Here is a 91,626-nt window from a genome sequence, read left to right as displayed (position 1 = left end):
ACGGGAAGTGATCATCCAAACCATGCGCAATTTTCAGTGTTCGAACGCCATCGAACTCTACGACACGGCGGGATCGCAGGATGCTTAGCGCCCGACTGACCGTTTCGACGGAGAGACCCAGATAATCGGCCATATCATATCGCGACATGGGCAGCGGAGTGAATCCATCGGATCTCGCCGGCAGGCGCGCTCTCATCTGATCCAAAAAAACACGCACCTTTTCGACCGAGCGCTGGTGCCATAGGTTGAAAATATGCCCTTCTGCTCTGGCGGTTTGCCGGTTCTGCGCATCGCGCAATATTTGCGCAATCGCGACAGACTCCACCGCAAGGCGCTCAAGGTCAAAGCGCCCATAACGCCCGAGTACGGTGCCGTCGCAGACAGCTTCAATGACCATGTCTTCGCTTATGCCGTCGCACACAAACCACTCAGGCGGCAGAAAAAATTCGTGGATGCATCGCAACCCGCTGCTTTGCAGGCGGACCTGCCTGACCACGCCGGATTCGACATGCCACCAATACTCCGCCAATCGGTTAGGTTGGCAAATCGGCTGGCCCTTCGAAACTGCCACGGCCTTTCGACATTTCGCAAGCTCAGAATGGAACTCGCCACCATCGAAGGCTCGATCATGAATTGCCGCACGCCTACCCACGACTGCAGCTCCTTTGAGCGCGACTGCCGCCACTTGTACAAGGCTATCGACTTATGCCGTCCTCATCTCATTGATCTCGATCCAGAACACCATGGTGCTTGCGAAAGTGGGCAAAAAAATGATGGCACGATCGCTCATTCGCAATGTGAAGACCGCCGCCGAACACATTGACTTTCCGATAATTGGATTGAGTTTTATGCCAATATTGCTCGGGCATCGAGAGCGTCAATGCGGAGCGTGCCTCCATGACTGAACTGCCAATTGAACCGGCCATCGTGGTCAAAGATACGCCGAAGCCGCGGCGACTCGCCACGCTTTCTCAGGCCAAGGCCTTCGTCGAAGAGGAACTTCGGCGCGGCCGGCCGCCACCATGGCGCGACGTGCATCGTCGCCTGTCATCGGTTGCCAACGCCGAAGACGCGGTCGAGGCGATCGGCGCCTTGCGCGAGTTGCTGCAACTCGAGGACTTGCTGGTACCTCACTATCCGACGGAGCACTCGTGAATTGGCAGCGAGAGCGGCGACCTCACCGGGGCAATCGTATGCTTTTGCTTCAATTTCAAACAGCTCCGTCGCGCGGATAGCCTGTGGCCGCGCGATGTGTCGCGCTACACCGTCGTTCCCGCAGGGATGAACTGCGGATGCAATCTCCGCAACAGGAACTTCTCAAGCTCAAGGATAAACAGAAAGGTCACACCAGTCGCTATAACGAGCAACCCGTCGGCAAAGGAGACTGCGCGGGTTGCAAAGATCGCCTGCATGAACGGCGCGTAAGTAAACAGCAGTTGGGCCAATAACGTAAACCCGATTCCAGCGAGGACCGCCGGCGTACCGAAGACTCCGGGCCAAGTGAAAGCGCTCGCGCGTCGATACCGCATTCCGAACAGATAGAATATCTCCAGAACGACAATGGTGTTGACGACCACGGTGTGCGCCTGTTCGATCGACAGGCCACGCTTCTCAGCCCAGAAGAACATGCCAAAGGCTCCCGCCACAAATAGCAACGACACAAAAATCACTCTCCAAAGCAAGATGCCGGATAAGATCGGCGCATCTGGCGCCCGAGGCGGTCGTTGCATTACGTCTGATTCCGGTGGTTCGAATGCGAGCGTCAATCCGAGTCCGACCGCGGTGACCATGTTGACCCACAAAATTTGCACGGGAGTGAGCGGCAGCGTCAGACCAATCAGGATCGCCATGACAATGGTCATTGCTTCGCCGGCGTTCGTCGGCAACGTCCAGCCGATCACTTTGATCAAGTTGTCATGAACGGTGCGGCCCTCGCGGATCGCGGACACGATGGTGGCGAAATTATCATCGGCAAGAACTACTTCAGCCGCCTCCTTCGCTGCTTCGGTGCCCTTGCGGCCCATTGCAATGCCGACGTCCGCCCGCTTGAGCGCGGGGGCATCGTTGACGCCATCACCGGTCATGGCAACAATCGCCCCATCCGCCTGAAGCGCCTCCACCAAACGCAATTTGTGCTCGGGTGTAGTGCGCGCGAAAACGGTCGTCTCTTTGGCTGCACGACGGAATGCCTCATCGTCCAGGGAATTCAGCCGATCCCCAGTGATGACCGCGTCCGGTCGTTCCAGACCGAGTTGGCGCGCAACAGCGGTGGCGGTCGCCGCATGGTCTCCTGTGATCATCTTGACTCGAATTCCGGCCGTTGCGCACTCGGCAACAGCGGTAATGGCCTCCTCGCGCGGCGGGTCAATCAGTCCGACCAAGCCGATGAGGACCAGATCTCGTTCGACCTCCTGAAAAGTGAGCTCATGGGCACCGCGCGGCATCGGCTTTTTCGCCAGCGCCAGCACCCGCTGTCCATTCGCGCCTAGTGCATCAATCATCCGGTTCCAGTGCGCCAAGTCGATTGGCTCTGCTCCATGCGACGCGTGCTGACTGGAGCACATTGCAATCACCTGTTCAGGTGCGCCCTTTACATAGGCCACAAATCCGTCGTCGTGCCCATGGTGCAACGTCGCCATATAGCGATGTCGAGAATCGAAGGGGATTTCGTCCGTCCTGGGAAATTGCCGCCATGTCGTATCGACGTCGTATCCTGCCTTGATCGCAAGCGACACAAGCGCGCCTTCCATCGGGTCGCCGTCAACGGCCCAGTCGGTATCCGTACGTCGTAAGACCGCGTTGTTGCAAAGCAACGCCGCCAACGCCAGTTCTCTAAGAGACAGATCCGCCACGCTATCGATTTCGCGAGCACCTTGCCGGAATGCTCCGCGTGGATCATAGCCAATTCCAGTGACCTCGGTAACGCCACCCTTTGTGACGACGGTCCGAACAGTCATTTCATTTTGGGTAAGGGTCCCGGTCTTATCTGAGCAGATGACGGAAACCGACCCGAGCGTTTCCACGGCAGGGAGTTGACGGACAATGGCATGACGCGCGGCCATTTTTTGCACGCCGATCGCAAGGGTAACGGTCATCACCGCCGGGAGGCCCTCCGGAATCGCAGCGACCGCAAGGCCAACCACGATCATGAACGCATCGGTCCATGGGTACGATCGAAGCCAGACGGCCAGGACAAACACGAGGGATGAGAAGCCAAGGATCGCAAAGGTAAGATAGCGAGCGAAGTGATTGATCTGGCGAATCAACGGGGTGGTCAGCGTCTCCACTGACCGCAACATCGAGCTGATGTGCCCGATTTCCGTATCAAGACCCGTTGCAACCGCAATGCCCTGCCCTTGGCCAGCAACGACAAAAGTGCCGGCATAAGCCATGGATTGGCGGTCTCCTAACGCCGCACGCGCATCGACAGGATTTTCGTCCTTTTCGGCCGCAATCGATTCCCCCGTAAGAGCGGATTCGTCAATCTTCAGATTCCGCGCCCGCAAGAGCCGCAGATCCGCAGGCACACGATCTCCAGCTTCGATCAAGACGATGTCGCCCGGGACTAGCTTTTCCGCGTCGATCATGAGTCTATGACCGTCGCGCAAAACCGTGGCGCGAGTGCTGATCATCGCTTTGATAGCGCCTAGCGCGCGTTCTGCCCGTCCCTCTTGAACGAAGCCAACGAGGGCATTGACGACGACGACACCCAGGATAACGCCTGCATCAATCCCGTGGCCAAGCAAAGCGGTTATAGCCGCGGAGATCAGGAGAACATAGATCAAACGATTATTGAATTGCGCTACGAGCCGGGAGATGGCGCTGCGTGTCTGCGCCGTTGGCAGCCGGTTAAATCCGTGCCTTTCCAGGCGCTGCCTTGCTTCTAGATCGGTGAGGCCGCTTGATCGACTCTGCAATCGATCGATTGCATCGGCGCCGGATATTGCATGCCACTCAGTCCGAGCTTGCATTTGCGCGGACGACGGCGCTTCCAATATTGCACCATTCATGACGGCTACTTCACGGCATGAATTATGAATCACACGTCTTTGGTAGGATTATGTGTCATCGGTATGAGATTTCGTTGCCGTCCATTCATCGTTCGTGTCGAACTGCGACGGAGTAGCATCGAGGTGACCGCCGCTTACTTGGACGGGCGGGAGGTACCCCTCTCTGCCCAAGAACGAATCGCACCCAGCAAAACAAATTCGTTGTGATCTGGCTCGCTCGATTGGCTATTGGCGTCGAAAGACGCCGCGTCGAAAAGCGCTTGACCAACTTTATGCTTGATCTCGCTGGACGGAACGTAGGAACAAACGTCCAACTTATTGACCACGCCGCAGGCGCCTCGTACCGCCTCGGCAAGCTCCTCGGCAGCCTCGCTCTGATAGGCCCACTCCACTTGACCTTCCAGGCATATCAGCCCGTCCTCAACCACGATGCGTATCCGGTCCCCCGAATACGGCAAGCGCCGGTTGATCGATTCCAGTGCGTCCCGAGCAATTTCCGGATCGGGCCGACGCTGCACCAATGGCAGGCGTACCTGAACGTCATTGGCGAGGCCAATTACGCCCGCGATGCCTTTGGCCAACTGTTCCGCTTTCCGCCTTTGGCGAAAGCTGCGGGCAAAGCCCGTCAGCGTGACGATGCCGTCCTTGACGGCTATGGCAATGTCGGCGCCATTCGTATCGGGATCTGACTCAAGGCGGCGCTTCAACTCTTGTTCGATGTCGGGATCTGACCGCATTGCAGCACCTCCTTGGCCTTTGCCGATCTTGGGCCCAGCACCGGGTCTATTGAACGGTCAAACACCAGGGTTCAGCCCTGACGATCGTCAATTTTTTGTCGGGCTGGGAATGATTTACTCGTCATCGCTCCGTGATGCGTAGGCAATGTTCGCGTTGTCGAAAACGCGGCGATGCGCATTGCGCAAAATGAGCGCTTACGGTAGCCAACACTGATTGACGGCGAACGCGATTCGACATGAGCATGCTTCCGCGGGTCACCGAACAAACTCGTGAGTTGATCGCCCGAGAGTTCGACACTCGCGGGCCTGATATCTGTACGGCAGAAGTCGTCGCGCACCTCAAACGGCACAATCCTGAACTATTGGATATGGCGACCCGGTGCGCGGCCGACGTCGGAGATTCACGGAAGGTCATGTCGGGATTTGCGATGTTTTTCCGTCTGCTGGTTCCAGGATTGCCGATGTCGGGCGATCTGTCGCCGCTTCCTGCCGTCAGCGAGGAAACCCGCGCCCGGCTGGTGCGTGACATCGATGCACAAGGTACTGAAGCGTTTACGATGGAAGCGATTTCAGAATTCGAACGCAGCAATCCAGAGCTGCTTCAGATGGCCCATAATTTCGCGACACGGTCACACCAGTATCTGCTCGCGATGCAAGGCTTTGCCTTGATATACAAGGCACTCGTCCTGCAATCCACGGATCAGCGCTCACGATTGCATTGAGCGTTACCGGATTTCAGCTCAAATTCACACTCGCCTGGTGTTGCAGCTATCCCACGCTTTTGGCTGTAGTGGTTCAATATTGACCATCGTCATGGCGGACGTAGGCCGATGCGAGAATTCTTGCGGGGCCAATATTAGGTAGGGGCACGCCTACAACCAAAGCGGGAGATCATGACGGATAATCATTCTGCAAACGAAGTCCTCGATACCATCCGCGTTCGAGAAGTGGTGGGAACGGTTAGGAACCGCGAAGCCCTCGATCGGCTCGTGGACGATCTGACTCGATCCGGATTCGACCGCGGCGATATCGACCTTATGGCAAGCCGAATGACGGTCATGCACGCTCTGGGAGCGTACTATTCCGAGCCGGTAGTGGCGGCGGAGCATCCCGATGCGCCCCGACGTGAGTTGATCAAGCCGGATGATGAAATCTCCGCAACCGCCTTGGTGTTCGGAACCCTGATAACGATTGGCACCTTGGGAACCGCGCTTCCGATCGTGGCATCAGGCGGAGCTTTGGCTGCCGCGGCGGCCGCGGCGCTTGCCGGCGGTGCTGCCGCGGCTGGGCTGGCCAAGGTCATTAAAAATCGCCTTGTCAGTACCGGGGAAAGTATTGACTTGGAGGACGAGTTGCGGATGAGCGGTCTGGTCGTATTGGTGCGCGTTCGCGACCCAGAAGCAGAACATAAGGCGCAGGAAATTATGCGCCGGTGCGGCGCGGAGCACGTTCACGTTCACGAGGTGGAACTGAAGAAGAGCTTGGCCGATGTTCCACTGTCTTCCATCAATCCTGACCCGTGGCTCGGCGATGATCGAGGCGGCACTTGATTGACTGGTCAATGCGCGACCTCACAACAGATTCTTTGACGAGAAAACATTGACTGTCGTCAATTCAATGCTTGCTCCGAGCCGTATGGTTCTATTTGAGCAGGAGTAGACGGGCTTTAACGGAATTGACCCGGTGGGGACGTAAGCCGGGGCAATTGACTTGAAACTACGACGAGGATCGCTTTCATGGCTCGCACAGTTGCAATCATTGTTGGAAGTGTCCGCAAGGATTCAATCAATCTGAAGCTCGCAAAGGCTTTGGTGAAGCTCGCACCGAGCGACTTCGATTGCGACTTCGTCCGAATAGATGACCTACCGGTATACAATCAGGATCTCGATCGATCGCCGCCCGAATCGGTATCGCGCACCAAATCGCAAATCGCTGCAGCAAAAGCCCTTCTGTTCGTGACTCCTGAGCACAATCGCTCGCTTCCGACCGCGCTCAAGAACGTTCTGGATTGGGTATCGCGGCCATACGGAAAGAATCTATGGGCTGGCAAGCCTGCCGGCATTGCGGGTGCATCGATCGGAGCGATCGGCACCGCAGTAGCTCAGGCACATCTACGCAGCGTGCTTGGTTATCTTGACGTCCCGACACTGGGACAGCCGGAGGTGTACATTCATTTTTCTCAAGGGCTGATCGATGAGCACGGCAATATCAGCAACGAGACCACGAAAAACTTCCTTCAGACGTTCATGAATCGTTATGCGGCATGGATATCCGAATACAACTGAGACTGCGATCGGAACGAGGCTGTTGGCATCTGTCAATGTTTTCCTCACTTCGGATCGGTTCGACGGGTGACGTGCCGTAGTATCTACCCTTGACGACCAGGACCTTGTGATGGTTGGGACGCTCTCGATGGACGACATGAGTAAAAACCCCTCGCTTGAGGGTGGCGCCCCAGTGACAAAAGAGCGTGTCAAGACGGATGTGCAAACACGGCATGCGGATGCAGGCCAAGGCATGGATCGAGCATCCGATGTTGCCTGGCGCAGCATCGACCGCGTCTTTCGAGCTCGTATTGGGCGGCTTACCGCCGGCATAAGCCCGGTTGGGCTTTCAGAGGCATACTTTGATTGGCTTGGGCATCTTTGGATGTCGCCGGGGAAACAGGCGCAGCTTGTCGAGAAGGCATGGCGGAAGGCGGGCCGAATCGGATTGTATTGGATGCAATGTATCAGTGCATCCAACCCTTCGCCCTGTATCGATCCTCTTCCGCAGGACGACCGTTTCGTTGCCGCTGAATGGCAACAGTGGCCGCACAAATTGATTTATCAGAACTTCTTGCTGCATCAGCAATGGTGGCACAATGCCACCACCGGCGTCGACGGAATCGACAAACATCACGAGCGGGTGGTCGAATTCGTTACTCGCCAGCTCCTCGACGTGGTATCGCCTTCAAATATTCCATGGCTCAATCCGGAGGTCAGCACTGCTACAATTAAGCAGGGCGGATTGAATCTGGTCAGGGGGATGCGGCATTTTCACGAGGATTGGTTGCGTTTGGTCGGTGGTAGGCCTCCGGTCGGAGCCGAGCAATTCAAAGTGGGCGTGAACGTCGCTGTTACGCCGGGCAAAGTGGTCTATCGGAATCGCCTTATCGAGCTCATTCAATATTCGCCGACTACCGATGATGTCTATGCCGAACCCGTACTCATCGTTCCGGCATGGATCATGAAATACTATGTCCTCGATCTTTCCCCGCATAATTCGCTTGTTCGATATTTAGTCGAACGCGGGCATACGGTATTTATGATCTCATGGAAGAATCCAACCGGATCGGATCGCGATCTTGGCATGGACGATTATCGCGAACTTGGCATTATCGCTGCACTCGGGGCAATCGACGCAATCTGCGATCATCGCAAAACGCACGCGGTCGGTTATTGCCTTGGTGGAACATTATTGGCGATCGCTGCGGCCGCGATGGCGCGAAATGGAGTAGATCGGTTTGCAAGCATCACGTTGCTGGCAACGCTGGTCGATTTCACCGATCCGGGCGAACTCGGCTTGTTCATCAGCGAAAGCGAAGTTTCGTTCCTGGAGAGCATGACATGGGAACAGGGCTATCTTGACACGCATCAGATGGCCGGCGCGTTCCAGCTGCTTCGGTCGAACGATTTGATCTGGTCGCGCGCGCTGCGCAGTTATCTGCTGGGCGTAAGGCCGCCAATGAACGACTTGATGGCATGGAACGCTGACGCGACCCGACTACCTTATCGCATGCATTCTGAATATCTCCGGCGCCTTTATCTGGACAATGATCTTGCCAGCGGCCGCTATAAAGTTGGCGGTCGGACGATCTTCCTGACGGACATTCGGATTCCAATTTACGCGGTTGGAACAGAAAAAGATCATGTCGCGCCTTGGCGGTCCGTGTTCAAACTCCACCATTTGACCGATACCGACGTCACTTTTGTGCTTACGACAGGCGGTCACAATGCCGGTATCGTGAGTGAACCTGGCCACAAGAACCGCAGTTTCCAGATGGCGACAAAGAATACAGCCGATCGCGATACTGATCCGGAAACATGGATGACGACCGCACCCCGCTTTGAAGGGAGCTGGTGGCCTACGTGGCAGTCTTGGCTGGCTCGTCACTCGACCGGGCGGGTCGCGCCACCGCCACTTGGGAACATGGCAATCGGCCTTGCCCCAATTGCCGATGCGCCCGGCACCTATGTTCTTGAACGTTAGATCGACTGTTCCCCAACGTGAATGGGTAACCTTCGACCGCCTCTTAACCTCCTAAATACAATTTGTATTAGGTTTAATTAATGCGCCATGAGAAGCGGCACCGGCGAATTGTGCATCAAATGATAAGTCACGCCGCCGAGAAGCATCTCGCGAAGGCGAGTATGGCCGTATCCGCCTAGAACGATCAAGTCACTTCTCTTTTTCTTGGCTTCCGCGAGCAATGTTTCGCCTACATTACCGTTCCGGCATTTGACTCGATGGAGTTCCGCCGCGACGCCATGGTGCTTCAAATGCTTTTTGATCGCGTCCCCCTCGGTTCCTTCCATCTTTTTGCGGTGCTCGTCGGCAACCATCACGACCGACACGTCCTTCGCTATCCGCAAATATGGCATTGCTTCAGCCACAGCCCGCGTCGATTCGCGGCTCGCGTTCCACGCGACCAGAACCCGGTCGAAAACAATGGATTTTGGGCGCTCGACTTCGGGGACCAACAAAATATGCCGGCCTGATCCGAACAGGATGCCCTCGACGAGGCGGTCAGGATCTTGCGAGCCGTTGGGTCTGATTAAGACGAAAGTGTCGGCACATCTGGCTTCGCGAACGGCAACATCTGCAATGTCTGATCCCAGAATATCAAACCTGCGAAGCTCGATGGCTACGTCGTACCGCCTTAATCGGTCGACGATGGTCTTTTCCATCTTGTCACCGGAGGCGCGCGCCTGGTCCATCAGCGCTGCGATGCCGACCGCACCTGTGAGGTCGCCATCGATCGGTGCTGGAGGTGGCGGCAATATGTTGAAAAACAAACCTGTTGCGTAACCTTTAAACTGCCGGACGATATCGAGGACCGCGGCCAGGCGAACCTCATCCGAAACGCTTCCGTCAAGCCAAGTGATAACATCTTTGATCATCAGGGTTCTCGCGAATCGATGCGTTAACGCACCCCACTGAGGACAACTGCATGATGGCATGAGGCCCGAGTGCAAGTCTTGACAACTGTCAAGATGGGGCCCCGCCGGTTCCGCTCGTCTTGGGGGCTAGCCAACCCCCACCACAACCTACATATTTTGCAGGTTAAGGTCCGCGCTGTCGGCGCGAACGACCTTCCGCAATTTCCTCAAGAGTGCGTCCGGTCATCACTGAGCGATCAAGAGACGCCTGTTCGATATTCCACGAAGTGGCGGCGAATTCGTCTTTTTGCTTAATCAGCAGCCAAGCATCTCCTTGATCACGTCTGCCGGACCGGGCGGCAATCTGTATCAGTGCAAATCCGCCCCGGAGTTTGACGCCATCGAGCACAAATTCAATTTTTCCGTTGGCCAACTGAACCTCAATCGACTCGTCATGTTGTGGGCGATAGTCACCTTTATCCCATACCATCACTACGCCGGCACCATATTCACCCTCCGGGATCACGCCTTCAAATGTCGCGTATTCCAGAGGATGATTTTCAGTTCTGAGGGCGAGACGTTTCTGTCTGGGGTTCATCGAGGGGCCTTTGGGGATCGCCCACGATGCCAACACACCTCCGACCTCAAGCCTGAACTCGTAATGCAGATGGCTCGCGCTGTGCTTCTGTACGACAAATGTGCGCCCCCGGTGCAAGGCGCGCAAACGTCCCGCCGGTTCTGGCGTTTTAGCGAAGTTTCGCTTTTTGCGGTACTCTGACAGAGACACCGAGCAACTCCAACTTACGCCATGCACTCCCGAGCGCGCTTGCGCGGCGCCGAAAATCAGCCCATGGATCAATCATTCCATCGAGCCTTTTGCGTATGTCTCGAAGAGTTACGCCATCCGGCCGCAAAGTTTTGGAGCGCACCTCTTCCCAGAAGAGCGGAATCGACAATGGAGCGTTGGGCCGCGCTCTCACCGCATAAGGCGGCGCCACGGTCTGAGCGTAAGCATTGCGATTGATATCGAGGAACACGCGCCCATGTCGCGAGCCAGTGCGCTGCTGTAGAGTTCGCTGACTTGGCTCTTGCATCACAACAATCGTCGCGACCGCGCGAGCGAAGGTGCGCACTGACTCGAATGACTCGGTTCGCTTAAGCGGCACGATGACATGCAATCCCCGCGAACCGGTGGATTTGACATAGGCCGACAGCGTCAATTCTTGAAGGAGTTCTTTGAGAGCTAATGCCGCTGCCCTAACCCAGTCGAACGTATCGGCCGAAGGATCGAGGTCAAACACCATTTGGTCTGGATATTCGAGCTTGTCAACTCGGCTGAGCCATGCATGTGGTGTGATGCATGCCTGATTTGCCAAATACACCAGCAGGGCCACGTCATTGCAAATCACATGACGGGCTATGCCTCCTTGTTTCTTTTGAACCGCAATCGTTTTGACCCAGTCAGGAAAATAGGACGGCACAGATTTCTGAAAAAACCCAGTCTGTTCTATACCATTCGGATAGCGCTCCATGGCAATTGGCCGTTCACGCAGAAACGGAAGAATCCGTGGCCCCACCCACCGGTAATAGTCAATGAGATCCCGCTTGCTGATATGACCGTCCGCAAACAGCAACTTAGCCGGATTTGTAACCGCTATCTCGTGTCCTTCAACACGCAATCGCAATTCGCTCGCGCCCACTCAACTCTCCCGCACCACTTCTGAGGGCCGCTTGTCATCACGTAAACCGAGAAACCGCGGGTGCCGTAGCCGGCCATCCTTGGTCCATTCTGTGAAAGCAATCTGCGCGACAAGCTTCGGTTTGACCCAGTAGACGCCTCGTTGCGGGATATTGTAGTCGGCAAACGGCGAGACATTCGTTTCGATACTTCGAAGTCGCTGTGTAAGACTTCTCAACGTTGCATTATCGAATCCGGTTCCAACCTTTCCCGCATAATGAAGTCGTCCATCTCGGTACACTCCTAGAAGCAAAGCGCCGAAACCTATCCGATGTCCTTGGGGCTCTGTATATCCGCCGACAACAAACTCCTGGCCTTGCTCACACTTGAACTTCAGCCAGTCCCGCGTTCGCTTCGAGACATATTGGCTGCTGCTATTCTTCGCGATAATCCCTTCCCAGCCGTTGCGGCACGCATCGCGGTAATAGGCTTCGCCATCCTTCTCACGATGCGCGGTGAACCTCAATCGGTGCCCGAATGGGAATGCGTCGTGGAGCAGTGCTTTACGATGACGAAGGGATACGCGCCGCAAATCATAACCGTTCAAATAAAGAAGGTCGAACAAGTAGAAATAGACGGGGACTTGCCGTATCAAAGATGTCGACGAATTCTCGACCTGCATTCGTTTCTGAAGCTCTGTAAAGCTCGTAATGCCGTTGCTAAATGCGACGATTTCGCCATCGGCGATGAAAGAGTTGATTTCGCACCGCTCAAATGCCGGCGCTAGCTCTGGATATCTGTCATTTAGCCGCTTCCTATTGCGAGAGAAGAACGCCAAATCGCCGTCGTGGCCAAACACGAGGCAGCGTTCTCCATCCCACTTCGGTTCGAAAAGCCAGCCCTCTCTCGAAAAGCGTTCCTGCGTGAGGGTCGCCAGCATTGGCGAAATCCATTTTGGTTGCGGGCTCTTGCGTGCCTTGGTTCGTACTGCTTCCGGCAGCGCCGCTAGGAGTGCCCCTGCCATGATATTAATCTCGATCTGCCGCACTCACCGAGCTTGAATTCGGTCCCGACATAATGCGATTGCAAACGCGCCCCCTGATCGCAACGCTCTCGTTGCGGTCGTACGACACGAGCCCCAAAAAAGTTCTACTCTTCAGACAAATAGCATTCTACGAGGTAGATGCTTTTAATAAGCACAGGGCTATGGCTTCATTGACAACCGTCAATGCAGCCGCATGCGGGACCGTGCAAAAAACACATTGGGACGCTTGTGTCCGGCTCAGCATGGAGGCACGATGATGGTTTCCATTTTTCACACGGATTCGACGATCAAGCGCGATGTCGAAGACGAGATCAAGTACGATCCCTCGATAGATGACAGCAGCCATATTGCGGTCGCCGTCAAGGATGGCGTCGTGACCCTGACGGGGTTCACGAAGACATACATGGACTCTTACTACGCCGAGAAAGCGGCGAAGCGGGTGGCCGGCGTCAAGGGAGTGGCCAACGACATTCAGGTGCGGTTGGCCAGCGAACGAACCGATCCGGAGATTGCCGAGGAGGCTGTCAAGGCGCTCAAACGGGATCTGCCGACGACTTCTGATGAGATTAAGGTCGTCGTAAAGAACGGCTACCTTACGCTCGAAGGCGACGTGGAATGGTTCTATCAAAAGGAATGGGCAGAGCGTGCTGTACGCTCGATCAAGGGCGTTAAGTCGATTTCCAACCTCATTCATGTCAAACCGCGCGTCAGCCCAAGCGACGTCAAACGCAAGATCGAGGACGCGCTGGTCCGCAGCGCCAAAGTCGACGCTGACAAGATTGTTGTTGACGTCGACGGCAGCAAGGTCACCTTGAGAGGAACGGTGCGATCCTGGGCGGAACGGCAGGAAGCGGAGCGCTCCGCGTGGGCCGCTCCTGGGGTCAGCAGCGTGACCAACAACATCGCGATCTCACCGTAGTGTGCGCTTCTTTATCGCTCCCGTCCCAAGACAGCGGGACGGGAGCGATTTTGATCAAACTCTCGCCCCCGCGGGGCAAGCGCCCGTCGCTGATTTGTCAAACGGTGCCCCATCGCGAAATTGATTGGCGTCAATGTCTGACAGGAGGCGTTTGGGATAAGAGCTTTAGCGAACCTGTATTCAGAGGGCTGTCCATGCGCGACGATCGCGAGATTAAACGGGACGTCGAGGAAGAACTGCGGTGGGACCCGGCCATCAACGCAACTGACATCGCCGTTGCGGTTAAGGATGGTGTTGTGACGCTCACGGGCTTTGTGCGAAGCTACAATGAAAAGTTGGAAGCCGAAGTCGCAGCGAAGCGCGTAACTGGCGTCCACGCCTTAGCCAATGATATCGAGGTGCGATTGCCGAGCATCACGGAAAGACCTGATCCGGAAATCGCCCGCGATGCCGTCGCGGCAATTAAAACTCAACTGCCTGGCTCCTGGGAGAACATCAAGGTCGTCGTAAAGGCTGGATGGGTCACACTTGAAGGTGAAGTCAGGTGGGATTATCAACGAAATATTGCGGCGAACTCAGTCCGTGGTTTGCGCGGCGTCAAGGGCCTAAGCAACCTGATCACGGTGAAGGGCAACATCGCCCCCAAAGAGGTAAAGAGACGCATTGTTGCCGCGCTACACAGGAGCGCCCAGGTCGATGCAGAACGCATTACGATCGATACAAGCGGAAGCAAGGTCGTTCTCAGAGGTACTGTTCGTTCCTGGGCGGAGCGAGAGGAAGCAGAACGAGCCGCGTGGGCCGCTCCTGGGGTCACCGATGTCGAAAACAGCATCACGGTTAGCAATTGACGGCGGGCGAATTTACCTATTGCAACACGAATGTGGGTGCAGAGTCCATTCGTTTGAGCCTGCACGATAGGGTTATGAATCATCGTAGGAGGACACAGTCATGGCTGAAACGGCAACAAAACTACCAGCTCAAAGCGAAGAGAAAAAAAGTGACAAAGGAGCATTGGCGCAGACGTGGCGGCCCTTCGAAAGCCTGCGTCGTGAAGTTGATCGCCTTTTCGAGGAGTTCGATCGGGGCTCCTGGCGCCTTCCCTTTCGTCGTTCGGCTTTCGATGCAGACCCATTTTGGCGGCGAGAGCTGACTTTGGCCGCAACCCCGGCCGTTGATATTGTCGAAAAGGACAATACCTACGAAATCAGTGCCGAGCTTCCTGGGCTGGACGAGGAAAATATCGAGGTCAAAGTTTCTAACGGCACTTTGACCATTCGCGGCGAAAAGCAAGAAGATAAAGAAGAAAAGAAAAAGGGATACTATCTGCGCGAGCGGCATTTCGGATCGTTTGAACGCCACTTCCGGATTCCCGAGGGCGTTGACGCCGACAAAATCGATGCCCGCTTCAAAAAGGGCGTACTCACCGTGACGCTTCCGAAGACCCCCGAGGCGCAGAAGCCGGAAAAGAAGATCGAAGTGAAGACTGTTTAGTGGCATCCCAGTTTTCTGGGCAGATCGGAGTAAGGTGCGGCGGCTCATTGGCGTGCAGACCTCCGCTGGCGGTTCACTAGTCTAACATCGCGGCTTCGCTTCAAACGGCCTCGTAAGCCGCGGAATAGCCGCAAGCGCTCTCACGCGCCTTTATGCGGTTACTTCCGGTTAGCTAGGTGTGAGCTTTCAGTAGGTTGTTCATCCGGTCCTGACCGAGGACGCTGAGGTTGCTGAGACTTCAGTGATTCGGAGGACCGGATGAACGTGCACAGGAATGCCCGGCTGACGCCGCGCGGTCGAGAGCGGATTGTACGACAGGTTGCGAGCGGGCAGACGCCGGAGGCCGTCGCGGAAGCCGCAGGCGTCTGCCCGCGGACCATTCGCAAATGGGTTGATCCGTACCGCCGCGAAGGCTTGGCGGGATTGCAGGACCGGTCATCCCGGCCGCATCGATTGCGCAAACCGACGCCCCTGGCAGTAATCGAGGAGATCGAGCGGCTGCGCCGGCAGCGCTGGACCGGCAAGCAGATCGCCGCACAGACCGGCGTTTCACCTGCTACTGTCAGCCGCGTTCTGCGTCGGCTGGGGCTGAACAAGCTCAGTGCGCTTGAGCCGGCCGAAGCGATCCGGCGCTATGAACGCGAGAAACCGGGCGAACTAATCCATCTCGATATTTAAAAGCTCGGCCGGATCGGTTCCGTAGGCCATGACGTTGCCCCCAAGTTTCATCCGGCGGCGAGTGGAGTCCGGCGGTTGGCCTGGCCGTGTTGCGTGACGAGAGCGAGGGTCTGCGGCGCGGAGCTGGCCAGGTTGCGCAGCGCCGGAGACCATCGCGGATCCAGGGTGGCGGCATAGACAGCTGGGGCAAGCCAGCCGAGCCGCGAGTGAGGTCGGGCTAGGTTGTAGTCGCCGCGCCAGCCCTCGAGGGCGGCGCGGGCGTGGACGAGCGAGCGGAACAGGGTCTCGTTCAGAAGCTCATCGCGAAGACGGCCATTGAAGCTTTCTACAAAAGCGTTCTGGATCGGCTTGCCGGGCGCGATGTAGTGCCAGGCGACGCGGCTGTCATCGGCCCAGCGCAGGATGGCGTTCGAAGTCAGCTCGGTGCCGTTGTCGCTCACGATCATCCGGGGCTTGCCTCGCGTCGCAATCAGCCGGTCGAGCTCGCGTGCGACCCTGACGCCTGAGATCGAGGTATCGGCGACAAGCGCCAGGCATTCTCGAGTGCAGTCATCGACGACGGCGAGGATGCGGAAGCGCCGGCCGTCTCCAAGTTGGTCGTGCACGAAGTCGAGCGACCAGCGCACATTCGGTCCGTCCGGCCGCATCATCGGCGCCCGGGTTCCGACCGCACGCTTGCGGCCGCCTCGCCGGCGCACCATCAGCCGCTCCTCCTGGTAGAGCCGGAACAGGCGCTTGTGGTTGACCGCATGACCTTCCCGGCGCAGCAGCACGTGCAGGCGCCGGTAGCCGAACCGTCGGCGTTCATGGGCCAAGGCCTTCAGCCGCTCGCGTAAGGCCACGTCATCCGACCGGGTGGAGCGATACCGCACCATCATGCGATCAACCTCAATCACCGTGCACGCCCGCCGCTCGCTCACTGCGAACCTGGTCCGCAGATGCGCGACCGCCTCTCGCTTGGCGGCGGGCGTCACCATTAATGAGATGGTCCGCCCCGTCCTCCCGCCCCACTGTGGGGCACCGGAAACAGGAGGACTCGAGATGATTCGCAACAAACCCCAGGCTGCTGTCTATGGCGTCGATCTCGGCAAGAATCTCTTTCACGTGGTCGGCACTGATGCGACCGGCAATATCGTCCAGCGCGTAAAGTTCCGACGCGAGACTCTTATGGCCTTCTTCGAACGCGCCGAGCCGTCCCTCGTCGGGATGGAGGCATGCCCCGGCTCGCAGTGGCTGGCGAGGAAGCTTCAGGCGCTCGGCCACACCGTGCGCATCATTCCAGCCCAGTTCGTTAAGCCCTATGTGAAGTCGCACAAGAACGATACGATTGACGCAGAGGCTATCGCTGAGGCGGTCACCCGCCCCACAATGCGTTTTGTCGAGGTCAAGCGGGTCGACCAGGTTGACCTGCAGGCACTCCACCGCATTCGCGACCAGATGGTCGGACACCGAACGAAGCTGATTTGCCAGATGCGCGCGTTCTGTCTTGAGTTTGGCATCCCGATCCGCCAGGGGGTAGGCGCGTTCAAGATCACGTTGCCGACAATCCTGGCCGACAGCTCGAACGATTTGAGCGCGACCATGCGGCGCCTGCTCACGGAGCTCTTCAATGATCTTAAGGGGTTAGAGGCGCGAATTGCTGAAATCGGCCGAGACATCGAAGCAGCGGCTGCCGACAGCGAACTGGCGAAGCGATTAATGACGATCCCCGGCATTGGGCCGCTCGGTGCTACCGCCCTACTCGCCGCCGCCGGCAATGGCCAGCAGTTCAAAAGGGCGAGAGACTTGGCTGCGTGGCTCGGATTGGTTCCACAGCAGCACTCGACTGGGGGAAAATCGTTGCTTCTCGGCATAAGCAAGCGAGGCAATCGTTACGTTCGTCGGCTCTTGGTCCACGGTGCGCGATCATGCGCCATGCACCTCGACCGATCGAAGGACCGCCTCGGCCTTTGGATCAACCAACTTCAGTCGAGGATGCACATCAACAAAGTCGTCGTGGCGCTTGCAGCAAAGATTGCTCGCATCGCCTGGGTAGTCATGAATCGACCAGGAGCTCTCTACCAGCAGCGCGGACACGCGGTCTCGTAGGAGCTCCGGTCGTAGATTGCGAGGTTCGAGGAGGATGACGAGACAGCCGATCGGCGCACCGTAAGCTCTGGCAAAAAAACGTGCCTGTGCACGAACCATTATTTGAGAACGATGCGCGCGGATCTCATCATGGCCTGGCTGCAACAGCAGCTCGCTCGCGAGAGGCCGGATACATTTACGCAACTGTCTTCGTCGTCACGCGCCAAGAACCTTGCACGGACGGGGCGGACCATACATTTTTTGACAGCATGTCCTTCAGCGCCGCGTTGTCCAGCATGGCATCGGCCAACAGCTTCTTCAGGCGAGCGTTCTCGTCCTCCAGCCCCTTGAGGCGCCTCGCCTCGCTCACCTCGAGTCCCCCGAACTTGGCCTTCCAGTTGTAGAAGGTCGCCTGGCTGATGCCGTGCTTGCGGCACAGATCGGCCGTCGGCGTTCCAGCCTCGTGCTCCTTCAGCACCCCAACAATCTGCTCTTCCGTGAACCTGCTGCGCTTCATCGTCCGGTCCTTCTCAAAAGGCCGGACTCCAGTTCACCGCGGATTACGTCAGAGGGGCAACGTCAGCCATCGCATCACCGGTCGATATCCTGGCGCGGTCAATCGCCATCACGGCATCGGTTGGGAGTGTTTCCACGTCTGCATCGACGATGCCTCGCGGGTCGCCTTCGTCCAGGTCATGGCCGACCAGCGCAAGCAGAGTGCGGTCGCCTTCCTGGAAGCCGCCGTCGCCTACTACGCGAAGCTTGGCGTCCGTATCGAGCGCGTGATGACCGACAACCGCTCCTGTTATCGATCAAAGCTGTTCCGGGCCGTCTGCAAACGGCTCAGCCTTCGTCAAATCTTCACCAGGCCCTATACCCCGAAGACCAACGGAAAAGCCGAGCGCTTCATTCAAACTGCGCTGCGTGAATGGGCCTACGCTCGCGCTTACAACAACTTGGATCAGCGATCCGCAGAGCTGCTCCATTGGCTCCATCGCTACAACTGGCATCGGCCACATGGTAGCCTGAAGGCCAACACACCTATCAGCCGCCTCGGTCTGTCCGAGGACAACCTGTTGAGGCTCCACGGCTAGGCCGGTCGCTCGGAGACCCTGTCAGCGGCCTTCGAGTTGGAGGATCGATCACCCGATAATCCCACCCATTCTTTTCCGCAAAACCGACGGCACTTTGGCAATCCGGGAACTCAAGACGAATCGAGGTAAAGGGATCACTGCTTCCAGTCCATCCCATCAACGGCTCGATAAACGGCGCAGCGCTTCGCTCGAACTCCAGTACCCACCGGCGCCGACCAGGACCAGACTGCGTCACCGAGCGTTCGGCTCTGTATATGAGCACTGGCGGAACGCCTTCCGGCACGGCCATATCGGTACCGGGCAGCTTCGGCCATCCCTTGGAGCGATTGTGATCGCGATCCGCCGACATGCCGTATCAATCCTACAATATGGACCCTTGGTCCATGGGTGGCTGCTTTTTTGATACGACCACTCGTGCTGGCCTCAGCAGCCGGTCATGGATCATATAACCGTCCTCCAGCACTTGTGTTACCATTCCCGGCGGATGCGATGCATCGTCGGCTTCCATCAGCGCCTCATGCAGGGATGGGTCGAATCGTTGCCCGGATGCAACGATCTTCTTTACGCCAAATCGCTCCAGCGTCTGGAGAAATAGTCGCAAGGTCGTCTCGACACCTTCTAATAGCGCATCGTTCTCCGAAGATTGTGCTGTCTTTCTCGCTTCGAGCACACGCTGAAGGTTATCGATGACCGGCAATAGCTCGCGTGCGAGTTCTGCGACAGCAAACTTGCGCGTATCCTCAGCCTTTCGATCAGCTTGGCGCCTTGCATTTTCAGCATCAGCCAACGCTCTTAGAAGACGGTCTTTCAGAGACGCGTTCTCGGACAATAGCGTCGCGACGTCGGTGGCTTCGGTCGCGACCGCCTCATCCTCTATGCTGTGTGGAGATGACATTGTCACACACTCTATGCTGCCTGCGCCAATTTCGACCCATTAATCGCAATCTGGCCGTCCACCACAGTCACCTTGACCGTGTCGCCGTCCTTGACCTTTCCGGACAGCAGCATGCTCGCTAGCGGATTCTGAAGTTGCCGCTGAATAACGCGCTTCAGCGGCCGCGCTCCATACACGGGATCGTAACCGGTGTTGCCGAGCCATGTCTTCGCCGTCTCGTCCACTTCAAGCGTGATCTTGCGATCCGCCAGCAGCGACTGCAGGTGCCGAAGCTGAATGTCGACAATCCGCTTCATTTCGCTGCGGCCGAGCCGGTTGAACAAGATGATCTCATCGAGCCGGTTGAGGAATTCCGGGCGGAAGGAGCGACGCACGACTTCCATGACCTGCTCGCGCGCGGCCTCGGCCGGTTTCCCTTCGGGGAGCGCGGCCAGATATTCGGCCCCCAGATTTGAGGTGAGCACGATGATCGTATTGCGGAAATCGACGGTGCGGCCTTGTCCGTCGGTGAGCCGCCCGTCGTCGAGCACCTGCAGCAGGATGTTGAAAACATCGCTGTGCGCCTTCTCGATCTCGTCGAACAGGATCACCTGGTAGGGGCGCCTACGGACGGCTTCGGTCAGGGAACCGCCTTCCTCATAGCCAACATAGCCTGGAGGCGCGCCGATGAGTCGGGCTACCGAATGCTTTTCCATGTATTCGGACATATCGATGCGAACCATCGCCTGTTCGTCATCGAACAGGAATTGCGCAAGCGCCTTGCAAAGCTCCGTCTTGCCGACGCCGGTGGGGCCCAAGAACAGGAATGAGCCAATCGGCCGGTGCGGATCCTGAAGACCCGCCCGGGCGCGCCGCACGGCATCCGCGACCACGACAATTGCCTGATCCTGACCGACGACGCGCTCGCGCAGCTTGTCTTCCATATGGAGCAGCTTCTCTCTCTCTCCCTCCATCATTTTATCGACCGGGATACCGGTCCACCGCGACACCACCTCGGCGATCTCCTCGGCTGTCACCTCCTGCTTGAACATGCGTCCTTGCGCAGGAGTTTCGGCGAGCTTCTTCTCGAGCTGCGGGATAATGGAATACATAAGCTCGCCAGCGCGCGTCAGATCGCCGCGCCGCTGCACGCTCTCCAGCTCGCTGCGCGCCTGGTCGAGTTGCTCTTTGATCTTTTGGACCGAAGCGAGTTTTTCCTTCTCCGCCTTCCAAATCGAGGTGAGATCGGCCGATTTCTTTTCCAGCTCGGCGATTTCCTGATCGACTTTCTTGAGACGTTCCTTCGATGCCTCGTCCGTCTCTTTCTTCAAAGCCTCGCGTTCGATCTTAAGCTGAATGATGCGGCGGTCGATTTCGTCGACTTCCTCCGGTTTGGAATCGGCCTCCATGCGGACACGACTGGCCGCCTCATCCACAAGGTCGATGGCCTTGTCAGGCAAAAATCGGTCTGTGATGTAGCGATTGGATAAGGTCGCGGCGGCTACAATCGCCCCATCGGTAATACGAACGCCGTGATGAACCTCGTATTTTTCCTTGAGGCCGCGCAAGATCGAAATCGTTTCCTCGACCGACGGCTCGCCGACAAACACCGGCTGAAAGCGCCGAGCCAGTGCTGCGTCCTTTTCGATGTGCTTGCGATATTCGTCGAGCGTTGTTGCGCCGATGCAATGCAGTTCGCCGCGAGCAAGCGCCGGCTTGAGCATGTTGGAGGCGTCCATCGCCCCTTCCGCCTTGCCGGCGCCGACCAGGGTGTGGAGCTCGTCGATGAACAGAATGACGTCGCCCGCGCTGCTAAGTTCCTGCAGCACGGCCTTTAGGCGCTCTTCGAATTCACCGCGATATTTGGCCCCCGCGAGCAACGCTCCGAGATCGAGCGCCAGCAGCCGACGGCTTTTCAAGGCTTCCGGCACGTCGCCCTTGACGATGCGCTGCGCCAAGCCCTCCACGATCGCCGTTTTTCCGACTCCTGGCTCGCCGATGAGGACCGGGTTGTTCTTGGTTCGTCGCGATAGCACCTGAATCGTGCGCCGGATCTCTTCATCACGTCCGATCACGGGATCGAGCTTGTTCTGGCGTGCCTCCTCGGTGAAATCGCGCGTGTATTTCTTGAGCGCGTCATAGCCCTGTTCGGCCGATGCCGTGTCTGCGGTCCGTCCTTTCCGGATGTCGCTGATCGCCTTGTTGAGCGCCTGAGGCGTGACACCCGCGCGCTTGAGAAGATCGCCAACGGCGCCGCTCGCCATTGTCAGAGCCAGCAGCATATATTCTACGGTAATGTAGGCATCTCCGGCCTTCTGCGACAATTGCTCGGCCTGGTCGAACAACCGTGCCGTCTCCGGAGCGAGATAAATTTGGCCGGCGCCGCTGCCTTCGACTTTTGGCAGCTTTTGCAGCTCCTGTTCGGTCGCTTGTTTAACCTGGGCACCGGCCCCGGCACCCGCAGCGGCACCAATCAGATTGAGGGCGAGCAGGTCTTCATCGTCCAGCAACGCTTTCAGCATATGAACCGGCGTGAGTTGCTGGTGCCCGCTTCGCAGCGCGAGCGATTGCGCGGATTGCACCAGCGCTTTGAGCCGGTCGGTGTATTTCTCAATCTGCATGGCAGCACTCTTCGTTTCTGTCGGCGCGTTGTTAAGAAATAAGCGTTGCGGTTAACCGGATTTTCGCTTGTCCACTTCTTCGAATTCGGCATCCACAACGTCCGAATCCGGCGAACCGGACGTCCCAGATGATGTACCGGCCCCGCCGCCTGCTGGCTGTAGCCGCGTTGCCGCTTGCGCGAGCGTTTCCGTCGCCTGTCGGATGCGATTGACGTCCTCACCAGCCATGGCGTCCTTGGCGGCTGAAATGGCCTGTTCGACCGCGGTCTTCACGTCGGCCGGGACTTGATTTCCGATCTCGTGGAGACGTTTTTCGGCGCCGTAAATTGTAGCGTCCGCCTGGTTGCGGGCCTCCACCAGCTCCTTGCGGCGCTTGTCTTCCTCCGCATGTGCCTCCGCTTCCTTGACCATCCGCTGGATGTCGGCTTCGGTTAGCCCGCCGGAAGCTTGGATGCGAATCGTTTGCTCCTTGCCGCTGGCCTTGTCCTTGGCGGAGACGTTGACGATGCCGTTGGCATCGATATCGAAAGTGACTTCGATCTGGGGTAGTCCTCGCGGGGCGGGCGGAATTCCGACTAGATCGAATTGTCCAAGCAGCTTGTTGTCAGCCGCCATTTCGCGCTCGCCCTGAAACACGCGGATCGTCACCGCAGTCTGGTTGTCCTCGGCGGTCGAGAATACCTGGCTGCGCTTGGTCGGAATTGTCGTGTTGCGCTCGATGAGCTTTGTCATGACGCCCCCGAGCGTCTCAATGCCGAGCGAAAGCGGCGTCACATCGAGAAGAAGGACATCCTTGACGTCGCCTTGCAGAACGCCCGCCTGAATCGCCGCACCGACCGCCACGACTTCATCGGGATTGACGCCCTTGTGCGGTTCCCGCCCAAACAGCTTCTGCACCGTCTCCTGAACCTTCGGCATGCGTGTTTGGCCACCAACCAGAACGACTTCGTCGATTTGAGAGGCCGCGATGCCGGCGTCCTTCAGCGCCGCTTGACATGGCGGCACCGTTTTCTGAACGAGGTCGTCGACTAGCGCCTCCAGTTTGGCGCGGGACAGCTTGATCGTGAGATGCTTCGGACCGTGCTGGTCGGCGGTGATGAACGGCAGATTGACTTCGGTCTGCGTCGCGCTTGACAGCTCGATCTTGGCTTTCTCAGCGGCGTCCTTCAGGCGCTGGAGGGCGAGCCGGTCGCCGCGAAGATCGATGCCGTTCTCCTTTTTGAACTCATCCGCCAAGTAATCGATGATCCGCTTGTCGAAGTCTTCGCCTCCCAGAAAAGTGTCACCATTCGTCGATTTGACCTCGAATACTCCGTCGCCAACCTCAAGGACTGAAATATCGAAGGTTCCGCCGCCAAGATCGTACACCGCGATCTTGCCGGTGCCCTTCTTTTCGAGACCATAGGCCAATGCTGCTGCCGTCGGCTCGTTGATAATACGCAGCACTTCGAGCCCGGCAATCCGGCCTGCATCCTTGGTGGCTTGACGCTGGGCATCGTTGAAATACGCAGGAACCGTGATGACCGCCTCGGTCACCTTGGTGCCAAGATAGGCCTCCGCGGTCTCCTTCATTTTTGTGAGGATGAATGCGCTGATCTGGCTTGGGCTGTATTTCTTGCCACGGACCTCGACCCAGGCATCGCCATTAGGGCCAGGAACGATCTTGTAGGGCACCATGCCCTTGTCCTTCTGCGTCATTGGGTCGTCGTAGCGGCGACCGATCAGACGCTTAATTGCAAAGATCGTGTTTTCGGGATTGGTAATGCTTTGACGCTTGGCAGGTTGCCCGACAAGAACCTCTCCCGTATCGGTGAAGGCCACCATGGAGGGGGTAGTGCGCGCGCCTTCGGCGTTCTCGATCACTTTTGCCTGATTGCCCTCCATGACGGCAACGCATGAATTGGTCGTTCCCAGATCGATCCCGATCGCCTTCGCCATCACGTTCTCCTCTCGTTCCGGGGACGAATCCGACCGATTGTCAGATGTCTAGCCCGATTTCAGCGTCGCTTGCTCTTCAAACACTTTGCGTGTCCGATCACGTTGACGGGTATCAAGATTCCGTTCATTCGGTCAGCATTCTGCGTCCGATTTTCTGAAGCGGCAACTGGATATCCGGGCCCGGAAGCAGCGAAGCGCAGAATCTTAGTATGTCACCCCGAGGACCTTCCGATGGCGGCGCAAACGACCCCTGCCGACAACAGAAACCAGCTCCAGTCCCAGACCTACCAGCTCGCCGCACTGGACCAGGACTTCATTCTTGGCGAGTCGACACGCGGCATCCGGCTTCAGCTTGAGTACGCCAAGGTAGAGGAGGCTCTGCGTGCATGGGGCGTGCGCTCGACGGTAGTCGTGTTTGGTAGTGCGCGCGTACACGAAGGTGGCCCGCCCAGACACGCGGCCTGGTACCGGCAGGCTCGAGAATTTGCTCGTATCGTCTCGGAACGCGCCGGCGCGAAGACCGCCAATGGTCCAGTCAGGGACAACGTGATTGCAACCGGCGGAGGGCCGGGCTTGATGGAGGCCGCCAACCGAGGCGCGTTTGAGGCCGGTGCACCTTCGATCGGGTTCAACATTACGCTTGTTCACGAACAGCAGCCCAATGCCTACTCGACACCAGAGCTAACATTCCGCTTTCAGTATTTTGCGATACGAAAAATGCATCTCGCCATGCGAGCCAACGCGCTTGTGGTATTTCCAGGAGGATTTGGCACGCTGGATGAAATGTTTGAGATCCTGACGCTGAAGCAGACTGCCATACTTTCGCAGATTCCGATCCTTCTTTTCGATCAATCCTATTGGCGATCGCTACTAAATCTTGATGTTCTGGTGTCGGAAAGCTTGATCGCGCCCCAGGATACAAGCCTTTTTATGTTCGCGAACGATGTGGAACAGGCGTGGACGTTGCTGAAGCAGCATCTGTTATGCGCTTTTTCGCCACGTCAAGACTCTCCATGACATCTGTCTACGGCCTCGAAGCTGCGTCGTAAACTAACATCACGTCCTATTCAGTTGCACGATCAGACCCGCCCGATGTTCAATCGCCTGAGAGTTCCCGGCTCAATTGCGAGAAAAGCGCCTCAAGGCGATCGCGGGCCAACCCAACTTCCAGCAAACATTGCCTCGCAAGGGCCAGCCCAGCGGCAACATGCTCATGAAACACGCTGACATTTTCGACGGTCGCAAGTTCCTCCGCAGCCGCTTCAGTTCGTGCACTGGCCAGCAAAGCCAAGTGCGGGCTGCGCTGTCGCAATGCGGACAGTATCCGCAGAGCTGACCGGTGCTGGTGGAAGGTGACGACAACCGCCCGGGCGCGCTCCACACCGGCAGCTTCCAGAGTTGCGATCCGGCTCGCATCTCCGAGGATCACCGGCAATCCCATCTCTTTGGCTTGCACAAAAGGTTCGTAGCGCGTGTCGAACAGAAGATGAGGTATACCGGCTTTCCAGAGCGCTTTTGACACAATTCGACCCAGGGATCCGGCGCCGCAAATTAACACGTGGTTTTGCATCCCCCTCGATTGATCGAATCCTTCCATCTCTTCAAGCTGCGGTGGATGCCGCTGCCTGTGGGCACCAAATACGAGCCGCGTTATGCGATCATGTTCGCGAATCAAAAGCGGCGCGGCCGCCATCGATAAGGCGATCGCAAGCAGCATGGGCTGGCCGATAGTTGTCGGCACAACGCCTGCGCTCATACCCAAGCTCGTCAGCAACAAGCCGAATTCTCCGCTGTGACCGAGTATGACTGCGCCTCTCCCGGCGTCGAGCCAGCTTAGCTTCGCGAGGCGCAGCGCGAACCCGTTGACCAGCATTTTGCCTGGCACAAGCACAGCAAGCCAAAACAGAACGCTTAGCGGTGATTGGGTGATTAGGCCGAGGTTCAGTTGCATCCCGGTCGTAATAAAAAATAGCCCCACCATCAAATCGCGGAACGGGCGAATATCGTCCTCGATGCGATGCCGGAAGTCACTCTCGCCTAAAACGAGGCCGGCGATAAAAGCGCCCAAAGCCGGAGAGATACCCAGGTGATGGCTTATCCATGCGGTCGTTAGAACGAGAAAGATCGAGGCGAGCAGAAATGCTTCAGCATGGCCGCGGCGCGCAACCCATGCAAGCGATCGATAAAGTATCGGTTTTCCCACTACGATGACGGTGCCGAGGATTGCTAGGATTCGAACCACCTCAATCAAAATCGCGGTACCGGCCCCGGTCCGACTAGCCAGCAATGGAAGGGCAGCGAGAAGGGGAGCGGCCATAATGTCCTGGAATAGCAGAACCGCCATGCTGGTTCGGCCATGGCGCGTGGTAAGCTCACCCTGATCAGCCAATTGTTTGGCGCAAATCGCCGTTGATGACACCACTGCGGCGGCCCCGATAATGACGGCTGCGTTTGGAGAGGCGCCGAGCAAATACGCCACTCCTCCGAATGCGGCGCTGCCCAAAATAACCTGTAGCCCACCGGCCGACAGAACACGCCAGCGTGTGGCCCAAAGTTCGGCGACGGATAGTTCGAGGCCGACCGTGAACATCAGCAAAATGACGCCGATCTCGGCCAGAAACGTCAATGCTTCACCCGGCTGCACGAGCCTCCCGACTGACGGACCAATCATGATGCCGGCGAGAAGATAACCAAGGAGCGTTGGAATTCGAATTCGAGCGCACAGACCGGCTGCAACAGCGGCTGCGGCGACCAACGTGACCGATATAGCGAGAAGGCTTTGCATACGCTTTATCGTACCAGCTGTGCTTCGGAGACGAATTGCGAGACCGCGATCGATCTAGAGACCGACCGCTGGCCAATAGGTCCTCAGAGATCTTCACGCCCCAAACGGCTTCAGAATCGCAATATAAGCAGCAAGCCCGTCGAGCATATATTGAATGGCGAGCCCAGCAAGCACGATGCCGAAAACGCGTCCTATAACATTGACGCCTGTCAATCCGAGCACGGTCATCAGTCGCGATGCAAAGATGAAGACCAACAGGCAAAGCAGCAACACAGAGATGAGGACAGACATTGCAATAAGCTGAATCAGGAAATCGCTGCCTGCCTTTCCCATAATAAGAAGAACGGATGTCATTGCGCCGGGACCAGCAATCAGTGGAACCGCAAGCGGGAAAACCGCTATGTCCGCGCTTTCTTCTGCCTCGTCTTCTTCGGCCTTGGTTGCGGTCCGTAGTCCGCTTGGGCGCACAAGAATCATGTCGATCGAAAGCAGCAGAAGCAACAGGCCTCCGGCAATTCGAAACGCCGGGAGCGATATGCCCAGAAAACGAAAAACAGTGTCGCCGGCAAACGCAAACGCGATCAAAATTACGGAAGCGAGAATGATGGCACGAACTGCAATTTGCTTCCGGATGCCGACGCTCTTCTTTCCGGTCAAAGCCATAAAGATCGGGAGAATCCCGAGCGGATCTATCACCACAAAGAATGTGACAAATGCGGTGATGACGAATTCCAGCATTGCCGACGCTAGCGTTACTTGCCCTTAGGCGGTTCAAGTGCCGCGGCGACAGCATCGTCAACGGTCTTCATCCAAACGAATTTGATCCGTTGCCGCGCATCAGAAGGGACATCTTCGAGATCCTTCTTGTTTCGTTCGGGAAGCATGACCGTTTCGATGCCTGCCCGCACCGCAGCGAGGACCTTTTCCTTGACACCGCCGATCGGAAGAACCAGTCCACGAAGCGAAATCTCGCCTGTCATCGCGGTGTCGCTTCGTGCCGTACGGCCGGTAAGCAGCGAGGTCAAGGCGATGAACATGGCAACGCCCGCACTCGGGCCGTCCTTCGGGATGGCACCGGCAGGCACATGAACGTGGACGTCGGACTTTTCGAATTGGGCGACGTCGATACCGAGGCTCTCGGCACGGGATTTGACAAGACTGAGTGCCGCCTGCGCACTCTCCTTCATCACGTCGCCAAGTTGCCCCGTCAGAATGAGCTTGCCGCTTCCGGGCACGCGCGCCGCCTCGATGAACAGGATGTCGCCGCCGGTCGGCGTCCAGGCAAGTCCGGTGGCAACACCAGGCACGCTGGTGCGCATCGCGACTTCATCCTCGAAGCGATGGGGCCCGAGAACCGTCGTCAAGTCCTCCTCGCCAATCTTGACCGCAATATCTTTGCCCTCGGCAATCCGCATCGCAGCGTGGCGGCAGAGTGCTCCGATTTCTCTCTCCAGGTTACGGCAGCCGGCTTCCCGCGTGTAATGCCGGATGATTCCAAGGAGCGCCTCGTCGGCGATCTCGCATTGCTCGGGCTTCAGCCCGGCCGCATCGAACTGCCGCTTGACGAGGTAGCGCTTGGCGATCTGCAGTTTTTCGTCTTCGGTGTAACCGGGGACCGAGATCATCTCCATGCGGTCACGCAGAGGACCGGGAATGCTGTCCGGAATATTGGCGGTTCCGATGAACAGCACTTTCGACAGGTCGAAGGGCAGGCCTAGATAGTTGTCGCGGAACGTGCGGTTCTGCTCGGGATCGAGCACTTCGAGAAGGGCCGATGACGGGTCGCCGTGAAAACCGGCGCCGAGCTTGTCCATCTCATCGAGCATCAGGACCGGATTGCGGGCGCCTGCCTTGCGAATGGCCTGAATAATGTTGCCGGGCAGCGCACCGATATAGGTTCGGCGGTGACCGCGAATTTCCGCCTCGTCGTGAACGCCGCCGAGGCTCAGGCGCGCGAAGGGACGTCCGGTCGCCCGGGCGATGCTCTGGCCGAGCGAGGTCTTGCCCACGCCCGGCGGGCCGACAAAACATAGAATAGGCGCCTTGCCATCCGGATTGAGCTTGCGCACCGCGAGGTATTCGAGGATGCGTTTCTTGACCTTGTCCAGATCGTAGTGGTCCTCGTCGAGGATGCGGCGCGCCTCTGGAATGTCGATTCTCTCCTCGGCAAGCTTTGACCACGGCAATTCAATCAGCCAGTCGAGATAGGTGCGGATCATCGAGTACTCGCCGGCGGCATCCGGCATCCGCTCGAGACGCCGCAGCTCCTTCTCGGCCTGATCCTCGACCTCCTTCGGCATTCCGGCCGCTTCGATGGCGCGCTTCAATTCTTCCAGTTCCGCGGACCGATCGTCGGATTCGCCGAGTTGACGCTGGATCTGTCGCATCTGCTCGCGCAGGATATGCTCGCGTTGCTGCGTACTGAGTGTTTCCTGCGTCTGCTCGCCAATCTCCTTGCTGATGCGGAGCACCTGAATCCGCTCGGTCAGGAACCGAATGGTCTTGTCGAGCCGCGTTTTGACGTCGAATGTTTCGAGGATGTCCTGCTTATCCGCAGGCTTGATGTCCATCAGGTTGGCGACGAAGTCGGCCAGCGCCGCGGCGGACTGAACTCCGTCGAGTCCCGCGACAAGCTCCGCCGGCACGTTCGGCAAGAGCTGCATGGCCTCGTGAGCCCGCTGTCGCAGCAATTGCATCCGGCCTTCAATTTCCGGCGTGAGAACTTCGGATTCCCCGATTTCCTCCACCTGCGCGGCCAGAAAGGGATATCCTGGCAAGACGCTTTGGATGCGAAACCGGCGCGTGCCGCGGACGATCAGATGATGGGTGCCGTCCGGCGCCGTCACGTAGCGCAGGATTTCCGCGACCGTGCCGATACGATGAAGCTGCTCGTCGCCCGGCTCGTCCACTGTCGGATCGGTTTGCAACACGATGCCGATCGGCCGCTCACCGCGCAATGCTTCCTGGGCGGCGGCCTGAGAGCGTGGCCGCCCCACCGTCAGCGGCATCACAACGCCGGGAAACAGCACCATGTTGCGCACGGGCAGCAAGATCAATGCGCCCGGCGGGAGCTCGGTGTTGCTCTGGTTTTTTGATGGCGAGACTTGTTCGTTCATCATTTTGCGCCTTGTGCCGATTTGGCGAGACGGAGAAGGAGGCAGCCATCCTCAAACCCCCGCGCCGCAAGCGCTGCGGCCGCCTCGGGAAGCGTGAATCGAAGCAAAAAACGTCCCTGAGGAATCTCAAGCCGATGAATGGCCGCGCCTCTAACCAATGCCGGTAGCCGACGATGGCCACGCACTTCAAGCGTCCGCCCCAGGAGCCTGATCTCGACATCGCCCGGGGCCACGCCAGGCAACGCGATTAGCGCTATGAATTCGCTTTCCGTCTCATACAGGTCAACAGGTGGCGACCAACCGATTGCACCTTCGACGGCAAGAGGCGTGAAAAATTGACGATGTAGGCGCTCCGCGCGAGCCAGGAGATCGCAAGCGTCTGCCCACATCCATCGCTCGATATCGCCAAGTGCCATGGCATCGACTCCCTAGCACCCCTTCGGTGCTATGTTGCTATTTCTCAACCGGCTCGGACCGCAGGCTCCCGCGGATTTGATTCTCGATGGCCTGAATAGCGTCCTTAACCTGACTCTCCGGCTTTCGGGCGATCATTGCGATCTCGTAGGTCTCGAAGCCTTCGACGTAATGCAAATCGAAAACTTCTTGCTCGAAGGGGGATAATGTAGCTAGCACCTGATCCATCGCCGACAACAAACCGGATTTTGGAGAGGTTCCTTCGGTCGGCGATGAGGGCGCACTCGGAGTATGCTCTTTTCGTGAGCCGCCGCCGCGCTGTGCGATCGCCTCGCGGACGAGGCGATAGAGCTGCGCGCGATCATTTGTCGGCTTTTGACGTTTCGACAAAGCCGCCAGCTTGTCTTCTGCCTCCCCGACTAATTCCGCAAGCTCGCGGTCGGTGATCTGGTCGCCTTGGCTGCGAGCGCGATTGGCAACTCTGCGCGCAAACCGCGTCAAACGGCTACGATGACTTTCAACGAAGGCTTCGCGCATTGCAGTAGCACTTTGCGGCTCCGCGCCGCTCTCTCTCGGCACGGAAGAGAAAGACAGTTTATTGCGCCTCGTCTTGCGCTTCCATTGTGGCTCTTCCCGCAGCCTCTCTTTGAGATCCCTTAATTCTTCCAGAAGCGCCTTCACCGCGCTCGACAAGGCGGCAATGACCGATTTTGCCGACTTGTCAGCATGCAGAATGTGCGACGGGAGCCGAAGCGTCAAAACGGCGCGGTGTTCTTCCTTGCGGGGATGTCGTTCAAGCTCAATGAGAAGATGTACTGCATCCGCCGGGAAACGCTGCAGATGCCTTTCAAGGGTTCGAATCTTACTGTGAATCTTCTGGCGCAGAAACGGATGTCCATGCAGGCCGTGCGTGACGATGTTCCAGCCGAAATGATTGGCGTTTTGGCCCGAGTTTGCGGTCATCTGCAATTGCGTCTCTGCTTTCTAAGGAAATGAAGAGTTGTCGCCTTTAGGCGTTTCGGGTGAGCAACAGATGTGCGGCTTCTTCTTGGGCGATTCCATCGTTTCAAAGGCTCATGACTTCGCCTGTCCGTGGGCTTCAACAAACCAAAGTGTCTTGTCGATACTTCGCGATATCTCGGTAAACAGGTCGGCGGTTCCCTGGTCACCAGCCTCTGCCGCCTCCTCGATGTTGCTTCGGACCTTTGCGCCGAATGAGGCAAGCGCATCCGCAAGGGTGGCGACGTGGGCACGCCCTTCAATGATATCGATAGGGTATTCTTTCAGTGTCGATTGCTTGGCAGCCGCTCGTACCGTGCCCTCGGCCGTACCGCCAAGCGTTGTGATGCGTTCGGCGATCATGTCCGTATGCTCACGCACGGTCGTTGCGACTTGATCGAACAGTTCGTGCAGCGCTATAAAGCTTGGTCCCTTGACGTTCCAATGGGCTTGTTTGGCTTGGCTCGCAAGATCAGCGGCGTCCGCTAGGCGTGCCTGAAGCAACCCGATGACAGTTCCACGGACGTTGGACGGCAAATCGATTCGGGTGTCATGCATGGTTTTCTCCTCATTTCGAGCACTTGAAAGCTCCTCAGGCCGAATTGGCACGGCAGGACCGATGCGCGCGGGAATCCAGGCCGGCGGATCGCTCGCAGGGAAAGACTCGATATCCGCTTCGATCACCGGATCGTCTTCAGCTTTTGAAATGTCGGCTTCAGGTTTTCGTCGACGCGTCATTGGCGGACTCTCGGTTGTCGATACACGAACGCGTCAATGCGCGTGTGACATAATCCATTGATGAAGGCGGCGTTCGTCCATGGCCCCGCTCATACGATCGATAACCTGGCCGTTACGGAACATGATCAGGGTTGGAATCGAACTTATGCTGTAACGCTGGGCAGCGTCTGGTTCATTCTCGGTGTTCAACTTCAGCAACCGCGCGTTCGGCTCCAGTTGTCCGGCAGCACGCTCATAAGCGGGAGCCATCATGCGGCAGGGTCCGCACCATGGCGCCCAAAAATCGACGACGACCGGGATTTCGTTTGACTTGATGTGCTTCTCAAGCTGTTCGTTTGTGACTTCCGCCGGGTGGCCGTCAAAAAGCGTACGATGACAGCGGCCGCATTTGGCCTCTTTGGACGGCTTATCTGCCGGAATCCGGTTGACGGCATCGCAATGCGGGCAAACGATATGTGTGACGTGTTGACTCATGTTGTCTGCCTCTCTCGCTCTGCGATCTCGGCCTTTCGGTCCTGATCGCGGACGAGCCAATAGACGGCGCCGAGCGCGATAACCCCAGCCGCCAATGCGAACATCTGATTTGCGGTCGCTGCGGAAATATCAATGATAATGAATTTCCGGATCACAGCCAGCATTGCAATCAGGACGACCGTGCGCACCTGCACGACGCTTTGTTCGCGTTTCACCATAATCAGGATGGAATGCTTGAATTCGAGCGCGATAATCACGGTAAAAATCATCCCAAAGATTGTCTGGAAAACGGCGGGTTCTGTCGGATCAAAGCTGGCCAGCACGAGACCGAACAGGACCTTAATTGCCAGATGCCAGACCGCGGTGGCGATAACGACGATGATCAGGCCGGTCAGAATGAGAACGACCACTTGCTCGAACTTCTCGTAGGCGCTGGCCACCTCCCATTGCGTTGTCTTGATGTCCAAGTGTTCGAGCAATTTCATAATTGGCTCCATCTGCTGCGCCGCCGACTTATCTCTGGCTGCACTGGTTCAAGTCACTTTCGCAACGCTTCCTTCTGGCGCGGCACCGGGAGATATTCGACCCCGCCCCCCTGCGACCGCACCGGCTGGGGATAAAGGGTCATCAGCTCAAGCACGGCGTCCGGCATGTTCGTGCTGACCGGAAGGCCCAGGTCTTTGGCCTCCGTGGGCGAAATCGGATAGTCGTGCGTCCATTGTCCGGTCGATAGCTTTTCAGCGAGCGCTTCAGCCTTGTCCTCGGCCATCTTGTCGGCAAGAAGCTCCTTCGCCGCCGCCTTGACCTGGGCGATAGCCTTGCGGCCGACATCCGCAAGGAGCAGGGTCTGATCGTCGATCTCTGCAATCGGCTTCTGCTCGACCACCTTGAGCAGAGAGGCAGCGGGCGATTGTCCGAGCTGCGGGTCGATGGGGCCGAGCACGGAATGTCGGCACATGACGATCTCATCGGCCGCGAGTGCAATGAGCGTACCGCCCGACATCGCATAATGAGGCACGAAGACGGTGACTTTCGCCTTGTGCGCGCGGATTGCGCGCGCAATCTGCAAAGCGGCAAGCACGAGACCGCCGGGGGTGTGAAGCACGATGTCGAGCGGCACTTCGTCATCAGTCATGTGAATGGCGCGCAGGACATCCTCGGAGTCGTTCACGTCGATGTAACGCATCAGCGGAAAGCCAAGCAGTCGCATTGTTTCCTGCCGATGCACCAGCAGGATCACGCGGGAGTTCCGATCGCGTTCGATCTGCGCTATTTTTCGTGTTCGCATCGCCTCCAGCATGCGCTGCCGCAGCAGGGGCTGCAGGGCCGTGAACATGAAGAACAGCCAAAAGATATCATTAAAGCTCATGAAAGCAGATCTCCGGGGTGCTTAGCGTCGGCCATTCGGCGTGAAACCATAGATTCCTTCGTCGAGGTAGTATTTGCGATAGGTTCGTCGCGGTCGCGTCAGAAGCGATGTCAGCAGCACGCCGGCTATGAATCCGCCGATATGCGCCCACCACGCGATGCCGCCCCCCGTCGAGGGGCTGACAAGCTCGATCGTTCCTTGCACGAATTGCATGAGAAACCACAATCCAGCGAACAAAAGTGCCGGAACTTCAAAAAAGAACGGAAAGAAGAAGATCGGAATGACGACGATCAAATTCGCCAGCGGAAAAAGACGGACGAAGGCGCCGATGACGCCGGCGATCGCACCGGAGGCGCCCAAAGCCGGAACAAACGATGTTGCATTAAAATACGCATGCGCTGTCGAGGCAGCGATCCCGCAAATCAAATAGAAAAGCAGGTAGCGGCTTCTTCCCATTCGATCTTCGACCGTCGGCCCGAACAGAAACAACGTCCACATGTTCAAGATCAGATGCAGCCAACCGCCGTGCAGGAACATGTTGGTGAGAAACGGTAGATAATCCTGAAGCGTGGGCTCGGGCAGAAAGGGCAGCGGAACGAAATAGCGTCCGGGAATGAGTGCGTATTCCACCAGGAATCGATCCAGCGCCGGTGCCGGAAGACTGACCTGGTAAAGAAACACAGCTACGTTGATCGCGATCAGGCTCCAGGTTACGAATGGCGCGCTGCGGTGCGGTACGCCGTTTTGGATCGGAAACATCGGTCACGTCCTCGCGACTTGCGCTGCCGTCACAGCCAGCGAAGGTACGGCCTGAGCGTCCGACAAGCGCAGGTCGCGGGTGAGTTCGCGCAGTTCGTCTTCGTTCAAGGTCTCTTTTTCGAGCAGGGATTTGACGCATCGCTCCAGAACGTCACGGTTGGCCGTAAGGATTGCGGTCGTCCGGTCGAATACCGCATGCACGATCGACTTCACGGCTGCGTCGATCGTTTCGGCCGTTGCTTCGCTGAAATGACGCTCGTTTGGCGCCGGGCCCGGAACGTTGCCCAAAAACGAGGGCCGTTCGGGTTCGTACACGACATAGCCGAGAGTTTCGTCCATGCCGTAGCGCACGACCATATTGCGCGCGATGTCGGTCACCTTGGCGAGATCGTCGGCGGCGCCGGTCGAGAGCTTGCCAAACACCAATTTTTCGGCCGCGCGTCCGCCCAACAGAACAGCGATTTTGGCTTCGAGTTCGTCGCGGGTCATCAAATAGCGGTCCTCGGTCGGCCGCTGAATCGTATAGCCAAGCGCGCCCACCCCGCGCGGAATGATCGAGACCTTGTGCACGGCATCGGTCTTGGACATCGCCAGCGCCACCAGCGCATGGCCCATCTCGTGATAAGCAACAACCTTTCGTTCGTCCGGATTGAGCAGTCGATTCTTCTTTTCCAGACCCGCAACGATGCGTTCGACGCCCGCGGTAAAATCCTGCATGGCCACCGCCGACGCGCCCCGGCGGGTGGCCAGGAGGGCGGCTTCGTTGACCAGATTGGCGAGGTCGGCGCCGGTAAATCCCGTGGTCAGAGCCGCGATCTTTTCCGCGTCGACATCCTCGGCCAGCGTCACTTTGCGCATGTGCACCTTGAGAATCTGCACACGTCCCGTCTTGTCAGGACGGTCGATGAGAACCTGGCGATCGAAGCGGCCCGCGCGCAAAAGGGCCGGATCGAGAATTTCCGGCCGGTTGGTGGCGGCCAGGAGAACGATGCCCTGGGCCGGATCGAAGCCATCCAACTCAACCAGAAGCTGATTAAGCGTCTGTTCGCGCTCGTCATGACCTCCGACCGCGGGAAACGCGCCACGCGCCTTACCGAGGGCGTCGAGCTCATCGATGAATATAATGCATGGCGCCATGCTTCTCGCCTGCTCGAACAGGTCGCGCACGCGCGCCGCCCCAACACCGACGAACATCTCCACGAACTCGGAGCCGTTGATCGATAAAAACGGCACTCCGGCCTCGCCTGCGATCGCGCGCGCGAGCAACGTCTTGCCGGTGCCGGGCGGTCCCACCAGGAGGACGCCCTTCGGGATGCGTGCTCCGAGCCGGCCATAGTCCTGCGGCGCCCGCAGAAAAGCGACGACCTCCTTCAGTTCTTCCTTGGCTTCATCGACGCCGGCGACGTCGTTGAACGTGACCTTGATATCCTTCTCTACATAGACCTTGGCCTTGCTCTTGCCGATCGGCAGGAAATTGCCCAGCCCCTGCTTCTCGGCAATCCGCCGGAACACGAACATCCACAGGCCGAAGAAAAGCAGGATGGGAAGCACCCAGGAAAGAACGTCGCGCAGAAACGTGCTTTCGACGGCGCCAGTAAAGCGTACGCCTTTTTCCGCAAGCTTCTGGGCCAAAGCCGGATCGACCCGCGTGGTGACAAATTGCGTGCGACCTTCGCGCGGTTCCTTGAAGTAACCGCGGATGAACTGATTGCCGACAACGATGTTGTTGATCTTTCCATCATCGAGGTAACGCTCGAATTCGCTATAGGGGATGGGCTCGACGCGCTGGCTCTCGATCCAGAAATGCTGGATCAGCAACACGCCAAAAATGGCCGCAACGACGTACCAGATGTTGAACGTCGTTTCCTTACTGAACTGCATGGCGCCTCTCCAGCAGTGATGAATCGAGCATCGTCATGGGCTTTCTGGACCTTTCATTGGAATCGGCCGCCGACTGCGCATATCGGCAAGGATTTGCTGCTGCAGATCGGTCGGCTGACCACCAACGGCTTCGCACAATTCGCGAAGCGTCTTTCTCAGACCATGCATCTGGTCGATGAGGTCAAGAATAATGGCGACGCCCTCTTGATTGACCCCCAGGTCCTCGCGCAGATCGCGGATCAATTGCGCGCGAGAAACATCCATTTCCGTAAAGGCCAGCCCTTTATCGGTACGTTGCGGGCGTAGCCATCCTTCCTCGACCCAGGTCTCCACGATGTCGGAAGCGATGCGCACGCGGAGAACGAATTCGTGGATGTCGAGCATCTACGCCTCCATGCCGCGGCGCGGATCGTGGGCTTTGCCGGCCGTCCAGTTCTGGACGAATTTTTCCAGCTCCGGGTCCGGCTTGTCCGGCAGAACGACCCTCAATTTGACGTATTCATCCCCCCGCGTTCCATCCGCGCGAGCGACACCTTTGCCGCGCAGGCGCAGGACTGTGCCTGTATTGGAGCCCTTGGGGACGTTCATCGTGACCGCCCCGGTCGGGGTAGGAACCGAAATCTTACCGCCCAGTACAGCTTCGGTGATGGACACCGGCAGTTCCAGATGAATATCGTCACCTTTGCGCGTGAACAGCGGATGTGGCTTCACAACAATTTCAATGAAGGCGTCACCGGTAGGGCCGCCGCCGATACCCGCGCCCCCCTTTCCGGCAAGCCGCAAAAGTTGGCCGTCGTGCGCGCCAGGCGGCACGGTAATATCGATGGTTGAACCGTCGGAGAGCGTGATGCGGCGCTTCGCACCATTGACCGCCTCTAGGAACTCAACGGGCAGGCGGTAATGCACGTCCTGCCCGCGCATCTTCAGGTTCATCCGGCCACCCCGGCCGAACAGGCTGGAAAACAGATCGCCCTCGTCGCTGAAATCGGAGAATCCCTCCGAAGATGCATAAGGATGGTCACCGGCCGCCCCGCCGGCGAAATCCCGATAGTAGCGCTGCCGCGGCCGCTCCTGGCCCGAGGCATCGATCTCGCCGCGGTCGAAACGGGCACGCTTCTCGGGATCGCTCAGGAGGTCGTAGGCGGCGGAAACCGCCTTGAACCGATCCTCGGCCTGCTTGTTGCCGGGATTGAGGTCGGGGTGCAGCTTCTTGGCAAGCTTGCGGTAGGCTTTCTGGATATCGTCCTGGCTCGCGTCCTTCTTGACGCCGAGCACGCTGTAGGGGTCTTCGTTCAAGCAAGGCTCCCCGAACCATTGGTTTTCCCTGACCGGCCCGCGGTCTACCGGGCCGATGCGCACACGCCAATTCTGCTACGGTTGGGGGCTCGACGCAAAGCCGCCAGACGAGCGGCCCACTCGGCGATCCGGGGGCTCGACCTAATCCATCAGCGCAGTCGGCGCAGCCTCAGCCCTAGGATCGTGAGAATGATGCCAGAAAACAAGGCGTAGGTCGCCAAGAGCCAACCGGCGGCTACAAAGGTTTCAATAGGTCTGGTCAGGAATAGCCAGACAACAATCCCTCCTAGGACCACTGAAATCGCTCCGCTGAGAATCAGCCAGATTTCGCCCCTAATTTCATGACGAAGGCGTATGGCGGCAATAATTTCAAAGGCGCCGGTAAAGATCGACCAGACCGCAATGCTCGCCCATAAAAACGACGCGAGCGCCAACGTAGCCGTAAGCGGCCAGACGATCACCACAATGCCAGTTAGAACGCCCAGGATGCCGCTGAAGGCAAGCCATCCCCAGCGCTCGCCTTTGCGGATATTGTACACTGCCGCGATCAAAACCAACACCCCGTCGGCAAACGAGAAAGCACCAAAAACGAGCGTAAATGCCAGCAACGCCTGCGTTGGCATCCAGAATGCCAGGGCAGAGAGAAGCAATGCCAACACGCCGCGAATTACAAATGTCCACCAATTGGTGCTCAACGAGCACAACAGGCGACGGCCAGAATCATCATAGCTGACGTCTTTTTCTGCAAAACTCTGGTAGCTCATGATAGGCCCCTTCCATCAACTTGCCGAATAGCGTCATTAATAGCTGTTCGACTTGACCGCTGCTACGCATCGTGAGCCGCATCGCCCTCGGACTTGGCGCAGTGACCCAATATGCAGGCCCGCCTGATGCCCTTGCATGCAAGCCTGATACGCTTCACCTGTGACGATTGATTGCATCTGGCTCCGTAGGCCACATTGACGATCGTCAATGCTGAGCCATGGAAATGCAGCATTGATGTCAAGGCGCCGATGCCTGATGGCGCTATTGGTTGATCTGAACGGATAAAGGGAGCTTTGGCATGCTAACTGATCTAGCGCTCGGCGGCCGATGGCCGGAGGTTGCGCGCGACATGCGCCGACTTCAGGAAGAAATGAACCGGGCATTCGGCGGCTTCAGATTGGCCGTCCCGGCAGAGTACCCGCCCGTCAACGTCTGGGCGGGGGCGGACGGCGCCATCATCACTGCTGAAGTTCCGGGTGTTGCACCCGACCAGATCGACATCACGGTGCACCAGGATACGGTGACGCTGCGCGGGAAGCGCGAGCCCGCGGCGCCTGGCAAGGACGCGACGGTACACCGCGAGGAGCGCGCGACCGGCTCTTTTGCCCGGACGCTTGTTCTTCCCTTCCGCGTGGACTCCGAGAAGGCCTCAGCTCGCTTTGAGCGTGGCGTGCTCATTCTCGAACTGCCGCGACCGCCTGCCGACAAGCCCCGCCAGATTAAGATCAACCCGGCGTGAACGAGCGGAGTTTCTCCATGACCGACAACTCATCAGCCGCAACAGCGCAAACCGAAACTGTAAGCCAAGCTCCGACATTCCTCCCGCCGGCCGACATCTACGAGACCAAGGATGCGGTGGTCATGCTGCTGGAAATGCCGGGGGCCGACCCACAGAGTCTCAACGTCACGCTGGACAAGCGAACGTTGACCATCGCCGCCAGCGCCAAGCCGTTCGCTCCTCAAGGATATACGCTGGTCCATGCGGAATATGAGGACGGCAACTACGAGCGTGTATTCACGCTGTCCGAACTTGTCGATGGAGACCGCATCGATGCCGAATTCAAGGACGGCGTATTGCGGCTGACCCTGCCGAAGACCACGCCATCGCCGGCCAAGAAGATCAACGTGCGCGCCGCATAGCCGCTCGGAGGAGGACTAAGATGAAGATTCGCGATCTTATCCCATGGAATTGGGGCAAGCGGCAGGTGCCGGTGCGGCGCGAGCAGCAAGGCGAGCCGCTCCGTTCGCTGCAGAGCGACATCAACCGCGCGTTCGACAATTTCTGGCGCGGCTTCGATCTGCCCTGGCCCTCAACATCTTCCGCATGGTCGGTCTCCATGCCGAGCGTAGATCTTTCGGAAACCGACAAAGAAATCGAGGTCACGGCGGAACTGCCCGGCATGGACGAGAAAGACATCGACGTCAGTCTTGCCGAAGGCGTACTGACCATTCGCGGCGAGAAAAAATCGGAGATCGAGAAAAAGGAGAAGGACTATTATCTCCAGGAACGGACCTTTGGCTCAGTCGAACGCGTCATCCCGCTTCCCGATACCGTCGATCTCGACTCCGCCAACGCCACGTTCAAGAATGGTGTCTTGACCGTCAAGCTTGCAAAAAAGCCGGAAGCAGCGGCCACCACAAAGCGGATTACTGTGCGGCGCGCTTGATCCAGAAGCCCTCAATGAAGGTGGCTACGATGAGAATGCACGTGCGAACTGTCCTTCTGACCCTGTGCTTTGCCGCCGTGATCGGGAGCGCTCCCGCAGTCGCGCAACAGGCAGCACTCATTCCGTCGCAGCCAACCCTCGCTCCGCTGGTCGAAAAAGTGGCGCCCGCGGTAGTTAATATTTCCGTGCTGTCGCGATCGCCGGTGCAGGATAATCCACTGCTCCGGGATCCGTTTTTTCGCCGATTCTTTGAGCTCCCGGACCCCGACAAAATTCCCCCGCAGATGAGCGCGGGTTCGGGTGTTATCATCGACGCCGGCAAAGGTTACGTGATCACCAATCATCATGTCGTCGACAAGGCGACCGAGATCGTCGTCACGCTACGCGACCGCCGACAATTCAAGGCAAAGCTCATCGGCAGCGATTCTGCAACCGACATCGCCCTGGTGCAAATCGAAGCCGATCGCCTGACGCAGCTTCCGCTTGCCGACTCGGATAAGGTGCGCGTCGGTGATTATGCTCTTGCCATCGGCAATCCGTTTGGCCTCGGGCAGACCGTGACGATGGGCATTGTGAGCGCACTTGGGCGCAGCGGCATCAATGCCGAAGGCTACGAGGACTTCATCCAGACCGACGCCTCGATCAATCCGGGCAATTCCGGTGGGGCCCTGGTGTCCCTCAGTGGCGAACTGATCGGGATCAATACGGCCATTGTTGCACCCTCCGGCGGAAATGTCGGGATCGGCTTTGCGGTATCGAGCAACATGGCTCGCTCCGTCATGGATCAGCTCATTCGCTACGGCGAAGTTCAGCGCGGCCGGCTCGGTTTCGTGGTGCAGGACCTCACTCCCGATATTGCGAAAGCGATGGATATATCCAGGACAAGCGAAGGTGCCGTCGTGGTGCAGGTCGAGCCCGGGTCGGCGGCCGACAAGGCCGGCATAAAGGCAGGAGATGTCGTGACCGCCCTCGGCGGGCGGCCGGTGCGCGGGGCATCCGATCTGCGCAACCGCATTGGATTGACCCGGGTCGGTGAGGATGTTGAGTTGACGATCCTGCGAAACGGCGCGGAGCGGCGGCTACGCGCGCGCGTCGAGCGGAGCTCAGCCTCTCCTCAAACGGCCGCATTGCAAACCGACAAGGGTGCAGTCATCCCGCGGTTGCGTGGCGCGACCGTGCGCGAAATCGGTCCGGGCATGCCCATGTACGGCAAGGTCCAAGGCGTTGTTGTGGCAGAAGTCGAAGCCGGCAGCCCGGCAGCGGCACGTGGCTTGCGCGCCGGCGACGTCATTGTCGCCGTCAACCGTAAGCCCGTGCGTAATGTTGCGGAGTTCCAGGCAGCACTGCAGGAGGCAGGCCGCGTCGCCGCGCTCGACGTGCTGCGCGAAGACATGTCACTCTTTATCTTGATCACATAAGTTGAGTTCATCGTCCATGTCCTCTTGGAGTTCATTGGCGAGAGGCTGGGGCGCTACCGTTGCGCTTCGTGCGAGGTTGTCGTTCACAGCTATCGCTTGGACTTGGGCATTGACAATCGGCGTTGCGGCAATGAGCAGCTTGCTGACAGTCGCTCAAGCAGGATCGCTAAATTCCCAGATTTTCGAACTGGCGAACGGGATGAAGGTCATCTATGTGCCTGATCGCCGTCTGCCGATCGTCACTCACATGCTTTGGTACCGCGTGGGCTCAGCCGACGAAGAGCCGGGAAAATCGGGTCTCGCCCACTTTTTCGAGCATTTGATGTTCAAGGGAACGCCGACCAATCCGGGCGACTCTTATGCCCGCTTCATTGGCGACGTTGGAGGCGAGCTCAACGCATTCACATCTTATGACTTTACCGCCTACTACGCGACCGTAGGCTCTGCCCACCTTGAGAGAATCATGGAGCTTGAGGCCGACCGCATGGTCAATCTCGCGCTCACTCCGCAACAAGTCGCTGTCGAGCGAGAGGTGATTGTCGAAGAACGGCGCTTGCGTACAGACAACAATCCGGAAGCATTGCTTCTCGAACAAGCACTTGCGTCGCTTTTTCTCAACCATCGCTATGGAATTCCCGTCATTGGCTGGATGCACGAAATTCGCTCTTGGACTCAAGAAGACGCACTTTCTTTCTATCGTCGATGGTATACCCCCAGTAATGCGCTTTTGGTAATTTCCGGCGACATCGATTTCGAGCAGCTCAGGCATCTTGCGACCAAGCATTACGGGAAGCTGGCTGCTTACGCCGTAACGCGTAAACGCGCCACCGAACCGCCCTCGCTTGCGGAGCGGCGCATCGTTATGAAGGATCCGCGGGTCGGCCGGCCCCTTTGGCTCCGCCTGTATTTGGCGCCTTCCCATGGGACTGCAGATCGACCCAAGACAATTGCAATAGAGATTCTGGCCGAACTGCTTGGCGGTGGACCAACCGGCATTCTTCATCGTCGCCTGGTGATGGAGCGCAGATTGGCGGCCGACGTGTCCGCGAGCTACGACCCCGCCGCGATTGATGAAACAATGTTCGCGATCAATGCCATCCCCAAACCTGGAGTTGCTTTGGAGGACTTGGAGCGCGCGATCGACGAGGAGCTCAATGCCTTGGCGAAAACTATTTCAAACAATCCTGCCGATCTGACGCGCGCAAGACAGAAGCTCATTATGGCCGACCTGCAAGCCCGCGATGGGACCTACAAAGCTGCACTTGCGGTTGGCGCTGCGCTGGCGACCGGGGCTGCTCTGCCCGACATTGAGCGACGGCAAGATTTGATTTCCGCCGTGACCCCTGACGACATCGCGGTGGCGGCCCGCGATCTCTTCCAGCCGACGCGGTCGGTAACATCGTTGCTGTTGGTCGACAGGTAAAAACATGTCTGCTCGGGTAAAAATTGCCTTCAAAATTCTATGGGTGACGGCTTTTATGTTTATGCAAACCCACCACGCATTTCCATTAGATATTCGGACTGTTACCAGCTCTTCTGGAGCCTTGGCTTGGCTAGCAGAATCTCATCACCTCCCCATCATTGTCGTCGACTTTGCCTTGGTTGGAGTTGGCTCTGCTTCTGATCCTGACGATAAGCAAGGACTCGCAAATTTCGCCGCTCAAATGTTTCTGGAGGGTGCCGGTAAATTTGACGCTACGACTTTTCAGGAACAGCTCGCCGATATTGGAGCCACGCTAACCTTTGCCGCGGACAGAGATGCCCTCGTCGGGCGTCTTGAGGTCACGCGCGAGCATCGAAACCGTGCATTCGATCTGCTACGGTTGGCTCTATCGCAACCGCGCTTCGATCTCGACGCCATTGAACGGATTAGGATCAAGCGGGACGCTGAACTCGCGCGCCTCGACAATGATCCAGCCTATGCGGCTTCGCTTGCGTGGTGGAAGGCTGCCTTCCCGGATCATCCCTACAGAAATCCTCCGCTTGGCTCCCGTGAAGCGAATGGGCGCATTATGGCGTCTGATTTGCGACACTTTCAGTCTCGGTTGTCGAATGCAAAACTCGTTGTGGCAGCGGCAGGCGACGTGAGTGCCGCCGAGTTGGCGGACTTGCTTGATCGCGGTTTCCAAAATGCGTCGAAGAAACAAGGAATAAGCGCTCTCGCGAAGGCCGAATATCAAATATTTTCGCCGGTCGCTGTCCGTTTGCCTTTCCCGCAATCCGCATGCGTTTTCGGTCACCCGGGCGCCTCTCCAACGTCGACGGAGTATTTTCCATTGCTTGTGCTTAATCATATCTTGGGAGGTGGCACGCTGACGTCGCGCCTGTTCGTCGAACTGCGAGAGCGGAAGGGGCTCGTGTACTCAATTCGCACGGCCGCGGAGACGCTTTTGCAAGCCGATCTTCTCATCGGTCGGTTTGCGACCGAAAACGCCAAGGCAAAAACCGCCATCGAAACAGTTCAGGCGGTGTGGCGCCGTGCGGCTCAAGGAGATATTTCAGATGAAGAAATCGCAGCGGCAAAGTCCTATCTCAAGGACATGTTGCCCGTATCGATGGATGGCACTTCGGCCATTTCCGCAAAACTTCTTGCTGTACAACGCATGGCGCAAGGTATCGACTACATTCAACAATGGCGGAATAGGATCGAATCGATCGAGCCGGATTTGGTTAGACATACCGCAAAGACGACATTTTCGACCGACGTTCTGACTTTTGCTATTGCGGGCGCGCCTGAAGGTCTCTGAGTCTGGTTTTAGAATTCAACAAGTGCACTCAACGAGGAGCTTGAAACAATGCCTATCCGCCAACTCCAAAAGAGCGAATGGAAATCATACTGCGATCGAATCTCCAAGGGCCTGGAAGGCAAGCGGGCTCAGATTGAGGTCGCTGCCCTGCCTATAGGAGACCAAATCGCTGCCAAGCAAGTTCCCATCTTTGGCGTCACTTATGATCCGAAGGACGATATCATCGAGGTGGCTCTCGAAAACCTCGATCACATCATCCATAAGCCCCGGAGCTTGGCTGCGGACGAGGACGCGGCCGGCTTTTCGAGCTTGGAGATCGTCGATGGAGAGAGCCGAAAGCAAATCGTCAAACTGATGGATCCGCTGATGCTGCCACCGCCGGAACGGTGAGATGCCGGACGACACGATCGAGGTTCGCATCGAGGATATGTCGCAACTCTTTCATACCCTCGATCCCTATCCGTTTCGCGAGCGAGACCTAGACCGGGACGCAGAAGAATTCATTATCAATTGGGCACGTGAGTTGCCGAGAAATCAGCCCATCCATCTCGTGGTCTATCTTTCCGAGTCGCAACTCACGCAGCCATATGCGCAAGAAGTGCCTGCCGGAATAAGGCAACATTTCACTCACCGTGTCGAGCAGGCATCCTTCGATCTTCGAGAGACGTTTCGGATCGGATGGCGTTCCCTTGCAGTCGGCTTGTCTGTGCTAGCGGCTGCCATCGTTGCAAGTCAGGCTATCCACGCCACGGCTCCACCGCCACTTAACCGCGTTTTCGAGGAGAGTCTCATCATTTTTGGCTGGGTCGCCAATTGGAAGCCGATCGAGACGTTTTTATACGACTGGTGGCCAATCATCCGCCGCCGAAATCTGTATCAGCGACTGGCTGACGCAACGGTTGAAGTGAAGGCGAAGTAGAGAAATGCTCTCCCATGGCATTCCATTCTCGGTTAGATTGCTGCGGCAGTGTCCGTTTCCTGCTTGTCTCAACATATGCCAACTGGAGTTGGGAAAACTCCGACCTTTTTTTCAATTGGTCGGTTGTATTCGAGTCTCCCTCCCATGTGGATGATTGGGCATCACAAATTCGGAGATGGGGCAATCGGGTTGTTTGGCGCCCCGGCCCCGATGACGGTTAGCCGGCGATCCTCCAGGCTGAAGCGGGTCGAATCACTTGATCCGCCGTGCAGCAACCCTATGGAGGACACCCGTGAAGCAGCACTATGCCGGACTTGATGTGTCGTTGAGCGAGACGTCGATCTGCATCGTCGACGAGAAACGCAAGGTCGTGAAGGAGGGGCGCGTCGGCTCCGAGCCCGAGACGATCGCCGCCTGGTTGACGCAAACTGGGTTGAGTTTCGAACGGGTCGGTCTCGAGGCCGGATCGCTGGCGCCTGCGACGCATGATGGTTTGCAGGCCGGTTGGTATCGCGTCGTTCACGTCAAGACCCGAGCGACCCGCAAGCTGCGAGCGCTGCTATGCAGCCGCGAGAGGCTGGTCAAGTCCAGGGTCATGCTGGACAACCATCTGCACGGCATTCTCAAGGCGTTCGGCTTGAAGGTTGGCAAAATCGACGCAGCTCGGCTGGAGCGGCGCGTGCGCGAGCTCGTGGATGGCGATGAGCTTCTCAAACGGGTCGTTGGTCCGATTCTCGCGGTTCGCCAGGAGACAGTTCGCCGTCTGGACGACCTTCACGGCCTGGTGCTGGCGGCGGTGAAGGCCGATCCCATCTGCCGATTGTTGGTGACGGTGCCGGGCGTGGGTCCGGTCACTGCGCTGGCGTTCCGCACGGCTGTCGAGGATCCGACGCGCTTTGCCAAATCCTCTCTTGTCGGTGCTCATTTTGGCCTCACTCCCCGAAGATGCGCTTCCGGCGAAACAGATCGCAGTGGCGGAATCAGCCGATGCGGCGATCGGATGATGCGGTCGTTACTCCGTTACTCTGCGAGGCAGCCAATGTCCTGCTGACCCGGGTGCAGCGTTGGAGTTGGCTGAAGCGATGGGGCGTTGAGGTCGCCCGCCGGCGCGGCAAGATGCGCGCTCAAGTCGCCGTGGCTCGCCGGTTGGCGGTGATCATGCATCGGATGTGGATCGAGGGCGTGCCGTTCCGATGGACCAGGACTGCCGCCGATGAGGCAGTTTTGCGCGTAAACGAAGGGGAGCAGCCAACAACGAAATCATGAAATCCGCCTCGGTGGATGCGTCCGGCAGGACATAGGGCTCGACGACATCGACTAGACTAAGAAGCCGCTTGAGGATCTGATCATTCAGGCAGCCCAGCGCGCGTCAGCTTCGCCCGCGATACTTTGTTCTCCAACTGCCCTGCTCAAGAAACGCGCAAGTGCCGCCTTTCGTGAGTCACGATCAAGTGCATACGCCGTGTGCTTGAACTCAATGCCATCGAGCAGGCCTTGGATGTAGCCCGCGATCGTGTCCGCAGCCATCACGAGCGCCGTGTCGAGAGTGTGGATGTATTTGCTCGTAACGGACCCCTTTGAGTGGCCTACCAAGGCTGCGATCGTGACTTCGGTGAATCCCAGGTCGTTCGCGATGCTAGCGAAGCTATGACGCAGCACGTGCGGCGTGACATCCGACAGCGGCGACTTTTTGAAGATCTGCTCCCAGTGGTTCGAGAAGCTGCCGAACGCATTGTCCTCGCCCTGCCCGGGAAAAACATAAGTGCCAACGGCGCCCAAGCGCCGGCAATCGAAATACTCAATGACCGGCAGACCGACTGCGCGAATCGATTTTCCTTCCTTGCTGTCATGCAGGCGCAGATAGCTCGCCTCGCTGTCGACCTCCGACCATTTTAAGTGGATCATCTCGCTGCGTCGGCAACCTGTCAGAGCAATCTGACGAATGATGTCCACAGTCGTAATGTATTTTTCTTGCCTCGCCGCGTCGCGCAGCATCTGGCCGAGGATGCGATACTCCGCTTCAGACAAACGACGCGTTCGCACATTGTCTTTCGGCTTGCGGATGCCGTGTGCCGGATTGCTCTCTATGATGCCGGCTTCGACGGCATAGGTGAGAATACCACCAAGCAAGCCGACCGTTCGGGTTGCGGTTCCAGCTCCACCTCGCACGATGGCCTTGCCGCGAAGTTTTTTGGTTTTGACGGACACCCGGGTCTTTCCAGCCATGATGTCCTTCAGGACCTTGTTAATGTCAGCCTTCGTCAGATCCTTCACGCGCCGCATGCCGATCAGCGGGATGATGTGCCGGTGGATGCGGCCGACGTCGACGGTGATAGTGCTCGGCTTCTTTGACCGTCCGCCTTTCCCGAGGATGAGACCAGCCTCGAGATCCGCCATGTACAATGTGCAAAGTTCCTTGACGGTGAGCGCCTTGTGATCGAGGTGCCGTTCCTCGGCGGGATTGTTGCCCTGCGCGATCCGGCCGAATTGGATCTTCGCCTCCTGACGGACCGTCTCCGGGGTCCAGACTCCGTGAAGGCCTATGGTGTAGCGACGCGAGCGACCACCTGCACGATATTGGATGACGTAGCTTCGCTTGCCCGAGGTGAAAACGCGGAGGCCGAAGCCGGGCAACTCGTCATCCCAAATGACGTAGTCCTTCTCCCGCACTTCGGCGGCGTCGGCGACCCTCTTGGTGATCTTGGCCATCACATTCTCTCAGATCGCCACGCCGACTTCTCGCGTAAGCACCACGTAAGCACCCGGGCGGAAATTGCAGCGCAGTGTCGGATAACAACGTGCTCCTCGGCTTTTTGAAAATCCAGTCAGATCAGATAGATAGAGTACCATAGCGTACCCTGTCGTATATTTCGGATGGGCAGCTTAACGGGCTCCCGAGGCGATCGCCGCCGCCAAGGCCAACCAACCTCTTCCCGATGGTACGGTCATCATGATGGAGGATTATCGCAACGGCGCACTCTACCGTTACATCGTCATGGAAAAACGTCAGGCGTGGGAATCCGTGTCGGGAGCTGGTGCGTGGTTGTTTCGTGAGTTCGCCCCGGATCGAACCCCGAACATGAGCGAGGACGGGTCGCGCTGCGCCTCTTGTCATCAGCCGCAAGCTGCAACCGATTACGTGTTCACAGCGCGTCAGATGCGTGCGCATCAATAGCAGAAGTGCGCCGCCCTTCCTCGCGTTAGAACCGGAAGGGCGACGATTGGCGCAGAATCAATTCCTGCGGCTCTCAAACACCTGTTTGGCGACCGGAAGAGCCGTGAAAACGTTCGGCCAGCCGGTGTAGAAGGCTGCATGCGCCAGCACGCCACCGGCCTCCTCCCGTGTGAGGCCGTTGTCCATTGCCCGATTCAGATGGAACGGCATCTGCGCCACCTGTCCGGACGCAATGAGAGCTGCGACCGTTATCAGGCTTCGGTCGCGTGGCGCCAGATCGGGCCGGAGCCATAGATCGCGGAACAGGAATTCGCGCGTGTTGTCGACGACACCTTGGGATACGTTGCCAAAGTCGGATCGGACACGCGTCTCTCGGACGTTCTCGGCCTCTTGATTTAAAGGCAGAAGTTCTGGCTTGATCGCGGGCAGATCGTTCGCCGCCACGCCCTTTGCCTCGAAGGCTTTAGCGGCGGCATCGACCGCCGACATGGCGTTGCCCCAGCCTGCATAGAAAGCGAGATGCGTGATGGTCTCGGAAATCTCCCGCGCGCTCACACCGGAATTAAGCGCCCGCGTGATGTAATCCGATAATTCGCCAGTCTGATTGCGGGCGATCAGGATCGCGACAGTCACGAGACTGCGGTCTCGTGCCGAAAGCGACGCGTCGCCCCACACCTTACCGAACAGCCCTTCAGTTGTGTAGCGCTCCAGTGCGGGCGCCACGCGCTCGATGTTATTGGACATGATGGGATACCTGTTATCCTGGGCCAATACCGCTCCACCAGAAAGTGCTGCGGTGATGAGAGCTGCGGCCAATGGTTTCATGATGGTTCCTTCGAGAGAATGGGGTCTCATAAAGGTAGGAGCTAACGCGCAAACGGGTTAGATGCCGAAATCGGATAGCTTTCATGAGACCCGTTCATGAAAATCTTGCTTGGCAAAATTCCACAAAACCATGGGGCAACAGCAAGTTATCTGATGTCACGATCGACGGTCCGGGAGAGATGGAGGGCTGGGGATCGCATCGATCAGCTATCCAGTAGTATAGGTGGATCTCGGTAGCTCTTGGCGGCATCCGATGCTGATCCGCTGCATTATCATCCCGTCCCAGCGAAAACGTAGTTATCAGTTTCATCTACGCTGGGGCGCCACCTACGCTAGGCTGCGACCGCTACCCTGCGATGCAATGCCGTGCGCATAGCATCCAGTCGTCTTACCACGAAGCACCGCACCCGACACACTTCGAACTTGTGACCTGACCTCCAGAGCACCGCATCTTTTGGAGATGAGTGCATCGATCACCAGCCAGACAACTTTCTTTTTGTACGCCACAGTAGCCTGCTATCCCACGTCTGAATTTCCGCCCTTCCCTTTCGGAGCCTATCGCGTTCATTTCCTCAAGAGGAGGAATTGAGGAGACGAAGATGGCTCAGCGGAATGACGGCCCGATTAAGCGGACTATCCGTCGACACCAATTGCGCGAAATGGTGCCTCTCGCCGACAGCACCATCTACGAGATGGAACAGCGTGGCGAGTTTCCCAGACGCTTCGCCCTATCGCCACGCTGTGTCGTCTGGGATTTGGCGGAGGTCGAAGCCTGGCTTGCCTCGCGTCGATCAACTCCTGTGCCCCGAGCTCAATCTCCTGATGTCAGGCAGCGGCGGTCGCGCCCTGTTCGAGAGCCGGGTCGGGTTCAAGCAGCGGCATCGAGGGCGGGATGAGTACCGGGACGCGCTTCTTCCCAGCGACCCAGGCGTCGATAATGTCCGACCACTCCTGCATCATGTGGCGACGCTGAACTTCGTACTCCGCCTTGTTATAGACGCCACGTGACGAACGACCATCCTCGTGCGCAAGACACTTCTCGATCCAGTCGCTATTGAAACCGAGCTCGTTGAGCAGCGTGGATCCCGTCCTTCGGAGATCGTGAACCGTGAATGGCTCGAGTGGCAGACCTTCCTTCTTCGCCAGTTCAACAACCGAGTAGGTTACCCGGTTGAACGTCGCGCGCGACATCGGCGCATCCGCGTCGTACCGCGACGGCAACAGGTATCGCGAATTCCCTGCGCAGGTCTTCAGCGCGATCATGATGTCGAGTGTTTGCCGCGACAGATACACGTTGTGCGCCTTCGAACGCTTCATGCGCTCCTTCGGAATCGTCCACACGGCATTCTCGAAATCGACTTCGTCCCACGTGGCGTCCTGCAGCTCGCTCTTGCGCACCATGGTCTGTAGGTAGAGGCGCATGCCGAGCCTGATTGTCGGCAGTGTCGCGACCTTCTCAATCAGCTTGAGCATGATCCTGATCTCAGTAGGCGAGAGCGATCGGTCCTTCGGCACGAATGTCGCGATCGAGGACGGCCCCACATCATCAGCGGGATTGGCGACCTTCTCCCCGTGCAGGATCGCGAAGCCGTAGATTTGCTTGACGATGTCGCGGACGTGGATCGCCGTGGCGGGCGCGCCCCGCTCGACGATCGCCCCGCAAAGAGCCCGGAGGTCATCCGGTGTGATCTCGGTCAGCAGCCTGTTGCGCCACTTCGGCAGCAGCTCGCGCTCGAAGATTGACCGGCGCATCGCCCGCGTACTGTCCGCCATCGGCCCCGCGGTCAGCCATTTCTCGCCGAACTGACCAAAGCTCTTCGCTTCCAAGAGCCGACGCTTCTCCCGCTGCTTTTCGATCGCCGGCGATCGTCCCTCGCTGATCGCCCGCTTGGCGTCGATGCACAGCTCTCGTGCTCGAGCGAGGGACAGCCCCGCAGGACCGTACTTCCCGAAGGTGACGGTCTCGCGCCGCCCATTCATCCGGTAGTCCATCCGAAAGGTGAGTGTCCCGGATGGCTTCACCAGCACGTACATGCCGTCCCGATCCGTCACCTTATAAATTTTGTCTTTTGGTTTCAGGTGCTTAAGCGCTGAGTCCGTCAGCATTTGGGCCGCCTCCTCGAAAAAAGACCGTCAGGCCGTTTTCTGGACCCTGAGCGACTAAATCTCTTTTTATTACAGTATCTTAGGTCACAAAAAAGACCGTCACACGGTGCCCAGACGCTGACGGTATCGGATGAAATCAGATTTCGCAACGGGGAGCCGTACCGTCAGGGAGTACGTCAGCGGCGATCTCTGCCGACCGATAGTTCCCGAACGTCTTTGGCTTATTTTATTTGTTTTATCAGTGCGTTGCGGCGTATTCTGGCGTGCTTTGGGATAGCGCCGGATGGGCCTGAATCATTCCCACTCGATCGTCCCGGGCGGCTTGCTCGTCACGTCGTAGACCACGCGGTTCACGCCCTTCACCTCGTTGATGATGCGGGTGGCGGCGTGGCCTAAAAACTTCATGTCGAAGGGGTAGAAGTCGGCCGTCATGCCGTCCGTCGAGGTGACGGCGCGCAGCGCGACGACGTAGTCGTAGGTGCGGCCGTCGCCCATCACGCCGACGGTCTTGACCGGGAGGAGCACCGCGAAGGCCTGCCAGATGTCGTCGTAGAGGCCGGCGCGACGGATCTCCTCGATGTAGATCTCGTCCGCATACCGGAGGATCTCCAGCTTCTCGGCCGTGATCTCGCCCGGGCAGCGGATCGCGAGGCCGGGGCCCGGGAACGGGTGGCGGCCGACGAACACGTCGGGCAGCCCGAGCTCACGGCCGAGCGCGCGGACCTCGTCCTTGAACAATTCGCGCAGCGGCTCGACGAGCTTCATGTTCATGCGCTCGGGCAAGCCGCCGACATTGTGGTGCGACTTGATCGTCACCGACGGGCCGCCGGTCGCCGAGACGCTCTCGATCACGTCCGGATAGAGCGTGCCCTGTGCCAAAAACTCGGCGCCGCCGAGCTTCTTGGCCTCCTCCTCGAAGATGTCGATGAAAGCCTTGCCGATGATCTTTCGCTTGTCTTCCGGGTCGGTGACGCCGTCGAGCGCGGCAAGAAACTGCTCGCGCGCGTTCACGTGGACGAGCGGGATGTTGTAGTGGCCGCGGAACATCGCGATCACCCGCTTGGCCTCGCCGCGGCGCAGAAGCCCGTGGTCGACGAAGACGCAGGTGAGCTGGTTGCCGATCGCCTCGTGCAGCAGCACGGCGGCGACCGCCGAGTCGACGCCGCCCGAGAGGCCGCAGATCACCTTGCCGTCGCCGACCTGGGCGCGCAGCTTCTCGATCGCCTCCTCCTTGAAGGTGCGCATCGTCCAGTCGCCCTCGCAACCCGCGACCTTGCGCACGAAGTTGCGCAGCAGCAGCGCGCCGTGCGGCGTGTGCATCACCTCGAGGTGGAACTGGGTGCCGTAGAAATGGCGGGTCTCGTCGGCGATGATCGCGATCGGCGCGTTCGGCGAGGTGCCGACCACCTTGAAGCCCTCGGGTGGGCGGGTGACGCGGTCGCCGTGGCTCATCCACACCGGATACTTCTCGCCGACCTGCCAGATGCCGTCGACCAACAGGCACTCGTCGGTGACCTGCACCTCGGCGCGGCCGAACTCGCGGTGGTGGCCGCCCTCGACCAGGCCGCCGAGCTGGTGGGCCATCGCCTGCTCGCCGTAGCAGATGCCGAGGATCGGCACGCCGGCCTCGTAGAGCGAGGTCGGCGGCAGCGGCGCCCCCTCCTCGTGCACCGAGGCGGGGCCGCCCGACAGGATGATGCCCTTCGGGCGCATCGCGGCGTAGGCCTCGGCCGCCTTCTGGTAGGGCACGATCTCGGAATAGACCCCCTCCTCGCGCACCCGGCGGGCGATGAGCTGGGTGACCTGGGAGCCGAAGTCGACGATGAGGATCTTGTCGTGTTTCATGGCGCTGGGGTTAGCGGATCGGGGGCTCCGCCGCAATCCGGGCCGCCCGCAACCCACGGTGAAATCGTGGGCGAAGCGGCGTCTCGCTCCGTCGTGCTCGCTCCTTCGTAATAGTCCCGAAAGGCGGACCGGCGATGATCCGGCCGACGAGCGCCCGTCCCGCGCGCGAAGCGAGCCTGCCATGCCCCTGTCCCCGGCCGTCGCCACCCCCTGCCCCGACGCGGGCGCCGACGCGGACGCCCGCCGCCGCGCCCTGTTCCGGGAAAGCCCCGCCCAGCGGCTTCAGCGCATCGCGCTCGGCACGGCCTGGTCGCTGAAAGGCCCGCGTGCGAAAGGACTGCCGGGCCTGGCGCGGCTGTGGGCGCGCGACCTCCTCGGTCGACCCGCGGGCCTGCCCGATCCGGACCGTACCGTGAACCCGTTCGGGGTGTGCGGCATCGTCGACGACGCCTCGCCCGCGACGCTGACGGCGGCCTATGGGCGCGGCCTGTTCCCGTTCGCCCATGTCGGGCCGCTGAAATGGATTTCGCCCACCGAGCGCTGCATCCTGCTGCTCGACGAGCTGCACATCGCCAAGCGGCTGCGCCGCCAGATGCGGCAGGGCCGGTATAGCGTCACGTTCGACCGCGACTTCGAGGGCGTGATCACGGCCTGCGCGGGGCGCCGGGCGGGGCGCTGGCATCTCACCTGGATCACGCCGCGGATCATGCGGCTCTATGCCGAGGCGTTCGACGCCGGCCATGTCCACTCCTTCGAGGTGTGGAACGAGGCGGGCGAGCTGGTCGGCGGCGGCTACGGGGTGGCGGCCGGCGGCGCCTTCTTCACCGAGTCGCAGTTCTCGCACGAGCCCAACACCTCGAAGATCGGCTTCACGGTGCTGCACTGGCATCTGGCGCAGTGGGGCTTCCTGCTCGACGACGGCAAGTGGCCGACGCCCACCATCCTGGACATGGGATTCCGCACGGTGCCGCGGAGCGAGTTCCGCGCCCTGCTCGCCGACGCCGCCGCCCGCCCGGGAAAGCCGGGCCGCTGGAGCGTGGAGACCGACCTCGCGACGGTCGCGGCCTGGCAGCCGGGCGGCACGGCGAAGGCGGAGAAGGACAAGGACGCGGAATAACGGCGGCGCCCCGGAGGCACGGTGCCGCCTGGGCCGCAGCCCCGTGTCCCGGGCGCGGCGCGGAGCGACGCGAACGGGGACCCAGGGGCGATCAGGCGACTTGCTCTCTGATACTCCTCGCGTGCGGGCCCCTGGGCCCCGGCTCGCCACGCATCCCGGCCTCCGGCCGGCTGCGCGTCGTCCGGGGCACGAGGCCGAGAGGTCGTGGCCGGGCGTCACCCCTCCCGGCGCAGCACGGCGACGAAGAAGCCGTCCGTGCCGGTGCGGCGGGGGGTCATCAGCAGGCCTTCGGGGAAGGTCAGGACCGAGTCGAGGAAGGCCGGCGCCTTGTCGCCCAGCACCGAGACGGTCTTCTCCGGCGGCACCGGGACAAAACCCGGGTGGCGGCCGAGAAAGGCCTGGATCTGATCGGTGTTCTCGTCGGCGAGCAGTGAGCAGGTGACGTAGACGATGCGGCCGCCCGGCCGCACCAGGCCGGCGGCGCGGTCGAGCACGGTCTTCTGCTGGGCGAGACGCTCGGACAGCGAGCCCGGCCGCATCCGCCACTTGGCGTCCGGGTTGCGGCGCCACGTCCCGGTGCCCGTGCAGGGCGCGTCGACCACCACCAGGTCGGCGCGGCCGGAGAGATCGTCGAGCACGTCGATGTCGGGGCGCGGCGTGCGGACCTGGACGTCGCGGACGCCAGCGCGCTCGAGGCGCGCATGGATCGGCGCGAGGCGGCGCTTGTCGAGGTCGGTGGCGTAGAGCTGGCCCTTGTTCTCCATGCTGGCGGCGAGCGCCAGCGTCTTGCCGCCGCCGCCGGCGCACAGGTCGATCACCTGCTCGCCCGGCCGCGCCGCGGCCAGCAACGCCGCGACCTGCGAGCCCTCGTCCTGCACCTCGATCTGGCCCTTGATGAAGGCGGGCTCGGCGTGCACGGGCGGACTCTTGGCATCCGCCCCGATGGCGACGCGCAGGCCGACCGGCGACCACCGGGTCGGCTGCGGCTTCAGATGCGAGAGCTCGGCCAAAACCTTGTCCCGCAGAGCATCCTTGTCCCGCGGAGCGTTGGCGTCGCGTCCCGTCTCCTTCGACGCGGCGAGCGTGTTGATCCGCAGATCGAGCGGCGCCCGGTGCGCCAGCGCCCGCCCCTCGGTGACGCGGTCGTCGCCGAACACCCGGGCGAGCGGCAGGTCGAGCCACTCCGGATAGTCGCCGGCGACATGGGCGGGGGCGTCGCCGATCGCGCCGCCGTCGGTCGCGGCGGACACCGCCGCACGTTCGTCCGCGGTCAGAGGATCCGGGGCGAAACGGCCGCCATCGAACAGCTTTTCCAACGCCGCCAGGTCGAGGCCGCGGTCCAGCCGCAGCATGCCGAGGACGACCGCCCGCGACGTGGTCGCGCCCAGGAGATGGGCCGCCGAAGCCTTGCGGCGCAGCGCGTCGTAGACGAGGCCGGCGATCGCGGCGCGGTCGCCGGACCCGGCGAAGCGGTGCGACAGGCCCCAGTCCTTGAGGGCGTCGGCGGCGGGACGGCGGCGGGCCTCGATGTCGGCGAGGACCGCAATGGCGGCGGCGATGCGGGCTGAAGGCGTCATGCGCCCCTGTCCCACACCACGCCCCGAATAGCCAGCACCGACCCGCGCCGGGCCGGGTCACGCCCCTGCCAGCTTATTGACAGCATACTGTCGTTATGTTTGCATCCTGTCATGTTAGGACGCTTCCACGAGACCCAGACCTCCGAGGGCGATGCCCTCACGGCGCTGATGCTGGAGACCTTCCGGCTCAACGGCCGCCTGCTCGCCGCCGGCGACCGGCTGGTCGCGCCGATCGGCCTGACCAGCGCGCGCTGGCAGGTCCTCGGCGCCATCGCGATGGCCGGGCGCGGCGCCCCGGTCGCCCATATCGCCCGCGACATGGGCCTCACGCGCCAGTCGGTGCAGCGCGTCGTCGACGTGATGGCGGCCGAGGGGCTGGTCGGCTTCGCCGCCAACCCGCACCACCGCCGCGCCAAGCTGGTCGTGCTGTCGGCGCACGGCCGCGCCACCTACGACGCCGCGATCCTGCGCCATGTCGGCTGGTCGAACGGCCTCGCCGACGGGCTCATCGCCGACGGCCTGTCGGCGGACGACATCGTCGGCGCCACCGCCGTCATGCGCACCCTCGTGGCGCGGCTGGAGGCGGCCCTCGCCGCCGGCGACGAGACCGGGCCCGAGACCCGGTCCGGCGCGGCTGGCGAGACCGTCCCGGACACCACCTGACCCGATCCCTTGCGACAGGAGGAGACTGCCATGTCCGCGACCGCCAGCCGCCCGGCTCCCGTCGGCGCCCTGCCCGTCGTCCACGGCCTCGCCGGGACGGCCGCGTTCCTGACCATCCTGACCTTCTGGACCACCACGGTCTGGTCGGAGCTGCTCGCCGATCTCGGAACCGTCGCCGCGGTCAAGCAGGCGATCGCCTGGGCGCTCCTGCTGCTGGTGCCCATCCTCGCCGTCACGGGTCTGTCCGGGTTCCGCCTCGCCGGCGGTGCCGCCTTCCGATCGAACGCCACCGCGTGGAGCACCACGCCCGCGATCCGCGCCAAGCAGCGCCGCATGCCGGTGATCGCGGCGAACGGCGTGCTGATCCTGGTCCCCTGCGCCGTCACGCTCGCGGTGCTGTCGGCGCGGGGCGACTTCGGGCCGACGTTCCAGGCCGTGCAGGCGCTCGAGCTCCTGGCCGGCCCCGTCAACCTCGCCCTGATCGGCCTCAACATCCGCGACGGCCTCCAGCTGGCGGGCCGGCGTGAGCCGTCAGCGAGGTGACCCGGACGACCGCGTCGCGCGCGCGTACCCCGACACGGCGCAACGCGCCGCAAAGCCCGATCCGTTGCCGAGCCCATGCCCGAAGGCGCCTATCGTGCCGAACCTCGACGACCGAGCTGAGCGTCCGAAGGCAGCGCCCGATCCCTCGCGCGTTCGCACCTCCGCGGAAGCCACCGCGGGATCGCCGCGAGGGCGGGTCAGCGGTTACAGCACCGCCACACCGACCTTTGCCGAATCCGTCACGGAACCCACCGCCAGCCGCACACCACGTGATTGATTTGGGTCCGGAAAAAGAACTGGAGCGGGTGAAGGGAATCGAACCCTCGTCATCAGCTTGGAAGGCTGTTGCTCTACCATTGAGCTACACCCGCCGCAGCGTTCACGGTCGCCTTGCGGTGGCCGGACGCGGCCTTTGCGGCACGGTCGGCTTCTCGCACAAGACCGGGGCGACTTCAACCCTGGTGCAGCCGCTCCTCCGGACCGTCGCTGGCGGCCGCTCGCGCGCGCCGCAGCGCTTCGGCGCGGCCCCCGTCGGGCCCGCCGCGAGGCTGTCCTCGAGAGGCGCTTTTTCCGGGTCGCAGGCTCGCGATCCGACGCGGCGTCGACCGGCCCGCGCGCGCCCTCGATGGCGTCCCGCCCGCCGACCGGTACGGCAACTGCGTCGGGCTCCCACCCGCGCGCGCCAAAAGGGCCACGGTCCGCCCCACGCCCCCTACCCCGGTGCTCACCGGTCTCGGGCGGGTGTGAACGGGCCCTCGCGCATCGGCCGCCGGCGGGCCGCCGGGTCCGGGAGGCTCCCGGGCAAAACCCGGCGCGTGGCGGGCCGCGGCGGGCCAGGCCCGGCGAGTCGGTCCAGGGTGCGCCGCAAATAAATCCGAAAACCGACCCGGGTGGTCCAAAACTGTGCCCGGACGTAGTCTAGGTCCGTAAGCTGTGTTTTACGAAGCTGTGCAAGTCTTCGCACAGTGGGAATGCAGCGAGTGCATGCGTGCTTGTCGGCAAAGGCGAATTTGCCGGCATGATCTCTTTGCATTGCGGTGATCCGTCAAGCGGAGACTTGACGGCTCGGACGATCCTGGTAACCCGAAGCCACCTTAGAACCTGTCGACAGCAGGCACTCACAGATAGAGAGACCAAACGAGGCACCCCCATGAGCCCGACCCCGAACCCGAAGTCCGACGATCCGCCCACCGCGCTGCTGGCGATCCTCGACACCTTCCGCCGTCACCCGGCCGCCGTGTCCGAGCGGGCCCGCGAAAGCCTCGAGGCCTTCGGGCTCATCGACAGCACCGAGTCGACATCGGCCCGCAGCAAGCATCGCCGTTGAGGCGCACCGGCCGGCCGCTCCTGGACGCCGCCATCGCGGCGGGCCGAGCGGCGTGGCCAAGAATGGGCGGAGCCGCGTTCCGGCATCCGCCGCCCGGAATGTCACGATCGCCCGGCGGGGCGCCGGTCACGCTGACGACGCCGTCCGGGCCCGGCGCCCCGCCGCCGCATCCGGCCAGGGCGGTCGACCTTCCGCGGCGGCCCGGGTCTGGCCTCAGAAGCGGTAGACGATGCCGCCGCGGGCCACCTGGAAATCGGTCCGGCCGAAGTCGGCGGTGAAGGAGCTCGCCCGGTCGGACGCGTTCAGGAGCGTGAGCGCGACGGCATCGACCGAGGCGCGGCCCAGGCTCACATAGAGATACTCCGCCTTGAGGCTCCATTGCCGGGCGATGAGCAACTCGGCTCCGGCTCCGGCCGTGAACCCAAGCTCGACTCCCGACGCCGATCCCGCGAAGCAGGTCTGGCCCGGCGCCGGGCACCGATACGACACGCCGCCGACGCCGCCGGCGATCGCCCCGGGCGGCCCGTCGAACCGGTAGGCGGCGGACCGCTCGACCTGTCCGTAGGCGAGGCCGCCGGTGGCGTAGAGCAGCAGGTTGTCGGTGGCGAGCCAGCCGACCCGCGCCCGCAGGGTGCCCCACCAGTCGACCTTTTGATCGGCGGTGAGCGTCTGGGTGTAGCTCGGCGGAAACAGAGCGCTGGTGCCAACGCCGCTGCCTTCGAGCGACATCAGACTGACGTCGGCGACGAAGCCGGCCACCACGGCGGCGCTGGCCTGCACGTCGAAGCCGGCCTCCAGGCCGCCCGTGATCAAACCGGCCGAAAAGCCCGGCGCCACGACCGGCTGATTGCCAACGAAGTTGCTGATCGCGGCGAGCCGGTTGGTGGCCGGGAGATCGTTGCCGAAGAGGCGCAGGTCACGGTCGGCCCAAGCGCCGCCGAACGTCGCCCCGACATAGACGCCGGTCCAGCTCGGCGCAGGCGGCGGCGGCGCCCTCACGGCGAGATCGGCCGCCTGCGCCGTCGTTGCGAGCGGCAGTCCCGCGAGCACCGGGACCACCTGTCGGATCATGACGAGCCCCTGCGAATCCACACCGTCAGGCTAGCAGGGGGACGCCCGACGGGCGGTAACGCCGGCGCAACACACGCGACCCGAACGGTGCGCCGGGCTGGACCGCGTCGACGATGGGCGAAGCACCGGCCGGCACGGCCGGTCGCGGCGATGCCGCTCGAGGGCATCAGCCTCGCGCCCGTCGAGACCCGCCTTCGAAGGCGCGCTTCATCCAAACCGGAACCGCTGCCACCTGATCTTGCGCGCCGTGCCATTCGATTTTGCGCGCGACAGTTCCCGCAACCTCGCAATGGTGCGGGAGGCAGCTCAATTATGTCATTGAATTCAGGGTGTTAGAAAGCGGATGGTGGGGGAGGTAGGACTCGAACCTACGAAGGCATAGCCAGCGGATTTACAGTCCGCCCCCTTTGCCGCTCGGGACACTCCCCCACGTCGCGCTCGGCAGCGTCTCGGTCCACGGTCCGGACCACGGTCGAGGTGTCCGGAAGACCGGCGGGTGCGCCGCGCGTCGGGCCGTTCTTATGGGTGGCCCTCCCCCGGGTGTCAACACGAAAAAGCCCGGTCCGCAAAGCCGGTCCGCACAGTCTCGCGGACGGTCCGGGCGGCCCCGTCGCTCGACAGCCGCGGAACCTTCGGCAATGCCGCAGTGGCGCCGTGCGCCCTGCCCCGCTATGCAGTCCCGACCCATCCGTTCCAGAGACCCGAGCCGGACCCGACCATGACCGACCGCGACCGCCCGCATAAGCCGTTCCGATCCGGATCCGGGTCGGCCGGAGCCGGATCCGGCGGTAAGCGGCCGTGGCGGCCCGAAGGCGGGCGGCCGGAGGGCGGGCGCGCCGCCGGCGCGGTGACGCCCTGGGCCAGCAAGAACGATCGCAAGGACGAACCCCGCAGGGACGACACGCGCCGGGACGACACGCGCAAGGCCGGGCCCGGCAAGGACCGCAAGAATCGGTTCCCAAAGGACGGCTCGCGCAAGAAGGCGGCCTTCGCCCGGCGCGGCCGGCCCGAGTCGCGCGGCGACGGCCCGGCGATTCTCTACGGCTGGCACACCGTGAAGGCGGCGCTGGAGAATCCGGCGCGGCGCTTCCGCCGCCTGCTGGCCACCGAGAATGCCGCCCACCGCCTCGCCGAGGAGGGCGTGTCGACCCCGGTCGCTCCGACCCTGGTGCGGCCCGACGAGATCGCCGCGATCGTCGGCCCCGAGGCGGTGCATCAGGGCCTGCTCGCCGAGGCCGACCCGCTCGAGTCGCCCGACATCTCCGAGCTGCCGGCCGAGGGGCTGGTGCTGGTGCTCGACCAGATCACCGATCCGCACAATGTCGGCGCCATCATGCGCTCGGCCGCCGCCTTCGCGGTCGCCGCCGTCGTCACCACGGCGCGCCACAGCCCGGAGGCGACCGGCGTGCTCGCCAAGGCCGCGTCCGGCGCCCTCGACATCGTGCCGATCGTCACGGTGGGCAACCTCGCGCGGGCGCTCACGGCGCTGAAGGACAACGGCTGGATGACGGTCGGGCTCGACAGCGAGGGGACGGCCGATCTCGCCGACACGCCCCTGCGCGGCCCCCTGGCGCTGGTGCTCGGCGCCGAGGGCAAGGGCCTGCGCCAGCTCACCCGGCAGACCTGCGACGCGGTCGCCCGCATCGACCTGCCGGGCCAGATCACCAGCCTCAACGTGTCGAACGCGACGGCGCTCGCCCTCTATGTCGCCCACACGCGGCTGAAGGCCGGCGCCTGACCGGGCCGGCCGGCGCGCCGCCCGGCCGAACGGGCCGCCTCACGACGGCTCGACCGTGAAGAACGCGATCGGCCCGGCACCGAGGAGTGCGAGCTTCGCCCGCGCCGCGAGGGGGACGGCGAGCCGGCGGAACGCCGGCCGTCCGAAGAACAGCGCCCAGCCGCGCGGATTGACGTAGACGATCCGGATGTTTCGCGGCTCGGCCGCGGCCGCCTCCTCGAGCCGGTCGGCGACGCGGTCGAGCACCTCGCGGGCGAACGGGTTGTAGAAGAACAGCACGAGGTCGCCGGCGGGCGGCACGTAATCGGCCGCGTCCGCATGCACGACCGAGAGATCGCGGCAGGCGAGGCGCTCGGCCGGCCAGGCGGAAATGTTGTCACGCGCCTCGGCCACCAGGCTGGCCGAGAACTCCACCCCGACGCAGCGGCGGAACGGCCGCCCGGCCGCGGCGAGCAGCATCCGGCCGCGCCCCGCTCCGTAGTCCACGAAGGTGGTCTCGGCCGGATCGATCGCCAGCGCGTCGAGCGCCCACAGGAGCGGCAGGCGCGGAAAGGCCTCGTAGCGGCGGTCCTGCAACGCCGCGGGCGCCCCGACGATGTCGGCCGCCGCGACCGTGCGGGCACGCCCGCTCGGCCAGCGCTCGAGCGCGTCACGCGTGCGGTCGTAGACGGCGTGATGCAGCAGGATCCGGGCCTGGCGCCAATAGTAGCCCACGCGAGGTGTCGGCTCCGTCGATCCTCAGCGGCCGGGCGCGCGCGGCGCCGCCTTCGGGGCCGGACGTTTCGGCACCGAGCCGGTGGCGACAGGATCGCTCGCCGGGCCGTCGATCACCTCGGCGCGGGCGACCCGGGTGACGTCGATCACCTTGGCGCGCGGCGCCGGCCGCACCTCGTAGGCGCCGTAAGGGGGCGCCCCGGCGACCCGCTCGGCGACGCCGAGATCGCTCGGGCCGACATAGCCGTAGCGACGCGGCCCGTACCATCGCTTGTAGGGCCGGTGGGCCGGCCCCCAGGTATAAGGATAGCGGATCGTGTAGGCGTAGCCGCCCTCCGAGAAGGTCGGCACCGCATAGATGCCGGGGCCGCGATAGAGCGGGCCCTGGTCGACCACGTACATGGGACGGCGCGCATCGGAGGGGTCGAGGATGTAGCCGGTGGGCGGCACCGCCGGCGGCACCGGCGCGGCGCCGTAGACGACCACGGGTCCACCGACGCAACAGCCCTGGGCCAACGCCGCTCCGCTTCCGACCACCGTGACGGCTCCGATGGCCGCCGCGGCGACGACCCCGAACCTCAGACCCTGAACGCTGCGACGCATGACCCGTCCCTCTGGTCGTCACTGCGGTCGGCGGACTCGACTCCGCCACCGACGAAAACCCTACGCCGGACCCGCCGGCACGGAAAGCGGCCGCTTCGCCGCGCCGCCCTGGCCGGTCCGACGGCTCACCGCCGTCCCCCGCCGCCGTTCCGCGGCCGCGGTGGCGGCCACGGACCCGGCCCCGGCGCCGGACCCGGCCCGCCCCAAGGCGGCGTCACCACGAGGCCGCCCGGCATGTTGTACGAATAGTCGGGCGGCATCAGCGTGACCGGATTGTCGTCCGACTTCGCCTGCCACGACTGATGGAACGCCTCCGCCGGCTTCGGCGGCTTGCCCTTGTCGGGATCGTATTCGAGCCGGCCGAGCCGCGGCAGCTCGCCCGAGCTCGGATAATACGGGCGGTGGCGCCCGACATTCGGTCCGGGACTGCAGCACAGCGGCTGGATGACGGTCGGCCCGATCCAGCCGGCCCGGTAGAGCCCCCAGTCGCCTTCGACGACCGCATAGGACGCCTCGCGCCCGTTGACGAAGACCGGGACGTCGCGCCGGCCCGGAATCACGATCACCGGTCCGTTGTCCTGGGCGACCGTGGACGTCGCGACGACGGCCGTCGAGAGAGCGAGCCCGACGAGCCCCGCTTCGATGATCCGCCTGCGATCCATGCCCCCTCCTGCCGCCCATCGGTGCGTCGGTCGTCGCGCCACGAGACGTCGCGCGACATCCCCCGCGCGGATCCCGCCCGCTCGTCCACCACAGCGGACAACTTTTGAGATTCCCCTCGGTTCACCTCGCAGGAGCCGCGATTTCACCCTTTAACCCTAACGATTCCAGACCTTTCCCGGCCTGCACGAGGGCGCGCGCGTCGCGCCGGGCCGGCGCCGGACGAGCGGCCGCGGCCTGCGGCGCGCGGCGGCCGCTTCGACTTTCGACTATCCCGCGAAGATCCGGAGAGACTTTTCGGCCCCGCGCGTCCTACACCTTGGGTCGGACGAGCCGGTTCGGCCGGACGGTCCCAACCCCAAGAAACCACAGATCGGAAACGCCGAGGCACGAGACGATGCACAGGAGCCGGATTTCGGCGCGCGGCGCCGGCATGACGAAGGACGAGAAGTTCGTCATCTTCGCCTCGTCGCTCGGCACCGTCTTCGAGTGGTACGACTTCTATCTCTACGCGACGCTGGCGCCGTTCTTCGCCGCGCTGTTCTTTCCGCCCGGCAACGACACGGCCGCCCTGCTCTCCGCCTTCGCGACCTATGCGGCGGGCTTCCTGGTGCGGCCGTTCGGCGCCCTGGTGTTCGGCCGCATCGGCGACCTGGTCGGGCGCAAGTACACGTTCCTGGTCACCATCTTCGTGATGGGCGGGGCGACCTTCCTGGTCGGCCTTCTGCCGACCTTCGACACCATCGGCTGGGCCGCGCCCTTGCTGCTCGTCGGGCTGCGCCTGATCCAGGGCCTGGCGCTCGGCGGCGAATACGGCGGGGCGGCGACCTACGTGGCCGAGCACGCGCGGCCGCGCAACCGCGGCTTCGCCACGAGCTTCATCCAGACGACGGCGACGCTCGGCTTCTTCCTGGCGCTCTTGGTGATCGGCATCGCCCGCCTCGCCATGGACGCCGACAGCTTCGCCTCGTGGGGCTGGCGCATTCCCTTCGTCGTCTCGCTGGCGCTCCTCGTGCTGTCGATCTGGATCCGGCTGCGGCTCAACGAGACGCCGATCTTCCAGCGCATGAAGGAGGAGGGCAAAGGCTCCAAGGCGCCGCTGACCGAGAGCTTCTTCCGCTGGCCGAACAACAAGTACGTGATGCTGGCGCTGCTCGGCGCGACGGCCGGCCAGGGCGTCGTCTGGTACACGGGCCAGTTCTACGCGCTGTTCTTCCTGCAGATCACGCTGCAGCTCGACTACGTGCTCGCCTACATGCTGGTCGGCCTGTCCCTGCTGGTCGGCACGCCGCTGTTCATCGCGTTCGGATGGCTGTCCGACCGGGTCGGCCGGCTGAAGATCATCCTGCTCGGCTGCCTGCTCGCCGCCGCGACCTACATCCCGCTGTTCCAGGTGCTGACGCAGGCCGTGAACCCCGACCTCGCGGCCTTCCAGGCGCGCTCGACCATCACCATCTCGGCCGACCGGACGGACTGCCGCGTCCACGTCTTCGTCGGGCCGTGGTCGGACTTCTCCGACTGCGACCGCGCCCAGGACTTCGTCACCAAGCGCGGCGTCTCGTTCCAGAAGGCCGACGCGCCGGGCGGGCCGGTGACGCTGATCATCGGCGACACGCGGGTCGAGGGCTGGGACCAGCCGCGCTGGGAGGCGGCCTTCGCGACCGCCGGCTACCCGCCCTACGCCGACCCGGCGAAGGTCGACTGGGTGATGGCGGAGCTCGTGCTGCTCGTGATGGTGCTCTACGTCGTCATGGTCTACGCACCGATGGCGGCGTTCCTGGTCGAGATGTTCCCGACCCGCATCCGCTACACCTCGATGTCGCTGCCCTACCACATCGGCAACGGCTGGTTTGGCGGCATGCTGCCGCTCCTCGCCACCGCGATCGTCGCCTCCACGGGCGATATCTATGCCGGCCTGTGGTACCCGATCGCCGTCGCCGGCATGACCGTGCTGGTCGGCGCCATCTTCCTGCGCGACACCAAGGACGTCGACATCGCCACCGAGTCGGGCGTCGACATTTCCCGCAGGGGGTGAGGCACGGCAGCGGTCCGTATCTCGCCGTCATTCCGGGGCGCGCCACCCGGATCGGCGCTTCGCGCCGTCCGGGCGCAGGCTCCGGCGCGAACCCGGAATCCAGCGGCGAACACCGCATGCTGGGCCGGGATCCGGGTTCGGCCTTGCAGGCCGCCCCGGATCCCGGCCTGTGCACTGCGCCCGTGTCCCGGACGCGGTGCGACGCGCAGCGGTGCACCGTGAGCCGGGACCCAGGAGCGCTACGACGGGCGGCTCGGAGGGCGAGACCGGCAGGCGTCTGTCTTTGACGTCCCTGGGCCCCGGCTCTGCGGCGCATCAGGCCTTTGGCCTGCTGCGCCTTGTCCGGGGTACGCACGCCCCGGGACGACCACGCCCGCGCCCCCCCTTCATTGAATCGCCCGGAGGCGGCTGGTAGACGGGGCGGCCCGACAACGCCGCGACCGGATCCATGCGAAGCGCCCTCCCCCTGAAGACCCCGATCGACGCCGTGCGACCCGCGACGGGCGATCTCGCGGCGCCCCGCAAGCCGCTCGACCATCTCCCGCTGCTGGTCGTCATCCTGCTGGCGCTCACCGCACTGCGGCTCGTCGGGCTGCGCTACTCGATCGTCGACCTCTTCTACGACGAGGCGCAGTACTGGTCGTGGGCCCAGAACCTCGCCTTCGGCTACTACTCGAAGCCGCCGCTGCTCGCCTGGATCATCTTCGGCGCCGAGCGCGTCTGCGGCGAGGCCGAATGGTGCGTGCGGGCGCCGGCGCCGATCTTCTATTGCGGCACCAGCCTCGTCGTGTACGCGATCGGCCGCGCCCTCTACGACGAGCGCACCGGCTTCTGGGCCGCGCTGATGACGGCGCTGACCACCGGCGCGGCGTTCTCGTCGCGCATCGTCTCGACCGACGTGCCGCTGCTGTTCTTCTGGGCCGTGGCGCTCTACGCCTATGTGAAGCTCCTCGAGGCACCACGCTGGCGCCACGCGCTCCTGATGGGCGTCGCCACCGGCCTCGGGCTGCTCGCCAAATACGCGATGATCTACATCGTGCCCGGCATCGTCATCGCGGCGATCGTCAGCCCGCGCGCCCGCGCGCTGCTGCGCGGCCCGCATCTGTGGGTGGCGCTTCTCGTCGCGCTCGTCGTCGTCTCGCCCAACCTGATCTGGAACGCCGCGACCGGCTTCATCACGTTCAAGCACACCGGCGGCCTCGTCATCGGCGAGGAGGTGCGCTGGAGCGCGCTGCGGGCGCTCGAGTTCCTCGGCGCGCAATTCGGCGTGTTCGGACCCGTCATCTTCGCCGTGATGATCGTCGTCACGGTGCGGCTTTTCCGCGGGCGCCTCCCCGAGGCCGACCGGGTGATGATCGCCTTCTCGCTGTTCCCGGTCGCGCTCGTCACCGCCTTCGCCGTCACCGTGCACGCCTATGCGAACTGGGCCGCCGTCGCCTTCGTGTCCGGCGTCGTCGTCGCCGCGGCGACGCTGGTGCGCGAGCGCGCCTTCGGCTGGATCACCGCGAGCCTGGTGATCGGCGCGGTGACGCAAGCGCTGCTGCTGGTCGGCGACGTGGTCGCCGACCGCGTCGCGCTGCCTTTGCTGAAGAACCCCAACCCGTATTCGCGCACGCTCGGCTGGCGCGACTTCGCGGAGAAGGCCGGGGCCGCGGCACGCGCCGCCGGGGCGACCGCGATCGTCAGCGATTCCCGCGGCGACCTCGGCGCCCTCCTCTACTATCTGCGCGACGAAGGGATCCCGGTGCTGTCGTGGCGGACCGAGGAGATTCCCTCGTTCGATCTCGGCACGCCGTATGGTCCGCAGACCGCCGGGCCGGTGCTGCTGGTGACGGTGTGCCGCGACGAGGCGCGCATAAGGCCGCATGTGGCGACCGTCGAGCCGCTCGGCATCACCCGCACCGGCGAAGGCACGGGCGGCCCGCGCGGCTTCCACGCCTTCCGGCTCACCGGCCCGAAGGACCCGCTGCCGCCGCTCGCCGTGTGCCCGTGGCCGTGACCGACTGATCGTCAGGCGGTCCGCTCGCCCGGCCGCAGGATCAGGGCGTGCAGCACCCACACGGTCAGCGCCGTGATGACCGCCGACATCAGCACGTCGGACGTGAAATGCCCGCCCATGGCGATGCGCACGCCGCCGACCGCGAGCGCCCAGGCGAGCACCGCGACGATGCCGAGCGGGCGCCAGCGTGGCGGCAGCAGCACCGCGACGGCGAGCAGCCACATCGCGCTCGACATCTCGCCCGACGCGAACGAGCAGTTCGAATCGCAGCGGCCGAACGGGCTCCACCACGGCACGAAATCGAGCGTGCCGCCGAACTGCGTCACCTCGATCGGCCGCGGCCGCCCGCCGAAGGGCTTGAGGATGCCGTTGATGATCAGCCCGGGCGCCACCACGAGGGTCGCCAGCACGAACAGCGCGGCGCGCAGCGACAGCGCCTGCGGCAGCCGTGCCGCGGCGACCCGCGGGGCGGCGAGCCACAGGATCAGGATCACGCCGGCGGAAATCGCGACGGCCCGCACGATGGTGTCGTTGACGTCGCGGATCGCCTGCAGGGACGGCGTGTAGGTGTAGGCGAACAGGCGCAGCGCCGGATCGAAGGCGAGCGACGTCACGGCGAGATCGAGCCGCGGCCACAGCCCGAACACGAGGCCGACCACGACGCCGGTGCCGAGGATCGCCGCGAGTGCCAGCGCGGCACGGCGGCGCGGCGGCAGCGCCGGAGCGAGCGCGCCCGCAGGCACCTGCAGGGACGGGACGGACAGACGGGACATCGAACCTCCGGCGGGCCTTCAGGGCACGGCCGGAGCGCGGCGTCGGCGCGCCCATTCCCGGCCGCCGCCCTTGAAGCAAATCCGACGCGGCGACGCAAAGGCCCGCCCCGGCGGCGCGACGCCGCGGCGCGGGACGGACCGGCGGCCGGGCTCAGTGCCCGGCCGGCTTCAGCACCGTGAAGCCGCCCGCCTCGAACACGGCACGGGCCTTGGGCTGCGAGAGATAGGCCAGGAACTTCGCCGGGGCGTCGCCCTTGGCGGTCGCGGTCAGGGCGAACGGGTAGACGATCGGGGCGTGCGAGTCGGCCGGGAGCACGGCGACCACTTTTACGCGCGGCTCGACCTTGGCGTCGGTCTCGTAGACGATGCCGAGCGACGCCTCGCCACGCGCCACCAGCACCAGCGCGGCCCGCACGCTCTCCGCCTGGGCGAGATTCGGCTCGACCTCGCCCCACAGGCCGAGCGTCTGCAGCGCCGCCTTGGCGTACTTGCCCACCGGCACCGAGGCGACCGCGCCGGTGGCGAGCCGGCCGTCGCCGAGCGCCGCCTTCAGGCCGTCCTTGGTGAGATCGACCGTGGCAAGCTTGCCGTCGGTCGGCGCCACCACGACGAGGCGGTTGCCGAGAAGGCTGACGCGCGACTTCGGATCGATCAGCTTCTTCTGCTCGGCCCAGTCCATCCATTCGAGGTCGGCGGAGGCGAACAGGTCGGCCGGCGCGCCCTGCTCCATCTGGCGCGCGAGCGTCGAGGAGGCCGCGTAGGAGAACCGCACCGGCTGCTTGGTCTCCGCGGTGAACTGCTTGGCGATGTCGTTCAGCGCGTTCTGCAACGAGGCGGCGGCGAACACCGTGACGGGCGCACTGTCCTGAGCCGCCGCGGTGAAGCCGGTCGACACGGCGAGCAGCGCCCCGACCAGGGCATGGACGAGCGGACGAATCATGACGGGCACTCCTGCTGGGCGGCGCCCGTCCGGGCGACCCGGTCGACCGACCGGGTCGAGGATCGCGCGACGGCGCCGTGCTGTATCATATTGGATATAGCTACCAGGCCCGTGCAGGGTCAAGCGAGCGGCTGTCGACGGAAGCACTGGCCACCAAGCTCGCGACCAACGGCCCGCGCTCGCGGCGCCCCCGCTGCCCACCCGCCATCGCCCTGGCACCCATCCGGCCACGAGCGGCAGGATGCCGGTCGGCCCCCGCATCGCGCGCCTGCCACAGACCCCCTAGACCCGAGGACGGAGACTCGCTAAAAGAACCGCCGCCGACCCCGATCCCGGAACACGTTTCGGGACCGGACGATTTCCGAGTGCAGCGACTGATGCCGCTCGGGAGTCTTGGGGGATAGTTTAATGGTAGAACAGCGGACTCTGACTCCGCTAGTCTTGGTTCGAATCCAGGTCCCCCAGCCACCAATTCACATTTCTCGTCAGGTACTTGCGTTAGAGCGGGTCACGGGCCGGAAGGCCGGGTCACAGGCGGGTCACAGCTTTTCGGCGCACCGCCTGGGGACATGAACCTCGCCCTCCGCCCGACCGAGATCCCGACCGGCACGCCCCTGCCCGACGACTGGACCGTGGTCACAGACGGCCGTGCGATCGGTCGCATCATGCGGGTGCAGCGCGCCGGCGGGTCGTGGGCGTGGTTCTGGTCGTTCTACCTGTTCCCGAACAGCGCGGCCGACCGCGGCGACGCCGACAGCCTGGACGCGGCCAAGGCGGCGTTCCGAGCCCGTGTCGAGGCGGTCGGGCCGTTCGACCCGGCGACGATGCGCCGGGAGTAGTCCTGCGAGGCAATTGACGCTCCGGTTGCGTCCGGACAGGTTGCGCGACGCAGATTTCAACGGTCCCGCCGACCATCGAATCTGCCCTCGCCTCGGCCTTCACGGCCGGGGCGAGGCTCCGAACGAAAAGGGCCGCCCCACCGGAGCGGCCCTCAAACGTTCGCCGGGATCATGACGCGCTACTCGGGCCGCTTCCCGCTGATCGCCTCCACCAGCCGCATGACCTGCTCCCACTGCTCAGGGGACAGCGTCTCTGCCTCGTGGGCGGCACGAAGGCCGGGAAGTAGCTCCAGCGCCATCGCGGCAACCGCCTCTTCCTGGCCCTCGATAGCGTGGCACTCGCAGGATGTGCGGCACCACTGCTTCATCTCGTCGGCGCTGAGCTCCGGGTGCACAGCGGCGTAGTTCGCGAACTGCCTCGCAGCCTTCTCGACTTGGTCGGTCATGGTCCCTCCTCTCGCATGCGGCTTGTACAAGCGCCCGCCGTGCGGACCCGGCGGGCTGGGTCATCATTCGCGGGTCTCGCCACTGGCGTAGGCCTCGAAGCGCTTCCGATACGATTCGAGCGTTGAATCCGGGTCCACCGTGGCGTTGGCGAGCGCGTCAGTTCCGAAGCGGTCTTCACAGTACCGTTCGATGAGATTCGCGACCTCGGCGAGCGCCTCGATGCAGGTCTCACGACTCCATTCACCGTCGTTGTTGTGGGCGCGGAAAGTCGCAGCAATGTCCCATGCGTGGACCAACCCCTTCGCGTTCCGGATGTCGCTATCTTCCATGCAGCGCTCGGCGCAGCGCATCATCCAGTTGTTCACCGATGCCTTGTTCTCAGTGGCCTCGCGCTCGATCCGGCGCTTAAAGGACTCCGGCACCCGGACGTAGATCGTCGCGCCGGGCGAGTCCTCGGCCGCGGCCTCGGGCGGGTCGCCAAACGGGTTCTGGAAGATCTCGACATTATCGATCTCCAGAATCCACTTCTGCGCCTGCTCCACGCTCATCGGCGTAACCGTCGAGTATTCGCGGGCTTGTTCCTTCTGTTCGCGCTGATTCCATACCTTCTTCGCGCCTTCCTCGACTTCGAAGAACGCTCCACCGCGGGTCTGATAGAGGGTGGCCACGCAATCGACATTGTCGTCGTTCTCGAAACAGTACCGACCGATCTTGACAGACGTGTCGGTGTTGTAGGTGACCCCGTTCACAATCCGCTTCATGACTCCCTCATATGCTTGCGCTTGTCGGCCATCGATAAGCATGCACATACAGTACACTCATATGCTTGCATGTCAAGACAGTTGCATGCATGTGATAACGGCCCAACAGCCGGCATGTGAAGACCCGCCCGGCCGGAGCCGAGCGGGCGGTGCTGGTGGTCAGGCCTCGGCCGCCACCGACCGGCGTTCGATCACGGCCGCCCGTCCAAAGCGACCGCCTCGGCCGGAACCTTCGGCCAAGCGAGGCGCTCGGGTGGGATGACGCCGATGAACTTGTGCATCGCCAAGAGGTCGGCGCACCGGATCTCGAACCGCCGAGGCGGGTGCGTCATCTCCACGGCGAGGAACGGTTCGACCTCGGACCCCGGGACGTCCTGGTGGGGGAACGACACCCATGACGGCGGCTCCCTCACCAGTCGCTTCACGCGAGCCTGATGCGGCCCCGCCGGCACCCTGCCGGGCCGGAACCACAGCACGACGATATCGCCCCGACGTGGCCGCTCGGCCGTGGTGAATCCGAGCTTGGCCCCATTCGGCAGTTCGGCACCCATGCAATCCCCGTCGGCCGTGAGGGCGTAGACGTCCGGAAACTTGGCAGGATCGACGAACACCGGCGCGACGGGGGGCCCGACCGGGCGGCGCTGGCGGCGAGCGTCCGAAGGGGTGTGGTCACGCATCGGCCGCCCCTCCCGCCTTCGCGGCCGCCGCCTTCACGATGAGCCCCGTCAGGGTGCCGGTGCAGAGCCAATCGAGATCCACCCCGTAGGCCGCGGCGAAGTCGCGGATCGCTTGGTCGGCGTCCTGATCGTCGCGGCTGTTCTCGTCGTAGCTGCCCGCCAGCCGCGAGCACAGCGCGATCACCCGGTCGCCCGCCTCGCCGTCATAGGCGAAGCCCGGCCCGACGTGGCGCGCCCGGAGCGTCTCGTCGACCAGCACCAGCCGGCCGAGCATCGCCGTGAAGGTGGCGCGCGGGTCCGGCGCGGACTCGACCGCAGCGGGTGCGCCGTCGTGGCCGAGGCGAACGATCTGCATCCGCTGATCCTCGACGGCTTCCAGGCGCTCGCCGATCACCTCGGCCAGTCTGAACATGGCGTGCCGCTCCGGAACCTGCAGCGAGCCCGCCGCGAGCATGACGGCGCGCACGAGGTCGCGGGCGGCGTTCAGGCTCTCCTCCATGTCGAAGGCGATGTCCTGTGCGCTCACGGGCTTGGTGTCTTTCATGGTGCATTCCTCCGGAGGATGGTGACGCCGCAGTGCTGCGGCAGGGCGGCCGAGGCCCGGCCGGCGGCGAAGCCGGCGAGGGCCGAGACGATCGCGGCGAGGACGGCGATCGCGGCGAGGGGCTCAGGCATCGGCTGCGCCTCCCCCCTTCGCGTCGATGACACGCAGCACGGCGCCGACCAGCGCGGGGCCGAGCACGACGCCAGCCGTCGCCGGGTGCGTCGCCTCGCCGAACGCTGCCGCCACACGGGCGATAATCAGAACGCCGGCCGGGGTGGCCGCCTCCGTGTCGCGCACGTTCTGCGCCAGCGCCTCGAGATCGCGCTCTGCCGCGCGAAGCGCTTCCTTGGCGGCCGGGAGGCCGGACATCTCGATCGCGGCGGCCCGCGCCGACTCGTGCTGCTCGGCCAGGGCGAGGAGGTGTCGAACATGCCTGCCCTGCCGCGACCGGGGCGACGCGGCCAGCCACCCCTCCTCGATCGCCTCCTCGATGTAGCCGGCGGCGTAGATCGAGCGGCCGCGCGGCTGCTCCCACCGACCGCTCGCGTCCCGCCAGCCCGGGGGCCGGACCGGCTGGCCCTCGACGTCGACCTCCTCCCGGACGCAGGCATGCAGGTTGAGCACGAAGGGCTGCCGGCCATCCTGGTGCACCAGATCGGCGGGAACGGCCGGGCACAGCGCCTCGGCTCGGGCGCGCGCCTCGGCCTTCGCCGCCTTGGCGGCGCGGAAGGCGTCGAGCGCCGGGCCGACCTTCTCGCCGAGGGCGACCAGGGCCGGGTCCTCCGGCGTCACCGGCGAGCTCGCGGCCGGCACCGCGGCGGCGGTTCCGAGGCCGGCGACAGACGCTCCGGCGAGCGCCCCAGCGGCGCGGCCGAGGAAGGTGCGGCGCGACGCGAGCCGTCCGGATGCGGCGTCGTCCGGGCGTGCGGGGTCGTTCGGGCGCGAGGCCCGTTCGGTGGTGCTCATGGTGTTCTCTCCTGGTGCTCGGCCTGAGGCCGCCAGGGCGTCCCGCGAGGCGCCCGGACTGCATCACGCGGCGACGGCACTCTCCTGCACCGGCGGCGCCGGGATCGGTGTCTGCGCCAGATCGAGGCGCTGCGCAGCCGCGACGCCGGCGTGCCACGCCATCGCGTTGGTGTGGTCGCCCTCGGGGTGCGGGGCCTGTCGGGCACTCTCGGGATAGCCGGCCAGCGCCGCGGCGAACTCGTCGCGGGCGACCAGGGCGGGATCGAAGTCGGCGAGGATGGCGGCGAGGTTTGTCATGGTGTCCACCGTGGTGGGGCGAGGCCCGAAGGCCCCGCCCTGCCCCCTCACTTCCGGTCCTGCAGCTCGCCGATGACCTGGACCTCGGCGATCAGCTCGGCCCGCTTCCGGTCGCTGGTGGTGGCGGCCACCTTCTCGGCCAGGCGGTCGGCTCGGACCTGCAGCTCGGCGGCGCCGGCGTGCTGGTGGCGGGCGATCAGGGTCTTGCGGCTGGTCATCTGCGGTTCCCCTTGCTTCGGTATCTCGTATGAGTTATTTATCTCATATGAGTTTCGACCCGTCAATATCTCATATGAGAAAAAGATGACCTCGACAGAAAATCTCGTATGCGATACCCCCCGGCGCGTGGGACGGAAGAAACGATGGGCCGAGGACATGCAGGCGAGGTTTCCTGAGGGGACCTTCGACCGCATCGCCGCCGTGCTGTCCGATGGTGAGGACCGGACGGATTTCGTCCGCGACGCGGTCGACCGCGAGCTGGCACGCCGGGAGCGAATGAAGGCGCGGCAGGCCGAGCGGGACGGCGGCGAGTAGCGGACGGGCCGGTCGGTCATGGCGACCTCCTGGTGGCTGCTGATCCTCGGGCCGGCCGTGGTCGCCGCGATCATCATCTTCCTCGAAGACCGGTGGCCGGACGACTGGCACAAGGGCGGGTAGCTCCTCGCGCGCGGGCGCGGCCTCAGCGCTCGCCCCCGGCGAGCGAACAGAGCCGAGCCGGGGGCGAGACGGCGGCCGGAGCCCGTGAGCCCCGGCCGCCCTGCCCCGCCGGTTCGTCCGCGGTCGGGGCGACTACTCGGAAAAAAAATCGGTTCAGTCCCGCGCGGGCGAGACGGCTGCGGTCCGGGCACCGGCGGCGATATCCACGTGCCCCCCTCCGGGCCTGATCGGCTCCCCGATGATGTCCGGCCAGCGGTGCACGATCGTGCTGATGATCCGGGGCTGCCCGTCCACCATGGTCAGCGTCGTCGACTCGACGAAGCCGCCGACAACGTGCCCCGGCGCGCTGTCGTCGCTCATCGTGACGGACCGCCCCGGCTCGGCCCGCTGCACCTCGAAGAAATCGATGATCCGGTCCGGCGTGATGGCGACCCGATCGTCGACCAGGAACCCGGCCGCGGTCAGGGCCTCGTCGGACGGCATCGGCAGGACGACGCAGTCGCCGAGCCGCTCCAGCGCCGGCACCGCGTCGCCGTCTTCATCCGTGATCAGGCATTGCCACAGCTCGAACGCCGAGCGCGCGGCCGACCAGCCACCCGCGACGACGAGCGCGCTACAAGGCCGGCCCCGGCGGACCGTCCCGCGAAGGTAAGCGCGCGTCGCGTGGACGTCGTCGGCGAGACGGCCGAGCATGTCGTCGAAGTCGCGCCAGAGCGGCGACCGGCACATCGCCATGGTCTCGGTGAAGCCCTCGCACCCGAACCCGACCAGCAGCGCCGGAACGTGCGTGAGGCGGACCACCTTCGAATGAAGCGCGAGCAGGCGATAGCTGTCGCGCGGGTCGAAGGTTGCGCCGTCCGAATGAACGACGATGCCGCTCGGGTCGGCGCTGATGATGGCTGCACTCATCGTGTCACCTCGATCGTGTAGCGCCTCGGCGGCTGGACCGTGAGGCAGGTTTCACCGAAAGCGGCGAGGCCCGGACTGAGCCGCCGCGGCTCGACCAGCCCGCCCGAGGCGAACGCCGCCAGGCGGCCGCCGCTGTTGATCGCCTCGAGCAGCGGCAGGCTCCGCCGCGTCGCCGCAGCGTTCACGACGTACTCGCCGCGGCTCAGCCGGGCCGGGACCGAATCCGACGTGGACGAGCCCGGCCCATGCACCAGCCCGCCGCCCGCGAATCCCTTGAACAGCGTGGTGATCAGCGACAGGATCCCGCCGCCCGCGCCACCTCCGCCGGCGCCGCCCGCGCTCGTCGGGCCGAGCAGCGACATGAACGTCTGATCGATCATTCGATCCATCATGCGCTCGGCCAGCCGCTCCAGCGCATTGCCGAGTGCTTCAGTGGCGCTGACCCCGGCGCGCATGTCGTAGAGGAACCCTTTCGCGAATTCGGCCGAGGCGCTCGCCATCTCGCGCTGCGCGTCCTCCAGCTTCTCGTGCGCCTTCCTGGCCTCGTCGAGCTTGGCGGCCTGCTCGGCATAGGCGGTGCCGACCGCCTCGATCTTGGCCCTCAGCTCGTCGCTGACCGGGATCTCGTTCTTCTTCGCCTCGGCTAAAAGCTCGTGGATGGTCCGCGCCCGCTCGGCCTCTCGCACCGACTTGCCGACCACCTCCGTTTCGACCTGCAGGGCCGCGGTGCGCCGCTCGACCGACTTTATCTCGTCGTCGATTTTCTTGGTGTCCTTCGGCGGCTTCTTGATCTCGCCCGGCGCGCCGCTCATGTCGTAGAAGGCCGCCACTTCCTCCGGCTTGGTCGCCAGCGGCTTGCCGAGCCCACGCCGCAACATCGCCTTGCCGCGCTCGGCCTCGCTGGTGTTGTCCCGCAACGTCGAGATCGCGATGCTGATCGGCGTCAGCTCGCCGAGCTTGTTGAGCAGATCATAGAGCGGCTTGACCTTCTTCAGCGCGTTCTCGGCTTCCTGCGCGAGGTAGGCGCCCCAGCCCTGCGCCCCGGCCTTCAGTTCCTCCATCTTGGCCCCGGTGCCGGTGAGCGCTTCCGAGATCTGCCGCGTGATCCCGGCGCCCTTGTCGAACTCGCCGACCAGCGCGGTGAATGCCGTCTTTGCGTTGGTGAAGGCGTCGGCCACGGTCGGGACGGTCTTCCCGAATGCGGCGTCGATCTCGGAACTCGCCTTCAGCATCGCCCGGAGAATCACGTCGCCGGTCAGCTTGCCCTCTTCGCCGAGCTGCTTCAGCTTGCCGGTCGTAACGCCGAGTTCCTTGGCGAGCGCTTTCGTCAGGAGTGGCGCGTTCTCGCGGAGCGAGCGCAGCTCGTCACCCTGCAGGACGCCCGAACCGATCGCCTGCGACAACTGCAGGATTGCCGAGGACTGCTCGGCAACCGAGGCGCCGCCCACCTTCATCGCTTTCGACACGGTCTCCGTGATCCGCGTCGCTTGTGCGGCGCTGAGGCCGTACTGCTCCGCCGCCAGCGTCAGCTTGGAAAAGAGGTCGACGACGGGCTCGAGCCCGGTGCGGGTGCGCAGCGCGACGGCCACCAGCTCGTTGAGCTGGTCGTTGACCTTCTCGGCGGGTGCTCCGGCGCCGGCCATTTTGTTTGCATATTGCTGCCAGGCGTCCGCGCTCTGCACGACCTCGCGGACCGTGAGAGCCACGCCGACCGCCGCGGCCAGCCGGCGGAACACCGCGGCAGCCGCCATTCCGCGTTCCGCGCTCTGGTTCAACGACTGTCGCAGCCGCGTGAGCACGGCATCGGCCCGCAGCGCCGAGGCGCCGAGCCCGTCGAACGTCCGGGCGCTCGGGCCGAAGTGTTGTTTGAGCAGCGCGGCGGTGCGCCGGCTGTCCGCCTCGATCTTGCGAATCGAGCTGTCGAACTTCCGCGAGTTCGCCTCGAAACTGGCGACCAATCGCGCGATCTGAACCTCGGCCATGGTTCACCTATGCCCAAGACGGGGTGTAACGGGTCGCGACGGTGTGCGGCCGCAGAAGATGGTCGGCGTTGCCGGCGACCTTCGCCGGGTCGGCCTCGCGGTTCGCGTCACGGTGAGACGCGAGCAGAACGATCGCGTCGGTGACGTCGGGCGGCACGTCGGCGGCGCTGGCATAGCCGACCGTGAACTCGATCTGGACGGCGCGGCGGCTGTCCTGCAGCGCGGGCCGCATGGTCAGCCCCGGAACCAGCGTCCAGACCTGTGCGTCGCGCACCAGCCGCAGCACGTCGGCCGCGGTGGTGACGAGAGCGCCGTCCTGATCACGATGCTTCACGGTTACCGCGGACTCGGGGCCGTCCTCGGGATCGTACCGCAGCGGCGGCGCCGGGAGCTCAACATAGGAGAGCGGCCAGTCGGGCAGGAACAGGCGCAGCGTGCGGCCGAGGATCGACAGCTTCGTCCGCTTCTCGGCCTGTGCCGTGGCCGCGGCGATGAAGGTGTCGAGCAGCGCGTCCTCGGTCGCCGAGGATCGGCGCATGTTGGCCCGTAGCGTCGCGGCGTCGAGCAGGCGCCACGGCAGGGTCGACACCACCTCGAGGTCTGTCGGCATTGTCACTCCCTCGCCCCGGTCGGCAGGTTGCCCGCGATCGCGATCACCGTCAGGGCAGCGTCGTTGAGCGCCGCAGCGTCGGCGGCCAGACGCTTCAGCGTCGCCTCGGCCTCGGCGACCGCGGCGGCCTGATCCTCTGGCGCGAGGAAGGCGATCATCTCGGCCAAGCGCTCGTCCCGCTCCTCGCCGGGCATGGCGACGTTCGCCAGCATGAACTCGGCGAGCCGCGCCGCAATCTCATTGATCGTCGTAATCGACATGATCACCCGCCCTCGGCGTGCCGGCGGGCAACGGCGCGCATCGCCTTGTTCATTCTGCGGGAAAACGCCCGCTTCTGCGCCCGGTAGGCCGGGAAGAAGTAGGGGTGCGGCTCACTGCCGGGGTGGCGCGCACCCTTGAACTTACCGTCGACGGTGTGAGGCTTCGTCCCGTGTTCGACCAACGCGCTGTGACGCGCTCCGGTATTACCGCTCGTCACATGTGTCGCGATCTCGCTCCGGCCACCACCCGCGAATTGCGCATGCGCTGGCGGCGGGCCGCTGCTCGCCACGATGCTGTCACGCAGGCGGCCGGACTTGACCGGCACCAGCGCCCGCGCCAGCGTCACCATCTCGGCGGCCGCCCTGGTCGTCTCGGCCTGCAGCGCGGCCTTGCTCTCCGCGCTCAGCGCCCGAAGCGTGCGGGCGAACTTTTCGAGACCTTCCACCTTGCCCTCCTACAGCGCGACCTCGAGGTCGATCAGCCGCACGGCCAGCTTCAGCTCGTCGACCCACTCCCCATCGTCGCCCGTCACCGTGATCAGCTCCACCCGGCGCCCGTCGACCTCGCCGGAGAACCCGCCGAGCCGCGCTATCACGAGGCGGCCGATCTCGTTGGCGCCGGCCACCGTGTCGGCTCGTGCCGCCACCACCACCCGATGCTCGACCGGGTCGCCGTCGAGGTCGAGCGTCTCGTCTGGATCGGCCGAGACCGGGATCACGAGCAGGTTCGGCACCCGCGCGCCCTGCGGCACGGCGAGATGAAAGACGCGGCCGCCGACCGCCGCCGTGATGGCCGGGTCGGCGAGAAGGTGGGTGCGCACGAGGTCGACCGGGCTCAGCATTGGGCGCCATCCTGGTGAGAGGTGCCGGCGGCGCTCGCGCGTCGCCGGGCCGTTGTCGGAGCCGCTTCACCCCGGGCCGCGGCTCATCACGTCACCGGAGGATGACGGACCCGTCTGACATCCGCACCAGACGCACGCCGCGGCTCTGCGCCGGCATCGGCAGGGCGTGCGCGGTGCCGTCGAGCGTCCGGCGAGCCGCCGCCTCGGCGTCTCGCGCGGCGGCCAGAAGCTCGTGCTTGTCGTGATAGGTCTTCGCCGGCGCGTAGGGTCGGGTCGCGGCGAGCGTCGCTTGAGCCGCGGCGCCGGCCAGCGTTGCCGCGGCGCCGGCCTGGGCGGCGGTGGCACGCGCCAGCGCGCGGCGGCGCTCCGTGTCGGAAAGGTTCACGCTCTTGCCTCCTGACGAAGAGATCACGCCGGCACCGCGGTTGCTCGGCGCGGAAACCCAACTGATCTCGATCAACTCGGCTTCGATGATCCGGAACCCACCGCCCTGCATCGGCTCGGCCTTGATCGGAAGGAAGCCGACCGACACCGATTTCAGGATGCCGGCCTGAACCAGGGCGCAGACCTCGTCGGCGAGGACGGAAGCCCCGGGTGGAGCAAATCGGCATACCGCCTCGAGCCGACCGTTCGTCACGCGCAGATTCTCCGCCGCGCCGACGATGGCCCGGCGGTCGTGGCTGAACAAAAAACACGTCGGCGCGGCGTCGAGCCGCCAGCCGCCCGGCTCGATCCGGTCGCCGTCACGGTCGACGTTACCGTCGCTCGCGACCACTCGGAACGTGCGCTGATCGCCACCCACGTTCTTGTCGACGATCGAGCCGGCGACGCCGATTCCGGCGAACGCCTTGCGGATGATTTTGTCTTCGGTGCTCATTTCGTCTCGTATCCGGTCGATCCTGCCCCAACCGTGTCTGCGATGCCGCTGGCAACCATCGTCTTCGCCTCCGCCTTGCTGACGGGGACGACAGATCCGGCCGCGTAGCCTTGCCAAGCGCGGCGCAGACACACCCGCACCCTGTCGTCGCCGCCCTCGCCGGGCCGCAGCATCTTGTCGCGCGCGTCACGCTGCATGGGTCGCCTCCTCTGCGGTCGGGCGCCGCGCCGCACCGCTCTGGAACAGCAGCGCCGCAACGGCGCCGTCGACCTCGACCGCCTCGCCGCGGGCCCGGCCCTGCCAGTCTTGCGTGAGCACCATCCGGACCGGGCGACCCGGCGGGAACATGGGCGCCGCGCCCCGGCCCTGCCTCTGGGGTGCCGAGGTAGCCGGGATGGCGACGCCGCGCCGGATCAGGGAATCGGCGGTGCTCTGGTCGACGGCGATCACGGCGTCGGCGGCATGGCCCGACCAGTCCTGCCGGAGCCGCACGGTCACGTCACGCATTCGCCTTCTCCCGCTTCTTCGGCGGCTTGGACGACTTGGCCTCGGCCAGCTCGGCCTTGACCAGTTCGGCCTCCAGGCACGCAATGTTGCTGTTGAGGATCGGCGCGGCGAACTCGTCGCTCGCGATCGGCGGCGAGTCGATGCCGTCGAGATGACGCTGGGAGGCGGTCCAGGCATCGCGAATCCGCCGGCCGTGCGCCGTGAACTCGGCGTATGCGGCCGCATAGGCGACGAGCGCGTCGAGGTAGGCGAACCGCGCCTTGCGCCGCGCCGCCAGCGCGTCGGCCGCGACCCGGGCCGCCAGCGCCTGCTCGACCAGCGGCGTAACGACCTCGAGCCGCTCGATCATCAGGCTGTGCGTCTGGATCTCGCGATCGAGGGCGAAGATCTTGTCGTCGTCGGCGTCGAGAAGCAGCGCCTCGCGCATCCGGCCGAGCTCGACGATCTGATCCTCGGCCACCCGCTTCGCGGCCTGCGCGTCCTGCGCCTTCTCGCGGATCTGGTCGGCCGTCGCCGCGGCGACCGCGTCCGGATCGCGAATCCACTTCAGCACGTCCGACATGAGCGCCTCCTAGGTCATCTGTGCGTGGAATCTGCGCGCGGCGCTTGGCCACGAAAAGGGGGGGTTTCGTGGCCAAGCTGATCAGGGACGTCGGCGACCTCGAGGATGCGCCGCACGGTGCGCACCGACAGCGGCTCGCCATCGTTCATCGCGACCGCGATCCACATCTCGGCCCGCCCCGCGGCACCGTCGACAGGCGGCTCCGAAAGCCGCCGATCGGTCCGCCAGCCGGTCGCCGCGTAGTGCGTGAGCCGGCGCGCGACCAGCTCCGCCCGGCGTGAGTCGGGCCCGTCGACCTGCCCGGCGAGTGCGCGCACCGCGTCATCGCGGCGTGCCCGGCGTTCCGTCCGCCACCAGTGCTCGCCACCGCGACCCGGCACCAAGCCGAGCACGTCGTCGAGCGTCACACCTTCCGCGGCGCCGTCCAGATACGCGCCGAACCTGTCCGCGAGCCACGCCGCATCGGCCGCCGTCAACGCCTCACCGGCCGCCAGGGCGGCGGCGAGACGGCGGAGGCGATGGGCGGCGGCGAGAGTCATCGGATCAAAAAAAGTCACTTTGGGCAGACGGAATTTTCGGAGGACAGCGACGGTCCGGGGGAAACGGCCTCGACCTTAACGAGAGGTGGTATGGGGGTCGGGGTCCGGCCGAGCCTCGCCATGGTCAAACCTTCCCCGCCAGCCGCCCGACCTCGGGCGCTGCGGTCGAGCCGCACGCCGAGCACCGCGGCGAGCGCGATAGGGCTGCCTCCCGGACCGGGCCGACATGACCGCACGCAGGGCAGCACGCGAGCACCAGCCGATCGCTCGGCGGCGGGGCGACTCGGTGCTCACGCTTCGGGCGATCGCTGGTCTCGGTGATGGTGGTGGTTTCGTCCGTCACGATCAGCCCTCCGCCTCTTCGACCCACAGGTCGCTCACATCGTCGTCGAGCTCGCCCACCCGCAGCCGTGCCAGCACCTCGGCGGCCGCGGCCTCGCGCGTCGCCCTCGCGCTCCGGCGCCGGCCGCTGGTCGGGGTCTCGACCGTGATCACGTCGCGCACCTGCATGCGCTCGCCGCAGCCCGAGCAGCGGAGCCAAGCGTCGGGCGCCGCCGAGCACGGAACAGCGCCACGGTGACGGCACCGCGGGCACTGAGCGGGGTGGCGGTCTGGCGTCGTCACGGCGGCGCGGCCTCGGCGCTGGCCGCGCTCTGCGCAGCCTCGGCGACGTTAGGTGCCGGCACGTAGCCGCGCTCGTCCGGGAGCAGACGCCGGAGTTCTCGGCGCCGCACGACGACAAACCCGAAGTCGTCGAAGTCCACGGCCGCCTCAGAGGTCGACACCTCGGGGCCGGGCTCGGCTGCCGTGCCGACGCCGTAGTCCATGCCCCCCCACTGCACGTGCTTCACCCGGTCGCCGGGCTGGACCGGCTTCCGGCGCTCGGATTCTCGCGCCTGCTCGGCCTGCTGCGCCGCCCACATGACGCGCCGCTGGTCGAGCACCTGCCGCAGATCGGCGACGGCGCCCTCGATCGCGTCCGCGGCGGCGAACCGCCGGAGCCACGTCGCACGCGCCCGCTCGATCGCGGCCAGGGCCTCGCCGATCGCCGGCACGAACCGCCGCTCCGGTGCGCGCCGCAGCTCGCGCATCGCGGTCTCCAGCTCGATCGCCGTCGGCTCCATCGCGTGGACCTCGGCGACCAAGATCCGGGCGAACGTCCCAGGGTCGGCGTGGCCGGACGGGAACGCGGCGAGCAGGATCGCCACCGACGCCGCGACGGTCTCGACCCGCAGCGCGCCGTCGCGGGCATACGCGGTGCGCGGATCGAACGCGGCGCGGTCGCGGCGAAGCTGGTCGACCATGGCGGTGGTCTCGGGACCGGTCGCCTCGGCGATGAGCGCCTCGAGTCCGGCGATCTCGCCGGCCGATGTCCAGTCGGCTCGCCCGCCGATCCGGGCCTGCCGCAGCCGCAGGTGCAGCGCGATCAGCCGATCACCGGCCGCGGCGAACCGGTCGAACTGCCTGAGGTCGGGCGGGCGGATAGAGGTCGGCGCGCCGCCGCCGCGCTGAGTGGCTAGGTCAGAACCCATCGTCGTCGCCTCCGAACCCGCCGGCCGCGATGTCGAGCGCCGCCATCACCCCGGCCGCACGGTCGGGCCGGTGGCCGTGCTGTCGCCCGCCGCGTGGCGTCGGGTCGTCGAGCCATCGCTGGCCGCGGATCCATGTCGCCGGGTGCGCCGTGTAGCGCTCCTCCTGCCCTGCCCGCTCGGCGGCGTAGCGTTGGGCGCCGGCAATGATCTCGCCCGGATCTGTGCCGGCCTTCAGCGCTGCGGTGAACGCGCGCGCGGCGTTGGCCTTGGCGATGTGGCGCGGGTAGATCGACCAAAACTCGGCGAAGGCCTCATCGGTCTGCCCGTCGCCTGCCTGCTTGGTGCGCCGCTTGGCGCTGGTCGGCCTGCCGGTCGCTAACTGCTCGATCTGATCGGCGAACAGTTCGCCGTCATGGTCATCTCGCCTCGCGCGCTCGCGCGCAGAGTTAGATAGTTCCTTCGGTAGTTCCTTCGGTAGTTCATTAGATAGATTGTAGGACAGCCCTGTCCGGTTTTCTGGCGGATTCTGTCCGGTTTTCCGACCAGGATTGTCCGGTTTTTCTGCCACGGCTGTCCGGTTTTCCCGGCGAATAACCGGGCGCTGCTGTCCGGTTTTCTGCCCGGAAAAACCGGGCAACGCCGTCCGGTTTTCCATCCGGTAAACGTTCGTCTGGTGGCGGCCCCGGTGTTCCTCGATCGAGAGGTATCCGGCCGCGACGAGTTGACCGGCGAGCCGCCGCACGTTGCGCGGATCATCGGACCCGATCGCGGTGGCCAGGGTCGCTTGTCCAGGCCATGCCTCGCTCGTGCACGTCTCGAAGTTGAAATACTGACTGATCGCGAACGCGAGCCTGAAGGCCGCGGCCGGCAAGGACCGGTCGGCGCAGATCCGGCCGAGCCAGGCGAACACCTCGCGCGTGAACTCCTTCCGGCCGGCCTTACTGCTCACGTCGGACTCCCGTCCGCCGGCGCCAGGCGGTCCAGGGCGGCGCCGAGCGGCCCGTTCGCCCGGCCGGAGCCGTCACGACAGAGTGCGCGCCTGATCACGTCGACCGGTGCCCCGTACTGCAGGGCTATCGAGGCGACGATTGCCGCGTCGCGGGCCGCGGTGTCGGCGGCGCTGCCGAGCTTGGGCGACGTGATGAACACCTTGCCGAGGTGCCCGTCCTCGTATCGCGACGCGGTCACGATGTAGGTGAGCCCGGCGACCTCAAGGTCGAACGTCTCGGATGCGCGGCGCTGGGGGAGACGGCGGCGGCCGATCGTCACGACCACCTCCCGGGCAGCCGTCGCCGGGTTCGCTCGGGCTCGCCGGGCTCCGGCTCGGGCCGGCCGCTGCGCAGTCGAGCCCGGGCCGCGGTGTCGCGCTCGCGGGCCTCGCGGACTTGCGGCAGCTCGGCCGGTTGCGGCTGGTGCGTGGGGTCGGCGATGGTCGGGGTGATCTCGCCGCCCGGCTGATCAGCATCCCGACGCCCGTGCCCCGTGTCCGCGGGGGCGGGCGTCGCCGTGTGACGGGGGGCCATTGATCACGCCGCCCCCTGCAGCGAGGCGCCACGAGCAGGCTTGACCGACGGTTTCGGGAGCGCGCGCGCCTCGGCGGTGCTGGTCACACGGCACGACTCGATCCACGCGTCGAGGTCAGTACGGCGATAATAGATCCGGCCGCCCAACTTACAGAACGTTGGTCCGGCCCCGGTCGAACGCCATCCGGCCAGGGTGTTCACAGACCTGCGCGTGTAGGCGGCAGCTTCGGCAGGCGGCAGCAAATCAGACGTCGACATATGCGCCCTCTGGATTGCGAGGCGCTGTCAACTGGTGCGACGGCGCCTCGTGTGTTGCGTGGCGCCCCGGTAATTAGTGGGATTTTGTGCTCAGCGATAACCCCTGTTAGGTGTGACTCCTGGTCCCTAATTTCCGACTGCCGATCGGAGCCGTTCTAACTCGCCGATCAGAATCGGCGCCCGCTTGAAGTCCGCAATCGCACGAGAAATCTGCTTCAACGTTGGCTGGCGGACCGGATCGATTGCGGAAACGAAATAGGCCACGAATCGTGTTGCTGGGGTTTCATTCTTTGTCTCGTAGACACGAAATCTCCATCTATCCTTCATATGACTAAACAAGAGCCAATACATACGAGCAGCCGGCCAATCCTTCGCATTGGAGGATAACCGAAGCGCTCTAAGGTACGATTTCTCGACCTCGACCAGATCAACCCCGATCGCCGACCGTTTTGCTCCGGCCGCAAGAAGTTCGAGCATCGATGGCGCGGCGTAGGCCCACCGGAGCATTCGCGAACGCGTCTGCCGATCTTCAGCATCATGCCCCACAATCTCATCTTGATCGATGAATGAGACCCACCTCGGATACGACCGCAGGGAGCGAGCCAATTCATCCGCCAACCTTCCAATCAGGATTGCTTTTTCAGTGTGCTCGGAAGGCGTGCCATCCTTTTCAGCAATTCTTTCGTTTCGATACTGGGACGCAATTCCGAGCAGAACTGAACGCCGTTCCTGGTCCTCGCGGAAGGCTTTGTTGCCGAGTGCGTCAAGAGCGTCCCATTGATCGGGCGTCAGATCGCGCCAGCAATGTTCAAAAATCTCCTGTGCAACCTGCATAGGATTAGCTGACACGGCTCCCTCCCCGCTTCATCGGCACCACCACGGCGCCGACCGCCGCCGCCTGCTCGGCCGCTGCCTTCCGCCGCGCGGCGTCGCTGTGGAGGTAGATGCTGGTGGTCTGGATCGAGGCGTGCCCGAGCAACGCCTGAACCGCGGCGAGGTCAACGCCGCGCCCGAGCGCCCCGGTCGCCGCGGTGTGGCGGAACGCATAGGGCGGAAAGCGGGGAACCTTCGCCCGGTCCTGCACCAAGGTCAGCATCTTGTGCACGGCCGCGATCGGCTTTCCGAACCGCCGGCCGACGAACACGAACGGGCAACCCTCGACCTTCGGCGTCGCCCGCAAGATCGCGATGGCCTCGTCGGCGAGGTAGATCGGGCGCTCGCCCGCCTTGCCGATCACCTTCATCTCGCGGGCCGCGTAGTCGACGGCCGACCATTGCAGGGTGCGGACCTCGCCCGGCCGCAGGCCGCAGACCAGCGCCAGGCGGAACAGGTTCGCCAGCCATGGCGACACCTTCCCCTCGGTCTCCATCTCAGCGAGGGCGCGTCCGAATGCGGTCAGCGTTTCGACCGAGAGGGCCTTGTTCCGCTTCGTCGGCTTCTTGGTCTTCACGTCGCTGGCCGGGTTGCGATGGCTGTCCGGCAGGATTCTCGCCTTCTTGGCGAAGTTGATCGTCTTCCGGATCAGCGACACCGCGAAGGACCGATTGCGCTCACCGTTCAGGCCGAACACGAACGCCTCGACGTCGGCCACCGTGATGTCCGCGACGGCCATGTCACCGAACTTCGCGAGGATCGGCTTCATGCGTTCCGCGTACGATTCCCGCGTCGCCTCGGCGAGCTTGTGGGCGTCGACTTCGGTCGCGAGCTTGTCCCACACCGCTCGGAACATCGCCCGGTCACCGGCATCCGTCACGGTGGCGTCGGTGCCGGCGCGCGCGGCCAGGAGGATGCCGGCCGCCTTCTCCCGGGCCTTCTCGAGGGGCTGCAGGTGAACCGAGCCGAGCGACACCCGGCGGCGCTTGGCGCCGACCGTGAAGTCGACCATGTACGACACCTGCGTCTTGTTCACCCGGACGCAAAAGCCGCGGAGCTCGTCGTCCCAGAGGAACCGCCGAGGGCCGGGCTTGAGCTTGTTGATCTCGGACTTTGTGAGGCGCACGCGACCGACTCCGTTGGTCTGGCGGCGCGAATCCGTCGATCTAGATCCGAGCCCGGGTCACAGATCAGGTCACGCCTGGGTCACGGCCGGAACCATAAAACGGCATAAGGAGCCACAACAAGAGGTAAGTACGACACAGTCCACACCTAAGAAAATCAATGACCTAGCAATTTCCCAAAACCAGCCACAAGGTCAGGTGGTGGCCTCTGACTCCGCTAGTCTTGGTTCGAATCCAGGTCCCCCAGCCACTCCCTCCGACCACCGCATAGTTCGCCACGATCGCGCCGCCAGGCTCTTGGCCGGCGGGGCGCCTCTGGTCATAGTCGCGGATCATGGCTCCGGCGATTCCCGTCGCACGCTCGGCGGTGGGGTGATGACGTTTCTGGTCCGCCTGCCGCTCGAATTCTATCCGGCCGACGCGCTCGATGGCCTCGCGCCGCACGAGGGATTCGACCTCGGCACCGCGCGGGCCACCGCCTGGGCCGCGCAGCTCGCCTACGAGGACGAGCCGGAGAAGCTCGACGCCGTCGCGGCGCGATGGCGGGTCGCGCTCGCCGCCTTCAGCCCGCCGACCGGCGCGGCGCTGCCGATGCCGCAGACGCGCGGGATCGTGCTGCGGCGCCCCGGCATCACCATCCTGGCCTTCGCCGGCACCGACCCGCTGGTGCTGGCGAACTGGCTCACCGACCTGCTCTTCTTCGTCAACGACGACGGCCTGCACGGCGGCTTCGCGGCGGCGCTCGCGGCGGCCTGGACCGACGTCGCCGCCCTGATCGCCGACCACGACCCGTCGCATCGGCTGCTGATCACCGGCCACAGCCTCGGCGGGGCGCTCGCCGTGCTGGCCGCCCAGCAGGCCGTCATCGAGCACGTGCTGCTGCCCGAGGTCTACACGTTCGGCATGCCCCGCGTCGGCACCGAGGTCTTCGCCCGCGACTACGACGCGGTGCTGGGCGCCCGCACGTTCCGTCTGGTCCACGGCGAGGACCTGGTTCCGGCCGTGCCGCCGAGCGGCCTCGGCTTCCATCATGTCGGCTGCTGCCTGACCTGCCCGCGCCACACCCGCTTCGACGCGACGCTCCTGAAGCCGCCGCCCTGCGACGACCCGCAGCTCGTGCCCGGCCTGCAGAGCGCGCTGCGCGAGGGGGTGCGCCGGCTGGTGTCGCTGTCGCTCGATCCGCTGATCCGCTCCGACCTCAAGGGTAAGGCGTCGCGCCTCCTGGCGCCGGCGCTCGGCGACCACCTGCCCGACCGCTACTGGCAGGCGTTGGAGCCGGAACCGGTCGCATCCTGACGGCGATGGCCGACAGGCGGCCCGCCGGTCGCGAAGGACGTTTTGCGCGCTCACGCAGACCGTCCGGAGGGGCGGTCCGCAGCGGCGCTCGCACGCCGAAGGTGTCATGGCCCGGCCCGGGTGCGGACCTTCCACGCGGTCCGCCTCCGCGGCGGTCGTCGCGATGTCCCCTGGCTGGGTCTCCGCGTTGTCGGACTGTCGCCATTGTGGTCCATTGTTTTCTGCCGACCGACGGACCGTCCCAAGGAGGCGCGATGTTTCCGGTTCCGACCCAGGTTTTTCTCACCCGCGGGGTGGGCATCCACAGGCAGCCGCTCACCGCCTTCGAATATGCGCTGCGCGACGCCGACATCGAGCAGCAGAACCTCGTCACGGTGTCGTCGATCCTACCGCCGCGCTGCCGGCTGATCTCGCGCGAGGAAGGCGTGCCGACGCTCGCCCCCGGCGAGATCACCTTCTGCGTGATGGCGCGGGCCGAGACCAACGAGCCGGGCCGCCGAATCGCCGCCTCGATCGGCCTCGCCCGCCCGAAGGACCCGGCCGTCTACGGATACATCTCCGAGCACCACGGCTACGGCATGACCGAGCACCAGGCCGGCGACTATGCCGAGGACCTGGCCGCCACCATGCTGGCTTCGACGCTCGGCATCGAGTTCGACCCCAACGCCGCCTGGGACGAGCGCCGCAAGCTCTACGAGACGACCGACCTGATCGTCGACACGCTGTCGATGACCGCGGCGGCGACCGGCGCCGACACGGGCGAGTGGACCTGCGCGGTCGCCTGCGCGGTGTTCCGCTTCGCGCCGCTCGCGGCGTGAGGGAGCGGAGCCCCGCATGAGCCTCTCGCCCGCCACCTTCGCACTGCCGGCGACCTTCCTGGGGCTGGCGGCATACGATCGCGCCGCGACCTTCTGCGTCGCCGGCATCCCGCTCGACGTCGGCACCACGAACCGCTCCGGCGCCCGCGACGGACCGGCGGCGATCCGGCGCGCGAGCCGCATGTTGGTCGACGGCGCCCACCCGGTGCACCGCATCGAGCCGGCGATGATGCCGGTCGCCGACATCGGCGATTTCTCCATCGCGCTCGGCGACATCGCGAAGAGTCTCGATCTGATCGAGCGCCAAGCCGCCGCGGTCGGCCACCTGATCGCGCTCGGCGGCGAGCACGGCATCACGCTGCCGCTCCTGCGCGCGCTGGCGAAGCGCACCGGGCCGCTGGCGCTCGTCCACTTCGACGCCCATGTCGACACCTGGCCGGACAATTTCGGCCAGCGCTACGCCCACGGCTCGGTGTTCTTCCACGCCATCGAGGAAGGCCTGGTCGACCCGCGGAAGACCATCCAGATCGGCATCCGCTCGCCGATGGGCACCGACGTCTACGACTGGACGCTCGCCCGCGGTGTCCGGATCGTTCCGGCCGAGGCCGTGCACGAGATGGGACCGGCCGCCGTAGCGGAGGAGATTCGTGCCGTGGTCGGCGCTGCGCCGACCTATCTCTCGGTCGACGTCGACGTGCTCGATCCCGCCTTTGCGCCCGGCACCGGGACGCCGGAGATCGGCGGGCTCGCGAGCTGGCAGCTCCTCGCCGTCCTGCGCCGGCTCGGCGATCTCGACTTCCGCGGCATGGACGTGGTCGAGGTGGCGCCCGCCTACGACGTCGCCGAGATCACCGCGCTCGCCGCCGCCACGGTCGCCTGGGAGTATCTGGCCCTGATGGGGACGAAGGCCGCCACTGCGTAGCGCGGTAGGGTGGGCAAAGGCGCGGAACGCGCCGTGCCCACGCTGTCTGACCATCGGCGGGAAACCGCGTGGGCACGCCGCTGCGCGGCTTTGCCCACCCTACCGAGCAACCCCCAGCGCCGCGCGAAAGAAGGCCTCGGCGTCCTGGCGGAAGGCCTTTCGCGACACGTCATCCGAATAGAACATGTGGCCGCCGCGATAGACCTTCAGGGCCAGCCGGTCGGCCTCGCCATACACCGGGAGCTGGTCGAGGATCTGCTTGGTGGCGAAGTACGGCGTGACGAGATCGCTCGCCCCGTGGACGACCAGAATGCGGGCGGCGCGATCGGCCGACAGGATGGTGCGCACCTCGTCGACCACCTCGGGCGACGCGCGGCCGCGGCCCCAGTTCCACTGGCCGTTCACCTCGCCGTTCAACAGCCGATAGGGCTGGTCGTGGCTCCATTTCAGCGGGCCGCGATAGAGCTCGGTCATCGCCGCCGTCAGCGGCGCCTTGGTCGAATCGAGCACCGGATCCGGAAACTGGGTACGGGCCGCCGAGGGCGTCGGATCGAAGGCCGTGACGGTCGCGTCGTAGGCGCTGCCGACCAGGCCGCGGTCGCGGAACAGCTCGCGCTGGAACGTGCGGGTGTCGATGCGGCCGGCGAGCCGGCGCACCAGCGCCGGGTCGAGGCCGGTGAGCGCCGCGACACGGGCCGAGAGGCGCTCGACCGCCTCGCGGTCGCGCTCGCCCTTGACGAGATCGGCCAGATAGTCGGTCGCGGCGTAGTGCTCGGCCTCGGCGAGCGCGGCCGGCGAGAAGGCGCCGCGCGCCTCCAGGACCGCCGCCGCCATCGACGGCAGGGCGTAGGTCCAGGTCGTCGGCAGGTGACGTCGCTGGGCGAGGGTCGCGAAGTCGAGCACGGGCGAGATCAGCACGAGGCCGCGCACCCCGATGCCCTGGTCGGAGGCGAGCTCGCGGGCGAGCTTCGGCACCCGGAAGCCGCCGTAGCTCTCGCCGACCAGAAACTTCGGCGCGGCGCGCCGGCCCGTCTGGTCGATCCATTTGCGCAGGACCACGGCGAGCGCCTCGGCGTCGCCGTCGACTGACCAGAACTGCCGCCGCGCCGGCTCGCCGCCGACGATCCGGCTGAAACCGGTGCCCGGCGGGTCGACGAAGACGAGGTCGGTGAAGTCGAGCCAAGTCTCGGCATTGGGCAGCAGCACGGGCGGAGTCGAGACGGAGGCGCCGTCGAGCGGCAGCCGCCACGGGCCGACGGCGCCGATGTTGAGATAGGCCGAGGCGGCCCCGGGGCCGCCGTTGAACAGGAAGGTGACGGGGCGCGCGGCGGCGGCCGTGCCGGCGGGCGGCGCCATCGTGAAGGCGACGTAGCCGACCTCGGCGCGCAGCGGACCGCCCTCCCCCTCGAACAGCGGGATCGAGCCGGCCGTCGCCTTGAAGCGCAGGGTGCGGCCACCGAGGTCGAGCGAGTGCTCGGTGGTCGAATCGCTCGGCAGCCGGCGGACATTGGCGTCGCGTTCCGGCCGGGCCTCGGCGCGGCTCTCGGCCCGCGGCGCGGCATCACCGGCCGGCCGGGTCTCGGCCGGGCGGCTCTCGGCAGGCCTGGTCTCGGCCGGTCCGTCTGGGCGCTCGCCGTGCTGCACCCGACCGTC

General features: G+C 63.5%; 96 protein-coding genes, 3 tRNA genes and 5 pseudogenes. 37 read left to right on the top strand and 67 right to left on the bottom strand.

Annotation, left to right across the window (positions count from 1 at the left end):
- On the bottom strand, nucleotides 1–571 hold a 571-nt coding region (locus CCR97_RS19825; protein WP_338049117.1), incomplete at its 3' end, for a helix-turn-helix domain-containing protein.
- Nucleotides 572–598: 27 nt separating this feature from the next.
- On the opposite strand from CCR97_RS19825, the gene CCR97_RS31395 reads away from it, so the two are divergent.
- Both CCR97_RS31395 and CCR97_RS19820 read left to right on the top strand, forming a co-directional pair.
- Complete coding sequence (locus tag CCR97_RS31395) at nucleotides 599–823, top strand: hypothetical protein (RefSeq protein ID WP_207199524.1); 225 nt, start codon at nucleotides 599–601, stop codon at nucleotides 821–823.
- Between the two features lie 74 nt (nucleotides 824–897).
- Entirely contained in the window at nucleotides 898–1,155 is a 258-nt protein-coding gene (locus CCR97_RS19820; RefSeq protein WP_111355043.1) for a hypothetical protein, read from the top strand.
- A gap of 104 nt (nucleotides 1,156–1,259) precedes the next feature.
- Here CCR97_RS19820 and CCR97_RS19815 read toward each other — a convergent pair whose 3' ends face one another.
- Nucleotides 1,260–4,010, bottom strand: coding sequence for a cation-transporting P-type ATPase (locus CCR97_RS19815; RefSeq protein WP_244670570.1), 2,751 nt, complete (start codon nucleotides 4,008–4,010; stop codon nucleotides 1,260–1,262).
- A 134-nt stretch (nucleotides 4,011–4,144) separates the two neighbouring features.
- Nucleotides 4,145–4,747, bottom strand: a complete 603-nt coding sequence (locus CCR97_RS19810; RefSeq protein ID WP_111355041.1) for a BON domain-containing protein — start codon at nucleotides 4,745–4,747, stop codon at nucleotides 4,145–4,147.
- A 236-nt stretch (nucleotides 4,748–4,983) separates the two neighbouring features.
- Here CCR97_RS19810 and CCR97_RS19805 point away from each other — a divergent pair, with 236 nt between their 5' ends.
- The 4 genes from CCR97_RS19805 to CCR97_RS19790 all read left to right on the top strand — a co-directional run bounded on the left by CCR97_RS19805 (nucleotide 4,984) and on the right by CCR97_RS19790 (nucleotide 8,998).
- Nucleotides 4,984–5,469, top strand: a complete 486-nt coding sequence (locus CCR97_RS19805) for a hypothetical protein (RefSeq protein WP_111355040.1) — start codon at nucleotides 4,984–4,986, stop codon at nucleotides 5,467–5,469.
- 171 nt (nucleotides 5,470–5,640) lie between these two features.
- Complete coding sequence (locus CCR97_RS19800; protein ID WP_111355039.1) at nucleotides 5,641–6,297, top strand: hypothetical protein; 657 nt, start codon at nucleotides 5,641–5,643, stop codon at nucleotides 6,295–6,297.
- Between the two features lie 186 nt (nucleotides 6,298–6,483).
- A complete protein-coding gene (locus CCR97_RS19795; RefSeq protein WP_111355038.1) occupies nucleotides 6,484–7,032 on the top strand; it encodes an NADPH-dependent FMN reductase in 549 nt (182 codons plus the stop codon).
- Nucleotides 7,033–7,159: 127 nt separating this feature from the next.
- Nucleotides 7,160–8,998: a PHA/PHB synthase family protein gene (locus CCR97_RS19790; protein WP_244670569.1), complete on the top strand. Its 1,839-nt coding sequence runs from the start codon at nucleotides 7,160–7,162 to the stop codon at nucleotides 8,996–8,998.
- A gap of 77 nt (nucleotides 8,999–9,075) precedes the next feature.
- Here the strand turns inward: CCR97_RS19790 and CCR97_RS19785 are convergent, their stop codons facing one another.
- From CCR97_RS19785 to ligD (CCR97_RS19770), 4 genes are all read right to left on the bottom strand, one after another.
- The gene (locus CCR97_RS19785) at nucleotides 9,076–9,909 is read right to left on the bottom strand and encodes a universal stress protein (RefSeq protein ID WP_170145637.1); all 834 of its coding nucleotides are present in this window, start codon (nucleotides 9,907–9,909) and stop codon (nucleotides 9,076–9,078) included.
- 163 nt (nucleotides 9,910–10,072) lie between these two features.
- The gene (locus CCR97_RS19780; protein WP_111355035.1) at nucleotides 10,073–10,675 is read right to left on the bottom strand and encodes a DNA polymerase ligase N-terminal domain-containing protein; all 603 of its coding nucleotides are present in this window, start codon (nucleotides 10,673–10,675) and stop codon (nucleotides 10,073–10,075) included.
- Nucleotides 10,635–11,588: a non-homologous end-joining DNA ligase gene (ligD, locus tag CCR97_RS19775; RefSeq protein ID WP_201159772.1), complete on the bottom strand. Its 954-nt coding sequence runs from the start codon at nucleotides 11,586–11,588 to the stop codon at nucleotides 10,635–10,637. The genes CCR97_RS19780 and ligD (CCR97_RS19775) overlap by 41 nt, the downstream gene beginning before the upstream one ends.
- On the bottom strand, nucleotides 11,589–12,614 hold the full coding sequence (gene ligD, locus CCR97_RS19770) for a non-homologous end-joining DNA ligase (RefSeq protein WP_245428668.1): 1,026 nt from the start codon (nucleotides 12,612–12,614) through the stop codon (nucleotides 11,589–11,591). It abuts the gene before it with no gap.
- 253 nt (nucleotides 12,615–12,867) lie between these two features.
- Between ligD (CCR97_RS19770) and CCR97_RS19765 the strand changes: the two genes are divergently transcribed.
- The 4 genes and pseudogenes from CCR97_RS19765 to CCR97_RS19750 all read left to right on the top strand — a co-directional run.
- A complete protein-coding gene (locus CCR97_RS19765; protein WP_111355046.1) occupies nucleotides 12,868–13,530 on the top strand; it encodes a BON domain-containing protein in 663 nt (220 codons plus the stop codon).
- Nucleotides 13,531–13,724: 194 nt separating this feature from the next.
- Nucleotides 13,725–14,378 (top strand): BON domain-containing protein, encoded by a 654-nt coding sequence (locus tag CCR97_RS19760; RefSeq protein ID WP_111355034.1) that lies wholly within the window; start codon nucleotides 13,725–13,727, stop codon nucleotides 14,376–14,378.
- A 100-nt stretch (nucleotides 14,379–14,478) separates the two neighbouring features.
- Nucleotides 14,479–15,021: an Hsp20/alpha crystallin family protein gene (locus tag CCR97_RS19755; protein WP_111355033.1), complete on the top strand. Its 543-nt coding sequence runs from the start codon at nucleotides 14,479–14,481 to the stop codon at nucleotides 15,019–15,021.
- Between the two features lie 258 nt (nucleotides 15,022–15,279).
- A pseudogene (locus CCR97_RS19750) lies at nucleotides 15,280–15,696 on the top strand (helix-turn-helix domain-containing protein); the annotation flags it as partial.
- Nucleotides 15,697–15,746: 50 nt separating this feature from the next.
- Here the strand turns inward: CCR97_RS19750 and CCR97_RS19745 are convergent.
- A pseudogene (locus CCR97_RS19745) lies at nucleotides 15,747–16,676 on the bottom strand (IS3 family transposase); the annotation flags it as partial.
- 64 nt (nucleotides 16,677–16,740) lie between these two features.
- On the opposite strand from CCR97_RS19745, the gene CCR97_RS19740 reads away from it, so the two are divergent.
- Entirely contained in the window at nucleotides 16,741–17,787 is a 1,047-nt protein-coding gene (locus CCR97_RS19740) for an IS110 family RNA-guided transposase (protein WP_111355031.1), read from the top strand.
- 232 nt (nucleotides 17,788–18,019) lie between these two features.
- On the opposite strand, the pseudogene CCR97_RS19735 reads toward CCR97_RS19740, so the two are convergent.
- Nucleotides 18,020–18,283: pseudogene (locus CCR97_RS19735) on the bottom strand (transposase); the annotation flags it as partial.
- 31 nt (nucleotides 18,284–18,314) lie between these two features.
- Between CCR97_RS19735 and CCR97_RS19730 the strand changes: the two are divergent.
- Nucleotides 18,315–18,860: pseudogene (locus CCR97_RS19730) on the top strand (integrase core domain-containing protein); the annotation flags it as partial.
- On the opposite strand, the gene CCR97_RS19725 reads toward CCR97_RS19730, so the two are convergent.
- The 4 genes from CCR97_RS19725 to dnaK form a co-directional block, all read right to left on the bottom strand.
- The gene (locus CCR97_RS19725; RefSeq protein ID WP_111355030.1) at nucleotides 18,811–19,149 is read right to left on the bottom strand and encodes an NADH dehydrogenase ubiquinone Fe-S protein 4; all 339 of its coding nucleotides are present in this window, start codon (nucleotides 19,147–19,149) and stop codon (nucleotides 18,811–18,813) included. The pseudogene CCR97_RS19730 and the gene CCR97_RS19725 overlap by 50 nt on opposite strands.
- 72 nt (nucleotides 19,150–19,221) lie before the next feature.
- Entirely contained in the window at nucleotides 19,222–19,755 is a 534-nt protein-coding gene (locus CCR97_RS19720; RefSeq protein WP_170145636.1) for a nucleotide exchange factor GrpE, read from the bottom strand.
- An 11-nt stretch (nucleotides 19,756–19,766) separates the two neighbouring features.
- Entirely contained in the window at nucleotides 19,767–22,355 is a 2,589-nt protein-coding gene (gene clpB, locus CCR97_RS19715; protein WP_111355028.1) for an ATP-dependent chaperone ClpB, read from the bottom strand.
- 51 nt (nucleotides 22,356–22,406) lie between these two features.
- Nucleotides 22,407–24,293 carry a molecular chaperone DnaK gene (dnaK, locus tag CCR97_RS19710; RefSeq protein WP_111355027.1) on the bottom strand — a complete coding sequence of 629 codons (1,887 nt, stop codon included), beginning with the start codon at nucleotides 24,291–24,293 and terminating at the stop codon, nucleotides 22,407–22,409.
- Nucleotides 24,294–24,524: 231 nt separating this feature from the next.
- Between dnaK and CCR97_RS19705 the strand changes: the two genes are divergently transcribed.
- A complete protein-coding gene (locus CCR97_RS19705) occupies nucleotides 24,525–25,310 on the top strand; it encodes an LOG family protein (protein ID WP_111355026.1) in 786 nt (261 codons plus the stop codon).
- Nucleotides 25,311–25,389: 79 nt separating this feature from the next.
- On the opposite strand, the gene CCR97_RS19700 is transcribed toward CCR97_RS19705, so the two are convergent.
- From CCR97_RS19700 to CCR97_RS19635, 14 genes are all read right to left on the bottom strand, one after another.
- The gene (locus tag CCR97_RS19700; RefSeq protein WP_111355025.1) at nucleotides 25,390–27,078 is read right to left on the bottom strand and encodes a cation:proton antiporter domain-containing protein; all 1,689 of its coding nucleotides are present in this window, start codon (nucleotides 27,076–27,078) and stop codon (nucleotides 25,390–25,392) included.
- A 93-nt stretch (nucleotides 27,079–27,171) separates the two neighbouring features.
- Nucleotides 27,172–27,816, bottom strand: coding sequence for a MarC family protein (locus CCR97_RS19695; protein WP_111355024.1), 645 nt, complete (start codon nucleotides 27,814–27,816; stop codon nucleotides 27,172–27,174).
- Between the two features lie 14 nt (nucleotides 27,817–27,830).
- Nucleotides 27,831–30,194 carry an endopeptidase La gene (gene lon / locus CCR97_RS19690; RefSeq protein WP_111355045.1) on the bottom strand — a complete coding sequence of 788 codons (2,364 nt, stop codon included), beginning with the start codon at nucleotides 30,192–30,194 and terminating at the stop codon, nucleotides 27,831–27,833.
- Entirely contained in the window at nucleotides 30,194–30,610 is a 417-nt protein-coding gene (locus CCR97_RS19685; protein ID WP_111355023.1) for an Hsp20/alpha crystallin family protein, read from the bottom strand. Before CCR97_RS19685 ends, lon begins: the two co-directional genes overlap by 1 nt.
- Nucleotides 30,611–30,647: 37 nt before the next feature.
- A complete protein-coding gene (locus CCR97_RS19680) occupies nucleotides 30,648–31,571 on the bottom strand; it encodes an HPF/RaiA family ribosome-associated protein (protein ID WP_244670573.1) in 924 nt (307 codons plus the stop codon).
- A 111-nt stretch (nucleotides 31,572–31,682) separates the two neighbouring features.
- Nucleotides 31,683–32,345, bottom strand: coding sequence for a DNA starvation/stationary phase protection protein Dps (gene dps, locus CCR97_RS19675; RefSeq protein ID WP_111355021.1), 663 nt, complete (start codon nucleotides 32,343–32,345; stop codon nucleotides 31,683–31,685).
- Between the two features lie 33 nt (nucleotides 32,346–32,378).
- A complete protein-coding gene (trxC, locus tag CCR97_RS19670) occupies nucleotides 32,379–32,819 on the bottom strand; it encodes a thioredoxin TrxC (protein WP_111355020.1) in 441 nt (146 codons plus the stop codon).
- Entirely contained in the window at nucleotides 32,816–33,304 is a 489-nt protein-coding gene (locus tag CCR97_RS19665; protein ID WP_111355019.1) for a phosphate-starvation-inducible PsiE family protein, read from the bottom strand. Before CCR97_RS19665 ends, trxC begins: the two co-directional genes overlap by 4 nt.
- Before the next feature lie 53 nt (nucleotides 33,305–33,357).
- Nucleotides 33,358–34,188 (bottom strand): SDH family Clp fold serine proteinase, encoded by an 831-nt coding sequence (locus CCR97_RS19660; RefSeq protein ID WP_111355018.1) that lies wholly within the window; start codon nucleotides 34,186–34,188, stop codon nucleotides 33,358–33,360.
- Nucleotides 34,189–34,209: 21 nt separating this feature from the next.
- The gene (locus CCR97_RS19655; RefSeq protein WP_111355017.1) at nucleotides 34,210–34,947 is read right to left on the bottom strand and encodes a rhomboid family intramembrane serine protease; all 738 of its coding nucleotides are present in this window, start codon (nucleotides 34,945–34,947) and stop codon (nucleotides 34,210–34,212) included.
- A 3-nt stretch (nucleotides 34,948–34,950) separates the two neighbouring features.
- A complete protein-coding gene (gene ftsH, locus CCR97_RS19650) occupies nucleotides 34,951–36,828 on the bottom strand; it encodes an ATP-dependent zinc metalloprotease FtsH (protein WP_111355016.1) in 1,878 nt (625 codons plus the stop codon).
- 33 nt (nucleotides 36,829–36,861) lie between these two features.
- Nucleotides 36,862–37,212 carry a chaperone modulator CbpM gene (locus CCR97_RS19645; RefSeq protein ID WP_111355015.1) on the bottom strand — a complete coding sequence of 117 codons (351 nt, stop codon included), beginning with the start codon at nucleotides 37,210–37,212 and terminating at the stop codon, nucleotides 36,862–36,864.
- Nucleotides 37,213–38,124 carry a DnaJ C-terminal domain-containing protein gene (locus CCR97_RS19640; protein WP_111355044.1) on the bottom strand — a complete coding sequence of 304 codons (912 nt, stop codon included), beginning with the start codon at nucleotides 38,122–38,124 and terminating at the stop codon, nucleotides 37,213–37,215. It lies immediately after the preceding gene.
- 149 nt (nucleotides 38,125–38,273) lie between these two features.
- Nucleotides 38,274–38,888 carry an HdeD family acid-resistance protein gene (locus tag CCR97_RS19635; protein ID WP_111355014.1) on the bottom strand — a complete coding sequence of 205 codons (615 nt, stop codon included), beginning with the start codon at nucleotides 38,886–38,888 and terminating at the stop codon, nucleotides 38,274–38,276.
- Nucleotides 38,889–39,238: 350 nt separating this feature from the next.
- Between CCR97_RS19635 and CCR97_RS19630 the strand changes: the two genes are divergently transcribed.
- The 9 genes and pseudogenes from CCR97_RS19630 to CCR97_RS19590 all read left to right on the top strand — a co-directional run bounded on the left by CCR97_RS19630 (nucleotide 39,239) and on the right by CCR97_RS19590 (nucleotide 46,906).
- Nucleotides 39,239–39,628, top strand: a complete 390-nt coding sequence (locus CCR97_RS19630) for an Hsp20/alpha crystallin family protein (protein ID WP_244670568.1) — start codon at nucleotides 39,239–39,241, stop codon at nucleotides 39,626–39,628.
- Nucleotides 39,629–39,645: 17 nt separating this feature from the next.
- Nucleotides 39,646–40,029, top strand: a complete 384-nt coding sequence (locus CCR97_RS19625; RefSeq protein ID WP_111355012.1) for an Hsp20/alpha crystallin family protein — start codon at nucleotides 39,646–39,648, stop codon at nucleotides 40,027–40,029.
- Nucleotides 40,030–40,049: 20 nt separating this feature from the next.
- Nucleotides 40,050–40,556 (top strand): Hsp20/alpha crystallin family protein, encoded by a 507-nt coding sequence (locus CCR97_RS19620; RefSeq protein ID WP_111355011.1) that lies wholly within the window; start codon nucleotides 40,050–40,052, stop codon nucleotides 40,554–40,556.
- A gap of 29 nt (nucleotides 40,557–40,585) precedes the next feature.
- Nucleotides 40,586–41,974, top strand: coding sequence for a DegQ family serine endoprotease (locus CCR97_RS19615; protein ID WP_244670567.1), 1,389 nt, complete (start codon nucleotides 40,586–40,588; stop codon nucleotides 41,972–41,974).
- Between the two features lie 130 nt (nucleotides 41,975–42,104).
- Nucleotides 42,105–43,397, top strand: a complete 1,293-nt coding sequence (locus tag CCR97_RS19610; protein WP_170145635.1) for a M16 family metallopeptidase — start codon at nucleotides 42,105–42,107, stop codon at nucleotides 43,395–43,397.
- Nucleotides 43,398–43,401: 4 nt separating this feature from the next.
- Nucleotides 43,402–44,721, top strand: a complete 1,320-nt coding sequence (locus tag CCR97_RS19605; protein WP_111355008.1) for a M16 family metallopeptidase — start codon at nucleotides 43,402–43,404, stop codon at nucleotides 44,719–44,721.
- A 48-nt stretch (nucleotides 44,722–44,769) separates the two neighbouring features.
- Nucleotides 44,770–45,111 (top strand): DUF5335 domain-containing protein, encoded by a 342-nt coding sequence (locus CCR97_RS19600; protein WP_111355007.1) that lies wholly within the window; start codon nucleotides 44,770–44,772, stop codon nucleotides 45,109–45,111.
- 1 nt (nucleotide 45,112) lies between these two features.
- Entirely contained in the window at nucleotides 45,113–45,640 is a 528-nt protein-coding gene (locus tag CCR97_RS19595; protein WP_111355006.1) for a hypothetical protein, read from the top strand.
- A gap of 292 nt (nucleotides 45,641–45,932) precedes the next feature.
- A pseudogene (locus CCR97_RS19590) lies at nucleotides 45,933–46,906 on the top strand (IS110 family RNA-guided transposase).
- A gap of 84 nt (nucleotides 46,907–46,990) precedes the next feature.
- On the opposite strand, the gene CCR97_RS19585 reads toward CCR97_RS19590, so the two are convergent.
- A complete protein-coding gene (locus CCR97_RS19585) occupies nucleotides 46,991–48,349 on the bottom strand; it encodes a tyrosine-type recombinase/integrase (protein WP_111355005.1) in 1,359 nt (452 codons plus the stop codon).
- A 193-nt stretch (nucleotides 48,350–48,542) separates the two neighbouring features.
- Between CCR97_RS19585 and CCR97_RS19580 the strand changes: the two genes are divergently transcribed.
- Entirely contained in the window at nucleotides 48,543–48,815 is a 273-nt protein-coding gene (locus CCR97_RS19580) for a cytochrome P460 family protein (RefSeq protein WP_111355004.1), read from the top strand.
- Nucleotides 48,816–48,872: 57 nt separating this feature from the next.
- On the opposite strand, the gene CCR97_RS19575 is transcribed toward CCR97_RS19580, so the two are convergent.
- Nucleotides 48,873–49,640 (bottom strand): carboxymuconolactone decarboxylase family protein, encoded by a 768-nt coding sequence (locus CCR97_RS19575; RefSeq protein WP_111355003.1) that lies wholly within the window; start codon nucleotides 49,638–49,640, stop codon nucleotides 48,873–48,875.
- Nucleotides 49,641–50,239: 599 nt separating this feature from the next.
- Between CCR97_RS19575 and CCR97_RS19570 the strand changes: the two genes are divergently transcribed.
- Nucleotides 50,240–50,536, top strand: coding sequence for a helix-turn-helix transcriptional regulator (locus tag CCR97_RS19570; protein ID WP_111355002.1), 297 nt, complete (start codon nucleotides 50,240–50,242; stop codon nucleotides 50,534–50,536).
- Here the strand turns inward: CCR97_RS19570 and CCR97_RS19565 are convergent.
- Both CCR97_RS19565 and guaA read right to left on the bottom strand, forming a co-directional pair.
- A complete protein-coding gene (locus tag CCR97_RS19565) occupies nucleotides 50,466–51,746 on the bottom strand; it encodes a tyrosine-type recombinase/integrase (protein ID WP_111355001.1) in 1,281 nt (426 codons plus the stop codon). The two genes, CCR97_RS19570 and CCR97_RS19565, sit on opposite strands and share 71 nt — an antisense overlap.
- A 294-nt stretch (nucleotides 51,747–52,040) precedes the next feature.
- On the bottom strand, nucleotides 52,041–53,591 hold the full coding sequence (gene guaA / locus CCR97_RS19560) for a glutamine-hydrolyzing GMP synthase (protein WP_111355000.1): 1,551 nt from the start codon (nucleotides 53,589–53,591) through the stop codon (nucleotides 52,041–52,043).
- Nucleotides 53,592–53,772: 181 nt separating this feature from the next.
- Between guaA and CCR97_RS19555 the strand changes: the two genes are divergently transcribed.
- A complete protein-coding gene (locus tag CCR97_RS19555) occupies nucleotides 53,773–54,708 on the top strand; it encodes a leucyl/phenylalanyl-tRNA--protein transferase (protein ID WP_111354999.1) in 936 nt (311 codons plus the stop codon).
- Between the two features lie 215 nt (nucleotides 54,709–54,923).
- On the opposite strand, the gene CCR97_RS19550 is transcribed toward CCR97_RS19555, so the two are convergent.
- Nucleotides 54,924–56,285, bottom strand: a complete 1,362-nt coding sequence (locus tag CCR97_RS19550; protein ID WP_111354998.1) for an RsmB/NOP family class I SAM-dependent RNA methyltransferase — start codon at nucleotides 56,283–56,285, stop codon at nucleotides 54,924–54,926.
- A 111-nt stretch (nucleotides 56,286–56,396) separates the two neighbouring features.
- Here CCR97_RS19550 and CCR97_RS19545 point away from each other — a divergent pair, with 111 nt between their 5' ends.
- Nucleotides 56,397–56,948: a MarR family winged helix-turn-helix transcriptional regulator gene (locus CCR97_RS19545; RefSeq protein WP_111354997.1), complete on the top strand. Its 552-nt coding sequence runs from the start codon at nucleotides 56,397–56,399 to the stop codon at nucleotides 56,946–56,948.
- Between the two features lie 30 nt (nucleotides 56,949–56,978).
- Nucleotides 56,979–57,491 carry a hypothetical protein gene (locus CCR97_RS19540; RefSeq protein WP_111354996.1) on the top strand — a complete coding sequence of 171 codons (513 nt, stop codon included), beginning with the start codon at nucleotides 56,979–56,981 and terminating at the stop codon, nucleotides 57,489–57,491.
- A 297-nt stretch (nucleotides 57,492–57,788) separates the two neighbouring features.
- Here the strand turns inward: CCR97_RS19540 and CCR97_RS19535 are convergent.
- Nucleotides 57,789–57,862: transfer RNA gene (locus CCR97_RS19535), tRNA-Gly, on the bottom strand.
- A 779-nt stretch (nucleotides 57,863–58,641) separates the two neighbouring features.
- Between CCR97_RS19535 and CCR97_RS19530 the strand changes: the two genes are divergently transcribed.
- Nucleotides 58,642–58,818, top strand: a complete 177-nt coding sequence (locus tag CCR97_RS19530; protein WP_170145633.1) for a hypothetical protein — start codon at nucleotides 58,642–58,644, stop codon at nucleotides 58,816–58,818.
- A gap of 213 nt (nucleotides 58,819–59,031) precedes the next feature.
- On the opposite strand, the gene CCR97_RS19525 is transcribed toward CCR97_RS19530, so the two are convergent.
- A complete protein-coding gene (locus tag CCR97_RS19525; protein WP_111354995.1) occupies nucleotides 59,032–59,889 on the bottom strand; it encodes an outer membrane protein in 858 nt (285 codons plus the stop codon).
- A 344-nt stretch (nucleotides 59,890–60,233) separates the two neighbouring features.
- Nucleotides 60,234–60,318: transfer RNA gene (locus tag CCR97_RS19520), tRNA-Tyr, on the bottom strand.
- Between the two features lie 289 nt (nucleotides 60,319–60,607).
- On the opposite strand from CCR97_RS19520, the gene rlmB reads away from it, so the two are divergent.
- Nucleotides 60,608–61,627, top strand: coding sequence for a 23S rRNA (guanosine(2251)-2'-O)-methyltransferase RlmB (gene rlmB, locus CCR97_RS19515; RefSeq protein ID WP_111354994.1), 1,020 nt, complete (start codon nucleotides 60,608–60,610; stop codon nucleotides 61,625–61,627).
- 39 nt (nucleotides 61,628–61,666) lie between these two features.
- On the opposite strand, the gene CCR97_RS19510 is transcribed toward rlmB, so the two are convergent.
- From CCR97_RS19510 to CCR97_RS19500, 3 genes are all read right to left on the bottom strand, one after another.
- Nucleotides 61,667–62,341 carry a class I SAM-dependent methyltransferase gene (locus CCR97_RS19510; RefSeq protein WP_111354993.1) on the bottom strand — a complete coding sequence of 225 codons (675 nt, stop codon included), beginning with the start codon at nucleotides 62,339–62,341 and terminating at the stop codon, nucleotides 61,667–61,669.
- A 24-nt stretch (nucleotides 62,342–62,365) separates the two neighbouring features.
- A complete protein-coding gene (locus CCR97_RS19505) occupies nucleotides 62,366–62,944 on the bottom strand; it encodes a hypothetical protein (protein WP_201159771.1) in 579 nt (192 codons plus the stop codon).
- 125 nt (nucleotides 62,945–63,069) lie between these two features.
- Nucleotides 63,070–63,606, bottom strand: a complete 537-nt coding sequence (locus CCR97_RS19500) for a hypothetical protein (protein ID WP_201159770.1) — start codon at nucleotides 63,604–63,606, stop codon at nucleotides 63,070–63,072.
- A gap of 431 nt (nucleotides 63,607–64,037) precedes the next feature.
- Between CCR97_RS19500 and CCR97_RS19495 the strand changes: the two genes are divergently transcribed.
- Both CCR97_RS19495 and CCR97_RS19490 read left to right on the top strand, forming a co-directional pair.
- Nucleotides 64,038–65,639 (top strand): MFS transporter, encoded by a 1,602-nt coding sequence (locus CCR97_RS19495; RefSeq protein ID WP_111360358.1) that lies wholly within the window; start codon nucleotides 64,038–64,040, stop codon nucleotides 65,637–65,639.
- Between the two features lie 448 nt (nucleotides 65,640–66,087).
- Nucleotides 66,088–67,638 carry an ArnT family glycosyltransferase gene (locus CCR97_RS19490; protein ID WP_111356123.1) on the top strand — a complete coding sequence of 517 codons (1,551 nt, stop codon included), beginning with the start codon at nucleotides 66,088–66,090 and terminating at the stop codon, nucleotides 67,636–67,638.
- Nucleotides 67,639–67,649: 11 nt separating this feature from the next.
- Here the strand turns inward: CCR97_RS19490 and CCR97_RS19485 are convergent, their stop codons facing one another.
- Together CCR97_RS19485 and modA are read right to left on the bottom strand one after the other, a co-directional pair.
- Entirely contained in the window at nucleotides 67,650–68,411 is a 762-nt protein-coding gene (locus CCR97_RS19485) for a phosphatase PAP2 family protein (RefSeq protein WP_111356122.1), read from the bottom strand.
- Nucleotides 68,412–68,562: 151 nt separating this feature from the next.
- Nucleotides 68,563–69,351: a molybdate ABC transporter substrate-binding protein gene (gene modA / locus CCR97_RS19480; RefSeq protein WP_111356121.1), complete on the bottom strand. Its 789-nt coding sequence runs from the start codon at nucleotides 69,349–69,351 to the stop codon at nucleotides 68,563–68,565.
- A gap of 394 nt (nucleotides 69,352–69,745) precedes the next feature.
- On the opposite strand from modA, the gene CCR97_RS19475 reads away from it, so the two are divergent.
- Nucleotides 69,746–69,819, top strand: a tRNA-Gln gene (locus CCR97_RS19475).
- A 101-nt stretch (nucleotides 69,820–69,920) separates the two neighbouring features.
- Nucleotides 69,921–70,190: a hypothetical protein gene (locus CCR97_RS19470; RefSeq protein ID WP_111356120.1), complete on the top strand. Its 270-nt coding sequence runs from the start codon at nucleotides 69,921–69,923 to the stop codon at nucleotides 70,188–70,190.
- A gap of 179 nt (nucleotides 70,191–70,369) precedes the next feature.
- On the opposite strand, the gene CCR97_RS19465 is transcribed toward CCR97_RS19470, so the two are convergent.
- From CCR97_RS19465 to CCR97_RS19435, 8 genes are all read right to left on the bottom strand, one after another.
- Entirely contained in the window at nucleotides 70,370–70,636 is a 267-nt protein-coding gene (locus CCR97_RS19465; protein WP_111356119.1) for a hypothetical protein, read from the bottom strand.
- Between the two features lie 63 nt (nucleotides 70,637–70,699).
- On the bottom strand, nucleotides 70,700–71,398 hold the full coding sequence (locus CCR97_RS19460) for a hypothetical protein (RefSeq protein ID WP_111356118.1): 699 nt from the start codon (nucleotides 71,396–71,398) through the stop codon (nucleotides 70,700–70,702).
- A gap of 191 nt (nucleotides 71,399–71,589) precedes the next feature.
- Nucleotides 71,590–72,075: a hypothetical protein gene (locus CCR97_RS19455; protein ID WP_111356117.1), complete on the bottom strand. Its 486-nt coding sequence runs from the start codon at nucleotides 72,073–72,075 to the stop codon at nucleotides 71,590–71,592.
- Complete coding sequence (locus CCR97_RS19450; RefSeq protein ID WP_111356116.1) at nucleotides 72,068–72,619, bottom strand: hypothetical protein; 552 nt, start codon at nucleotides 72,617–72,619, stop codon at nucleotides 72,068–72,070. The genes CCR97_RS19455 and CCR97_RS19450 overlap by 8 nt, the downstream gene beginning before the upstream one ends.
- A complete protein-coding gene (locus CCR97_RS32135) occupies nucleotides 72,616–72,750 on the bottom strand; it encodes a hypothetical protein (protein ID WP_274611540.1) in 135 nt (44 codons plus the stop codon). Before CCR97_RS32135 ends, CCR97_RS19450 begins: the two co-directional genes overlap by 4 nt.
- Nucleotides 72,743–73,585, bottom strand: coding sequence for a hypothetical protein (locus tag CCR97_RS19445; RefSeq protein ID WP_111356115.1), 843 nt, complete (start codon nucleotides 73,583–73,585; stop codon nucleotides 72,743–72,745). Before CCR97_RS19445 ends, CCR97_RS32135 begins: the two co-directional genes overlap by 8 nt.
- A gap of 63 nt (nucleotides 73,586–73,648) precedes the next feature.
- Nucleotides 73,649–73,882 (bottom strand): hypothetical protein, encoded by a 234-nt coding sequence (locus tag CCR97_RS19440; RefSeq protein ID WP_111356114.1) that lies wholly within the window; start codon nucleotides 73,880–73,882, stop codon nucleotides 73,649–73,651.
- Nucleotides 73,883–73,929: 47 nt separating this feature from the next.
- Entirely contained in the window at nucleotides 73,930–74,100 is a 171-nt protein-coding gene (locus CCR97_RS19435) for a hypothetical protein (protein ID WP_170145721.1), read from the bottom strand.
- A gap of 85 nt (nucleotides 74,101–74,185) precedes the next feature.
- Between CCR97_RS19435 and CCR97_RS19430 the strand changes: the two genes are divergently transcribed.
- Nucleotides 74,186–74,416 (top strand): YlcI/YnfO family protein, encoded by a 231-nt coding sequence (locus tag CCR97_RS19430; protein WP_146618668.1) that lies wholly within the window; start codon nucleotides 74,186–74,188, stop codon nucleotides 74,414–74,416.
- A gap of 276 nt (nucleotides 74,417–74,692) precedes the next feature.
- On the opposite strand, the gene CCR97_RS19425 is transcribed toward CCR97_RS19430, so the two are convergent.
- The 18 genes from CCR97_RS19425 to CCR97_RS32340 all read right to left on the bottom strand — a co-directional run bounded on the left by CCR97_RS19425 (nucleotide 74,693) and on the right by CCR97_RS32340 (nucleotide 86,939).
- Nucleotides 74,693–75,448, bottom strand: coding sequence for a hypothetical protein (locus CCR97_RS19425; protein ID WP_111356113.1), 756 nt, complete (start codon nucleotides 75,446–75,448; stop codon nucleotides 74,693–74,695).
- On the bottom strand, nucleotides 75,445–77,430 hold the full coding sequence (locus CCR97_RS19420; protein WP_111356112.1) for a tape measure protein: 1,986 nt from the start codon (nucleotides 77,428–77,430) through the stop codon (nucleotides 75,445–75,447). The genes CCR97_RS19425 and CCR97_RS19420 overlap by 4 nt, the downstream gene beginning before the upstream one ends.
- Before the next feature lie 7 nt (nucleotides 77,431–77,437).
- Nucleotides 77,438–78,040 carry a head-tail connector protein gene (locus tag CCR97_RS19415; RefSeq protein WP_111356110.1) on the bottom strand — a complete coding sequence of 201 codons (603 nt, stop codon included), beginning with the start codon at nucleotides 78,038–78,040 and terminating at the stop codon, nucleotides 77,438–77,440.
- 2 nt (nucleotides 78,041–78,042) lie between these two features.
- Nucleotides 78,043–78,300 carry a hypothetical protein gene (locus tag CCR97_RS19410; protein ID WP_146618667.1) on the bottom strand — a complete coding sequence of 86 codons (258 nt, stop codon included), beginning with the start codon at nucleotides 78,298–78,300 and terminating at the stop codon, nucleotides 78,043–78,045.
- Nucleotides 78,301–78,302: 2 nt separating this feature from the next.
- Nucleotides 78,303–78,746, bottom strand: coding sequence for an HK97-gp10 family putative phage morphogenesis protein (locus CCR97_RS19405; RefSeq protein WP_111356105.1), 444 nt, complete (start codon nucleotides 78,744–78,746; stop codon nucleotides 78,303–78,305).
- Between the two features lie 9 nt (nucleotides 78,747–78,755).
- Complete coding sequence (gene gp17, locus CCR97_RS19400) at nucleotides 78,756–79,142, bottom strand: tail completion protein gp17 (RefSeq protein WP_111356102.1); 387 nt, start codon at nucleotides 79,140–79,142, stop codon at nucleotides 78,756–78,758.
- 91 nt (nucleotides 79,143–79,233) lie between these two features.
- Nucleotides 79,234–80,019, bottom strand: coding sequence for an HK97 family phage prohead protease (locus tag CCR97_RS19395; RefSeq protein WP_111356099.1), 786 nt, complete (start codon nucleotides 80,017–80,019; stop codon nucleotides 79,234–79,236).
- Nucleotides 80,016–80,216: a hypothetical protein gene (locus tag CCR97_RS19390; RefSeq protein WP_111356097.1), complete on the bottom strand. Its 201-nt coding sequence runs from the start codon at nucleotides 80,214–80,216 to the stop codon at nucleotides 80,016–80,018. Before CCR97_RS19390 ends, CCR97_RS19395 begins: the two co-directional genes overlap by 4 nt.
- The gene (locus tag CCR97_RS19385; protein ID WP_111356095.1) at nucleotides 80,206–80,526 is read right to left on the bottom strand and encodes a hypothetical protein; all 321 of its coding nucleotides are present in this window, start codon (nucleotides 80,524–80,526) and stop codon (nucleotides 80,206–80,208) included. Before CCR97_RS19385 ends, CCR97_RS19390 begins: the two co-directional genes overlap by 11 nt.
- Nucleotides 80,519–81,088: a hypothetical protein gene (locus CCR97_RS19380; protein ID WP_111356092.1), complete on the bottom strand. Its 570-nt coding sequence runs from the start codon at nucleotides 81,086–81,088 to the stop codon at nucleotides 80,519–80,521. Before CCR97_RS19380 ends, CCR97_RS19385 begins: the two co-directional genes overlap by 8 nt.
- Before the next feature lie 14 nt (nucleotides 81,089–81,102).
- A complete protein-coding gene (locus tag CCR97_RS19375) occupies nucleotides 81,103–81,627 on the bottom strand; it encodes a hypothetical protein (RefSeq protein WP_111356090.1) in 525 nt (174 codons plus the stop codon).
- 345 nt (nucleotides 81,628–81,972) lie between these two features.
- Nucleotides 81,973–82,137: a hypothetical protein gene (locus tag CCR97_RS19370; RefSeq protein ID WP_170145720.1), complete on the bottom strand. Its 165-nt coding sequence runs from the start codon at nucleotides 82,135–82,137 to the stop codon at nucleotides 81,973–81,975.
- A 110-nt stretch (nucleotides 82,138–82,247) separates the two neighbouring features.
- Complete coding sequence (locus CCR97_RS19365) at nucleotides 82,248–83,159, bottom strand: hypothetical protein (protein ID WP_111356088.1); 912 nt, start codon at nucleotides 83,157–83,159, stop codon at nucleotides 82,248–82,250.
- Nucleotides 83,149–84,108, bottom strand: a complete 960-nt coding sequence (locus CCR97_RS19360) for a hypothetical protein (RefSeq protein WP_111356085.1) — start codon at nucleotides 84,106–84,108, stop codon at nucleotides 83,149–83,151. The genes CCR97_RS19365 and CCR97_RS19360 overlap by 11 nt, the downstream gene beginning before the upstream one ends.
- A complete protein-coding gene (locus tag CCR97_RS19355; protein ID WP_207199523.1) occupies nucleotides 84,105–84,428 on the bottom strand; it encodes a hypothetical protein in 324 nt (107 codons plus the stop codon). The genes CCR97_RS19360 and CCR97_RS19355 overlap by 4 nt, the downstream gene beginning before the upstream one ends.
- 257 nt (nucleotides 84,429–84,685) lie before the next feature.
- Nucleotides 84,686–84,940 carry a helix-turn-helix domain-containing protein gene (locus tag CCR97_RS19350; RefSeq protein ID WP_111356083.1) on the bottom strand — a complete coding sequence of 85 codons (255 nt, stop codon included), beginning with the start codon at nucleotides 84,938–84,940 and terminating at the stop codon, nucleotides 84,686–84,688.
- A gap of 126 nt (nucleotides 84,941–85,066) precedes the next feature.
- Nucleotides 85,067–85,789 (bottom strand): hypothetical protein, encoded by a 723-nt coding sequence (locus CCR97_RS19345; RefSeq protein WP_146618666.1) that lies wholly within the window; start codon nucleotides 85,787–85,789, stop codon nucleotides 85,067–85,069.
- Entirely contained in the window at nucleotides 85,779–86,939 is a 1,161-nt protein-coding gene (locus tag CCR97_RS32340) for an integrase family protein (RefSeq protein WP_170145719.1), read from the bottom strand. Before CCR97_RS32340 ends, CCR97_RS19345 begins: the two co-directional genes overlap by 11 nt.
- Before the next feature lie 373 nt (nucleotides 86,940–87,312).
- Here CCR97_RS32340 and CCR97_RS19335 point away from each other — a divergent pair, with 373 nt between their 5' ends.
- From CCR97_RS19335 to speB, 3 genes are all read left to right on the top strand, one after another.
- Nucleotides 87,313–88,233, top strand: coding sequence for a lipase family protein (locus CCR97_RS19335; RefSeq protein WP_170145718.1), 921 nt, complete (start codon nucleotides 87,313–87,315; stop codon nucleotides 88,231–88,233).
- Between the two features lie 254 nt (nucleotides 88,234–88,487).
- Nucleotides 88,488–89,051, top strand: coding sequence for a pyruvoyl-dependent arginine decarboxylase (locus CCR97_RS19330; protein ID WP_111356077.1), 564 nt, complete (start codon nucleotides 88,488–88,490; stop codon nucleotides 89,049–89,051).
- Between the two features lie 16 nt (nucleotides 89,052–89,067).
- Nucleotides 89,068–89,973 (top strand): agmatinase, encoded by a 906-nt coding sequence (gene speB, locus CCR97_RS19325; protein ID WP_111356075.1) that lies wholly within the window; start codon nucleotides 89,068–89,070, stop codon nucleotides 89,971–89,973.
- A 99-nt stretch (nucleotides 89,974–90,072) separates the two neighbouring features.
- Here the strand turns inward: speB and CCR97_RS19320 are convergent.
- A partial coding sequence (locus CCR97_RS19320; RefSeq protein ID WP_201159768.1) for a S10 family peptidase occupies nucleotides 90,073–91,626 on the bottom strand: 1,554 nt, incomplete at its 5' end.

Source organism: Rhodoplanes elegans (assembly GCF_016653355.1).
In the GTDB taxonomy this organism is placed as follows: Bacteria; Pseudomonadota; Alphaproteobacteria; order Rhizobiales; family Xanthobacteraceae; genus Rhodoplanes; species Rhodoplanes elegans.
The sequence above is the reverse complement of the archived record's forward strand: the minus strand, read 5'-3'. Positions and strand labels throughout refer to the sequence as shown.

What these genes read in the sequence shown, in the direction of transcription:
- CCR97_RS19705 (WP_111355026.1), top strand. Translation starts at nt 24,525, where the DNA reads ATGGCGGCGCAAACGACCCCTGCCGACAACAGAAACCAGCTCCAGTCC.
- CCR97_RS19625 (WP_111355012.1), top strand. Translation starts at nt 39,646, where the DNA reads ATGACCGACAACTCATCAGCCGCAACAGCGCAAACCGAAACTGTAAGC.
- CCR97_RS19785 (WP_170145637.1), bottom strand. Translation starts at nt 9,909, where the DNA reads ATGATCAAAGATGTTATCACTTGGCTTGACGGAAGCGTTTCGGATGAG.
- CCR97_RS19540 (WP_111354996.1), top strand. Translation starts at nt 56,979, where the DNA reads ATGTCCGCGACCGCCAGCCGCCCGGCTCCCGTCGGCGCCCTGCCCGTC.
- CCR97_RS19725 (WP_111355030.1), bottom strand. Translation starts at nt 19,149, where the DNA reads ATGGCCGTGCCGGAAGGCGTTCCGCCAGTGCTCATATACAGAGCCGAA.
- dnaK (WP_111355027.1), bottom strand. Translation starts at nt 24,293, where the DNA reads ATGGCGAAGGCGATCGGGATCGATCTGGGAACGACCAATTCATGCGTT.
- CCR97_RS19460 (WP_111356118.1), bottom strand. Translation starts at nt 71,398, where the DNA reads ATGAAGCGGATTGTGAACGGGGTCACCTACAACACCGACACGTCTGTC.
- gp17 (WP_111356102.1), bottom strand. Translation starts at nt 79,142, where the DNA reads ATGCTGAGCCCGGTCGACCTCGTGCGCACCCACCTTCTCGCCGACCCG.
- CCR97_RS19810 (WP_111355041.1), bottom strand. Translation starts at nt 4,747, where the DNA reads ATGCGGTCAGATCCCGACATCGAACAAGAGTTGAAGCGCCGCCTTGAG.
- CCR97_RS19470 (WP_111356120.1), top strand. Translation starts at nt 69,921, where the DNA reads ATGAACCTCGCCCTCCGCCCGACCGAGATCCCGACCGGCACGCCCCTG.
- CCR97_RS19410 (WP_146618667.1), bottom strand. Translation starts at nt 78,300, where the DNA reads ATGTCGATTACGACGATCAATGAGATTGCGGCGCGGCTCGCCGAGTTC.
- CCR97_RS19585 (WP_111355005.1), bottom strand. Translation starts at nt 48,349, where the DNA reads ATGGCCAAGATCACCAAGAGGGTCGCCGACGCCGCCGAAGTGCGGGAG.
- CCR97_RS19365 (WP_111356088.1), bottom strand. Translation starts at nt 83,159, where the DNA reads ATGGGTTCTGACCTAGCCACTCAGCGCGGCGGCGGCGCGCCGACCTCT.
- CCR97_RS19455 (WP_111356117.1), bottom strand. Translation starts at nt 72,075, where the DNA reads ATGCGTGACCACACCCCTTCGGACGCTCGCCGCCAGCGCCGCCCGGTC.
- CCR97_RS19565 (WP_111355001.1), bottom strand. Translation starts at nt 51,746, where the DNA reads ATGCTGACGGACTCAGCGCTTAAGCACCTGAAACCAAAAGACAAAATT.
- CCR97_RS19605 (WP_111355008.1), top strand. Translation starts at nt 43,402, where the DNA reads ATGTCTGCTCGGGTAAAAATTGCCTTCAAAATTCTATGGGTGACGGCT.
- trxC (WP_111355020.1), bottom strand. Translation starts at nt 32,819, where the DNA reads ATGAGTCAACACGTCACACATATCGTTTGCCCGCATTGCGATGCCGTC.
- dps (WP_111355021.1), bottom strand. Translation starts at nt 32,345, where the DNA reads ATGACGCGTCGACGAAAACCTGAAGCCGACATTTCAAAAGCTGAAGAC.
- CCR97_RS19505 (WP_201159771.1), bottom strand. Translation starts at nt 62,944, where the DNA reads ATGCGTCGCAGCGTTCAGGGTCTGAGGTTCGGGGTCGTCGCCGCGGCG.
- CCR97_RS19490 (WP_111356123.1), top strand. Translation starts at nt 66,088, where the DNA reads ATGCGAAGCGCCCTCCCCCTGAAGACCCCGATCGACGCCGTGCGACCC.
- CCR97_RS19680 (WP_244670573.1), bottom strand. Translation starts at nt 31,571, where the DNA reads ATGACCGCAAACTCGGGCCAAAACGCCAATCATTTCGGCTGGAACATC.
- ftsH (WP_111355016.1), bottom strand. Translation starts at nt 36,828, where the DNA reads ATGCAGTTCAGTAAGGAAACGACGTTCAACATCTGGTACGTCGTTGCG.
- CCR97_RS19425 (WP_111356113.1), bottom strand. Translation starts at nt 75,448, where the DNA reads ATGAGTGCAGCCATCATCAGCGCCGACCCGAGCGGCATCGTCGTTCAT.
- CCR97_RS19760 (WP_111355034.1), top strand. Translation starts at nt 13,725, where the DNA reads ATGCGCGACGATCGCGAGATTAAACGGGACGTCGAGGAAGAACTGCGG.
- CCR97_RS19740 (WP_111355031.1), top strand. Translation starts at nt 16,741, where the DNA reads ATGATTCGCAACAAACCCCAGGCTGCTGTCTATGGCGTCGATCTCGGC.
- CCR97_RS19570 (WP_111355002.1), top strand. Translation starts at nt 50,240, where the DNA reads ATGGCTCAGCGGAATGACGGCCCGATTAAGCGGACTATCCGTCGACAC.
- CCR97_RS19555 (WP_111354999.1), top strand. Translation starts at nt 53,773, where the DNA reads ATGCCCCTGTCCCCGGCCGTCGCCACCCCCTGCCCCGACGCGGGCGCC.
- CCR97_RS19790 (WP_244670569.1), top strand. Translation starts at nt 7,160, where the DNA reads ATGGACGACATGAGTAAAAACCCCTCGCTTGAGGGTGGCGCCCCAGTG.
- CCR97_RS19530 (WP_170145633.1), top strand. Translation starts at nt 58,642, where the DNA reads ATGAGCCCGACCCCGAACCCGAAGTCCGACGATCCGCCCACCGCGCTG.
- CCR97_RS19380 (WP_111356092.1), bottom strand. Translation starts at nt 81,088, where the DNA reads ATGTCGGACGTGCTGAAGTGGATTCGCGATCCGGACGCGGTCGCCGCG.
- CCR97_RS19815 (WP_244670570.1), bottom strand. Translation starts at nt 4,010, where the DNA reads ATGAATGGTGCAATATTGGAAGCGCCGTCGTCCGCGCAAATGCAAGCT.
- CCR97_RS19630 (WP_244670568.1), top strand. Translation starts at nt 39,239, where the DNA reads ATGCGCCGACTTCAGGAAGAAATGAACCGGGCATTCGGCGGCTTCAGA.
- CCR97_RS19525 (WP_111354995.1), bottom strand. Translation starts at nt 59,889, where the DNA reads ATGATCCGACAGGTGGTCCCGGTGCTCGCGGGACTGCCGCTCGCAACG.
- CCR97_RS19550 (WP_111354998.1), bottom strand. Translation starts at nt 56,285, where the DNA reads ATGACGCCTTCAGCCCGCATCGCCGCCGCCATTGCGGTCCTCGCCGAC.
- CCR97_RS19485 (WP_111356122.1), bottom strand. Translation starts at nt 68,411, where the DNA reads ATGTCCCGTCTGTCCGTCCCGTCCCTGCAGGTGCCTGCGGGCGCGCTC.
- CCR97_RS19805 (WP_111355040.1), top strand. Translation starts at nt 4,984, where the DNA reads ATGAGCATGCTTCCGCGGGTCACCGAACAAACTCGTGAGTTGATCGCC.
- rlmB (WP_111354994.1), top strand. Translation starts at nt 60,608, where the DNA reads ATGACCGACCGCGACCGCCCGCATAAGCCGTTCCGATCCGGATCCGGG.
- CCR97_RS19420 (WP_111356112.1), bottom strand. Translation starts at nt 77,430, where the DNA reads ATGGCCGAGGTTCAGATCGCGCGATTGGTCGCCAGTTTCGAGGCGAAC.
- CCR97_RS19655 (WP_111355017.1), bottom strand. Translation starts at nt 34,947, where the DNA reads ATGTTTCCGATCCAAAACGGCGTACCGCACCGCAGCGCGCCATTCGTA.
- CCR97_RS19375 (WP_111356090.1), bottom strand. Translation starts at nt 81,627, where the DNA reads ATGACTCTCGCCGCCGCCCATCGCCTCCGCCGTCTCGCCGCCGCCCTG.
- CCR97_RS19620 (WP_111355011.1), top strand. Translation starts at nt 40,050, where the DNA reads ATGAAGATTCGCGATCTTATCCCATGGAATTGGGGCAAGCGGCAGGTG.
- CCR97_RS19755 (WP_111355033.1), top strand. Translation starts at nt 14,479, where the DNA reads ATGGCTGAAACGGCAACAAAACTACCAGCTCAAAGCGAAGAGAAAAAA.
- CCR97_RS19700 (WP_111355025.1), bottom strand. Translation starts at nt 27,078, where the DNA reads ATGCAAAGCCTTCTCGCTATATCGGTCACGTTGGTCGCCGCAGCCGCT.
- CCR97_RS19450 (WP_111356116.1), bottom strand. Translation starts at nt 72,619, where the DNA reads ATGAAAGACACCAAGCCCGTGAGCGCACAGGACATCGCCTTCGACATG.
- CCR97_RS19415 (WP_111356110.1), bottom strand. Translation starts at nt 78,040, where the DNA reads ATGCCGACAGACCTCGAGGTGGTGTCGACCCTGCCGTGGCGCCTGCTC.
- CCR97_RS19660 (WP_111355018.1), bottom strand. Translation starts at nt 34,188, where the DNA reads ATGAGCTTTAATGATATCTTTTGGCTGTTCTTCATGTTCACGGCCCTG.
- CCR97_RS19430 (WP_146618668.1), top strand. Translation starts at nt 74,186, where the DNA reads ATGACCTCGACAGAAAATCTCGTATGCGATACCCCCCGGCGCGTGGGA.
- CCR97_RS19615 (WP_244670567.1), top strand. Translation starts at nt 40,586, where the DNA reads ATGAGAATGCACGTGCGAACTGTCCTTCTGACCCTGTGCTTTGCCGCC.
- CCR97_RS19370 (WP_170145720.1), bottom strand. Translation starts at nt 82,137, where the DNA reads ATGCAGGTGCGCGACGTGATCACGGTCGAGACCCCGACCAGCGGCCGG.
- CCR97_RS19800 (WP_111355039.1), top strand. Translation starts at nt 5,641, where the DNA reads ATGACGGATAATCATTCTGCAAACGAAGTCCTCGATACCATCCGCGTT.
- CCR97_RS19765 (WP_111355046.1), top strand. Translation starts at nt 12,868, where the DNA reads ATGGTTTCCATTTTTCACACGGATTCGACGATCAAGCGCGATGTCGAA.
- CCR97_RS19595 (WP_111355006.1), top strand. Translation starts at nt 45,113, where the DNA reads ATGCCGGACGACACGATCGAGGTTCGCATCGAGGATATGTCGCAACTC.
- CCR97_RS19335 (WP_170145718.1), top strand. Translation starts at nt 87,313, where the DNA reads ATGACGTTTCTGGTCCGCCTGCCGCTCGAATTCTATCCGGCCGACGCG.
- CCR97_RS19685 (WP_111355023.1), bottom strand. Translation starts at nt 30,610, where the DNA reads ATGGCACTTGGCGATATCGAGCGATGGATGTGGGCAGACGCTTGCGAT.
- CCR97_RS19820 (WP_111355043.1), top strand. Translation starts at nt 898, where the DNA reads ATGACTGAACTGCCAATTGAACCGGCCATCGTGGTCAAAGATACGCCG.
- CCR97_RS32135 (WP_274611540.1), bottom strand. Translation starts at nt 72,750, where the DNA reads ATGCCTGAGCCCCTCGCCGCGATCGCCGTCCTCGCCGCGATCGTCTCG.
- CCR97_RS19500 (WP_201159770.1), bottom strand. Translation starts at nt 63,606, where the DNA reads ATGGATCGCAGGCGGATCATCGAAGCGGGGCTCGTCGGGCTCGCTCTC.
- speB (WP_111356075.1), top strand. Translation starts at nt 89,068, where the DNA reads ATGAGCCTCTCGCCCGCCACCTTCGCACTGCCGGCGACCTTCCTGGGG.
- CCR97_RS19545 (WP_111354997.1), top strand. Translation starts at nt 56,397, where the DNA reads ATGTTAGGACGCTTCCACGAGACCCAGACCTCCGAGGGCGATGCCCTC.
- CCR97_RS31395 (WP_207199524.1), top strand. Translation starts at nt 599, where the DNA reads ATGGAACTCGCCACCATCGAAGGCTCGATCATGAATTGCCGCACGCCT.
- CCR97_RS19395 (WP_111356099.1), bottom strand. Translation starts at nt 80,019, where the DNA reads ATGAGCACCGAAGACAAAATCATCCGCAAGGCGTTCGCCGGAATCGGC.
- CCR97_RS19665 (WP_111355019.1), bottom strand. Translation starts at nt 33,304, where the DNA reads ATGAAATTGCTCGAACACTTGGACATCAAGACAACGCAATGGGAGGTG.
- lon (WP_111355045.1), bottom strand. Translation starts at nt 30,194, where the DNA reads ATGAACGAACAAGTCTCGCCATCAAAAAACCAGAGCAACACCGAGCTC.
- CCR97_RS19645 (WP_111355015.1), bottom strand. Translation starts at nt 37,212, where the DNA reads ATGCTCGACATCCACGAATTCGTTCTCCGCGTGCGCATCGCTTCCGAC.
- CCR97_RS19600 (WP_111355007.1), top strand. Translation starts at nt 44,770, where the DNA reads ATGCCTATCCGCCAACTCCAAAAGAGCGAATGGAAATCATACTGCGAT.
- CCR97_RS19390 (WP_111356097.1), bottom strand. Translation starts at nt 80,216, where the DNA reads ATGCAGCGTGACGCGCGCGACAAGATGCTGCGGCCCGGCGAGGGCGGC.
- CCR97_RS19720 (WP_170145636.1), bottom strand. Translation starts at nt 19,755, where the DNA reads ATGTCATCTCCACACAGCATAGAGGATGAGGCGGTCGCGACCGAAGCC.
- CCR97_RS19445 (WP_111356115.1), bottom strand. Translation starts at nt 73,585, where the DNA reads ATGAGCACCACCGAACGGGCCTCGCGCCCGAACGACCCCGCACGCCCG.
- modA (WP_111356121.1), bottom strand. Translation starts at nt 69,351, where the DNA reads ATGATTCGTCCGCTCGTCCATGCCCTGGTCGGGGCGCTGCTCGCCGTG.
- clpB (WP_111355028.1), bottom strand. Translation starts at nt 22,355, where the DNA reads ATGCAGATTGAGAAATACACCGACCGGCTCAAAGCGCTGGTGCAATCC.
- CCR97_RS19795 (WP_111355038.1), top strand. Translation starts at nt 6,484, where the DNA reads ATGGCTCGCACAGTTGCAATCATTGTTGGAAGTGTCCGCAAGGATTCA.
- CCR97_RS19385 (WP_111356095.1), bottom strand. Translation starts at nt 80,526, where the DNA reads ATGCGTGACGTGACCGTGCGGCTCCGGCAGGACTGGTCGGGCCATGCC.
- CCR97_RS19330 (WP_111356077.1), top strand. Translation starts at nt 88,488, where the DNA reads ATGTTTCCGGTTCCGACCCAGGTTTTTCTCACCCGCGGGGTGGGCATC.
- CCR97_RS19635 (WP_111355014.1), bottom strand. Translation starts at nt 38,888, where the DNA reads ATGAGCTACCAGAGTTTTGCAGAAAAAGACGTCAGCTATGATGATTCT.
- CCR97_RS19350 (WP_111356083.1), bottom strand. Translation starts at nt 84,940, where the DNA reads ATGTCGACGTCTGATTTGCTGCCGCCTGCCGAAGCTGCCGCCTACACG.
- CCR97_RS19610 (WP_170145635.1), top strand. Translation starts at nt 42,105, where the DNA reads ATGAGCAGCTTGCTGACAGTCGCTCAAGCAGGATCGCTAAATTCCCAG.
- guaA (WP_111355000.1), bottom strand. Translation starts at nt 53,591, where the DNA reads ATGAAACACGACAAGATCCTCATCGTCGACTTCGGCTCCCAGGTCACC.
- CCR97_RS19695 (WP_111355024.1), bottom strand. Translation starts at nt 27,816, where the DNA reads ATGCTGGAATTCGTCATCACCGCATTTGTCACATTCTTTGTGGTGATA.
- CCR97_RS19465 (WP_111356119.1), bottom strand. Translation starts at nt 70,636, where the DNA reads ATGACCGACCAAGTCGAGAAGGCTGCGAGGCAGTTCGCGAACTACGCC.
- CCR97_RS19495 (WP_111360358.1), top strand. Translation starts at nt 64,038, where the DNA reads ATGACGAAGGACGAGAAGTTCGTCATCTTCGCCTCGTCGCTCGGCACC.
- CCR97_RS19575 (WP_111355003.1), bottom strand. Translation starts at nt 49,640, where the DNA reads ATGAAACCATTGGCCGCAGCTCTCATCACCGCAGCACTTTCTGGTGGA.
- CCR97_RS19435 (WP_170145721.1), bottom strand. Translation starts at nt 74,100, where the DNA reads ATGACCAGCCGCAAGACCCTGATCGCCCGCCACCAGCACGCCGGCGCC.
- CCR97_RS19440 (WP_111356114.1), bottom strand. Translation starts at nt 73,882, where the DNA reads ATGACAAACCTCGCCGCCATCCTCGCCGACTTCGATCCCGCCCTGGTC.